This is a genomic window from Stenotrophomonas sp. YJH_SMC_105-26 (genome assembly GCF_059368915.1).
Genome location: NZ_JCAFSD010000004.1, coordinates 226047 through 313995, shown reverse-complemented (window position 1 = coordinate 313995; position 87949 = coordinate 226047). Strand labels below are relative to the sequence as shown.

The following is an 87949-nucleotide window of genomic DNA, read 5'->3' as shown; positions in this document are numbered from 1 at the left end:
GGGATGGGGTCGGGTATGGGGTCGGGGATGGGGTCGGGGATGGGGTCGGGGATGGGGTCGGGGATGGGGTCGGGGATGGGGTCGGGGATGGGGTCAGATCCCTTTTGCGCCGCAAAAGGGATCTGACCCCAGCAGCAGAAGCCGGCCAGCGGCCGGCGCTACCGGATTACCGGGGCACCGATCGCGCGCAGGCAGAAGCTGCAGATCGCATCCACCAGCGCGTCTTCGTCGCGGTGCGCTTCGCGGCTGGGCGCGGTCGGACCGACCATCGCTTCGGTGAAGGCGCCAACCAGGCACGCGGCGGCCACATGCGCGTCCTGCGCCGGCAGCTCACCGGCGGCCACGCCTTCCTCCACCAGCCGCAGGAACACGTCGCCGAACGCGCGACGTCCGCGCATGCGCTCGGCCTCCACGTCCGGATCGACCGGTTCGACGATGAAGGCGTGCGCCAGCCCCGGCCCGGCCAGGGCGCGGCGGACGAAGGCGGTGATTGCCAGCCGCAGGCGCTCGCTGGCCACCTCCGGACCGCTGGCGATGCGCTCCATGATCGCGACCTCGTGGGCCACCGCGGCGTTGAGCACCTCCACGAACAGCTCGGCCTTGGACGGGAAGTGGCGATAGATCAGGCCGGTGGACACCCCCGCCTGGGTCGCCACGGCGGTCACCGGGGCGTTGCGCCAGCCGCCGGTGGCGACCAGCTCGCGGGTGGCCAGCAGGATCCGTTCACGGGCGCCCGCCAGGCGTTCTTCCATCAATGCAGAGCGTTTATAGGCCATGTTCTGATTCTAGTTTCAATTTTTGAATTCGTATTCACTTCTTATCCGAACCCCGCTACGCTGGGGCCATCGCCCGTGCGGGTGGCGGTCCTGCCGACCGCCGCCCGCTCCCCCGCCGGGTGCGTCCATTCCCTGCCATCCCGCCGTGGAGCCACCACAATGCACGTGCCATCCCTGAACTTCGATCTTGGCGAAGACATCGACCTGCTGCGCCAGAGCGTGGCCCATTTTGCCGCCGCCGAGGTCGCACCGCTGGCCGCCGAGGCTGATGCCAGCAACCAGTTCCCGCTGGCCCTGTGGCCGAAGCTGGGCGAACAGGGCCTGCTCGGCCTCACCGTGGAAGAAGAATACGGTGGTACCGGCATGGGCTACCTGGCCCACGTGGTGGCGATGGAAGAAATCTCGCGCGCCTCCGGCGGCATCGGCCTGTCCTATGGCGCGCACTCCAACCTGTGCGTGAACCAGCTGCGCAAGAACGGCAACGAAGAACAGAAGCAGCGCTTCCTGCCCGGCCTGTGCAACGGCAGCCTGGTCGGCGCGCTGGCGATGAGCGAACCGGGTGCCGGTTCGGATGTGGTGTCGATGAAGCTGCGCGCCGACAAGCGCGGCGACCGCTACGTGCTCAACGGCAACAAGATGTGGATCACCAACGGCCCGGATGCCGACGTGCTGGTGGTCTACGCCAAGACCGACATGGAGGCCGGTGCCAAGGGCATCACCGCGTTCCTGGTCGAGAAGGGCATGAAGGGCTTCTCCACCGCGCAGAAGCTGGACAAGCTCGGCATGCGCTCCTCGCCCACCTGCGAGCTGGTGTTCCAGGACTGCGAGATTCCCGAAGAGAACGTGCTGGGCCAGGTCGGCGGTGGCGTGCGCGTACTGATGTCCGGCCTGGACTACGAGCGCGTGGTGCTGTCCGGTGGCCCGCTGGGCCTGATGGCCGCGGCCATGGACGTGGTCATGCCCTATGTGCACGAGCGCCACCAGTTCGGCGAACCGATCGGCAGCTTCCAGCTGATCCAGGCCAAGATCGCCGACATGTACGTGGGCCTGGGTGCCTGCCGCGCGTATGTCTATGCCGTGGCGCGCGCCTGCGACCAGGGCCGCACCACCCGCCAGGACGCCGCCGGTGCGATCCTGTACGCCGCCGAGAAGGCCACCTGGCTGACCGGCCAGGCGATCCAGATCCTCGGCGGCAACGGCTACATCAACGAATACCCGACCGGCCGCTTGTGGCGCGACGCCAAGCTGTATGAAATCGGCGCCGGCACCTCGGAGATCCGCCGCATGCTGATCGGCCGCGAACTGTTCCAGCGCACCCTGTAAGGCCACCGCGATGACCGTCCTGAACAGCCAGCTGCAACCGGGCAGCGAAACGTTTGAAAGCAACCGCGCGGCCATGCAGGCCGTAGTCGACGACCTGCACGCCACCCTCGCGCGCACCGCGCTGGGTGGCAACGAGGCGGCACGCTCCAAGCACACCGCGCGCGGCAAGCTGCTGGTGCGCGACCGCATCGACGCCCTGCTCGACCCCGGCAGCGCCTTCCTGGAAATCGCGCCGTTGGCCGCGCACGGCATGTATGAAGACGCCGTGCCCGCCGCGGGCGTGGTGGCCGGCATCGGCCGGGTGAGCGGCGTGGAATGCGTGATCGTGGCCAACGACGCCACGGTCAAGGGCGGCACCTATTACCCGATGACGGTGAAGAAGCACCTGCGCGCGCAGGAGATCGCCGAGCAGAACCACCTGCCGTGCATCTACCTGGTCGATTCCGGTGGCGCGTTCCTGCCGCTGCAGGACGAAGTCTTCCCCGACCGCGACCATTTCGGCCGCATCTTCTACAACCAGGCCAACCTGTCGGCGCAGGGCATTCCGCAGATCGCCTGCGTGATGGGCAGCTGCACCGCCGGTGGCGCCTATGTGCCGGCGATGAGCGACGAGACCGTGATCGTGCGCGAGCAGGGCACGATCTTCCTCGGCGGCCCGCCGCTGGTGAAGGCGGCCACCGGTGAAGTGGTCACGGCCGAGGAACTGGGTGGCGCCGACGTGCACACCCGCATCTCCGGCGTGGCCGACCACATGGCCGACAACGATCTGCAGGCACTGGCACGGGTGCGCGCGATCATCGCCCAGCTCAACTGGCGCAAGCCGGAACCGGCGATGGCGGTGCGGGCCCCTGAAGCGCCATTGCTGCCGGCCCATGAGCTGTATGGCGTGATCCCGGCCGATACGCGCAAGCCCTACGACGTTCGCGAAGTGATCGCGCGGCTGGTGGATGGCTCGCGCTTCGACGAGTTCAAGCCGCGCTACGGCGCAACGCTGGTGACCGGTTTCGCCCATCTGAACGGCTACCCGATCGGCATCATCGCCAACAACGGGATCCTGTTCTCCGAGTCGGCCCTGAAGGGCGCGCACTTCATCGAGCTGTGCACCCAGCGCAACATCCCGCTGGTGTTCCTGCAGAACATCACCGGCTTCATGGTCGGCCGCAAGTACGAACAGGGCGGCATCGCCAAGGACGGCGCCAAGCTGGTGATGGCGGTGGCCTGTGCCAGGGTGCCCAAGTTCACCGTGGTGATCGGCGGCTCGTTCGGTGCCGGCAACTACGGCATGTGCGGCCGTGCGTACTCGCCGAACTTCCTGTGGATGTGGCCGAACGCGCGCATCGGCGTGATGGGCGGCGAGCAGGCCGCCAGTGTGCTGGCCACGGTCAAGCGCGATGGCATTGAAGCCAAGGGCGGCCAGTGGCCGGCGGCGGAAGAGGATGCCTTCAAGGCACCGATCCGCGACCAGTTCGAACAGCAGGGCCACCCGTACTACGCCAGCGCGCGCCTGTGGGACGACGGCGTGATCGATCCGGCCGACACCCGCCAGGTGCTGGCGCTGGCGCTGTCGGCCAGCCTCAACGCCGCCCCGCAGCAGACGCGCTTCGGCGTGTTCCGCATGTGACCCGTGCCATGACCGAGCACGCTCCTATGAAGCACGTTGCCATGTTCAGCAAAGTCCTGATCGCCAACCGCGGCGAAATCGCCTGCCGCGTCATCGCCACCTGCCGCCGCCTCGGCATCGCCACCGTGGCGGTGTATTCCGATGCCGACCGCAACGCACGCCACGTGCGCCTGGCCGATGAAGCCGTCCACATCGGCCCGGCCGCCGCACGCGAGAGCTACCTGCGCAGCGATGCCCTGCTTGATGCCGCGCGCGCTACCGGTGCACAGGCCATCCACCCCGGTTACGGCTTCCTGTCCGAGAATGCCGACTTCGCCGATGCCTGCGCCGCCGCCGGCATCACCTTCATCGGGCCACCGCCCAGCGCGATCCGAGCGATGGGTGACAAGAGCGCGGCCAAGGCGCTGATGGCCAAGGCCGGTGTGCCGCTGACGCCGGGTTACCACGGTGACCAGCAGGCGCCGGACTTCCTGCGCGCGCAGGCCGATGGCATCGGCTACCCGGTGCTGATCAAGGCCAGCGCCGGTGGCGGTGGCAAGGGCATGCGCAAGGTCGAACGCAGCGAGGACTTCGTCGATGCGCTGGCCAGCTGCCAGCGCGAGGCGGCCTCGGCGTTCGGCAACGACCACGTGCTGGTCGAGAAGTACGTCGAGCGCCCGCGCCATATCGAGATCCAGGTGTTCGGCGACAGCCACGGTGAGGCGGTCTACCTGTTCGAGCGCGACTGCTCGGTGCAGCGCCGCCACCAGAAGGTGCTGGAAGAAGCACCCGCGCCGGGCATGAGCCCCGAACGTCGTGCTGCAATGGGCAAGGCCGCGGTCGATGCCGCACGCGCAGTGGGCTATGAGGGTGCGGGCACGGTGGAATTCATCGCCGGCCCGGACGGCGATTTCTACTTCATGGAAATGAACACCCGCCTGCAGGTCGAGCACCCGGTCACCGAATACATCACCGGCACCGACCTGGTGGAGTGGCAGCTGCGCGTGGCTTCGGGCCAACCGCTGCCGCTGCGCCAGGACCAGCTGGCCATCCATGGCCACGCGATCGAAGCGCGGCTGTACGCCGAGGATGCCGACCGTGGCTTCCTGCCCTCCACCGGCACCCTGCGCCGCCTGCGCCTGCCGGCAGCGTCGGCCAACGTGCGCGTCGATACCGGCGTGGAGGAAGGCGACAGCATCACCCCGTACTACGATCCGATGATCGCCAAGCTGATCGTCTGGGACGTGGACCGCGACGCCGCGCTGCGCCGCATGAGCCAGGCCCTGGCCGACTGCCAGGTGGTGGGCGTGACCACCAACGCCGGCTTCCTGCGCCGCCTGGTGAATACCGATTCGTTCGCGCACGCCAGGCTGGATACGGCGCTGATCGAACGCGAACAGGCGGCATTGAGTGCCCTGGGCGACGCGGGTGCGGACCTGTGGCTGCTGGCCGCCGTGGCCGCGGTGGCAAGCACGGTGCCCGCCAGCACCGACGTGCGCGATCCGCATTCGCCGTGGCGGTCACAGGATGGCTGGCGCCTCGGCGCGTCCGCGCCGCGCGTAGTGCCGCTGCAGCAGGGCGAACGCAAGCACACGCTGAAGGTGTGGGCGCAGGCCGATGGCTGGCGCGTGCAGTGCGATGACGCTGCACCGGTGCGGATGATCGGCACGGCCGATGTGCACGGCCTGACGGTGCAGCTGGGCGAGCGCCGCGGGTCGCTGCAGCTGCTGCGCGACGGTAACCAGCTGTACCTGTTCGGCGCCGACGGCCAGCACCGCTTCACCCTGCATGATCCAGTGGGTGAATCGGACCACGCCGTGGCCGACGCCGGCAGCCTGCTGGCACCCATGCCGGGCAGGATCGTGGCCACGCTGGTCGCGGCCGGTACCGAGGTCAAGCGCGGCACGCCGCTGGTGGTGCTGGAAGCGATGAAGATGGAGCACACCCTGCAGGCACCGGCCGATGGCACGGTGAAGGGTTACCGTGCCAAGGCCGGCGACCAGGTCGGCGACGGCGCGGTGCTGGTGGACTTCGAGGCGACCTGATCGCCGGGGCGACGGCCGCTCAGCGGTCGTCGCCCGTCGCCACCCGCCCGGCCGGATCGAATTCGGCCGTGTCCAGCGTGGCACTGCGCCAGCCCAGGCCACAGATGGCCATCGCGCTCTGGCCGATGCCATCGAACCCAAAAGCACGATCGACATCGGCATCGTTGATCGCCGCTGTCACGAATGCTGCCAGCCCGCGCTCGGTGGCGCACAGGTACAGCAACTGCGAAATGTGGCCCACGTCCAGCGTCACCGCACGGTGCGCCTTGGCATGGTTGCGATACTTCCAGAAGCAGCGGTCATAACGCGGTGCCAGTACCAGCAGCGCTGGCGCATCGGCGAACCACGCCTGCCCGGACAGCATCCGCCGCGCCATCGCAGGCAACGCCTGCGGCGGTGGCGAGGGTAGCGGCAGCACGGCGTGCTGCACCGGATGATAGTGGTACAAGCCCGGTGCCAGTCCTTCCACGTTCTGCACCAGCAGGAAGCCCTCGGTGGGATGCAGGCCGCCACCGGAAGGCACGTTCTTCTTCAGGAACTCGGTATCGCGCTCGACCTTCTGCACCGCGTGCGCCATCAGCGTACGCTGCAGCACCTGGGCCAGCAGCGGCAGCGGCAACGCGCGCTGCGGGTCGAAATTGCGGCAGGTGGTGCGACGCGCCAGCAGTGCATCGAACGCGTCCTCTTCGCTGCGCGGCAGCGGCTGGTAGTCGCCCTGCATCGGCTGCACCACCGGCGGTGGCGGCCCCAGGCGCTGGCGCAGGCCGGCCGCGGTGTCCAACCCCTGCCGGCGCATGTCCTCCACGCTGTCCACGGCCTGCCAGCGCGCATGGCGATGGGCCAGCGCAGCCAATGGCCACCACTGGCTGCGCCGCAGCGCCTCGTCGCGCATCTGGTGCCCCACCTCGCTCGGTGGGTCGGTCAACAGCAGGCCCTGTTCGACCAGGCGGGCCAGCATGGCCGGGCAGGCATCGGCGGGCGGTTCGCTCCAGCGGTGCGCGCTGAGCCCGCCCAGCAGCTGGCGCTCCTCGGCGTCCACCGGCAGTGGCTGGTCCAGGTGGGCGGCCAGCGCCACCCAGCTGATCTGGCTGTCCATCTCGGCGTGGCCGGCCAGCATCGCGCGCAGGTCCAGGGTGACCGCCTCGCGAGGCTCGAACATCAGGCTGGCGCAGCGGCGCAGGCGCATCGGTTTCCTTCCTTGTGCCGCACAGCCGGCATAGCAGCAACGACCGCAGCGCGGCCAACTTTAGCGACGTGCACAGCGCGGCCCTCAATGGCAGGCTGTCGCGGCCGATACGAGTAGCTCCACCTACGGACAATCCCCATGAGCCATCCCCGTCTTTCCGCCGCCGACGCCAGCACCCTGCTGGACCACCTGATCGGCAGCGAAGCGTTCCGCAGCCACTTCACCGCTTCGCCGGCCAAGGCCCTGGCCTCGATCGGGCTGGACGGTGCCGTTGGCGAAAACGACTGCATGAAGATCGGCACCCTGGCCTCGGTCGAGGAGCTGAGCCGCACCCGTGATTCGCTGCATGCGTACCTGAGTACCTCGACCGCCTCGATGACCGTGGTGTTCTGCTTCGAAGCCGACCGCATCGACGAGCGCGTCAACGCCTGAGTCCGCATCAGCGCGACACTCGCACCGACGTCGCCTCGGTGGCGATGTCGTGCACATTCAGGGGTTGCCAGACCTGCATGGACGCCACCTCGGCAATGGCCTGGCCGTGGTGCCGGGCCAGCCAGGCCTGCTCGCGACGCACGCCGGCAGTGTCCTGCTCGGCACGCAGTGCCTGCAGCAGCACAACGTGGGCCTGCACAGGTTCGCTGCCATCAAAGGTGGGCTCGAGCAGATGGCGTGCCGCCCGCGGACGCTGTTGCGCCAGTTCGGCCATCGCCAACACAACCCGACGCCACTTGCCCACCACAGGGCTGCGCTGCCGCTCCAGCAGTTCGCCATGGTCGCGCAGCCACTCTGCGGCCAGCGCATGCTGGCCCTGGCGCTGGGCCAGATAAGTCAGGGCCAGCAGCTGCAGGCTGCGGCTGCCCACGGCGGAGTCGTCGTTGTTCCGCAGCAGCGGCCGCAGCACGGCGGCAATGGATTCAAGCTCCTTCGCATCGCCGGCCGTGCACAGCGTGGTCACGGTGGCGTGCTGCAGGCGTTGATGGATCTGGTAGTCGATCAGATCCGGTGCTGGACCGTCCGCAGCAATCGCGGCATGCAAACTGCTGCAATCACGCTGCTCCGCAGCCACCAGCAGGTGGGCCCGCAGGCGCATGCGCTGTTGCAGGTCGTCTCCCCGCGGCAACCGCATCAACAGCTGCTGCGCCTGTGCATCCAGGCCCTGCGCAACCAGCACGTCCACATCCAGGTCGTCGGCCTCGTCATTGCCGCGCAGCATCCGTGCCTGGCGCAAGGTGCGCATTGCCTGCTGCGGCTGGCCGAGGCCCAGCTGTGCCCGCGCCAGATGGATGGTCGGATACAGCCGCAACGGGTCCTGAGGCACCGTCGCGGCGCGCGCATAGGGCTCGGCCTCGGTGAAGCGATTGTCCTGCAGCAACCCCCAGGAGGTATTGGACAGCCCAGCAAACGAATCCGGATAGATCTTGGCCAGTGCACGCCACTGTTCCAGCGGCCAGCCACCGGGTTCCAGTTCGGCCTGCCAGCCCTTCAGGTACAGGCGCTCACGCGCGGGCAGGCGCTGCTGCTGGGCCAGCGCGTGCTCCAGCGCGTCACGCGCGTCCGCGACCTGCGCGGTGCGCGCATGCAGCTTGGCCACGCCCATGTAGGCCAAGGCAAAACCGGGATCGATGTCGATCGCGGCCTGGTAGAGGTTGCGTGCTTCTTCGAAGCGACGCTGACCCAGTGCGCTCTCGGCCAGCGCGAACGCACGCAGTGCGCGCAGGTCCTGGGTCGAGGCGCGCGGCAGCGGCAGGGATTGCTCCAGGCTGGCCACCGACTCGCCCAGTCCGCGACGCAGGCGACCGACCACGTCGTCCACGGCGAACACCATCTGGTCGGATCGATCGGCGGTGGCGGTGAAGGTCTGGATCACCTGGCCACTGCCCGGTGCGGCAACATCGATGGCCAGCTCGTAGCCACCGATCTTCTGCCGCACGGTCGGCAGCAGCACCGCGCGCGCGCCCTCCCGCACCGCCACATCGACCGCGGTATCGCGGTTGAGCCGGGTATCGCCCGAGAGCCGCGCCATTTCCAGGCTTTCGCGGATCTTGCCTTCCGACAGCACGTTCACGTAGCGCGACTGTTCCAGCGCGATCCGGATCGCGTGCCGCATCGAGTCATCGAAGATCGGATCGCCGGTGAGGTTGTCGACATCGCCAAGCACCACCCAGTCACGTTCGGCGAAGGCAATGGCCGGCTCCGACCGCAGCAGCAGCCAGCCGCCCAGCACGGCCGCGGCAAGGATCAGGCCTTCGGCGGCCAGCACCAGCGGTTGCCGCCACAGCGGCAGGTCGCGGCGCGCCTTGGCGTTGGCGCGCGGCATGCGCAGCGGCGCCGAACCGATCTCGCCCACTTCGATCACTTCCTGCACCACCGGCACGCCCTTGAAGCGCCAGCGCCCGTGCGATTTCCACAGCAGGCGCGTGCCACGCTCGCCCAGTGCATCGGTGGCACGGCGGGTCAGCGATTCGGCCACCGCCGACAGCAGGATCTGGCCGGGGCGGGCCAGCATCATCAGGCGCGCCGCCATCGGCTTGGCCAGGCCTTCCACCTCCATCGACTTGGCACCGGCACGGACCGCCTCGGCACTGTTCTCCCAGGTCAGCACGTCGCCCACGTGCAGGCCGGCGCGCGCGCGCAGTTCAATCGCGCGCTGCTGGCCCAGCGCGTGCAGTTCGCGCTGGTAGTCCAGGGCGAAGCCCAGTGCGTCGACGGCGCGCTCGAACAGCATGAACAAGCCATCGGAGCGATCGATCAGCTGGCCGTTCCAGCGCTGCTGCAGCACCAGTACCAGGCGATCGTGTTCCTGGAACAGGCTTGCCGCCGCCACATCGCCGATCCGCTCGACCAGCTGCAGCGAATCACACAGATCGGTGAACAGCAGGGCGCGCAGCTGTGGGCTATGCGGGGCTGACGTTCCGTTGTCGCCATTCATCGCCTGCCTCTCCCTATTGGCCGTCCGGATCATCCGCCCAGCGCAGGCAGTTGCCGCCATCGCGCTTGGCCTGGTACAGCGCACGATCCGCGCAGGCATACCACTCGCTCCAGCCTGCCTCCGGCGCCAGCAGGCAGGCGCCGATGCTGACCAGGCTCACATGCGGCGTGCCATGGCTGCGCTCGAGCAGGCCATGCACCGCACTGATGATGAACTCGGCCGCGTGCTGCGCGATCTCGCGGTTGCCACGGCGCAGGATCAGGCAGAACTCATCGCCACCAAGCCGGCAGGCCAGGTCCTGCTCGCCGGCCATCGAGCGCAGGATGTTGCCCATGCTCTGCAGCACGCGGTCGCCGGCCTGGTGGCCGTGGCGGTCGTTGATCTGCTTGAAGCGGTCGCAATCGATCAGCAGCAGCGCCTGCGGCGGCCCCTCGGCCCGCTCGCGGCACTCCTGCAGGTACAGGGTGAGGCCTCGCCGGTTGTGCAGCCCGGTCAGTTCATCGGTACGCACCAGCTCACGGGTGTGGGTCAACTGATGGGTAGTGATGTACAGATTGTCCAGCGCGGTTTCCAGATCGTGGTTGCGCCGGCGCAGCTGTGCGATCAGTGCCTGTTCGTTGGCCAGCACGCGCATGATCGTGCGGCGCAGGAAATAGGCCACCAGGCCGGGATCGGATTCGACCAGCCGATGGAAATCGGCCGGGCCCAGCTCCAGCACATCGCAGTCGACCAGCGCGCGCGCACTGGCGCTGCGCAGGTGGTCGCCGACCAGCAGGCCCAGTTCTCCGAAGAACTCGTGCTGCCCGAGCGTCTTGATCACCAGGTCCTCGCCGAAGTCCAGTTCGATCTGGCCTTCGAGGATCACATACATGCGCTCGCCGCGGTGGCCACGCTGGAACAGCCACTGTCCGGCACGGAGCTTGCATGCGCGGGCGAATCTGGCGAACAATGCCACCTCGGCATCGGACAACAGAGCGTGCACGATCTCGGCCATCGCCACCCGGGCGATACCTGTCGTCACATCACTGTTCTCGGCCGCACCCCTGCCGGTCATTCCCTGCACCCGCCGCCAGCGTCCCCTGGTGAGCCGCGGAGCATAGCACCGCTTTAAAGTGTGCGCCCTATCTCATTTTGACCCTTCTGCCGATCTTGATTGATGTGAAGATCGGTGATGGCCCGTTCTGGTCACGGGTGTCCGGGCAAAACTCCTGCTGGATCAATCCGATGCCGGGTTTCACAGGGTTTCGGCCAAGTTGCCGGCACCGGGGTGCGCCTGATTGACGCTCCGCGCGTGCTGCGCCCTTGCATCGATACAACAACGCCGGCAGGTCCCCCGACCGGCCGGCGTTGTCTGGCCCTTCCCTGGCCACCCTGATCACCCGGAGCCCGGTAGTGCCGGCCGCTGGCCGGCAACTGCATGGGCTTCGGAAACATCGATGGGTTGCCGGCCAGCGGCCGGCACCACCGGATCACGCGGCGCGCCGCATCACGCCGCGCGTTCGCTGCGCCCGCCATGGAACTGTTCTTCCTCGGTCGAGCCGGTCAGCGCGGTGGTCGACGACTGGCCCTGCTGGATCGCCTGGGTCACCGCATCGAAGTAGCCGGTACCGACCTCGCGCTGGTGCTTGACCGCAGTGAAGCCGCGCTCGGCCGCTTCGAACTCGGCTTCCTGCAACTCGACGAACGCGCTCATCTGGCGGCGTGCGTAGCCGTGGGCCAGATTGAACATGCCGTAGTTCAACGCATGGAACCCGGCCAGGGTGATGAACTGGAACTTGTAGCCGTAGCTGCCCAGTTCGCGCTGGAACTTCGCAATGGTGGCGTCGTCCAGGTTCTTCTTCCAGTTGAAGCTGGGCGAGCAGTTGTAGGCCAGCAGCTTGCCCGGGAACTTCGCATGGATCGCCTCGGCGAACTTGCGTGCGAATTCCAGGTCCGGCTTGCCGGTCTCGCACCACACCAGGTCGGCGTAGGGCGCGTAGGCCAGGCCACGGCTGATCGCCTGGTCCAGGCCGTTGCGGGTCTTGTAGAAGCCTTCGACGGTGCGCTCGCCGGTGGTGAACGGCTTGTCGTTGCCGTCGATGTCGCTGGTCAGCAGATCAGCCGCTTCGGCATCGGTGCGCGCCACCAGCAGGGTCGGCACACCCAGCACATCGGCGGCCAGGCGCGCGGCATTGAGCTTCTCGATCGCCTCGCGGGTCGGCACCAGCACCTTGCCGCCCATGTGCCCGCACTTCTTCACCGACGCCAACTGGTCTTCGAAATGCACGCCGGCGGCACCGGCCTCGATCATCGCCTTCATCAGCTCGAACGCATTGAGCACGCCGCCGAAACCGGCCTCCGCATCGGCGACGATCGGCTGCAGGAAGTCGATGTCGTCCTTGCCTTCGGCGTGGTGCAGCTGGTCGGCGCGCAGCAGCGTGTTGTTGATGCGCTTGACCACTGCCGGCACCGAATCGGCCGGGTACAGCGACTGGTCCGGATACATCTGCCCGGCCAGGTTGGCGTCGGCCGCCACCTGCCAACCGGACAGGTAGATCGCCTTCAGGCCCGCCTTGACCTGCTGCATGGCCTGGTTGCCGGTCAATGCACCCAGCGCGTTGACGAACTCGCGCTCATGCAGCGATGCCCACAGCTTCTCCGCACCCAGGCGGGCCAGCGAATGCTCGATGTGGACGGTGCCGCGCAGGCGCACCACGTCGGCGGCACTGTAGTTGCGCTGGATGCCTTCCCAGCGCGGGTTGGTATCCCAGTCGTGCTGGATCTGTTCGGCAGTGGGCAGCTTGCTCATGTCTTTCTCCAGTTCGGTTCGTGCGTGCAGCGGGGAGGGAAACGGCGGGAAACGCGGGCGGCGATCAGTCGATGCGCGCGTAGGCCGGCAGGGTCAGGAAATCGGTCAGTTCGTCGCTGCGGCTCAGTTCGCCGAGCAGGGCGATGGCCTCGCCGATGCGTGCGCCACCGGGCAGCGTGGCGGTGTCACCCAGCCGTGCCGGCAGCTGTGCCAGCGTGGCATCCAGCAGTGCCAGGTCGATGGCGGTGCCATCGTCCAGCTGCTGGCCCGGCGTATGCAGCCACTGCCACAACTGGCTGCGGCTGATCTCGGCGGTGGCCGCGTCCTCCATCAGGTGGTGGATCGGCACGCAGCCGTTGCCATCCAGCCATGCCGCCAGGTAGCGCACGCAGACTTCCACGTTGCCTTCGAAGCCGGCGCGGGTGATGGTGCCGGGCGGCCGTGCGATCAGTTCGTCGCGGCCGACGCACACATCCTGGCGCAGCACGCTGTGCTGGTTCGCACCGGGCATGTGTTCGTCGAAGATCGCCATCGCCACCGGAATCAGCGCCGGATGCGCGACCCAGGTGCCGTCGTGGCCGGCGGTCACTTCGCGCAGCTTGTCAGCGCGCACGCGGGCCATCGCCTGTTCGTTGGCGGCGGCATCGTTGTTGATCGGAATCTGCGCGGCCATGCCACCCATCGCATGTGCACCACGGCGATGGCAGGTCTGGATCAGCAGTTCCGAATAGGCCTTCAGGAACGGCTGGGTCATGGTCACCTGGCCGCGCTCGGGCAGCACGCGGTCGGCGTGGCGCCGGAAGGTCTTCAGGTACGAGAAGATGTAGTCCCAGCGCCCACAGTTCAGGCCGACGATGCGGTCACGCAGCGCGTGCAGGATCTCATCCATCTCGAACACCGCCGGCAGCGTTTCGATCAGCACGGTCACCTTGATCTGGCCGTGCGGCAGGCCGAGCATGCCTTCGATGTGCGACAGCGCGGTTTCCCACAGCGCCGCCTCTTCCATGCTCTGCAGCTTGGGCAGGTAGAAGTACGGGCCGCGGTCCTTCGCCTGCAGGGTGCGGGCGTTGTGGAAGGCGAACACCGCCGCGTCGAACAGGCCGCCGGCGATGAACTGGCCATCGATGCGCACGTGCTTTTCGTCCAGGTGCCAGCCACGTGGCCGCACGATCAGCACCGCCTGCTCGTCATGCGGGCGCAGCGTGTAGTGCTTGCCATTGGGGGCGGTGTAGTCGAGATCGCCACGCACCGCGGCGGCCAGCGACTGCTGCCCGGCCAGCAGGTTGCGCCAGGTCGGCGAGGTCGAATCCTCGAAGTCGGCCATGAACACCTTGGCGCCGGAGTTCAGCGCGTTGATGACCATCTTCGGATCGGTCGGGCCGGTGATCTCGACGCGGCGGTCCTGCAGCGCGGCCGGCAGCGGCGCAACGCGCCAGTCGCCGCTACGGATCGCAGCGGTGTCCTCGCGGAAGTCCGGCAGGCCGCCCTGGTCGAAGAACGCCTGGCGCTCGCGGCGCGCCTGCAGCCGTGCCTGCCGGCCCGGTTCCACCGCACGGTGCAGCGACACCAGCAGGGCCAGCAGCGGCGCCGGCAGCACGGTGTCCTGGCCGGCCACGCGGGTCGCCAGGGCGATGCCGGGGGTAGCCTTGCTGGCAGGGGTGGGAACAGCGGAAGCGACGGCGGACATGGGGCGACTCCAGCGGTGGGGGAACGTCTCCACGGTGCCGCTGGGCCGGAGTATTTGGCAAAACAGTTTTTGCAATGTTCTACATAAGTTGTGCTAATACTCTTGACACGATGAGCACACGCACCCCGCCAAGTCCGCGTTTTTCCTACAAATCCGACCGGCTGAAGCCATTGCGTGCGTTCTGCCAGACGGTGCGCCTGGCCTCGGTCTCACGGGCGGCTGAGGCCCTTTTCGTCAGCCAGCCGGCCATCAGCCTGCAGTTGCAGGCCCTGGAACGGGAACTGGGGGTGCCGTTGTTCGAGCGCAGTGGGCGCCGCCTGGTACCCAGCCGCGAGGGCCAGCTGCTGTACGAGATGGCGCAGCCGCTGGTGGAGAACCTGGACGGGCTGGAGGCGCGCTTCCGCGACAAGGTGCGCGGCCTGGATGCGGGCGAGCTGAACATCGCCGCCAACAGCTCGACGATCCTGTACCTGCTGCCGAAGATCGTCGAGCGCTTCCGCCTGCACCACCCGGACGTGCGCCTGACCCTGCACAACGCGATCAGCGCCGATGGCAACGACCTGCTGCGCGAGGACGCCGCCGACCTGGCGATCGGTTCGATGACCGATGTACCGGCCGACCTGACCTACGCCCCGGCCTACCGCTTCGAGCAGGTACTGATCGCGCCGCACGACCATCCGCTGGCCAGTGGCGGCCAGCTGGAGCTGGCCGACATCGCGCGCTATCCGCTGGTGCTGCCGCCGAAGCGGCAGATCACCTACCGGCTGGTTGACCAGGTATTCCAGCGCCACCGCATCGCCTACACCGTGGCACTGGAAGTGGGCGGCTGGGAGGTGATCAAGCAGTACGTGGCGATGGGCATGGGCATTTCCATCGTGCCGGCGCTGTGCCTGAACGAGGCCGACCGCGAGCGGTTGGCGGCGCGGTCGATGAAGCGCTGGTTCCCCGAGCGCAGTTACGGGGTGATCGTGCGCCGGGGCAAGGCGCTGTCGGCGCAGGCGCGCGCGTTCATCGAGCTGATCCAGCCGGAGTTGTTCAGTCCGCGCGATTACGACCAGAGCGGGCATTCGGAGCGGTGAGGGTGTTCGGCAGGGCTGCGCCCTGCACCTGCTGAAGCCAAAGCAACAGCAAAAGCCTGCTATCCGTAGATGGCGGGGCGGTGTGGGTGGGCAGGACACGCCGTAAACCCCTCCTTGGGGGCTCGATGGCGCCATCCATGGCGCCAACGGTCCTGCCCACCCACACCGCCCCGCCTCTGACAGTTGGTCGCTGCTGTTGGTGGGTGTCGACCTTGGTCGACACGGTAGATCCACGCCATGCGTGGATGACGGGTGACCGGGGTCAGATCCGTTTTCCGCAGGAAAACGGATCTGACCCCATTTCCGGCTGGCGATGAATAGACTGCACCCATGTCCATCGAACTCCGCCACCTGCGTTACTTCCTCGCCGTTGCCGATACGCTGCACTTCGGCCAGGCGGCGGAGCGGCTGGGCATGTCGCAACCGCCGCTCAGCCAGCAGATCCGCCAGCTGGAAGACCTGATCGGGGCGCGCCTGTTCGTGCGCAGCCATCGTCGTGTGCAGCTGACGCCTGCGGGTGAGCTGCTGCAGGAGCGCGCGCGCGCCATCGTGCAGCAGGTGGAAACCGCGGTGGACGAGGTACAGCGCGCGCAGCGCGGCGAGCAGGGCGAACTGCGTATCGGCCTGACCCGGGCCACGCCGCTGTCGCCGCAGATTCCGCGTTCGATCCTGCGCTACCGCCAGCAGTACCCACAGGTGCGGCTGCAGCTGAGCGAGATGAACACGCTGCAGCAGATCGATGCGCTGCTCGACGGTTCACTGGACGTGGGCATCATCCGCAAGCGCGCATTGCCGCCGGAGCTGGTGGCGCACAGCCTGTTCGTCGATCCACTGGCGTTGATCGTGCATGCCGACCACCCTGCCCTGCGCAGGCTGTCGAAGCAGGGCACGTTGTCGCTACGCGACTTCGCGCAGGAGCCGTTCGTGGCATTTCGCCGCAGCGCGGGCGCGGGCATCCATGACCACATGATCGCGCTGTGCGCGGCCGCCGGGTTCACGCCGCGCATCGTGCAGGAAGCCGGTGAGGCATCGACATTGATCAGTCTTGCGGCTGCAGGCCTGGGTGCGGCGGTCCTGCCCTCGTCCTGCGATCACATCCGCGTGGAAGGCGCGCGCTTCGTGGCGCTGGCCGATGCCGGTGCGCATTCGGAGGTGCAGCTGGCATGGCACCGCGAGGGGGTGACGCCGCTGATCCGCAACTTCGCCGGGCTGTTGCGCGGGGCGTTCGCCGAAGGGTGAAGTGCCACCCACTTAGGTTTGGTAGACGCCAACCTTGGTTGGCTGCCGTGCCAGAGCGCCGACCAAGGTCGGCATCTACCAGAGCAACGCCGCGCCCGTGCGGAACGCGCGGCTGGCGTCAGGCCGTGACCGGCTGCAGCGCGCGCTGCTGCAGCGCCCAGACGATGCCGCCCCCGATCAGGGTCAGCACGGCAGCGAACGCGCACACGCCCAGCCAGTCCCAGGCCGCGTAGGCCAGGCCACCCACCCCGCCCAGCACGCTGGAGCCCAGGTAGTAGGCGAACAGGTACAGCGCCGATGCTTCCGCGCGCATCGTACCGGCACGGCTGCCGACCCAGCTGCTGGCCACCGAGTGGCCACCGAAGAAGCCGAAGGTCACCAGCGCGATGCCCAGGGCCATCGTGCTCAGCCACGGCATCGCCAGCAGCGCGATGCCGGCGCCGATCAGCGCGAACGAGATCGACAGGATGCGGCCGCGCCCGTACCGCGTAGCCTGCTGGCCCATCCACGCCGAACTGAAGGTGCCCACAAGGTACACGCTGAAGATCAGCCCGACCACGGTCTGGCTGAGGTGGTACGGCGGCGCCAGCAAGTGATAGCCCAGGTAGTTGTAGAGGGTGACGAACACGCCCATCAGCACGAACGAGGTGGCGAACAGCCACGGCAGGCCCCGGTCGGCGAACAGCGTGCGCCAGCGCGACGGCAACTCGCGCAGGCCATCGCGTCGCGCGCTGAAATGGCGCGACGGCGGCAGCTGCAGCCACAGCAGCACGGTGCTGGCCACGGCGATGATCGAGACCACGCCGATGCCCCAGCGCCAGCCCCAGTGATCGGCGATGATGCCGGCCAGCAGGCGCCCGCTCATGCCACCGATGGCGTTGCCGCCGATGTACAGGCCCATCGCCAGGCCCAGCGCGCGGCTGTCCATCTCCTCGACCAGGTAGGTCATCGCCACTGCCGGCACGCCGCTCAGCGCCAGGCCAAGCAGGGTGCGCAGCACCAGCAGCGTGGTCCAGTCGTCCACCAGCGCCGTGCTCAGCGACAGCATGGCCGAGGCCAGCAGCGCGGCAATCATCAACGGGCGGCGGCCGACCGCATCGGACAGCAGGCCGGCCAACAGCATCGCCACCGCCAGCGTGCCGGTGGTCAGCGACAACGACATCGCGCTGCCTGCGGCGGACACGCCGAAGTGGCGGCTGAACTCGGGCAGCAGCGGCTGCACGGTGTACAGCAGGCCGAAGGTGGAGAAGCCGGCCAGGAACAGTGCCAGCGCGGTGCGGCGGAAGGCCGGCGTGCCCTGCTGGATGCGGGTCTCGGCGATGGGATCGACAGTGGGGGGGCGGCGCTCGACGGCCGCCGCGGTTTCGCCAGTCATGGGATCGAAGGGCCGGTGGGGCGGCCGGGCATGGGAGGGAACGGGCCTCAGACTAGGCCTGTCGATCCAGTCGATCCATAACCTGATAAGTCAGGATTGATACTCAAGAAGTATCAATTCAGCTTACAGGCGCTGCCACTCGAAACCGTCGCCGCGGCGGTAGTACACCGCCACCGCACGGCCGTAGACCTTGTCGGCGTCGACGAAGCCGAAGAAGCGGCCGTCGAAGCTGTTGCCGCGGTGGTCACCCAGCACCAGCACCTTGCCGGCCGGCACCACCAGATCGGCGATGTCCGGACCGCCGCCCATGTCCAGGTCGAGGCGGGCACGGCGCTCGCCGAAGGCTTCCACGTCCTGCAGATCGGCGATCTGCAGCGGCTGGCCGTTGATGCTCAGATGGCCCTCGCGCATCTGCACGTGGTCACCGGCCACCGCCGCCACGCGCTTGATCAGGCGGGTGCCGTCGGCCGGTGAATCGAACACCGCCACTTCACCGCGCTGCGGGACGCCGGTGGCCATCAGTTCCTTGCCGGTGAACGGCAGGCGCAGGCCGTAGGCGCGCATGTCCACCACCACCCGGTCGCCCGGCTGCAGGGTCGGCTGCATCGAGCCACTCGGCACCACGTAGTGGTTGGCGAGGGTATCGCGGGCGGCGGCGAGCAGGCCGAGCATCACCAGCAGCGGCAATGCTTCCTTCTTCAGCCAGACCAGCGCGCGTTCGGACAAGGGAGGACGGGCAGCAGCATCCATGACAGGCTCCGGGTAGGTGGTAGCTGCATCAGACCACATCCAGGCGGGAGAGGTTCCCGCGACGCGATCCGGTAGAGCCGAGCCCACGCTCGGCTTGTTCCTTGCAGCGTCGAGGTTGCCCGACTGGGGCGCAGAGCGGCCGAGCGCAGGCTCGGCTCTACAGGAAGGGTTACGCAGGTTTTACGCGCGGGACCGGCCGGGGGCATCGCACCTTTACGGGCGGCACGCGCATCGTGTGCCCACCGCGCCGCAGGGCGCATTCCGCAAGGTGTTGTATGACCCTCCTGGTGATCCGCCACGCCTCTTCGTCGGCACCGCGTCCCCAACTGCCGACGCAGCTGGCCGGCCATCGCGTGCTGTGCAGCGACTGCGCCAGCCTGTCCGAGGTACGCCAGTGCCTGTGCCAGCCGCAGGCGCGCTCGGCCGACTGGGTACTGCTGGATGTCGGTACCGCTGACGAGGCGCAATGGCAGGCCGAAGGTGGCGCGCTGCAGGCGGCGCTGGAACGGCTGCCGGCGCAGTACATCGAACTGCAGGCCCCCAGCGAACCCGGTCTGGAGGCACGCCTGCGCCTGCAGCACGGTCCCGCCGCCGTGGTGGTCGACCAGCGCAGCCAGCAGGCCGGCTACCCGTTGTCGCTGGCCATTGTCGGCCGCCGCCTGGCACAGGAGGGCTGAGCCATGTCGATCTTCATCATCCGTGGCCCGGAAGCGGCCGGCGCCCTGATCCGCACCGCGATGCCGCTGCCGGCACCGGTCCTGAAGTCACTGGTGCATCGTGCGATCGACGCCGGCACCAGCGTGGCGATCCGTGCCTGTGGTTCGGAACAGGAACTGCTGGACGCCCTGCGCGTGGCCGACCACAGCCGCGGCGAGGTGACCCTGCTCGACCCGGGCGCGTGTGCCAACAGCCTGCGCCTGCAGCGCCTGCTGCCGTACCTGCACAACGCCTATGTGGAAGTGCATGACGACGGCGCGGTAGCCGAGCCGTGCCTGCCGGCTGGTGTCGGCCAGCGCCTGGGCATCGCCGCCGGCTACGGCGCGCAGAGTTACGTGCTGGCGCTGGATATCGCGCTGGATCACCTGGGCCTGGCCGAGCAGGCCAACCGGGTGCACGTGGGAACGTAACGCTGTTTGTAGAGCCGAGCCCATGCTCGGCTGCCTTTCCAGGAACCATCAGCCGAGCGTGGACTCGGCTCTACAGAAGAACGTCGAGCATGGCTCGACGCTACAGAAAGAAAAACGGCGGGGTTGCCCCCGCCGTTTTCGCTTTCTTACTTCAACCCGCGGAACTTCAGCAGCGGTTCCACCGACGGGTCCTTGCCACGGAAATCGCGGTACAGGGTCGACAGTTCCACGCTGTTGCCGCGCGAGAGGATCTTGTCGCGGAACTCCTGGCCATTGGCCGCGGTCAGGCCACCGTGCTCGGTGAACCACTGGTAGGCGTCATGGTCGAGCACTTCGGCCCAGAAGTAGGCGTAGTAGCCGGCCGAGTAACCGCCACCCCAGATATGGTCGAAGTAGGTGGTGCGGTAGCGCGGCGGCACCTGCGGCAGGTCGACCTTGAACTTCTTCAGCGCGCTGGCTTCAAAGGCGCCGACATCCTGCAGCGGCGCGTCGGCCTTCTGCGTGTGCCAGGCCAGGTCCAGCAGCGCGGCCGACAGGTACTCGGTCGTCGCGTAGCCCTGGTTGAAGCTGCGTGCCTTGAGGATCTTGTCGACCAGCTCCTGCGGCATCGCCTCGCCGGTCTTGTAGTGCTTGGCGTAGTTGGCGAACACCTTCGGGTCCAGCGCCCAGTGCTCGTTGAACTGCGACGGGAACTCGACGAAGTCGCGCGAGGTCGCGGTGCCGGCGATCGACGGGTACTTCACGTTCGAGAACATGCCGTGCAGCGCATGGCCGAACTCATGGAACATGGTGGTGACGTCGTCGAAGCTGATCAGCGCAGGCTGGCCGGCGGCCGGCTTGGTGAAGTTGCAGACGTTGTAGACCACCGGCTTGGCACCGGTCAGGCCGTCCTGTTCGACGAACACGTCCATCCAGGCGCCACCGGACTTGCTGTCACGCTTGAAGTAGTCGGTGTAGAACAGCGCCAGCGAGGTGCCGTCCTTGTCGAACACTTCGTACACCTTCATGTCCGGGTTGTAGGTCGGAATGTCGGTGCGCGGCTTGAAGGTGATGCCGTACAGCTGGGTGGCGGCGTAGAAGACGCCGTTCTGCAGCACGTTGTCCAGTTCGAAGTACGGCTTGATCTGCGACTCGTCCAGATCGTACTTGGCCTTGCGCACCTGCTCGGCGTAGAAGTCCCAGTCCGAAGCGGCCACCTGGAATCCGCCCTTCTGCGCGTCGATGACCTTCTGGATCTCGCCGGCTTCGGCACGCGCCTTGGCAGTGGCGGCCGGCACGGTATCGGTCAGCAGCTTGAGCGCGGCGGCCGGGGTCTTGGCCATCTGGTCGCCCAGCTGGTAGTCGGCGAAGGTGTCAAAGCCGAGCAGCTTGGCCTTCTGCGCACGCAGCTGGGCCAGGCGCTGCACGGTCTGCCGGGTGTCGTTGGCATCGCCGCGCTCGGCGCGGGTTTCCGAGGCCTTCAGCACGGCGGCGCGCTGGTCGCGGTCGCTCAGCGAGCCGAGCACCGGCTGCTGGGTGGTGTTCTGCAGCGGCAGCAGGAACTTGCCATCCAGCTTGCGGTCCTTGGCGGCGGCGGCAGCGTTGTTGATAGCGCCCTCGTCCAGGCCGGCCAGCTTGGCCTTGTCGTCAACGACAACGGCCGCAGCAGCGGTGGCGGCCACCAGGCGGGTGTGGAACTGGGTGGAGAGCGTGGTCTCTTCCACGTTGAGCTTGCGCAGGCTCGCCTTGTCGGCGTCGGACAGCTGCGCACCGGCGCGCACCAGGCCATCGTAGTAGTGCTCGACCAGGCGCTTCTGCACCGGGTCCAGCTCCAGCGTGTCACGCTGGTCGTACAGCGACTTCACGCGCGCGAACAGCTTCGGATCGAGGTTGATCTCGTCCTGGTGCGCGGCCAGCTTCGGCGCCACTTCTTCCTGGATCTTCTGGCGTGCGTCGTTGGTATCGGCCTGGACCAGGCCGAAGAAGATGCGCGACACGCGGGTCAGGGTCTCGCCGCTGCGCTCCATCGCCACGATGGTGTTGTCGAAGGTGGCCGGCTCGCTGCTGTCGGCGATCCTGCGCACGTCGGCCAGGTGCTGGCGCATGCCTTCTTCGAACGCCGGCAGGTAGTCGCTGTCCTTGATCTTATCGAACGGCGGTGCCTGGAACGGCAGCGTGCTCGCGCTCAGCAGCGGATTGGTGGAGGCTTCGGCCGGCTGCTGGGCCGGGGTCTTCTGGGCATCGGACACGGGGGTGGACTCCTTGCCGGAACAGGCCGCCAGCGCCAGGCTGATGGCGGCGGCCAGGACTACGGTACGCGACATGTAAAACGCTCCTTGGGCAGACGGTATGGATACCAGCCCTCCACCCTACTCCTGTCGCGCTCGCCCGGCATGTGCCGGACGTGGCGTCTATGCGGCGGCCTGCAACCGGCTCAGACCGTGCCGCGGGTCTTGCCGATCCAGGGCCGGTAGAACTCGCGGATGGCAGCCATGTCGGCCACATCGTCGCCGCTCGGGGTGAACAGCGGACCGATGCCGATGGTCTTTTCCGGATAGTGGAAATACGCGGTCAGGATCGGTACGTCAGCCATCCGGGCAATCTTCAGGAAGCCGGCCTTCCAGTCCTTCACGGCCTTGCGGGTGCCCTCGGGCGTGATGGCGAACCACATCTTCTCGTTGTTGCGCAGCAGGTCCACGGCCTGGCCGACGGTGCCCTGCGGCGAGCTGCGATCGAGCGGGATCACGCCCAGCTTGTGCAGCAGCGGGCCCAGCGGCCACCAGAACAGCGAGGCCTTGCCCAGCACCTTCACCTTCATGCCCAGCGCGATCTTGGCCGCCATGCCCCACAGCCCGTCCCAGTTGGACGAATGCGGGGCGATGATGAAGACCAGCCTGGGGATGTCCGGCAGGGTGCCGGTCACCTTCCAGCCGCCCATGCGCAGGGTGCAGCGCGCCAGCCAGCGCAGGAAGGCGTTGGGTTTGACCTGTGGCATCTGCGGCGGCACGGCCGGCAGCAACGAAGTCGGGTTGTTCAAGCAATCACTCCCAGTCACGTGATGAGCGCCCGCGCTTGATCTGCGCGCGCCCGCGTTTGGCGTCCAGACGACGCAGTTTCGACCCGAGGGTCGGCTTGGTGGCCTTGCGCGGTTTGGGCACGCTCAGCCCGGCCTGGATGAAGGCCGCCAGCCGCTCGCGCGCATCCTCGCGATTGCGATCCTGGGTGCGGAATCGTTGCGCGTCGATGACCAGCACGCCTTCGCCGGTCATGCGCCGGTCACGCCGCGCCAGCAGGCGCGCGCGCAACGGTTCGGGCAACGAGGGCGAGTTGGCCACGTCGAAACGCAGTTCCACCGCGGTGGACACCTTGTTGACGTTCTGGCCGCCGGCGCCACTGGCGCGCACGAACCGCTCGACGATCTCGCCGTCGGGGATTTCAAGCTGCGCGCTGATGGTGACCGGTCCACTGCCCATCCGCGCATTGTAGCGGCAGGCACGTGGTGAAGTACGCCATCGCGCCCCGTATGCCGCCGATCAGGCACCGAACACGCCGCCTTCGCCTGGGCTGCGGGTATGCTGGCGGTCCCATGTACCGCAGGAAGCCCCGCATGACCCGCTCCACACCCGCCCTGCCGTCCCTGCTGCGCCGCGCCGCCCTGCTGCTGGCGCTGGCCGTGGCCAGCGTTCCGGCCCTGGCCGCCCCGCCGACCGACGGCGACATCAACCGCCTGCTGTCGGCCTCGCGCGCGCAGAGCATGATCGACACCATGGTGCCGCAGATCGAAGCCATGCAGCAGCAGCAGTTCCAGCAGGTGGCCGCGCAGCGCCAGCTCACCGCCCAGCAGCAGGAACAGCTGAAGCGGATCCAGGCCCGGACCAGCCAGACCCTGCGCCAGGCGATGTCGTGGCAACAGCTGCGGCCCATGTACGTGGACCTGTACAAGAAGACCTTCAGCAAGGAAGACGTGCTGGCAATGGCCGAGTTCTACGAGAGCGCGGCCGGCCAGAGCCTGCTGGACAAGACCCCGGCGCTGATGCAGAACGTGATGGTGGCGATCCAGGCGCGCATGCAGCCGCTGTTCGCGGATCTGCAGAAGGACCTGGAAGCGATCGTCAACGAGCCGGAAAAGAAATAACGGGGTGCGCCGGGCCACGCCCGGCCGCTGGCTGTAGAGCCGAGCCCACGCTCGGCTTACCGCAGCAGCATCAGGCGTCGTCCACCTGCCAGCCGAACAGGTCCAGCGCCTTCTGGAACTCGCGATCCAGCGGCGCACTGACATCCACGCTGCCACCGTCCGGGTGCGGGAAGCGCAGGCGCTCGGCGTGCAGCAGCATGCGGTGCACGCCCTGCATGCGGAAGATGCGGTTGTGGCGGCCATCGCCGTGGCTGGTGTCGCCGATCATGTGGTGCGACAGGTGCTTGAGGTGCCGGCGGATCTGCCGGAAGCGCCCGGTCTGCGGCTGGCAGCGCAGCAGCGCGTAGCGCGAACTGCTGAACTCACCCACCGGCACCGACAGCTCGCCGGTGGCCAGGCGCTGGAAGTCGGTGACCGCCGGCTTCTTCACCGGCTTGCCCGGGCCGCCATCCAGGTCATGGTCCACCCGCCAGGACAGCTCGGCCGGCCAGCCCCGGCAGACCGTCAGGTAGTCCTTGGCCACTTCACCCCCCATCAACGCCTTGCCCAGCGCACTGGCGGTCTCGCGGTCGAAGGCCAGCAACAGGCAGCCGCTGGTGGCCCGGTCCAGGCGGTGCACGAGGAAGATCGGGCGGCCCAGCTGCTCGCGCAGGCGGTCGGCCAGGAAATCATCTTCGCCACGGGCCAGCTTGCTGTCGTGGACCATCAGCCCGGCGGGCTTGTTGACCACGGCCAGGCGCTCGTCCAGGTGCAGCAGCTGCAGGGGCGCGGTTTCGGTCTCGACCGCGGCGAGGGTGTCAGGTTCGGTGCTCACCGCAGGATTATACGGGCGCCCTGATCGGGGTCAGATCCCTTTTCCTGCGGAAAGGGATCTGACCCCGGGTTGGTGGCGCGGCGGTCAAGCGTTGCGCACGGCCAGAAGCTCGCCGTTGCCCACCGGCACCAGGCTGGTGCCGAAGTCCGGATCGGCATCCAGCAACGCGCGCAACGGTTCCATCTGCGCGGCGTGCGAGGTGGCGTTGTCCACCACCAGCAGGCCCCCCCGCCGCAGCACACGGCGCAGCTGCGGCCACCAGCCGGCGTACTGTTCGCGGTCCGAATCGAGGAACAGCAGGTCAATGCTGGCATCGGCGGCCTGTGCCAGCCACTGCCCGGCATCGCCGTGGACCAGCGTGATGCGATCGGCAAGGCCACTGCGCGCGAAGGTGTCACGCGCCATCGCCACCTTGTCTCCGGCGTATTCCAGCGTCGTCACGTGGCCGTCGATGGCGGCTGCGGCTTCGGCAATCCACAGCGTGGAGTAACCGTTGGAGGTGCCGATCTCCAGCACCCGGCGCGCATTGCCGAAACGCACCAGCACCGACAGGAATTCACCGGTGTCCGGCGTGATGTTGAGCATGCGCCGAGCGCGCTCGGTTTCATGCGCGTCGTTTTCAGCACCGAAGCGTGCCAGTTCGTTCTTCAATTCCGAAAGCTGCATCGTCATTGCTTCTTTCATTTGCCACAGCAAGGGTGAGCATTGTGGCCTGTCCGGCCACATTTCGTACTTCTCTTAAGCCTGTACTCCGATGAGGTTGCGATAGTTCCCGCCTTCTTCACGCGGGATGGTCCACCGGCCCGCGGCCCTCATTGGTTTCCGCAAGGACACGGCCATGGTTCTCGACATTCTGGCAATCGGCGCCCACCCCGACGACATCGAACTCGGTTGCGGCGGCAGCCTGGCCAAGCTGGCCCGCGACGGTGCACGCATCCATGCGCTGGTGCTCAGCCGTGGTGGCCGTGGCTGCCATGCCGGCATCGACCGCAGCGACGAATCCCACCGCGCGTTGCGCCGCCTGGGTGTGACCGAGGTGATCCAGCAGGATTTCCCGGATACGCGCTTTCCTGCCTGCCGCAACGACATCGTCGCGGTGATCGAGCAGGCCTGCGCGCAGATCGCACCGCATCGCGTCTACACGATGTGCGGCGAAGACCACCACCAGGACCATCGCACCGTCCATGAAGCGTCAATCATCGCCTGCCGCAGCATCCCGCAGATCCTCTGCTACGAGAGCCCCAGCACCCTGCCGCAGTTCGCACCGCAGGTGTTCGAGGACATCAGCGCACAACTGGACCTGAAGATCCACGCATTGCGCGAGCATGCCAGCCAGGGCGATCGCCACTACATGCAGGAGGACCACCTGCGCTGCCACGCGCAGTTCCGCGGCCAGCAGATCGGCATCGGCCCCAGTGAGGGCTTCGTGCCCTACCGGCTGGTGCTGTGATGAAAACGCTGCTGTTCCTGGCCATGTGTGCCTTCATCCTGGTGCGTGTGTGCGTGCAGGCCTCGCGTCGCCCCAGCACGCGCCTGTACAGCATCGATGCGATCGTGCCGGCCTACAACGAAGCGCCGTGCCTGGAGCGCTCGTTGACCGGCCTGCTGCAGAACCCCTACGTGGCACGGGTGATCTGCGTGAATGACGGTTCCACCGACAACACCGCCCAGGTACTCGATGCGCTGCAGGCGCGCTGGCCCGGGCGCCTCGTGGCCGTGCACCAGGCCAACACCGGCAAGGGCGGCGCGCTGATGCATGGCCTGCGGCACGCCACCGCCGAGCAGGTGTTCCTGACCGACGCCGACACCCACATCGATCCGCGCGGCCATGGCCTGGGCCACCTGCTGGACGAGATCGAGCGCGGTGCCGATGCGGTCGGTGGCGTACCCTCGTCCAGCCTGCAGGGTGCCGGCTTCCTGCCGCATGTGCGCGCCAGCCTGAAGCTGCCGATGATCGTCATCAAGCGCAGCTTCCAGCAGTGGCTGGGCGGCGCACCGTTCATCGTCTCCGGCTCGTGTGGCCTGTTCCGCACCTCGGTGCTGCGCAAGGTCGGTTTCTCCGACCGCACCCGCGTCGAAGACCTGGATATGTCCTGGTCGCTGGTCGCGCAGGGCTACCGTGTCCGCCAGAGCGTGCGCTGCGTGGTCTACCCGCAGGAATGCAACACGCTGGTGGAGGAATGGCGGCGCTGGCGACGCTGGATCGTCGGCTATGCGGTATGCATGCGCCTGCATCGCGGCCTGCTGCTGACCCGCTTCGGCGTGTTCAGCATCCTGCCGATGATGCTGCTTGCCCTTGCCGGCATCGTGCTGACGCTGCAGGTCTGGTTCGGTGCGGCCCAGCTGCATGGGCCGGGTGGCCTCGCCCTGTCGGTGATGCCGTTGTTCTGGATCGGCATCGTCATGTTGCTGGCGGTGATCAGTGCGATCCACCACCGCCGCGCGTCGCTGGTCCCTGCCGCCGCGTTCTCGATGCTGTACGTGCTGCTCGCCTATGCGATCTGGCTGATGCATGGCGTGGCCGGGCTGTTTACCGGCCGCGAGCCGGCACGCGACAAGCCGACCAGGTATCCGCATGTGGTGGAATGACCTCGCCGCCATGGCCGACGCGCTATCGACGCTGCCACCCCACGTCGATTCCAGCGCCCAGGTTTCGCCGCGTGCGATCGTGCGGGGCGAGGTACGGATCGGCGCTGGCAGCCGCATCTGCGACGGCGCCCAGCTGCACGGGCCGGTATCGATCGGCCGCGACTGCCTGATCGGCAACAACGCACTGCTGCGCGGTCCGCTGCACATCGGTGACGGTGTGCGCATCGGCTTTGCCAGTGAACTGAAGAACGCACTGATCGGCGACGGCGCCTGCATCGGCCCGCAGTGCTTCATCGCCGACAGCCGCGTCGACGCCCGTGCCTACCTGGGCGCGCTGGTGCGTACCAGCAACCATCGCCTGGATGGCGCAACGGTCACCGTCCACATCGGCGACACCGTCATCGACAGCCAGCGCGACAAGCTCGGCGCCTGGATCGGCGAAGGTGCCGCGCTGGGCGTCGGCGTGATCATTCTGCCCGGTCGCATCGTCGCCCCGGGCAGCCAGTTCGGCCCGCGCATCACCGTGGAACGAAACCTGCCGCCCGGTCGCTACCGGCTGCTGCAGTCGCTGCATTCCCAACCCCTGGAGTAACCCCATGCGATTGATCATCCGTGGCGCACTGCCGTGCGCCCTGCTGCTGGCTGTGTCCAGCGCCCATGCCGGCATCGACCGGGTGTCGGTGCAGCTGGATCATGCCGACTACACCGATGGCTTCGGCAAGCGCGACGTACAGACCGTGGATGTGGCCGGTCGCAGCGGTGACAGCCGCTGGCATCTGGGCCTGGCCCATGGTGAACGCGACTACGGCAGCAAACGCTTCAGCGGCAATCGGGTGCAGGGCTCCCTGCACCAGCGCTGGAGTCAACGCTTTTCGACCCGCACCGCCTTCACCGCCTCCAACGATGACCCGGTATTCGTCAACCGCCAGCTCAACCAGGACTTCCAGTGGAAGGTGGCACCGCAGACCGTGCTGAGCGTGGGCGGCAAGTACGCCCAGTACCATGCCGGCGCATACGTGAGTGGCTGGTCGGTAGGTGCCTCGCACTACTTCCCGCGCGTGACCACCTCACTGCGCCACGAGCGGCATCGCCAGTCCAATGGGCCCGACGGCCATGGCACCACGCTGTCACTGCGCCTGAAGGATGCGCAGGGCGGTGGTTCGACCCAGCTGTGGCTGGGCAGCGGTACGTCCGGCTACACCGCCGATTCCGATCCGCTGCTGCTGCGCGAACACGATGCACGTCGTGCCTTCCTGCGCCGCAGCCAGCCGCTGGGGGAGCATCTGGTGCTGGACATGGGCATTGGCAAGACCTGGCACAGGACGCGCCTGGACCGCTTCCAGAGCGTGCAGTCGCACCTGGGCCTGGGCTACCACTGGTAGAGCCGTGGCGGGTCGGCGGCGCGTGATGCCGCCGACCCTCGATCAACAGGCTTCAGCGCCACCACGCGCGCGCCAGCGCCAGCGCGCCGACGGCACCGGACACCCAGCTCCACATCGGCAGGTCGCCCCAGTACCAGCCTGGCGGCTGCAGCACGTACACCAGTGCGGCGATGGCCAGCAGGCCGACGCCGGTGATCGCACCGACCGCGCGTTTCTGCAGGCGCTGCACGCTGGCATCGAGCGCGACCAGATCGCGCGAGCGCATCGCCAGCTCATGGCGGCCCTCCACCTGCTGGGTCAGCCAGGCGTGCACCAGGCGCGGCATGTCCGGCGCGTGGGTCATGATTTCCGGCAAGCGCTTGCCGATCTCGCGCACGACCCGACGCGGGCTGTAGCGCTCGCGCAGGATCTTCGCCAGCACCGGCTTGGCCACCGCCCAGATGTCGATCTGCGGATCCAGCTGGCGCCCGACACCTTCGATGTTCAGCAGGGTCTTCTGCAGCAGGATCAGCTGCGGCTGCAGGGTCAGCTGGTAGCGCTGCGCCACGCGGAACAGCTTCATCAGCACTTCGGCCAGCGAGATCTGCGACAGCGGGCGGGTGAAGTACGGCTCGCACACCGAACGCACGGCCGCTTCCAGATCATCGATGCGCACGTTGTCCGGCATCCAGCGCGCCTGCACGTGCAGTTCGGCGATGCGGCGATAATCGCGGTTGAAGATGGCCATGAAGTTCTCGGCCAGGTAGTACTGATCTTCCTGCGACAGCTGGCCCATGATGCCGAAGTCCAGCGCGATGAAGCGCGGGTTGGCGCGACGCGACGGATCGGTATCGACCCAGATGTTGCCGGCGTGCGCATCGGCATGGAAGAAGTTGTCGCGGAACACCTGGGTGTAGAACACCCGCACGCCCTTGGCGGCCAGCGCCTTGCGGTCGATGCCGGCCTTGTCCAGTGCAGCGATGTCATCGGACGGAATGCCCCACACGCGCTCCAGGGTCAGCGCGCGCTCGGCGGTGTGGCTCCAGATCACTTCCGGCACGTACAGGTCGTCGCTGTTTTCCCAGAAGCGGCGCAGCACGCTGGCATTGGCGCCTTCGCGCTGCAGGTCCAGCTCAGCGGCCAGGGTGTTCTCGACTTCGGCCACCACTTCGCGCGGACGGATCTTGTCGGCACGCGGATGGGTACGCTCGACCAGGGCGGCCAGCGAGTTGAGCAGGGCGATGTCGGCGTCGATCTGCTTCTCGATGCCCGGGCGCAGCACCTTGACCACCACCTGGCGGCCATCGGCCAGCGTGGCCGCATGCACCTGTGCGATCGAGGCCGAGGCCAGCGGTTCGGTATCGAAGCTGGCGAATGCCTCGCTGACCGGCAGGCCGAGTGCTTCCTCGACGATGCGGCGCGCGGTATCGCCGTCGAACGGCTTGACCCGGTCCTGCAGCAGGGTCAGTTCGTTGGCCACGTCCGGCGGCACCAGGTCGCGGCGGGTGGACAGGATCTGGCCGAACTTGACGAAGATCGGACCGAGATCCTGCAGCGCCAGGCGCAGGCGCGCACCGCGCGACTGTACAGCGATGTCGGCCGAAGCACGCGGCACGAACGGTTTGGCCAGGCGCAGCCAGCGCTCAGCCGGCGTGCCGTGCAGCAGGTCGTCCAGGCGGTAGCGCAGGATCACCCGGCCGATGCGGCTTGCCCGCAGCACGGCCTTCATGCGGCACCCCGCAGGCGCTGGACGCGCGCGCCAAGGCGCTCGACGTCATCACGCAGTACGTCCACATCATCGTGGAAGGCATCCAGTTCGGCGCGCGGTACCACGTCGCGCGATTCCTCGGTGATGAACTCGGCAGCGCTGTGGGCCAGATCGATCGCACCCTGGCGCGCGTGCTGCAGGGCGCTGCGCAGGGTGTTGGCCACCTGCACGCCCAGTACCTCGCCGAACACGCTGACGAACGGCTGCTGCCAGTCCGGATCGAAACCCTTGGCCAGCTGCTGCAGGCGTCGCGCCAGTTCGGCGTCACCGGCCACGCGTACACGGCCCTTGTTGTTGGACTCGCCGCGCCGTGCGTTGGCCAGCAGCGGCAGCTGCGCCAGCACGCCGGCCAGGCTGCTGCGCACGGCCAGGTCGGCTTCCTGCGCATCCACCGGGCCGACCCGCAGCTGGTCGCCGTCGACGCTGATGCGCATCGCCAGCGACGGCGCTTCCAGGGTCAGGTCGATGTGCCGGCCATCGAGGCTGGCCAGTGCATGGCGGGTATCCGGATCCAGCGCCAGCGCGCGGTTCAGGGCGATCTGCAGGGCGCGGCCAGCGACCGGCTTGAGGGACTTGAGCAGGGAAAGAGCCATGTGCGCATTCTACCTGCGTGGGTGGGGGGCTTGCGCCGGGCTGCCGCCCGGCACCCGCGGTAGTGCCGGCCGCTGGCCGGCAAGATCAACATCAAAAGCTGGCGATCCGTGGGATGGCGGGGTGGGTCCCGTTGCTGCGCAACGGGCTCTGACCCCAATGCTGATGGGATCTGGCGTTGGTAGATGCCGACCTTGGTCGGCGCTGGATGTCAGGGGGCCAACCATGGTTGGCCGCTACCCGAGCCGGCAGCCCGGTGATTCATCTGTGCCTCACCTGGGTGGCTATGGAAGGTTCATGCTGTACGGCCACGCAACGCACAGGACATCGCATTCCCATGGCACGGACCCGGGTCGGCATCATCTTCGGGGGCAAATCCTCCGAGCACGAGGTTTCACTGCAGTCGGCGAAGAACATCCTCGATGCGCTTGATCGCGAGCGCTTCGAGCCGGTGCTGGTCGGCATCGACAAGCAGGGCCAGTGGCATCTGAGCCAGCCGGACACCTTCCTGATCAACGCCGATGATCCGTCGCGCATCGCGCTGCATCGCTCGGGCCAGTCGCTGGCGGTGCGCCCGGGTGCGGAACAGGCACAGCTGCAGCCGTCCGATCCGGCCAGCGCGCTGGGCCAGATCGATGTGGTGCTGCCGATCGTGCATGGGCCGCTGGGCGAAGACGGTGCGCTGCAGGGCCTGCTGCGCATGGCCAACCTGCCCTTCGTCGGCTCGCCGGTACTGGGTTCGGCAGTGGCGATGGACAAGGACGTGACCAAGCGCCTGCTGCGCGACGCTGGCCTGCAGGTGGCACCGTGGTTGTGCATCCGTCGCCACCAGGCGGCAACGGTCGATGTCGATGCGGTGATCGCGCAGCTCGGCCTGCCGCTGTTCGTGAAGCCGGCCAACCAGGGTTCGTCGGTGGGCGTGAGCAAGGTCAAGGACGCAGCGGGCTTCGCCGAGGCACTGGCATTGGCGCTGCGCTACGACCACAAGGTGCTGGTGGAATCGGCGGTGGTCGGCCGCGAGATCGAGTGCGCGGTACTGGGCAACGCGCATCCGCAGGCCAGCCTGTGCGGCGAGGTGGTGGTGCACGACGAGTTCTACGCCTACGACACCAAGTACATCAACGAAACTGGCGCCGAGGTGGTGGTGCCTGCGGATATCGATGCCGCAACCCAGGCGCGCATCCAGCAGATCGCACTGCAGGCCTACCAGGCGCTGGAGTGTGCCGGCATGGCGCGCGTGGACGTATTCCTTACTGCGGGCGGCGGGATCGTCATCAACGAGGTCAACACGCTGCCGGGCTTCACCCGCATCAGCATGTACCCGAAATTGTGGGGTGCCAGCGGTGTCGATTACACGACGTTGATTACGCGCCTGATCGAACTGGCACAGGAGCGTCACGAAGCCGATCGCGGATTGCACAGCGCCGTGTAGCGTTGTGATCGCCCGCAGAGCCGAGCATGGCTCGACTCTGCGGAAAGCGATGCCGGCCAGCGGCCGGCACTACCGGCTAGCCGCGCTTGCGGAACATCGAGATCACCGCAAGGATCAGGAACACCACGAACAGGATCCAGGCGATGTTCGTTGCGGCGCCGGCAATACCGGAAAAGCCCAGAACGGCGGCGATGATGGCGATGACAAAGAAAATGATGGCGTAATGCAGCATGGCGCTCCTCGCGGGTGGTCGAGCCTTGGATGGCGTGGGTCCATCCTCCCGATCCTGCGGTGTGCAACCAGTGACGGCGATCTATGCAGCAGATGAAGCCTTCAGCCTGCGCAGCCCTTCTTCGATGCTGACCTGCGGCACATAGCCGAAATCGCGGCGGGCCGGCTCCATGCTGTACCAGTGCGGCGTGCACAGCTGCTCGGCCAGGAAGCGGGTGAGCGGCGGCTCGCCACGCAGGCGCAGCAGCGGCCACAGCCGTTCGCAGACCGCGCCGATGCGATAGGCGGTCTTGAAACTGATCGCCTTGTCCACCGTCGGCGCGCCAACAGCGGCCAGCAGCCGGTTGACCAGTTCGCGCATGGGCAGCGGTTCGCCGTTGGAAATGAAGTAGGCCTTGCCCGCACACGCGGCACCCGGCGCCAATGCCTCGAAAGCGAGGAAATGCGCGAGCGCGGCGTTGTCGATGTAGGTGGTATCGACCTTGTTGTTGCCGTCGCCGACCAAGCGCAGGCGGCCCTGACGTGCACGCTCGGCCAGGCGTGGCACCAGCTGCTGGTCACCCGGGCCCCAGATCAGGCGCGGGCGCAGTGCCACCGTCGCCAGCGATACATCGTTGGCGGCCAGCACGCGCTGTTCGGCGATCGCCTTGGTCGCCGCATACGGTGCCTGGAAGTCCTCGCCGTACGGCACCTCGTCAGCCCCCAGGCCTTCCACCGGATGCGTGGCGCGGTGGGTCACGCTGGGCGTTGAGGTGTAGACCAGCCGGTTGATGCCGTGCGCGCGGCATGCCGCAATGACATTGTCGGTGCCGACCACGTTGGCCTGGTGGTAGCTGTCATAGCTGCCCCAGGCGCCGGCCTTGGCGCCGTTGTGGAACACCGCATCGACGCCGGCCACCGCGTGCAGCACTGCCTGCGCATCGGCCAGATCGCCGCGGATCTGGCCCACGCCCATGGCCTGCAGTTCCGGGTAGTGGCTGCGGTTGAACGCCAGCACCTGGTGGCCACGTTCGACCAGCCCGCGGCACAGCGCCTGGCCAAGGAAACCACCACCACCGGTGACCAGGATCTTCATGCGCGCTTCTCCAGTTCGGCGCTGGCCCAGACGGCGAGCTTCTCGCGGCCGATCTTGGCGTTGTGACGGATATCGACGGGGAACGCGGGATGCACCAGGAAGTGCTGCACGCCGGCCTCAGGCGTGCGCGCTGCGGCATGCGCACGCAGCGCTTCCTGCAGCGCCGGGCTGTCGCTCTGGCCACGCTGCAGTTCCACGCACAGCACCGGTACCTGCGCACCCGCCGGGCCAACGCCGACCAGTGCCGTGCGTGCCACGCCGGGCACGGTATTGAACACCGGCTCGACCTGTTCGGTGTACAGCGGCCCTTGTGCGGTTTCCACGCGATGGGTCTTGCGCCCGCAGAACCACAGCCGGCCCTGCGCATCGAAGTAGCCCACGTCACCCATGCGATGGACGATGCGGGTGCTGCCATCGGCCAGCGTCTCGCGGATCTTCGCGGCGGCCGTGGCCTGCGGGCGGTTGAAGTAGCTGTCGGTGGCGGTCGGGCCAGCCACCGTGATTTCTCCCACTTCGCCAACCGCCAGCACGCGCGCCTGCGACCAGTCGGCCAGCGGGGCGTCGTCGATGGCGATGATGCGCACCTCGTTGGGGGCCACCACGCTGCCCACGCAGGTGCCGGCGCCGGCCTCGGTGGCCGCGCGGGTACGCTCCAGCTCACGCCCCTCGACCACCGCCACCGGCAGGCACTCGGTGGCGCCGTACGGGGTCCAGAACTGCGCATCGGCGGGCAGCAGGCTGCGGATGGTGGCGACCACGTCCGGCGGCACCGGCGCACCGGCCGAGGTCACCCGGGTCACCGTCGGCAACGGCCGGCCATGCCGGGCCAGCACCCGCATCAATGCCGGCGAGCCGAACAGCTGGGTCACGCCGAAGCGCTGGATGGCATCGTGCAGGCGTGCCGGATCGGCCTGCGCCGGCCGGGTCGGGTCCATGTCCGGGATCACCGAGGTCAGGCCCAGCGCCGGGTCGAACAAGGCAAAGGGCGGGAAGGTCGGCAGGTCCACGCCGCCCGCTTCCATGCCGAACGCGCTGCCCAGCAGCTGGATCTGGCCCACGAAGTGGCGGTGGCGGTAGACCACGCCCTTGGGCACACCGGTGGAGCCGCTGGTGAACAGGATCGCCGCCATGTCCTCGCCATCGGTGTCGGCCAGCATCGCCCCGCCCTTGGCGCCGGCGCGCTCCAGCGCAGCCAGGCTGGTACCGCCCCAGCCGAGGCGGCGGCCAACGGTGACCAGGCGGGTCGCCGACGGCGCCCAGCGCAGCGCCAGCCGCGCCACGTGCGCCAACGGAATGCCGATGAAGGCCTGCGGCTGCGCCTCGTCCAGGCACTGTTTCAGCGCGCGCTTGTCGATGCCCGGATCGACCAGCACCGGCACCGCGCCCAGCTTGAACAACGCGAACATCAGCAGGAAGAACTCCGGCGACGGCCGCACCATTACCACCGTGCGCACTCCACGGCCGATCCCATAGCCGGCCAGGCCGGCGGCCATGGCATCACTGCGGGCGTCCAACTGGCGGTAATCCAGGGTGACATCGTAGGCGGCCATGCCGTTGCCGGCGCCCCGGCGGCCCGGGCAGCGGATGGCGATCTGGTCAGGGCGTTCACGCGCCAGTTCAGGCAGGCGCGCGGCAATGTTGCAGGGTCGGTTCATCCGTTCATTGTCGCCGCTTACGGAATTTCTTGCGCGGCGGCCCACTTCGTGGAAAATCCGCACCCTCGTTCCTGATTCCGACTGCCGCCCGAGGCGGCTTGCCCATGCAACATCCCTGCATGACCTGCGGCGCCTGCTGCACCCAATACCGCGTGGCCTTCCACTGGATGGAATCGGACGAGGTCACCCCCGGCGGCGTGCCGCACCAGCTGACCGAGGTGCTGGACCCGCACCGCCTGTGCATGCGCGGCACCCACTCCAAGCCGGTGCGCTGCGTGGCGCTGGACGCGCAGATCGGCGTGTACTCACGCTGCACCATCCACCCCAACCGGCCCAGCGTGTGCCGTGAGGTGGATGCATCGTGGGAGTACGGCAAGGCCAGCCCGCAGTGCGACAAGGCACGCATCGCCTATGGCCTGGACCCGCTGACGCTGGCCGACTGGCGCTGGCGCGATGATGCCGATAATGACGACGATCACCCGGACGACAACGGCAACAGCCCGTCCTCACCGCCGCAGGCACCGGTCGCGGCGTAGTAGTGCCGGCCGCTGGCCGGCAACCTCATGAACCCTTCGGGTGTGCCGACCGTTGGTCGGCACACCGATCAGATCGGGTTCTTGTCCAGAAAAGCGCGGATCTCCGGCACCAGCACTTCGTGCTTGTCTTCCAGCACGTAGTGCCCGGCGTCCTCGAAGGCATGCACCTGGGCCTGCGGCAACGCGGCCTGGAAGCCCTTCAGGAAGTGGTGGTCGAACACGAAGTCGCGCAGGCCCCAGCCGAGGAAGGCCGGTCGGTCGGCGAACGACGGCAGCGCCTTGCCGGCCCGCTCCAGCAGCGACCAGGCCTTGTCGGCCGGCGACAGCGGGATGTCCTGCATGAAACGGATGGTGCTGATGCGGTTGGCCCAGCTGTTGTACGGCGACACGTAGGCGCGGCGCACGTCGGCCGGCATCTTCCGCTCCACGCCCAGCCACGAGGCACCGGACGAGAACGCGTTGAAGCTGCGGATGATCCACTCGCCGATCTTCCAGTGGCGGCCCAGCGCGATCTGCCACGGCATCTTCTTCGCCGCCGGCATCGGGAACGCAGCGGTGTTGAGCACCACCAGGCGCTTGACCTGGTCGTGGTGCGACAGCGCCCAGCCGAAACCGATCATGCCGCCCCAGTCGTGCACCGCCAGGGTCACCGGGCCGGTGATGCCCAAATGCTTGAGCAGCGCATCGAGGTCATCAACGCGCGACTGCAGCGTGTACTCGTAGCGGCTGTCATCGGGCTTGTCCGACAGGCCCATGCCGATGTGGTCCGGCACGATGCAGCGGTATGTGTCCGACAGGCCGGCCACCAGCGTGCGCCAGTAGTAGCTCCACGACGGGTTGCCATGCACCATCACCACCACTTCGCCATCGCGCGGGCCTTCGTCGAGATAGTTCATCGACAGGCCGGGGCGAACCTCGAAGCGCTGCGGGTGGGCGGAGTAACCGGGAAGATCGCGCATGCGGAGCACCTAGGGAGAGTCGCGGCGCAATGTGGAGCCGAGCCGATGCTCGGCTGCTCTCCGGTCCGCTGCGGAAGAGCCGCGCTGCGCGCGTGAGCCGAGCATGGCTCGGCTCTACAGGAGGTCGGGCAGCGGGCTGCTTACCAGACCACTTCGGCCATCGAGCAGTTCAGGCCCGAGCCGATGCCCAGAAGCGCGATGCGATCGCCCTTCTTCAGCTTGCCCAGCTGCTTGAGCTTGCTCAGCACGATCGGCACCGAGGCCGGGCCGATGTTGCCGTGCTCGCCGAAGATGGTCATGACCTTCTTCGGGTCGATGCCGAAGTTCTTGATGAACGCAGCGGTGTGCGGCTGGCTGACCTGGTGGATCACGAACTGGTCCAGCTCTTCCACGGCCCAGCCCAAGGCGATCTTCGCGGCGGTGAAGGTCTTCTGGGCCAGCTTGATGCCTTCGATCAGCAGCAGGCGGGTATCGGTGACCATGCGGTCCAGATTGCCCAGGCACAGCTGGTTCCACTCGGTGGCCGAACGGGTCACGCCACCCTTGTAGCGGGGTGCATCCGGCACCAGTTCCGAGCGCGCCATCACCATCGCGGCGGCGCCCGAACCGGTGGTCAGGGCGGCCAGCTCGTTGCGGAAGTCGTCGGCGGTGACGTCCGGGGCGGTCATGCGCTCCAGGGTCTTCTCGTACACAAGGTTGGCGGTCTCGCCATCCACCACCAGCGCGTAGTCGATGTCGCCACGCTCGATCATGCGCGCCGCGATATCCATGCCGTTGATGAAGGCCAGGCAGGCATTGGCGACGTCGAAGGTCATGCACTCGTCGCTGACGCCGAGGTTGCCCGACACGATCGAGGCGGTGGACGGCTCCAGGTAGTCGCGGCTGACCGAGGTGTTGACCAGCAGGCCGACCTGCGTCGCATCGATGCCTGCGTCTTCCAGCGCCTTGCGGCCGGCCATGGTGGCGGCATCGGACGCCAGCACGCCGTTGTCCCACAGGCGGCGGGCATGGATCCCGGCGATATCGCCGAGCACGTCGGTGCGGATACCGAGGCGATCCAACGTCGGCTGCAGCCGCTCGTTGATTTCCTTGGTCGTCAGCGTATGCGGCGCATCAACGTGTGCCAGGCCGGCGATCGAGACATTCTTGAAGAGCATCGAGGTTAGCGCCAAGGCTCAGGCAAAAGGGGGCGCTATTCTATAACCCCCGGGGCCTTCACCGCATCTTTACGAATTCAGGCTTGGCCGTATGGTGAAGCGTTCAGCGCGGCGGGCACTGGAACGCGGCGAACCGCTGGCTGCCATCGGCGGGCGCGGCGGCGGCCTGTACGGCGTTGGCGCCAGCACTCGGGGCCTCGTTGCGGGCCAGGGTTTCCAGCTCTTCCTGCACGCGCAGCGGGTTGCGGTTGTAGAAGCCGACCTTGCTCTTCACGGTGACCACCACCTCGCCCTTGGCGATGCAGCCGGCCGGAACCGGACCTGCCGGCAACACGCGGGTCGCCTTGCCGGCCGGTTCGATCGGCACCCAGGTACAGGCAGTGACGGTGAGCAGCAGAGAGGAAAGCAGCAGAACGCGCATGGGCAGATCCTGGAAGGGTATGGGGCGATTCTGCCTGAACAGCCTGAATCGGGGGTAGCCGGGGCCGGGGTCAGAGCCCCCTTAAGGGTTTGCCGGCCAGCGGCCGGCACTACCGGGGGAGCCGGCCCGCCACAGGCGGGCCGGGTCGTGCCTTATTTCTTGACCGGGTTGCCCTCGGCGTCGATCACCGTCACCTCGCCCAGGTTCAGCGCGCGCGCGGCCGCTTCGGTCTGCTTGAGATCGCCCACCACCACCCAGGTCAGGGCCTGCGGCTTGATCTCGGCAGCGGCCTGCTGCACCTGCGCCGGGGTCATCGCTTCGATCTCGGCCTTGCGACGCAGCACATAGTCGTCCGGGCGCTTGAACTGCACGATCGAACCGATGGTCGCGGCCACGGCACTGGCGGTCTCGTAGGCACCGGGCAGGCTGAGGGTCTGGATGTTGCGGATGCGGTTGACTTCGGCAGCGGTGGCCGGCTTGCTGCCGTCGGCGAATGCGGCGATCTCCTTGCGCATTTCCGCCAGTGCCGGGCCGGTCTTGTCGATCTGCACCGGCGCACTGGCCATCCACGGGCGCTGGCCCACCGAACTGGTCGCGCTGCTGCGCGCGCCGTACGACCAGTGCTTGTCCTCGCGCAGGTTCATGTTCAGGCGCGAGGTGAAGTCGCCGCCGATCACGCCGTTGGCAATGTCGAAGCGGGTCGAACTGGCGGCGCTGGACGGCGCCACCACCTGGCCGGCGAACAGGTTGGCCTGCACCGCACCCGGCTGGTCGATCAGGAACACGCGCGGGCCCTTCGGCAGCGCGACATCGGTGGCCGCCTTCACCTGCGGCGCCTCGCCGGTCGCCTTCCAGTCACCCAGCTGCTTGTCCAGCAGCGGCACGATCTCGGTCAGGGTGGTGTCACCGACCACGATCAGGGTGCCATTCTGCGGGCGCAGCCAGTCGTGGTGGAAATCAACCAGATCTTCGCGGGTGAGGCCGTTGATCGCCGCCTCGTCGCCGCTGCCGGTGAACGGGATGGCGTACGGGTGGCCCTTGCCGTACAGCAGCGGCGGCAGCACGCGCATGGCCACCGCACCCGGGTTCACCTTCTCCTGCTGGATGCCGGCGATCCAGGTCGCCTTGACCCGGTCGATCTCGCCCTGCTCGAAACGCGGTTCGCGCAGCAGGTCGCGGTACAGCGCCAGCGACGGTGCCAGGTTTTCCTTCAGCGCCGACAGGTCCACGCTCATCGAGTCCAGGCCGGCCGAGGCATCCAGGCTGGCGCCCAGTGCGTCGGCGGCGTCGGCGAAGGCCAGCGAACCGAGCTTGCCGGCGCCTTCGGTCATCAGGCTCATGGTGAAGTTGGCGGTGCCGGGCTTGCGGCCCTGGTCGGCGCTGAAGCCGCCCGGGAACTGGTAGCTGAACTGCACCACCGGAATCTCGTGGCGTTCGGCCAGGATCACCTGGGTGCCGTTCTTCAGCGTGGCGCGCTGCAGTGCCGGGAACTTCAGCTGCGGGAACTCGCGGGTCTGCGGCACGCCGGCCTTGCGGTCCACCTGTTCCGGCAGGGTGCTGTACTTCGGGTCCACCGCCGGCACGGTGAACGGCTTCGGCATCTGGCTCGGTTCTTCCTTCAGCGCCACGCGCTCACCCGGTGCGATCACCAGGGTGTGGCTGCCCTTGTCCAGCCACTGTGCGCCCAGGCGGCTCAGATCGGCGGCACTGGCCTTCTCGATGTTGGCCAGCGAGGTGCGGAAGCAACCCGGGTCGCCGGTGAACACCGCGCACTCGGCCAGCGCATCGGCCTTGCCGCCGAAGCCACCGATGCGCTCGATGCCACGGATGAAGCCGGCACGGGCGCCGGTCTTGGCGCGCTCCAGCTCGGCCGCGGTCGGGCCCTGCTTGATCAGGCGGTCCAGTTCCTCGTCGATGATCTTCTCGACCTTGGCCGGGTCCTGGCCCTGCTTGACGGTCGCCACGATCACGAAGTTGGAGCCCAGCTGCGACGTCGACAGGCCCGAGCCGATGCTGTCCACCAGCTTGTCCTGGTGCTGCAGGCGCTGGCTCAGGCGTGAGGACTTGGCGCCGCCCAGCACTTCGGAGAACAGCTGCAACTGGTCGATGTCGGCGGTGCCGACCTGCGGCACGTTCCAGGCGCGGTAGATGCGCGCCTGCGGCACCTTGTCGGTCATCGTCTCGCGGGTATCGGCACTGCGCTTGGCCACGTTCACCGCCGGCTGCGCCATGGTCGGGCCAGCGGGGATGCTGCCGAAGTACCTGGCGACCTTCTCCTTGGCGGTGGCCAGATCGATGTCGCCGGCCAGCACCAGCACCGCGTTGTTGGGGCCATACCAGGTACGGAACCAGGTCTTCACGTCATCCAGCGAGGCCGCGTTGAGATCGTTCATCGAGCCGATCACGCCGTGGTGGTACGGGTGGCCAACCGGATACAGCGCCTTGTTGATCTGGTCCCAGGCCTGGCCGTAGGGCTGGTTCTCGCCCTGGCGCTTCTCGTTCTGCACCACGCCGCGCTGCTCGTCCAGCGCAGCCTGGTCGATCGCACCGACCAGATGGCCCATGCGGTCCGACTCCATCCACAGCGCCATGTCCAGCGCGGTGGTCGGCACGTTCTCGAAGTAGTTGGTGCGGTCGGTGTTGGTGGTGCCGTTCTGGCCGGTGGCACCGACCTGCTTGAACGGTTCGAAGAATTCGCCGTCGTGGTTCTCGCTGCCCTGGAACATCAGGTGCTCGAACAGGTGCGCGAAGCCGGTGCGGCCGGCCGGTTCATCCTTGCTGCCCACGTGGTACCAGACGTTGACCGCGACGATCGGCGCCTTGCGATCGGTATGCACGATCACGCGCAGGCCGTTGGGCAGGGTGAACTGATCGTACGGGATATCGACCTTGGCCGGTGCCGCCGGCTTGGCGGCAAGCGCGGAGGTGGGCGCAAGCGTGCCCAGGGCGGTGCTGAGGGCGACGGCCAGCAATGCGGCGCGCGGGCGAAGGGCGAGAGACATATCCGGATCCTTGGTCACATAGGTGAACCCCGATCCTAGCCTGCGCAGGCAACGGCAGGAATCGGTCGCCAGTCACTGGGGGTGTTTGCCCTGAAGGCCATCCGGCCCGGCCCCAGCCGGGGGGCGTGAACCGTCACATGTGCCGGCTGAAGGCGTCCGGACAGTGTCCGCGGCACATCGAATGGACAGGTGTCCGCCCACCGGACACTTTTCGATTGATAAAAAACCCTTGTAAATCAATGAATAAAAGTTGGCACGGGGATTGCTTGGCACTTCCTGCGCCAGGAAGGGCTTCAGACGCAAGCTGACTGAAGACTGAACAAATGCAGGAAATCGAAAATTCTTCTTGCATCCCCAGAATTGGTGTACTACCTTACTACCACACCACTGATCACCAACACTAAATAGGCCCCGTCATGAACGCCAAGACCATTGCCATCGCCATCGCCCTGATCGCCGGCACCGCGGTTGTTTCGTCGGTGCAGGCCTCCGAATCCATCAAGACCCTGGCCACCGTGGAAGTGCGCCCGAGCGCCGACCAGCTGGCCCAGCAGGCCTGGGAACAGGCCAGCGGCATCCCGACCCTGGCCACCGTGGAAGTGCGCCCGAGCGCCGACCAGCTGGCCGAGCGCAACGGCTACGTCGCCGCCCCGGTCGCCGCCGCGATGCCGATCACCACCCTGGCCTCGGTGGAAGTGCGCCCGAGCCTGGAACAGCGCGTCGCCCTGGCCGCCGAACTGGAAGCCCAGCGCTACGCCGCCACCCTGGCTGCCGCTGCCACCAGCGTCGCCAACCAGGTGATCGTCAACCTGCCGGCCCTGCAGGTGCGTCCGAGCGCTGCAGACCTGCAGGCCCTGGCCACCGAAACCGCCCAGGTCCTGCTGCGCCCGTAAGCGGTGCCGCCCTGCCCAGCGCAGGGCGTGCGCCGTAGAGGCGGCCGCCGTCGCAGGTACACTGCGCCGATGAATGCCGCGCCCCCGTTCCACGTAATCCTGTTCCAACCGGAAATCCCGCCCAACACGGGCAATGTGATCCGGCTCTGCGCCAACACCGGCGCGCAGCTGCACCTGGTCGAGCCGCTCGGCTTCGCACTGGAAGACAAGCAGCTCAAGCGCGCCGGCCTGGACTACCACGAGTACTCGCGCCTGCAGGTGCACCCCGACCTGGACACCGCGCTGGCGCGGATCGCACCGAAGCGGTTGTTCGCCCTCAGTACGCGTGCCAGCGTCCGCTATGACAGCGTGGCGTTCGAAGATGGCGATGCCTTCCTGTTCGGCCCGGAAAGCCGCGGCCTGCCGCAGGACGTGCTCGATGCATTGCCGGATGGACGCCGCCTGCGCCTGCCGATGCGGCCGGGCAACCGCAGCCTCAATCTTTCCAACACCGTTGCCGTGGTGATGTACGAGGCGTGGCGGCAGCACGGGTTTGCCGGCGGCGCGTAAACCGCTCCGGGGTGGCTGTGGATCGCTGCTGGTGGGTGTGACCTGCTTCTGGTGGGTGCGGACCTTGGTCCGCACTGTTCCCCGGTCGCGTGCCGAAGGAGTGTGCCAACCAAGGTTGGCACCTACCAAAGACAGGTCAAGGCGGCTGCAGAAACTTCTGGAAAGATGTGCCAACCAAGGTTGGCACCCACCGGAACCAGGTTTCAGAACGCGTTGATGCCGGTCAGTTCGCGGCCGATCACCAGCTGGTGCACGGTCTCGGTGCCTTCATAGGTGATCACCGATTCCAGGTTCAGTGCATGCCGGATCGCCACGTGTTCGGTGGTGATGCCGGCCCCACCCAGCAGATCGCGACATTCGCGGGCGATGTCGATGGCCATGCGGCAGTTGTTCCACTTGGCCAGGCTGACCTGCTGCGGCTGCAGCTCCCCGGCTTCCTTCAGGCGGCCCAGCTGCAGCGCCAGCAGCTGCGCGGTGGTGATGCGGCGGGCCATTTCGGCCAGCTTGATCTGCGCGCTCTGGGTGGCCGCCAGCGGGCGGCCGAACAGCACGCGCTCCTTGGCATAGCCCAGCGCTTCATCCAGGCAGGCGATGGCGGCACCGATCGGGCCCCAGCTGATGCCGTAACGGGCCTGGGTCAGGCAGCCCAGCGGCCCCTTCAGGCCCTTCACGTTCGGCAGGCGATGGCTGTCGGGCACGCGCACGTCATCGAAGAACAGCGCACCGGTCAGCGATGCCCGCAGGCTCATCTTGTGCTTGATCTCCTGCGTGGTGAAGCCGGCCATGCCCTTCTCCAGCACGAAGCCCTGGATGCCGTCCTCGGTCTGCGCCCAGACGATGGCCAGGTCGGCCACCGGGCCGCTGGTGATCCACATCTTGCTGCCGCTGATGCGCCAGTCGCTGCCGTCGCGCACCGCGCGGGTCTTCATGCTGGCCGGGTCGGAACCGCCGTGCGCCTCGGTCAGGCCGAAACAGCCGATCAGTTCGCCGCGTGCCATCGCCGGCAGCCACTGTTGGCGCTGTTCTTCGCTGCCGTAAGCGTAGATCGGGTACATGCACAGCGAGCTCTGCACCGAGACGAAGCTGCGCAGGCCCGAATCGCCGCGCTCCAGCTCCTGGCAGATCAAGCCATAGCTGACCGCACCCAGATCACCGCCGCCGTATTCGGCCGGCAGGGTGGCGCCCAGCAGGCCCAGCGAGGCGATCTCCGGCACCAGTTCAGAGGGGAAACGGGCCTGGTCGAAGGCATCACCGATGATCGGCAGCACGCGCTCGTTGGTGAAGCGGGCGACGCTCTCCTGCACCGCGCGCTCTTCCTCATTGAGCAGGGAACGGACATCGAACAGATCGTACGGATGCAAAGCCATGGCACTCACGCGCAGTCAGGACCCGGCCATTGTCGGTCATCCGGGCAGAGCGTGCCGACCAGGGTCGGCACCCACCCGGGCCGCAGCCTTACGCTGCACCGCAGCAATCGTGACGTGAACATCGGCGATCTAGCTCGATCACGCGCGGCCCGGTACCCTGACACATTCAAACAACCGTTTCGCTCGTGGCTGCACGCGCGATTCCCAGGCACCGCCGGTGGCCCCGATGCCGGCCCTACCCACGAGTCATGCAATCGATGAGCGCTGAAGCCAACGCCCTGCCCCCGCGTGAAGTAATGGAATTCGACGTGGTGATCGTCGGCGCCGGCCCTGCCGGCCTGGCCACCGCGATCCGCCTGCGCCAGCGCGCGATCGAAGCCGGCCGCGAGTTGTCGGTGTGCGTGCTGGAGAAGGGGTCCGAACCAGGCGCGCACGTTCTGTCTGGTGCGGTGATGGATCCGCGCGCGCTGACCGAGCTGTTCCCGGACTGGGCCGAGCGCGGCGCACCGCTGAAGCAGAAGGTCACCCGTGACGAATTCCTGTTCCTCCGCGAAACCGGCGCGCGCAGCACGCCCAACGCGCTGCTGCCGGAGTGCTTCCACAACGAAGGCAACTACATCATCAGCCTGGGCGAAGTGACCCGCTGGCTGGCGCAGCAGGCCGAGGCGCTGGAAGTGGCGATCTTCCCCGGCTTCGCCGCAGCCGAGGTGCTGTACGGCGACAACGGTGAAGTGATCGGCGTGGCCACCGGCGACATGGGTATCGAGAAGGATGGCAGCATCGGCCCGGCGTTCGAGCGCGGCATGGCGCTGCAGGCGAAATACACGATCTTCGCCGAAGGCGCGCGCGGCCATCTCGGCCGCCAGTTGATCGCGCGTTACACGCTGGACGAAGGCAAGGACCCGCAGGCCTACGGCATCGGCATCAAGGAGCTGTGGCAGATCGACCCGTCCCGGCATGAGCCGGGTCTGGTGGTTCACGCCGCCGGCTGGCCGCTGGACAGCGACACCTACGGCGGCGCGTTCTTGTACCACGCCGACGGCGGCAAGGTCGCCATCGGCTACGTGGTAGGCCTGGACTACAGGAACCCGTGGCTGAGCCCATTCGAAGAGTTCCAGCGCTTCAAGACCCATCCGTCCATCCGCAAGCATCTGGAAGGCGGTACCCGCATCGGTTACGGCGCGCGTGCGATCACCGCCGGTGGCCTGCTGTCGCTGCCGAAGACGGTGTTCCCGGGCGGTGCACTGGTCGGCTGCGAGGCCGGCTACCTCAACGCCAGCCGCATCAAGGGCAGCCATGCCGCGATCAAGACCGGCATGCTGTGCGCCGACGCCGCGTTCGACGCGCTGGCCGCCGACCGCCAGCACGATGAACTGAGCGCCTACCCGAAGGCGTTCGAAGCCAGCTGGCTGTTCACCGAACTGCAGCAGGCCAAGAACTTCAAGCAGTGGTTCAAGAAGGGCCAGACCGTGGCCACGCTGATGACCGGCGTCGAGCAGTGGCTGCTGCCGAAGCTGGGCGTGCGCAACCCGCCGTGGACCCTGCACCGCACGCAGCCGGATCATGCCTGCCTGGAACCGGCCGCCAAGCACACCCGCATCGCCTACCCGAAGCCGGATGGGGTGCTGACCTTCGACCGCCTCAGCTCGGTGTTCCTGAGCAGCACCAACCACGACGAGAACCAGCCCAGCCACCTGACGCTGAAGGACCCCAGCATTCCGGTGAAGGTGAACCTGGCCGAGTACGCAGGCCCGGAAGCCCGCTATTGCCCGGCCGGTGTGTACGAGTTCGTTGGCGAAGCCGACAACGCGCGCCTGCAGATCAACGCGCAGAACTGCGTGCACTGCAAGACCTGCGACATCAAGGATCCGACCCAGAACATCGTCTGGGTGACCCCGCAGGGCGGCGGCGGCCCGAACTACTCGGGCATGTGATCGCCCCGGGCTGCGACCGTGTGTCGCAGCCCGACCGCTCCACCGCACCGCTATCCTGCCCACCCATGCGTGCCTGCCGCCTGCTCACCGCCGTTGCCGTGGCCCTGCTTGCCACGGCCTGCCAGCGCCCGCCCGCGGTGCCGGCCACGCCCGAACAGGCCCGGCAGCAGGCCATGCAGCGCGCGTTCGAACTGTGTGCCGGCTGCCACACCGTGCAGCCCGGTGGCATCCACCGCTTCGGACCCAACCTGCACGGCGTGATCGGCCGCCGCGCCGGCAGCCTGCCCGACTATGGGTATTCCGACGGCATGCGCCGCGCCGACATCACCTGGACCGCACAGACGCTGGATACCTTCCTGCAGTCACCCACGCACCTGGTGCCGGGCACCCGCATGTACAACGCCTTCCCCAGCGCAGAACGCCGCGCCCTGGTGATCGCCTACCTGCAGCAGCAGTCGGCTCAGTGAGCCAGGCGCTGCAGCTGTTGCTGCAGCCGCGCCACGAACGTCGTTACGGTGGCGAACAACGGCGCCGTATCGGCCTCTGCCGCATCCTGCAGGCGCTCGACCAGGGCATTGGCCTGCTGGGCCAGTGCCGTGGCCCCGATCGCCCCGAGCCCGCCGGCCTGGCGATGCAGGTGCAGCGCCGCAGCCTGGCGGTCGCCAGCCTGCACGGCGCGCTGCACGGCGGCCAGGTCACCCTCGCTGGCCTGCAACAGGCTGTCGCGCAGCTGCTCGGCCACCACGCGCGAGCCGAAGCGCTGCTGCAGGGTGGCCAGATCAGGCAATGCTTCACCGTCGTCGGCGGCAACCTCCGGCACCGGCACCTCGAACGACTGGCCCTGGGCCTGCGGCAGCCAGCGCAGCAGCGCCGCACGCAGCGTGGCCAGCGACAGCGGCTTGGCCAGTACCTCGTCCATGCCGGCCTCGCGGCAGCGGCGCGCATCGTCGTCCAGCACGCTGGCGGTCAGCGCCAGCACCGTCAGCCGCGGCTGGCCGGTACGGCCCTCGCGTTCGCGCAGCAGGCGGGTGAAGCCAAATCCATCGAGCACCGGCATGCGGCAGTCGGTGATCACCAGGTCGAAGCTCTCCGACGACAGGCGATCCAGCGCCTGCTGGCCATCGCCCAGCAGCACATGGGGCACGCCCAGCTGCTGCAGCCGCCACGCCATCATCGCCTGGTTGGTCGGGTGGTCCTCGATCACCAGCACCCGTGCCTGACGCAGCGCGGCGGGCAGCAGCGCGGTCTGGTCCTGCTCGGCCAGCAGTGCCGCCGCGTCCTCGCTGCCGGCCTCCACCAGCGATACCCGCACTTCGGCGCGGGTTCCTTCGCCCAGCGTGCTGTGCAGGGTCAATTCGCCCTGCATCATCTGCACCAGTCGCTGGCAGATGCTCAAGCCCAGGCCAGTGCCGCCGTGGTCACGCTGGATGTAGGCACCGGCCTGCGTAAAGGGCGCGAACAGGTGCTGCAGTTGTTCCGGTGCGATGCCGATGCCGGTGTCGGTGACGCTCAGGCACAGCGGTTGCACGCCGTCTTCGCTGGTCGGCCCCAGCACCTCCAGCTGCAGGCGCACCTCGCCCTGTGCGGTGAACTTGATGGCATTGCTGAGCAGGTTGAACACGATCTGGCGCAGCCGCACGCCGTCCACTTCGTGGGCCGGCGCCAGCTCGGGATCGATCTGCACGTGCAGCGCTAGGCCACGTGCGCTGGCCTGGGCCGACAGCAGGCGGCACACGCTCTCCAGCAGGGGCCGCAGCGGTTGCGGCACCGGCTCCAGGCGCAACGCCCCTGCTTCCAGCCGCGAGTAATCGAGGATGTCATCGAGGATCTGCCGCAGCATCTGGGCCGAATCCTCGATAACGCCGAGGATGCGCTGCTGTTCGCTGTCCAGCGGTGAGTGCGCCAGCACCTCCAGCATCCCCAGCACGCCACTCATCGGCGTGCGGATCTCATGGCTCATCGTGGCCAGGAAGCGCGATTTGGCCTCGGCGGCCTGCTCGGCGTCCGCCTTCGCCGCCGCCAGGGCATCGGCCTGCATCCGCGCTTCGCTCACGTCCACCCAGTAACCGCTCCAGATCACCGCGCCCTCTTCGGCGGCATAGGGGTGGGCCTGGCTGCGCACCCAGCGCACGCCCTCCCCATCGCTGCGCAGGCGGAACTCCAGGATCAATGGGGCGAACTGGCGCGCGGCCTGCTCGATGGAGTGCAGGATGTGCGCGCGGTCCTCTTCCTCGATGCGTTCCAGCAACACCCTCGCATCCTGTTCGGCCTGCTGCCGTGTAATGCCGAACAACGCAGGCAGGTCACCGGCGATGAACGGGAAGCTGAGCGCGCCATCGGCGTCGCGACGCGCCTGATAGACCACTGCAGGCAGGTTGTCGGTCACCTCGGCCAGACGCTGCTCCAGCTGGCGACGTCCTGCCACCTCGCGGCGCAGCCGCCAATGGCCGACGCCATGCACCAGCAGCGCGGTCAGCAGCACCAGCAGCACCGGCACGCCCCACCGCAGCACCTTGTTCCAGTCGACACCGTTGCGGTACTCCACCCCCAGCCAGGCATTGCGCAGGGCCTCGCGCTTGCGTGGGGTCATCTGCAGCAGCAGGCGATCGAAGGTGGTAGCCAGTGCCGCGTGGCGGCGGTCCACAGCCAGCACCAGCTGGTCGTTGAAGCCGGCCGGTGCCGCCACCTGCAGCCGCCCCGGGAAACGGCTGCGCAGCAGGTGATCGACCACGGCAAGGTTGCCGATGTACGCATCGGCGTCGCCAGCGAGCAGGCGCTGCAGCGACTGTTCGGCGCTGCGTGCAGCGATGATCCGCGCCTGCGGTGCCTGCTGCAGCACGTAGCCGCGCACACGCTCCGGGTCGGACAGCAGCACGCGCTTGCCCTGCAGGTCTGCCAGGCCCAGCAGCGACTCGCCATCGCTCCTGACCACAATCACGTTCGGCACGCTGATGAAGGGCTGGCTGAACACCCAGTCCGGGCCCAGGTACCGTGAATCGACAGGAATGCCCATCACCGCCTGCAGCTCACCGCGGCGGGCCTTCTCGCGCACCTCGTACCAGTCGTGGCTGTCCTCGACCTGCAGGTTGGCACCGGCCTGCATCAGGCGCTGCAGGTATTCGCTGGCCAGCCCGCTGGGCCGGCCATCCTCGCCGGTGAACGACAGTGGCGCGGCATTCGGGGCGAAACCGATCTTCAACGGCTGCTCCAGCACGCGCTTCTCGGCCTGGCTCAGCGCCAGCTGCGCCGATGCCGACCAGTGCGGCGGTGGCAGCCATCGTTGTGCGAGGGCATCACGCTGGGCCTGGCTGGTGGCCGCCAGCGCCAGGTCCAGGGCTTCAGCCAGGGGTTGCTTGCTGTTGGGAATGCCGAAGTGCAGCCGTTCAGGGGGCAGGTCGCTGGGCCGCAACAGCGCCACGCCCTGCAGGCGCCGGCTGGCAATCAGCTCGGTGGCGACAAAGGCATTGCCGATGTAGACGTCGGCCTTGTCGTCTCTGACCATCTGCAATGCGCTCAACGTGTCGTTTACGACAAGCTGGCGGGCACGCGGGAATCGGGCGCGCACCTGCGGACCGGTCAGGAAATCCTGCTCGATCACCACCCGCAGACCCTCCAGGTCGGGCATGTCGGAGGCACGCAGGTCGTCCGGCCGACCCACCAGGGCCAGCGGCGCTTCGCTGTAGGCCGCGGTATAGACCATGCAGCGGGTGCGGTCGGCACTGAGGCCGACATTCATCACCACGTCGATCTCGCCACGACATGCCGCATCCAGCACGGATGTCCAGTCCGGATAGCGGCGCGCCTCGACCTTCATGCCGAGCTGGCGTGCAAGATGCGACAGGTAGTCCGGTCCCAGACCGACCTGCTGGCCGTCACGGAGGGACTCGAAGGGCGGCCAACCGCTGTCATACTGCCCGACAACGATGGTCGGATGCGCCACCAGGTATTCGCGCTGCAACGGGCTGAGCGGCAGCAGCCCAGGGGCCGGCTGTGCCTGGGCCACGGGCAGGGCCAGCACCGCCAGCAGCAGGAGCAGCCCGCGAACAGCCCACCTACGCATCTGCGTCGATCTCCTAGAATCCTGCCAGGGACCGCGATGGTCGCGGCCCGGCGTGCCCGATGGCCATACTAGAGCATGAGCTTGCGCATCATCATCGCAGACGATCACCCGGTGGTCCGCATCGGTACCCGCGCCGTCATCGAGTCGAGCGGCGTGGGCCGCGTGGTCGGCGAGGCCGACAGCGCGCAGGCGCTGATGACCCTGCTCGCCAACCAGCCCTGTGACCTGCTGGTCACCGACTACTCCATGCCGGGCAGCCCGCAGGCCGATGGCTTCGCCATGATCGGCATGATCCGCCGCCGGCATCCGGACCTGCCGGTGCTGATGCTCAGCGTCTCCAGCAACCTGGCGATCCTGCGCATGGTGCTCGACAGTGGCGTGCTCGGTCTGGTCGACAAGAGTTCGTCAATGGACGAGCTGCCGCAGGCCATCCAGTCGGTGTACCGCGGCCAGCCCTACATCAGCCGCAGCCTGCGCGAGCGGGTGGACGCGGCCGGCAGCTGGCGCATGCGCGAGGGCGACGGCAAGCCGTTGTCACCACGCGAAGTGGAGGTGCTGCGACTGCTCGGCACCGGCATGACGGTGAAGGAGATTTCGCTGCAGCTGCACAAGAGCGTCAGCACCATCAGCCGGCAGAAGGGCGACGCCATGCTCAAGCTGGGGTTGAAGGGCGACGCCGAATTGTTCGACTACCTGCGTGACGGCAAGATCTGAGACGCACTTCACATCACAGACCCGGCTGCCGCACCCCCTCTTTGACGGTCTGCGGATCTGTGCCAAGATGGACGGGCATGAGTTCTCAATGCGAGGTCGAAGGAATCGACCGGCTCATGTCCTCGCTCCCGTCCGTGGTGGATGGGATGCGGCTTCCTGCCGGCCGTCTGGCCCGGCAACGCTGACCATGGAGAGGCGCATGCAGTCCCCCCCCGAGCTACGTTGGACCCTGCCGTTGCGGCCCCTGCGCGCATTCGCGGCATGCCTGCTCGTCTCTCTTTCCGCTGCCGCCTGCAGCGCCGCCGATCCGGCCCCCTCGTCCTCCCAGCCTGCGCCTGCGCAGGCTGCCAAAGCGCCCCGACAGGATGTTGCCCCGATGCAGAACCCCTCTCCCGATGCCGCCGTCACCCCGCCCGACGCGCCGACCGTGATGTATTTCATCTACCAGGTGGATGGCGACGGTGCGACGTCCTATGAGGTCCAGAACGGCAGCGTGGCGACCTTCTGGTTCGGCCACCGCTTCACCTTGGACGGCACCACCTACTACACCGGCTTTTCCTGGGATACCCGCGAGCATTACGGCAAGCCGGGCGAACAGCAGCCGGCCGGCCCCGACGACCGCGCCAATCTGGCCGAGGCCACCTTCGTGCTGGCCGGCGGCGACGCGAAGAAGCCGTGGAAGTTCCGCGGCCAGGAATGGACCATCGGTGCGCTCGGCGCCTACGACAAGGCCGACGACGTCGATACCCGGCGCAAGCCGATCGAACACCGCACCGCCGACGGCCGCCTGCTGCTGGCGGTGCCGACCAGCAGCTTCGACCGCGGCATCAGCAGCAGCGGCTACGCCCTGCTGCTGTTCAACCCCAAGCGCAGCGAGGACGACCTGGACAGCAAGGTCTGGCGCTACGTCGGCTCGGTGCGCACCGGCGAAGACAACAGCGCGGCCTGCGACGACGGCAACGTGATGCCGTGCACCGACAGCGATGGCGAACTGGCCTTCGTGGCCGATGGCAACGGCCTGCCGCAGCTGACCGTGACCTTCAAGGGCACCACCATCGAAGCCCCGGGCAAGACCCGCGCGCTGGGTGCCGGCGACACCGTGCACTACCGCTTCGACAGCAAGGCCCAGCAGTACATCGCGCCCTGATTTCCATCCGCCGCAGGCGGGTTACCTGTTGACCGACATGTTCTTGACTCACGGATGAGTCCGGTTGGCGATTCGCGGCATCGGCCGCTCCATCAACCCCGAGGAAAACGTCATGGCACAGCATGACTACAGCAAAAAGGAAGTCCTGGACATCGTCGAGCAGGTCGCCCGGCAGAAGGGCATTCCGGTCGATGACTTCATGCGCTTCGCGCACATCGAGACCGGCGGCACGTTCAACGAACGCGCCCACAACACGTCGACCGGGGCCAAGGGCCTGTTCCAGTTCGTGCCCGGTTCGGCGCGCCAGTACCACCTGACCGGCCACGAGTTCGATCCGACCCGCAACACCGAGGCCGCCGCGCAGATGTACCAGGACAACCTGGGCTCGATGGCGCGCCGCAATGAGCGCACCGGCCACCCGTACCTGTCCGGCGGCGACACGCCGACCGGCCTGGACCTGTACCTGGCCCACCAGCAGGGCAGCGCCGGCTATGGCTCGGTGCAGACCGCGATCGCCACCGGCACCTTCGGCGTGGTCCGCAACGGCCATGGCGAAGAGATCAACATGCGCCGCAACGTGCTCAACCAGATCGGGTCCGATGCCAAGGCGCTGACCGGCCACACCCTGGCCGAAATGCGTGGCATGAACGACGGCGACCTGGCGCGGACCTTCTCCAGCTACTACATCCACAAGTACGCAGCGATCAGCATCCCGGAAAAGCACATCACGCCGCAGACCGTGGCACCGGGCCAGGCCCAGGCTCCAGGCACACCTGCGCAGACCGCCGCAGTGGGCGCCGTTGCGGCCACGCTGGCGGCGACCGCAACGGCTCCTGCTGCGCCGAAGCCGGGCATCGAACTGCACGCCGCGTACGACGCTGGCGTGAAGTACGACGATGTGAAGTACGCCATCAACATCCCGGGCCATGCGCTGTACGTGCCGGGCAAGACCGGCAAGAACGTGGACCAGGGCTACATCGATTGCTCCGGCTGGGTCGGCACCCTGCAGAACCGGACCATGGACGAGATCAACCAGAAGGCCGGGCACGCTGTCTTCAGCAAGGCCGACCGCATCGACCTGGGCAACCTCGGTTCCGGCGGCATCGTGCACAAGGCCGTCGAACAGTCCGGCGTGCTGCTCGAGCGCGACGCCATCCTCAAGCCCGGTGCGCTGAAGGAAGGCATGGTCATCGGCCTGGATACGGCCAGGACCCGCCACGAGCACTGGAATGGCATCGACCACATCGTGATGGTGGTGCGCGACCCGAATACCGACAAGCTGCTGATCAGCCAGTCCACCGGCAGCAAGGGCGTGCACACCATGCCGGTGGAGGATTACCTCAAGCAGGTGAAGGACCACCCGCACTGGAAGCTGTTCGCGTCGGACCCGTTGTCCAAGGCGCGCGACCTGCTGGAAAGCCGCACCCAATCGCATGAGCAGACCCAGGGCAAGCCTGCGGCCGAACACAAGGCCGCTGCCGCCCCGCACGCCGAGCTGTACAAGCCGGGCGCGCACAGCGAGGGCGTGCGCAAGGTGCAGGAGCAGCTGGGCCACCTCGGCTATGCCGGGGCCGACGGCAAGCCGCTGGCCGAGGACGGCCGCTTCGGGCGCAATACCGAAGCGGCGGTACGCCAGCTGCAGAAGGACAACGGGCTGGTTGCCGACGGCATCGTCGGTGCAAAGACGCTGGATGCGATCAAGGAGGCCCGCGAGCGCCCGCTGCTGAACGACGAGCGGCACCCGCGCAATCCGATGTACCTGCAGGCCACCGAAGGCCTGGAGCGGATGCCGGCGGGCACCTTCAAGGACCGCCACGCGCTGGAAAGCGCCGCAGCGGCCCTGACCAGGGAGGCGCATGCCGCCGGCCTGCAGCGCATCGACGCGGTGGTGCCCAGCCCGAACGGTGAGCGCCTGTTCGCCGTGCAGGGCACGGTCGGTGACCCGGCGGCCAGCCGCGTTGCGGTGGAAACCCGCACCGCCAGCGAGCAGAGCATGGCGCTCAGCAGCGGCGCGGTGCAGGGCGCGCCGAACGTGCTGCACCAGCAGCAGGACGCGCAGCAGGAACAGACCCGCCAGGCGCAGAAGGCCATGGGCGTCTGAGCCCGCAGCGCCTTGCAGACCGGGAGGGGCCGCGCCATGCGCGGCCCTTTCCCTTTCTGCCAGCTGAGCGGTAAAAGCCACTTTCAGCCTTGCTTCATGCCGCCTGCCGCTAGATGAATGCGCAAGCCGCCCGGTAGGCCAGGCAATGTTCCGGCAATGTCGGAACGCCAGCGTGGTCTCCACGGCAGCCGGGGCGCCCCGCGCCCTCCCTGCCCAGCGTGGCATGCACCTCACAGGAGAACCGAACATGCTCAGTACTTCCACACTCAGCTTCCGTGGCCTGGCGATGGCCCTGGCACTGGTTGCCGGTGTCGCCGTGGTCAGCGATGCCAGCGCGATGTCGAGGAAGGACAAGCGCACCCTGGTCGGCGCCGTGGTCGGTGGCGTGGCCGGCAACCTGCTGTCCAACGGCGACCCTGCGGCCACCGTCGGCGGTGCCGTGGCCGGCGGCGCGATCGGCAACCTGACCACCTCCGACCGCCGCGACCGCCGTTACTACGACAATCGCCGTTACGACGACCGCTACGATCGCCGTTACGACCGTGGCTACTACCGCAGTGGCTACTACGACCGTGGCGATGACCGCCGCTGGCAGCGTGAGCGCTACTACGACAACCGCTACTACCACGACCGCGGCCGCCATCGCGGCTGGTAAGCAGCGCCGACATACCGATGACGCGGAGACGGGCGGGTCGATGACCCGCCCGTTTGCGTTGGCCACGCGTATGGCGTTGAATGCGCAGCCTTGGATGTGACTTTCCCGATCGGACTGTGGCATGACGTCTTCCTCCCACCGCGTGCAGGGCCTCAACAACGACGAGGTCGCTGCCGACTGGCCACCGATCAGCGCGGCGGACATCGCGTGGCTGAGTACGCGTTACCCGCAGCTGGGCGGGCACAGCCAACCGCGCTGGCACAGCCCGCGGCCGCTGTCTGCCGCCGCCATCGTCGACGGCACGCGCGGCGCGGTGTTCATCAAGCGCCACCACCACAGCGTGCGCAGCGCGGCCTGTCTGGAAGAAGAACACCACTTCATCGCCCATCTCGCCGCCGCCGGCGTGCCAGTGGTGCAGGTGCTGCCGGCCACCGATGGCCACACTGCGGTCGAACACGGCGAATGGACGTTTGAACTGCACGATGTCGGCGTGGGCGACGACCTGTATCGCGACGCGGTGTCGTGGTCGCTGTTGACCGATGTCGCGCAGGCCCGCGAAGCAGGGCGCACGCTCGCACAGCTGCACCGTGCCGCCGCCAGCTACCACGCGCCCCAGCGCAGCACCCATCTGCTGGTGGCGCGCGACGACCTGATCCGTGCCGACGATCCGATCGCCGCCATCAAGGCAGGACTGGATGAACGTCCCGGGCTGGCACGCTATCTCGCGCGCATTCCATGGGAAGCACAGCTGCAGCGCGACGTGCTGCCGTGGCACGCCGGCCTGGCCGAGCGCCTGCGCGCCGAGCCCCGGCTGTGGGCGCACAACGACTGGCATGTCTCCAACCTGCTGTGGCGCAACGGCGAGGTCAGCACCGTGCTGGATTTCGGCCTGGCGTCGCCCACCAGCGCGCTGTTCGACCTCGCCACCGCGATCGAGCGCAACGCAGTGGCGTGGCTGGAACTGGAGCGCGGCATGGAGGCAGTGCGCATCGATATCGCGCTGGCCCTGCTCGACGGCTACCGCGAGGTGCTGCCGTTGTCGGCGGCACGCGTGCACCTGCTGGCCGACCTGCTGCCAATGGTCCATTTCGACTTCGCACTGTCCGAAGTGGAGTACTTCGAAGGTGTCACCCGCTCAACCGCGAATGCCGACGTGGCCTGGCAGCCCTTCATGCTGGGCCATCCGGCGTGGTTCCACAGCGCGCCGGGGCGGGCACTGCTGCAGGCCCTGCACGCCGTCGCGTGATCCGGTTGACGCAGCGTTGCGGTCAGATCCCTTTCCGCAGGAAAGGGATCTGACCCCGGCTGGCGCTCGCAAATCCGTACCATTTGTAGTGAAATGGTCACCTGAAGCGGGGGTGCCTGGATCTGCCAGGCTGAGAGAGTCCCTTGGAACCTGATCCGGTTTGCACCGGCGTAGGGAGCTTTGAGCCGCAGCCACACCCCCATCATGGGCCGGTGCACCTGCGCGCCGTCGCTTCGTCTCCCTTGTTGTCCGAAGACGAACCGAATGAACCGCTGCCTGCGCCCCACCCTGCTCTCACTCGCCCTCTGCGCCGCGCTGCCGCTGCATGCCAGCGAGGCCGAGGCCACCACCGATGCGGCTGCCACTGGTGCCGAACGCTCGCCGACCGAACTGGCGGCGGTGCGCGTGGAGGCCGGCAAGCCGAAGGCCGATACCTCGCGCGTGAATGCCTTCGGCGGCGGTTCGTGGAAGGACACGCCGGCTTCGGTGAACGTGCTCGAGCGCGACTATCTCGAACGTCGCCAGGTACGTTCGCTGTCCGAGCTGGCCAGCAACGATGCCTCGCTGGGTGATGCGTATGCACCTGTGGGCTACTACCAGAACATCGCCATCCGCGGCTTCGCGCTGGACGCCGCCACCGGCTACCGCTTCAACGGGCTGTCCATCGCCGGCGAGCAACGCTTGGCGCTGGAGAACGTGCAGTCGGTCGAGATCCTCAAGGGTGAAGCCGGCCTGGCGGCAGGGGTGATGGCGCCGGGCGGGATCATCAACTACATCGGCAAGCGCCCGGCTGAAGTACGCACCGCCACGCTCGGCACCGATTCGGAAGGCTCACGCTACGTCGCCGTCGATGTCGGCCACTGGATCACCCCGCGTTTCGGCCTGCGCCTGAATGCCGCATGGGACTCCAGCAATTCCTACGTCGCGCACGCCGATGGCCGCCGCAACTTCTACTCGCTGGCCGCCGACTGGCTGATCGGCGAGCGCGGCAAGCTGGAAGTGGATGCCAACTACCAGACCAGCTCGCAGCGCTCGGTGTCCGGCTACCAGCTGCTGGGCGCGCGTGACCTGCCGCGCGGTGTCGACCGCGAGCACCTGCTCGGCTACCAGCCGTGGCAGCGCCCGGTGGATATCGCCAGCACCAACATCACCGCGCTGCATACCTACGACTTCAACGATGCCTGGCAGTCGCGCGTCTCGGTCGGCCACAGCCGCTCGGTGATCGATGACAACGTCGCCTTCGCCTACGGCTGCTACTACGCCGTGCAGTGCGCCGATGGCAGCGTGCCAGGCAACTACTTCGCGCCCAACGGCGACTACGATGTCTACGACTACCGCAGCCCGGACGACACCCGCCGCAACCAGCAGGCCCGTGCCGAGCTGCGTGGCCGCTTCGAGACCGGCAGCGTCGGCCATCAGCTGACCCTCGGTGCCGACTACTTCCGCCGCACCGTGGACAAGCGCCCGAGCGTCAACGAGTACGTCGGCACCAGCAACATCCACGACCCGCAGGTGCCCGTGTTCGAGCCGTCGCCGAAGATGCCCGGCCCCTCCGCACGACGCCTGGACAGCCGCCAGACCGCGTTCTTCGCGCTGGACCGGATGAGCTTTGGCGATGACTGGCAGTGGTTGGCCGGTGGCCGCTTCGTGCGCCTGGACGAGCGTGCCTACGACAAGCGTGGCGTTCCGCAGCGGCACAGCCGCCTGTCGCGCTTCCTGCCGCAGACCGCCGTGGTGTGGAAGGCCACCGACCAGCTCAACGCCTATGCCAGCTATGTGCGCGGCACTTCGCTGGGCCAGGAAGCGCCGTTCTGGACCAGCAATGCCGACACTTTCCTGCCGTCGGTGCAGTCGCGCCAGCTGGAAGTAGGCGTGAAGTACGTGCCGGTCGAGGCGCTGACCCTGGGCGCAGCCGTGTTCCGCATCTCGCAGCCGTACCAGTACGCCAGGCCCGACAGCAGCGACGTCGGCTACACCTTCGTCGAGGAAGGCACGCAGACCCACACCGGCCTGGAGCTGACCGCCAACGGCCAGCTGACCGACGCACTGCAGATCGTGGCCAGCGCCAGCATGCTGCAGGCCCGGGCGCGCGACACCGGCACGCCGGCCTATGAGGGCCATCAGCTGGTGAACGTGCCGAAGGTGCGCGCCAGCGTGCACGTGGCCTACGCGTTGCCGTTCGTGCAGGGCCTGGATGTGACCGGCGGCTGGCGCTATGCCGGTGCCAACGTGGCCCGCGCCGACGGCGGCGTACGCGCACCGGACTACTCGGTGTTCGATGCCGGCCTGCGCTTCCAGCATCGCCTGCACGAACGCGCGGTGACCTGGAACCTGTCGGTGGACAACGTATTCAACCGCTTCTACTGGCGCGATACCGGCAGCAGCGGCGGTGACTACTACCTGTTCCCCGGTGCACCGCGACAGGCCCGCCTGTCGGTGACGTTCGCGCTGTGAGCGGCGTGATGCTCGAGTGGACCGCCGCGCTGTGCAGCATCCTCGGCGTCTGGCTGATGGCCCGGCGCCGGCTGGCAGCGTGGCCGGTGGGCCTGCTGTCGGTGGCGCTGTATGGGCTGGTGTTCGCCGAGGCCAAGCTGTACTCGGACACCCTGCTGCAGGTCGCCTTCGGTGGCTTCCTGGTCTACGGCTGGCTCAACTGGCGGCAGCACGCCGCCGATGAGGGCAGCATCCGCATCGTGCCACTGGCACGCGGCACGCTGCTGCGCGACCTGGCCTTCGGCCTGTGCGGTGGCGTGGCGCTGGGTGCGGCCATGCACACCTTCACCGATGCCGCGCTGCCCTGGCTGGACGCGATGCTGACCGCGCTGAGCCTGGTCGGCCAGTGGTGGCAGGCACGCCGCCACGTGGCCTGCTGGTGGGTGTGGATCGCGGTGGACGTGGTCTATGTGGGTGCGTACCTGTTCAAGTCGCTGCACGTGACCGCGGCACTGTACGTGTTCTTCCTCGGCCTGGCCGTGTTCGGCCTGCGCGCATGGAGCGCCGCCGCGCGCGAGCCACAGGTGGCAACGCAATAGAGCCACGCCATGCGTGGCGGGCTACCGGTAGTCGCCAACCTGGGTTGCCGCGCGCCTGCCGACCAAGGTCGGCATCTACCCACCACATCCACGCATGGCGTGGATCTACTTCGGCTCCAGCAGCAGGCCCAGGCGCAGCGGCTGGCGCATGTCGGCCGGCGGTGCCGCCTGCAACGGCGCGGCCTGCAGCGTCGCGCGCAGGTCGGCGTCGACCTGGGCATCGCCCAGGCTGTCGAATTCCAGTTTCGAAATACGGCCATCCGCCGCGATCCACACGCTCACCGGTAGCGGCGTCGGCGTGTCAGCGTGTGCCTGCAGCCATTCCAGCACGCGCTGTGCCTGCGGATCGTGCTCCTGCTGCAGGCGCTGCTGCAGCTGGCCTCCCACGGAGGCGGCGTAGGCCATCCAGTGCGCAGGGGCTTCCTGTGCGGACACTGCGGCACTCCCCAGTGCCAACGCGCCGAATACTGCAGCCAGAGGCCGCCACCAGCGGCGCATGCCGGTCCTGTTCCCTGCCATGGCCATCACCTGCCTCCTGCGCTCCCATCCAGCGCGCCATGGTCGGCGCCCTAGATGACAGGCAGATGGCGGGCCATGATGGCGCCGCGCGTCGAGCTTGCCCGATTGCGAGGGATTGCCTTCGATCAGTCCAGGCAGGCCTTCAGATCATCACGTGTCCAGCCGGTGAGACCTGCACCCTTCCAGTAGCGTGCAGACGTACCAGCCGGGACAGAGGCAAGCTCGACAATGGCAATCACCCCATGGTTCACAGGGTTGTCGATGACAATGCGCTGCCCGGATTCAGTGGGCAGCACGCGCACGACCTTATTGCGTTGTGTCCACGTCTGGGACAGGCAGACGGTGACCTGCTGTACCGATTTCGAAGAAGCAAATGACTCGGGTGCTTGTTCAAGCAGACCAGGTGCTGTCGAGCAGCCGGCGATGCCCATGAACAATGCCGCCAGGAATGGGGCTCTCAAGACAGACATACGTCCTCCAGATGCATACGCGTGCGTTGATCACTCGCCCAGGTCGGCCAGCACCTTGCGCGAGGGCGCGAAGAAGGTCACGCCGGTGGTGGCGGTGGAGAAGTCGAGGATGCGGTCGTGCAGCGGTGCAGGATTACCGATGAACATGCGCTCGAGCATCTTCTCGATCACCCACAGGCGGCGCGTGTAGCCGATGAAGTAGGTGCCGTACTCGCCGCGGCCCGGGTTGGCGAACGGCATGTTGTCGCGCAGGATCTCGTGCTCGCCGTCGGCATCCTCGATGGTGCATAGCGTCTTGTGCGATTTCTGCGCATCGGCCGGCGCGTCGTCCAGCTCGATGTTGTCGTGCTTGGTGCGGCCGATGATCGCCTCCTGCGCCTCGGTCTTCTGCGCGCGCCACGCATCGAGGTTGTGCAGGTACTTCTGCACCACCACGTAACTGCCGCCGGCATGCTCCGGGTCCTCGTCACCCACGATCGTGGCTTCCGGCAACGACAGCCCTTCTGGATTGGCGGTGCCATCGACGAAGTCGAGCAGGTCGCGGCCATCGAAGTAGCGGAAACCGGCGACATCATCGACCGCTTCGACCGCATCGCCGAAGGCCATCAGCAGGTTGCGCTCGAAGGCCACGATCAGGTCCATGGTGCGTGCGCGGATGTGGTACAGCAGGTCACCGGGCGTGGACACGGCGGTGTGGGTCGCGCCCTTGATCTCGCGGAACGGCTTCAGCTCGCGGGGCGGCGTGGAGCCTACCAGCGGCTGCCACACGCGATGGCCGATGGCCACGTTGCAGGTGAAGGTGCGCTCGATCTCGCGGATGGCGGTGTTCTTGATCAGGTCATCGGTGCTGGCCAGCACCTCGCGCGCCTTGGCGATCGACGCCTCGTCATCCTTCACCTTCAGCACCAGGAACGCCGCCGAATGGGTGAGCGGCGCAGTGATCTGCTGCGGCTCGTTGTCGAGCGTGTGGTTGACGGCGGTGATCGGTGCGGGCTGGGAGTTCACGGCGGTTCCTGCTGGCTTGAGGCGGACGCATCGCGTGTGGCGATGTGCGGGCGATCATAGCGGAACCGCCTGACCGGGGACGGAGCGGTTCTCGTTCCGTCCACCGGCGAAGGTACGAAGACCTCAGTCCACATCACTCCAGACCGCCAGTTCGTAGCCATCCAGATCGCGGAAGTGGAAGCGGCGGCCCCCGGGGAAGGCGAGCACCGCCTGCACCACTTCGCCACCGGCGGCGACCACGCGCTGCTGTGCGTCGGCCAGGTCCGCGCAGTACAGGATCACCAGCGGTCCTCCGTGAGCACGCAACGGCGCGTCAGACACGAAGCCGCCCTTCAGCCGGCCATCGTCGAACTCGGTGTAGGACGGACCATAGTCGGTGAACTGCCAGCCGAACACCTCGCCGTAGAAGCGTTTGCTGCGGGCGATGTCGGCGACGTTGAATTCGATGTTGTCGATGCGGCGTTCGGCTTCGTGGGTAGCTTCGTGGCTCATGAGGTTGCTCCGTGATTGGAACCCCAGCTTCGGTCAGCGCGGCACGGCGGTCTTGAACAAAACGGCCATCATTGTCCCCACTCCAGGCGCAGCTCGCTGGCGGTCATGCCAGTCAGCTCGCGCGCCTCGCGGCTGAGATGGGCCTGGTCGGCATAGCCGGCATCAGCGGCCAGCATCGCCAACGAATGCTGTGGCAGCGCGCGACTCTGGCGCAGGAAACGTTGCAGCCGCAGGATCCGCTCCAGCGTCTTGGCGCCGTAGCCGAACTGCGACTGGCTGAAACGCCGCAGGCTGCGCGGGCTCAGGCCCAACTGCGCCGCCAGCGTATCCAGCGTGGCATTACCCGCGGCGAGCGCTTGGAACAGGACATGGGCGCGCTGCGCCGGCGTATCGAGCGCGGCCGCACCCATGTGCTGTTGCAGGCAGTGCGCCATTCGCTGCAGGCGCTGTGCAGGCGCGGTGTCGCCGATGGAGGCCGCCGCCTTGTTCGCCCACGCGCCCTTCAGATCAGCCAGTGGCACGGCCTGGCCGATGATCCCGGCCAAAGGCAGGCCCAGCGCGGCCAATGCCTGGCCGGGGCGGAAGCGTGCGCCCAGCACCTGCGCACCGGGTGCCAGCGCCGGGTGCGCGGCCACACGGTCCGGGCCGACGACGAACAGCGCACCGTCGCGCCAGAGGATATCCACGCAGCCATCGGGCAATACGGTGATGTGCCCATCGGCATCGGCAGGAAGCTGGCTCTGCCACAGCTGGCCAAAGTGGCCGCGCAGCGGCGCAGGCGTCAGATGTTCCTGGTAGGTCGTGCCGGTGCCTGCAAGAGAGGAAGGGTCGCCCATGCCGCATTGTGGCGCCACGGGGCCCATAAAAGTGAAGCCCGGCGCGAGGCCGGGCTTCGGTTGGCGTGTGGGAGAGAGAGAGAGTCACACGCCAGCACAACACGCACTAACGACAGGCGTTTGTTACCAGGTGAAGCGCGGGCCCACGAACCACTCGCGGTCGCCGGCCTTGGCCAGCTTCACTTCGCCGCTCAGGCCCCAGTTCTGGTTGAACTTGGCGGTGGCGCCGACGCGGCCGTAGAACTCGCCGTCCGGGTTGATGCCGTGCTTCTTGGTGTAGTCCTCGTAGCCGGCCATCACGTAGCCTTCCACGTACGGGTTGAACGCGGTGCGCACGCCGACTTCGGTCGAATAGCCGTTGAAGTCCAGGCCATGCTTCATGTCGAACTTCTGGTACGCAACGCGGGCCACCAGGTCGGTGTTCGGTGCGATGCCGTAGTTGTAGCCGGCACCGATGCGCCACTGGTCGACGTCATTCTTGAACTTGTCGGTCTCCTGCGCGCTGTAGTCGCCGAAGATGTGGAAGTTCGGGTGCACCGCCACGGAACCCTTCACCTTCCAGCCATCGGCGTCGCCGCCCTTGGCATCGGTGTTCACGTAGCCGCCTTCAACGTAGTTGTACGACAGGCCGTCGGTTGCCGATGCAGCGAACGGCAGGGCAGCCAGGAGACCCAGGGCGAGCAGCGAATTCTTGTTCATCGGGACACACCTTTAATTATTTTGGTTTCGTCGGCCGCCTCCCGGGAGGGGGGAGAGAGAGGAGGCGGTCGACAGGTGTGAATTATCCGTTAGGGGGTCTAATCGACCCTGAATATTGAACTGACTGGTGTATAAATAAGGCTGGCGTTCAGGGAACTCCACATGCCGCACGCGTAGACGGGCAACCATAGGTTTGCGTTTTTGCTGAACCTATGGTTGCGCAAGGGCTGAAAACCTATGGTTGCAGGAACCCAAGGGGTCTGGCGTCCACCGCTCATTGGGCCTCGACAATGGCCAGGCAGGAAGACGCCCAACAATTGGGGGAGACCCTCACGCGGCTTTTGGAGGGCCGGGGGCAGTGAAGGTCGGACTAAGCATTCGGTTCAGTGGTGCCGAATCCGGAGCAAGAGAGGCTGACGTCTCCATGGTAACGTCCGCTATGTATCGGACGCTGTCGCCCCACGCAAAATATCCCTCTTGCCGCTGATGGCTGCTTCCGGCCAGGAGCGAACGTTCGAAGCGCTGGAGTTGAGCGGCGGCGAAGCCGTCCGCCTCGAACGAGATGTTAGGCGGCGCCCCGAACTTACGCAAAAAAAAAGCGTCCCGAAGGACGCTTTAGTGTAGGTGGGGAGTTACGCCATTCACTGCCAAGCCTGCCATTACTGATGATGCAATTACTGTGGCTGACTGGGTTGTAGCAAAAAAGACTGCTTTAAAAGAAAGGATTGTTTCCATATTGATACCTCCTGCAAGGTTGATGATGGCATTGGTAATTGTCGATGGCGAACTTGCCATGACTCCTAGGACAACACTAGCAAACAACAAACAGGCAGACTTTCTCAGCAGCGACGGATTCGAACCGTCCTCACCTCCGAAGACTTCTCAGCCCCAATCATACTCCCGAATGGCTAAAGTGTAAATGTTTTGTTAAGCCCCAGGCCGGCGAAGCCGCCTAACGCCTGAATCAAGCGGCAACGTTTTTGGCCCCTTGTAGTCGCGAAGCACTGCATCAGATCCCCTAGCCACCCAATAGACGGACCTCGGGATCCGGTAATTCGTCATCTTCACAGCACACCGTATGGCGGACTATTCCGTTGATGCCGCTCAATCTTATGGCTGCCGGGTCCGGCTAGCACGCCGACGCATAGCCGGATCGAGCGATCAGGGACGGAACGCACCCAGAGTGGGGTTTCGAACGTCCGCAATGGGGCGGACGCTGCCATCGCGAGACGACTACCGCTACCGGCCAGAAGGGGGCATCCGTCCTATCCTCTATAGATCTTTGTAATCCCGTCCCTGCCTGATGTCTATTTCCGACAACGAGCAGACTTTAGAAATGCCCCAACTAGAACGCATGGCGCAGTCCATCCTTTATCGGCGAGGTACAGGCGGGCAAGCACTGGGTGGCTAGGACAGAGCGAACGGCTGTCGCTCGACTTGCAAGGTTTTCGCCACGTCAGGACCGCAAAGGGCTTCGCCAGTTAGTCCGGCCCATACCCCTACTCAGGTGGCCCGCCTAAGAGGTCAGACGCGGACATAGGTCCAAGACTTGAGGCCCAGGCGCTTAGCCCAAGTCTTGGCCGTCGCCTTGTCACCGGCGCCGAGTAGACGCGTTCGATCCAAATGATCGATGAGCTCCCACCTGCCCTCGCTGCCCTGTTCTGCCGGTTCATCGAAGCAATAGAACTGCATCACATCCTTAGTCGTGGCCAGGTAGTAATTAGCTGTAATTGCCTTTGGTCTCCCATCAACCCCGAGGCCAGTGTTGTACGAAATGGTTCGCTGACGCGACATAGCCCGTTCCTTGCGGATGTGACGTTGCTAACAACGATACCGGGAGCAGACACCCGCCACCACATGCAGGCCCTCGGCGCGGCGTTGCTCTGCCGGGTATGCAGTTGGGCCCAGCAGCAGATGCTGGGCAGAATTCGGTCAGGACAAGCGACACCCAGGGAGCGGCACCCTATCGACGCGGATGAGCGTTCTCGGGAGATTACCTCTCCCCTGCCGTTTGTCGGAAACCTAGGCTATGGCTCTTTTTACAGAAGTTGAACGGTGGTACGGTTTTCGTACATTCATGATGCGATCCTGGTGGATTATGAACGACAAAAAGCAGGAAATCGAAGCGTGTCTTGAGAAGTTCTGGGACGATATGGCGATTGATGTCGGTGAGGATCCTCAAGACACTGGCTCCCTGATCGGTGCGCCCTTGGATTCATTGACCGTGATGGAGGTGATGCTGGAAATCGACAAGTTGCTCAATCGAAAGATTCCAGCGGACATCGTGATCCGCAAAGGTGGATATGAATCGCGGGAGCAATTCGTCGAACAATTGACCGCGGAGGTTCTAAACTACGTGGCGGAGCATCCCGATGACTAGTCTCGAAAAGGATGCTCAGCGGGCAGGGATGGCGGAGCGGCTGCGGCAGTCTCGGGAGTATGTAGGTCTATCTCAGGAGGAAGTTGCCATCGCCCTTGGGATCTCGCGTCCAGCGGTAACTCATATCGAATCTGGCAGTCGAAAAGTGGAGGCGACTGAACTAAACATCATGGCGCGCTTGTACCGAAGGACGCTTGAATACTTGCTCACCGGGAGGGAGCCACCGCCGCAAGCACCGGAGCAGTTGGCTTTCCTGGCGCGGGCAATCAAGGGTCTCTCAGGCCGTGACCTCGATGAGGTGGCGCGTTTCGCCGAATTTTTGAAGCAATCAACCAAGGTCAGTCGAAAGGAGTAAGGAATGCTCCCTCACATCAAGAACGCCGCTAGGCGAGCCGCTGAGATCTATCAAGACTCCGGTGCCAAGGCCCGTGTGGAGCACGATGGCTATACGCGTGTCGATCCCTTTTTAATCGCAGGGAGGGAAGGCGTTCCTGTACTTCTGCGACCCATGGACAAGCTTCTCGGGGCGTTCATCCGAGACGAGGTGTCCGGCATCCTCGTCAATTCCGAGCGGTCGGCGGGACTGATCCACCTGACGTGTGCCCACGAGCTCGGACATTACTTCATGGGTCACGGCACTACAGCCGACGATTCGATGGAATTTGGGCCCAAAGTGGAACGTCAGGAACAGGAGGCGGATTGGTTCGCTTACCAACTGTTGACCTCTCGCAGTCTGCTCGCAAATATCATGCGCCGAAAGGGCTGGAGCATTCAGTCACTCAAGCACCCGGTTACACTTTACCAGCTGTCTCTGAGGCTCGGAATTAGCTATACGGCGACGGCTTGGTCTCTCGCGCGACAAAAACTCTTGCATACTGGTGAGGTCAAGGAACTCCTGAAGATCCAGCCGATCGACATCAAACAGGCGCTGCTCAAAGGACAAAATTTTGAATCTCGTAGGGAGGTATGGCTCCTCGACGAAAGTGATCGGGCGAGCGTGCTGGAGCCGCGCGCGGATGACCAGGTCTTGGTTCGTTTGAGAAGCAACGCCTCATCGGGCTACCTCTGGTCGTTGACTGAGCTAGCATCGGAAGGTTTCCAGATTCGCCCGATATCGTGTCGAACCGAAGAGGTGGTCGATCCGAGGCAGATCGTTTTCGGCGCAGCCACCGCGGAATTTCTACTGACCTACGACGACCCAGCAAGTCTTCCAGACGGCGAAACGCGTGCCTTTTCTATGCAAGAGCAGCGGCCTTGGTTGAAGGGGGGCGAAGCTATCGCGACGTTCGAAACGAGTGCTAAATTTGAGCAAATCGAGCCTGGTCTGACACGAGTCGCTAAGCGGAACTTGTTGAGCGAGGCGTCGATAGCTTGATCATCAAGGAAGAAATAGCCCTGCCGCAGGCAAACAATGCTGCACGCGACCAAGGGCAGCGCCCGATCTGTATTGCGTTCGCCCTATCGGAGCTAAATCTCCGATTCGCTCCGCAGGGTGAGGTGCTGAGTCCCGAGTATGTCTATCAAGGTGCCGCCACACTAACGTCCAATTGGGCCTCGGGTGATGGTGTCTCCTTAGGACTCGCGCTCCAAGTGGCATCGTTCGGGCAACCTACCGAGCAGGACTTCCCGTATCAGGCAACGGAGCCAGCACCGCCTGTTTCGTTGCCGCCAATTGGTTGGCGCCTCTATGGAAGAGCGCTGGATCTGCTTCCGCACGATCCTGATTCAATTGCCGACGCGATTCGAAGGAATCTTCCCGTGGGCATCGGCATGAGGTTGACCCAAAGCTTCTTCATTCCGGCGAGCGGAGTGGTCACGTTTGAGCAGTTGCCCCTGCCCAACGCACTACATGCAGTAGCAGTTGTTGGGCTTGGCAGGGCCGACGACGGCGCCCCCTATTTCCGAATTCGCAACAGCTGGGGCGACAAGTGGGGAGCACACGGGCAGGCATGGCTTCCCGAAATTTACATTCGCGAGCACGTTATCTGTGCGTTTGGAGGGTGAGAGTGGCTAAGGTATTTACGGGTGAAAGGCTAGTTCCTGTCTGGGTCTCCGCAGTGCGTAGCCTGAACGAAGCCCCTCAGAGGACGGATCGAAACTATGTCCTGGAGATTGCCTCCTCGACGATCCTCGGCGGCGGCGACTTGGACGTCATCAACGAAGTTGACGGTGCGCTTAGAGCCCGGGGCGATGGCGGTGGCGTTTTCACAGTTGCCGGGACCATCTTTCCGCAAGGACCATATCTGCGTTTTGGCCGTCCCGACTTCTACAAACGTTACCTTGAGCCCATGAAGTCAGGGAAGAAGCAGGGGACCTGGGGGACGTACGCGATGCGCATGATGGATCGCGCCCACCCCAAATCCGGAAAGACCAGTAATCCTCTGGAAACGATCGTTAGCAAGCTCCGGACAACCAAGGACGACCGCAAAATTCTGTCCGCCTACGAGCTCGGCGTTCACGATGTGAACGACCTACTTGACGGCGAAGTAGGTTGCGAGCTTCCCATCTACGAGCCGGCGATAGACGGAGGGCGCGCGACCAACATCCCCTGTCTCAGCCACTTGAGCTTTAAGCTCGCCCCTTCGAAGGGCGCGGTCGATCTGACCGCAGTCTATCGATCGCACCACTACGCGAAAAGAGCCCTTGGCAACTTGGTCGGACTGAGTCAGCTATTGCACTTTGTCAGCAAAGAGTCCGGCTACGACCCCGGGGTCTTGACCTGTGTGAGTACGCTGGCTCACTTGGATGTGAGCTCGTTCGGAGGTGCCGATGCTGCAGCCGCGCTGATAAAACGGTTGCCTTAGAGCCCTGGGGGTCAAAGCAGAGTCGCTTGACAGGCCCGGTCCAAGGCGTTGGCTGGCAGTCCATAGAAGCGACGCATGCCTTCTCGAAATTCCCGGACTCCTCCATAGCTAGGATGGCGTATGGTGATCACCTTGACGCCAAAACGCTGCGCATACGACGCAGCGTCCTGCCCGATCGCAACGATGTGCCGAATGTTCAACCAAGAGATCAGAACGCTATTCAACTCTTCAACTTGGGAGAGCTCGCGGGCTGTGAATCGACGGTTGGTGAAGGGGATGTCCGGCTCGTGTGGGTGAAGCGGGAATACGTTCCACAAGAGCGGGGGCGTTTCGATTGCTCTGATTGCGGACCAAATCTCTGCTGCTGTACGTTCTGCAAGGGCGGGGCCTTTCGTAGCCTGGTGCGAATGCGAGCCGGGATAGCGCCTGGCCAGCTCCGGAAGATGGAACTCATCGGTGAGGGCGAGGCCGGTTCGGCGACCGCCTCGATAACCCAAGTCCCTACCCATCCAGATCGTGTTCACGCCAATCTCTGACACCGCTGCTAGGTAGGTGCGTAGATTCCTTCTCCTGCACTCAGCCGCATCCATACGATCGTGCACAGGGCAAACGTCCGCATACGGATTGAAAACGTTGTCTAGGCTAAGGGCGGAGAGTGCTTTAACGAAGGCGTTTGGGGTCATTGCGTTGCTTGGGGATCAATAGGTCGAAACGAAAGTTCGTGGTTAGCCATGTCAACTTTGACCACTCCGCCACGGTGCATTGTGAGTAGGCGAAACACCTCAAATCCCTTCAGGATTGCTAGCTCCCACTGCCACAGCTTGCATCGGGCCACCTCGTAGCCATCGACCATGCTCTGGATCTGCTTCAGAAGCCCGTAATCGAGTTTGCCGACCTTCACGCCATTGTAGAGCTCAAACTGTTTGGCGTGATTGAAGATCCAGGTGGCAATGCCTTCCTCGATGATCATGGCGCGCGCGCCGTCTTCGTTCTCATCAATCTTCCTGTCCGACTTTCGCTTGCGCTTAAGCAGCCCCCTCACAACGGGCGACCATCCAAGATAGGCAATGTAGGCGAGATGAAAAACATCATGAAAGCGGTAATCGTCCGCCTCGTTGCTGTTATCGGTGAGGCGATCCCCGATAAATACGCCGTTGAGCATCTGGACCACATATCCATCACGTTCGACAAACTCGATCTCAAACACCCTGGGGAACTGCTCATGGGCACCGAACTTGGTGTCTGGGTCGAAGTAGGCTGGATAGATCCTCTCGTCACCCGGCCATCGGCTAGAAATCTTGGAGAGGTTGTCGCGCGCAACGCTCTCGACGCGCAGGTCGAAGCATCCACAGGTGAGGACCCATTCTGCAAACAGGGTGCCAAAGTGTTCCCGCTGGGCTGGGGGGCTCAGCGCTTGAAGTTGAGTCAACGACGTGTCGGCCAAGCTCCCGGCGCTACTAGCAAGTTTGCCGAGCTGCCTGACTCTGTCCAGATCCCATCCTTCTTTGTGGGTATCAAGAAGTCCGTCAATCTGCCTGAAGCTTACGGGTTCAGACACGGGGCGATCGTTGTCTCCGAACCGTTTGCGCAGTCGACGGATGCAGTGTTCGCCAAGCTCATTAGGCGAGATGCCAAGAAAGGCCGCCGTGCTGAACAGGTACCAGAGTGCGTCGCCAAGCTCTTCGGCGGCCAGCGCGCTCTCCGGATCTGTCAACTGATCGCGTACAGACTTCTTTACCGAGGCGAGCAGTCCTCCCGTCTCCCCAAAGTACCCGAACCGCAGGTTGTTGAACTCGTCGGGCGTGTTCTCGAAGCGATTAGTTCTTCGAGCCTTAAGAGCATACTCTGGCAACGAGAGTGGCGGAGGCTGGGGTAGCGCGCGTGTCATCTAGCAGTCCTTCGCTGAAAGGGTTCATCAGGATAGTAACGCTTGCGTTCTCCCCAGAAGTATATCGGCTCGCACGCGCCTACAGCAGGCGATAAGTGTGGCTCGGTCAGCATCAACCGCACCCATAAGCAAGGCGCGACTGCGGACCGTCATCGTCACATCGTAGTGGGGATAGCGCCCCTTATTCTGAAACCATCGGCGCTGTAGCCCGAGTCGTGCCGCAAAGTCGTGAAGTTCTTCGATGGAGTCGGCCACTAGGTGGCACCATTCCTTGCCCCGCCAGCGAATGCCCTCTGAATCTACGTAGACGGCCATATGGGCTCGCAAATGTGCAAATAATATGCAAAACTTTAGCACATATGGCCGAGCGATTCCATACACGAGAGGATGCCCTGCAGCTAGGGGGGCGCATGCGCGAAGCCCGGCATAGGGCTGGGATGACGCTTTTTTATGTGTCAGAGCAGACCGGCGTCGATCCTGGGCAGATCTCCAAAATGGAGCGCGGGAAAATGGTCACGCTATCCAAAAATGTTCAAAAAATTTGCATCTTTCTAAGATTGCCAGCTTTTCCGGGGCCGTCACCCAAGACTGAGCTTGGCGCGAGGGTTGATGCGTTGATAGCAGGAGTTCCGGGCAGCGAAGCCGGGGTTGCCAAACTGATCGGCGCAATCGAGGAGCTGGTCCGAAGCACGACCTAGCTCGGCACCTGCGCACCTTAGGCTGAGTGACGCGGTCTAGTCCTCAAGCTTCGTCGCACCAGTATGCTACCCATACGCATACGCGCCGCACGGCGACTCAGGGAGGGGAACATGGAAGGCGTTGAGAATCGCATCGAGGAACTGATCCGGCGAACAAGGATCACCACCAGGTCGAGGTATCGAGCAAGCGAACGACTTGAGCGACACCACAAGTTCTCGCAGTGGACCGTCTCGCTGATTTCTGCAGCGCTGGTATTTGTGCCCATGATGCAAGCATTTAATATCCAGCTTGGCGTAGATGCAATTTATCTTAATGCAACACAAGCCGTGCTTGCAGTACTCGTTCTGGTCTACTCCCTGCTTCTTGGTCAAGAAAACTTCATTTCGCGATCAGAGGCAATGCATAGAAATGGGGTAGAGCTAGGGCGGTTTGCTCGAAAGCTCGCGGGCATCAGCGGCTCTGTCAAGGATCAGTACTACATCGCACTTACCGAGGAGTACTACGATATCTTGGAGAAGTACGGAAACCACAAGCCCATTGACTACTTGCTCACGCAGCTGACGGAGAAGCCGAGCACCGGGTCTGAATGGCTAACCTATGTGGTGCGGTGGCTCAAGGCTCGGGTCGTCACCATGCTCATCTTCTCTCACTATTTCGTAGCGATGACCTTTGTTGGGTACGTTTTCTTTAAGCTCTTCCTAGCCATCAGAATGGTAGAATAGATAGGTAAATAAAGGCCTGAAATGCCGCCGAAGCCTATCACTGAGCTACAAGAGCGCGCATTCAAGACTGACACATTTGCTCTTCATAGCCTGAGTCTGCAAAGTTGCGAAGCGATGGTCCACAGGGTAGTTAGATTGGGTGCCATATGCCGCATGCCGCCCCAAAACCATTAAGCATATTGCAGTTCCAATTTTCTCCAAACTGACTCTTCCAAGGGACCTCAGCACAGCGCTTGCTGGCCAGACAAGCAACTTGCGATCGGCCACTTGATCCGCCCAGTGTTGCTGCGCTGTCCACGAATCTCCCCCAGCCCAGGCGACCGCATCGCAATGATTACCTTTGATCCCCCAGCGCTTGAAGCCAGTTTGCGTGACGCGATCACTCGATTAGGTAGCGCCTTCGGAATCGATTGGGAAGGAAGTGAACTGGATCCCAGTCTTGATCTGGATCTACGCGAGGACGCTGTTCTTTCTTTAGACACAATGGTCAGGCTGGATTTCCCCAGTTCAGAAGAGTCAGCTAACTTGCCGGTAGAAGAGTTGGTGGCCCTTGCGCTTGAGGTTACGGATCCGGCGACAACCTGCGACGGTCTCATCTATCACTCGAGTCTTCGAACAGTAGTCAGAGTGAAGTCACAGGACCTTCGATCTGAGGGATTCGTTGAAAAGATCAGCTCATTGGAATCCAGTGCCGGCAGGACCATCGCCGAGGTAGCCGGGCGTCCCGCATCAATTGCTCTGTTGTCGCTGTCGACACACTTCGGTGCAGCGGTTGTGGTAATGGATCACTACTACGACAAATACAATCCACCGCTGGGCTGGGATGAGGTTTTTGTCGAAGTACACCATCCGCAAGGGGCAACGAAAGAAGATGCCAATGCTCTAGTACAAGCCTATCTTTTTGAGCTGCACGTCACCCTAGGCTTGGAATTCTCGGAGGCTCCCCGCCCAGTCGATTTTGACATCGAGTACCCCGAAGACGAGGAGATCGGGGACTTGGTCCAAAGGGCAGCCAGCATGAGGCCACTACTTACCGGGCCAGGCCTCTTAGAAGTACTTTCAGAGTTCAATAGCGCAAACGGCCTGCATGTCGACGACGCCGCGCTACTCGTCTACGCAAAGTGCATTGAGTACGTGTCTGCCACGGTAGTCAGGGAGAAGCAGTACGAGGACCTTCGTAAGCGTCTATTGTCCAGAGATGCGCTCAGCCCCAATGCAGAGTTCATGGATGGGCTACTCGTTCTCTTCGAGGAGAATCGAATCTTCACCCGCGACGCAGAGGCGCTGCGTTTGTCGATTGAGCGCTGCTGTGATCCGCTTCCTATGAAGCCACATGCACCACGGATTCTTCGAAGCTTCTCCAAGATCGAACCAGGCAGTTCTGCGGAGCAGCGCAGACAGGCGCTCGTGGACCTGGCTGCTGTGCTCTCTGCGTCTAGGAATCAGCTCGCTCACGCCAAGGCCAACTATCGTACCACTGGGAAGGAGTGCCCACCTGAGCAGCTTTCGGGCTTGGTCTCATGCGCACGAATTGCTGCCGAGCAGTGCATCCGTTGGTACGCTTCACGCTCAGATGAGCTACGCCGAACCTGACAAGGCAGCGCTCAGTCTTTCCGCATGGAGATCGTCACCGATGATCCCAGGAGCGCCAGGAATCACCTCGATACGATTTGGACTTCAGCGCCTCCCGCGAAGCGAATAGGACGCCACCGCCGTAGCACCGCAGCCGTTACGTAGCTAGTCGACCAGGATTCGCTCGTTCAGCAGACTCTTGGTGACCGTCGCCAAGAAGCGCTGGAGTGCACGCCAGGAGCGTAGTTATCAAATAGAAGCGCCTCCCCGATGCTAAAATTTACAAATCAGGCGTCTTGGCTGATTCATGCCAAGAGAGGTAGGAAATCTACGCAAACCAGCGCTGCGTACGCAGGACGGAAACTCTTGTCACCGGGAAGTCGCAATGGTCGACGTGGTTCCCTACCGCCAACGACTGTAGGTTGCCGAGTAGCTATGCACTAAAGCCCAAAACCACTTCGCGAGAAGGTTGCGCCTCTGCCGGATTAGAAATCGGCAAGAGATGGCTACGGTTGCGTCGTGGGGGCTACTAGGCGCCTCTCCTGGCTCTAGGACGCTCGGCTGCGTAACCGTTTAGCCTTGAGCATGGCCATTGGGCTAACGGTCGGCACAGGGACGAGAAAAGTCAGCTGTTGCTCCAAGCCCAATGCTTTAAGGGTTGAGATCAGCGTGTGGACAGTTGATCCTTGCCCGCTCTCCAGTTGCACCAATGCCCTGCGAGAGATCCCTGCTTTGTCGGCCAACGCTGCTTGCGACACGTTGGCTAGGAGGCGGCGCGCCCTGATCCGCTTTCCTAGGGCCTCGGCAATTTCCTCAGGGGACTGGATTGGCATGTGACTCATTTGCGCGCAAATGTGCTCATTAGTGGTGTCTTCTCCCGTTGTGCGCGGAAAAGCGCGCAACTCTGGCACTTCCATAACTCATCGTAATGACGCGAAATCTCCCGCAGAATAGAAGCCTGGACAGACAGATCCTACATACCTGCAGGTGTCATGCGCACAACTGGCACCAGACTACGCTCAATTGCTGGTAAATATCATTGCCGCGGTCGGACCAACGAAGATGTTCGGCGTTGCCGTTCTGGAGCAACTGATCGTCGTCAGTCGGCTGCAGCTACGTTGCGCGAACCGCTCGGAACTGTGCCACGGTCGCGGGCGGAACTTAGCAATCTCGACGACTGGATGAGAATAACAACGATGCCCGCAAACTTGTGGCTCCTGCGGTACACCTGTTGGCTGTGCGCGCCACTCTCGCGCCGGGAGACGCACTCCCGTGCGTACCAGTAGGCTCACACGATAGACAGCGATGAGTCAGGAGAGCAAGGTTGGGCGCTCGCACCAACGATAGAGGCAGCATATGAAGCCGACGATCTTGGCACTTGACCTAGAGGGAACGCTCATCTCAAACGCAATCAGCCAGATTCCCAGGCCCGGACTCTACCGGTTCCTTGAAGAAATCCAGGCGCTGTTTGATCAGCTGACGATGTTTACAACAGTTCCCGAAGATCGCTTTCGCAGCATCGCCACGCTGTTGGCTCACGAAGGCAGTGCCCCGGCCTGGTTCGTGGAGCTGCCCTACATCAGTTGGTCGGGAAAGACGAAAGACCTACGTCTCGCCTCGCCAAATCTGGGCGAGGCACTACTACTCGATGATCACGGCCCCTATGTCCATCCCGGGCAGGAGCACCTTTGGGTCCAGGCCCCATTGTTCGGTTCTCCCTATTCATCAGACGATGATGGCCTCAACCTGGTACTCCACCGTTTACTTGATCGCACCCGTAATGCGGACGCTGACTTGCGCCCCCTAGCCCGGAGCGGAGACGCGTAGCCATGCGTGATCCATCTTTGGTTCAGCTCAAGCTCGCATGACTCGCTTCGCGCCTCCACGAGAAATCCTGGATGCCGCCGCAGCACGGCGCGAAGGTCTCGCCTCACAGTAGTTCAGTGCAGCACAGGTCAATGCCGGGCTGGACTTGAAGCTCGGCAGAGGCTGCCACAGTGCAAGCGAGTTGCGACGTCAGGGGAAGCTGCTGGGGGTGTATGTCACGCACCCCACCGGCAGCTACCGCTACCCGATCTGGCAGTTTCGCCCAGATGGCCAGCCCGTTGAGCGATTAGTCGAGATCCTAGCAGTGTTGCGGGACTTTGGTCCTTTCCAGCGTGAGCCGGATGGTCTGCGTCGCAGTACCGGCTGGGGCGAGGCCGAGTAGTTCTTGTCGCCGCACGCGTTGCTTTGGGGCGCGGCACCGGCCGCGATGCTGAGTGTAGACCCTGCCCGCGTGTTGCATGCAGTGCAGTGCGAGTTCGAAGAGCATGTCTGATAGGGGCCTTACCGAGATGACTCAACACTAGCGTCTACCCGACATCCATCAATTGAAATTGAGTCTGGCAGTCCGGAACCAATTGAGAGCGAATACCCGGAAGCCTACAGTCTGTCGGCTTGCAGGCCTCCAGCAATCTATGGCTATGCTCACCTGGTGACGATGCAGCAGTCGCCAACCGGCGAGACACAGGCTCAGCCAAGTTCCTGCAACGCGCACATCGAGGACAATCATAGGGCGAGTGTCGAAGTTACCCCTTAGTTGAATCCAGGTCCATTGCAAGAACAGCCGCTCTTATTCACCCCCGTGATCTCATACGACAGAGACTGATAGGTCCAGGTCTGCATCAACCCGGGCTACCTCATCGACTTGTTACGCGGTTCAAGGTGAATGGCCTCACCCGTCTAGGTGATGGCGTCCTGCCCGTCCAAGTAAGATCGCACCTCCCGAAGTTCGCTCAAGCCTCCGCGGCAAAGAAACTCCAGCACGGTGTTCCCAGCAAACATGGGCCCCATGTTTGGTCGCCTTATCCAGCCATCCGCCTGAACGGGGTCAGGCAGAAGGATATGAAGAGCTTTGTAGATGCCAAGGAGATAGCTAATCCGTATCAATACGTCGTCATCGATATGCTCGTGAGCCCCTCGCGCCCATGCCTCGTAAGAAGCATCAGGTGGACCTCCAAGCAGCGCTCTCTGCTGAAGTTCCGACAGTTCCCAGCTCGCAGCGAGGTTGAAGAAGGCTCTTAACGCAGCGCCTGAAAGCTCGTCGCGACTGAGCGGATCTTTAGGGATGCTCATCATGTGCTCATCTTCCAATCGACCTCCCTTAGGGGAACATCTTGGCATGCCACAACCCCACGCACACAGGTGCACCGTCATCTCTTTCAACAGCGGGCAGCATGCCGATCCTATCGCAATCCACGAACTGCATTTGGTGCTGAATCTTCTGACATGGTAACCGCTGTAGCGGCATGCATATCAGATTATCTGATACGTAATCAGACAATTTATGCGCCACAAATAAGAGAATGTTCTCTCTGTTTGCAATATGAAGGAGAGTGAGTGATGCTCGCCTACATGGTGCCCTTGTCGATGCAAACGCTCGCACTTCGCGCAACGAATCCTGACCAGCTCGCCGAGCAGGTGGCGGAGGAGTACGGGCTTTATGTCCGGCTCTCAGAAGTCTGGATGCTGCTTGGCTACAACAGCGTCAGCGCTGCCAGGCGCGCGGCATATGACAACCGACTGGGAATAGCAACCTCAACCATTCCCGGCAGGAAGGGGCGCATGATCCGATCCAGGGATCTCGCCCAATGGTTGTTCAATGCATCACGCGGCGCGGATCCCGTAACCAATCGGCAGGCCACTCAATGATCCCGATCTTCCACATGGAGGCCTCCAGATGAGCTAAGGCACCCTCTGGGGCAGAAAAGACAAACCCCGGCTGGCAGGCCGGGGTCTGTTTGAGGCGCAGCGATGAGTACCGCTATGCCGAATCTACCCCCTTACCCCGATAAGAATCAACCCCTAGGCATTCCGGGAGGGACGCGGCTGCCCGCTTCCCCGTAGATAGGCAGGGATCCATGAATCAAGAAGAACTGGCCCAGCGTCTGCGGGAGCAGGAGGGCCTAACTGTCGAACAGCGACAGCACATCCTTGAGATGGCTAGCTCGAGTCCAGCGCGGAAGCCAGGAAAGGGCGCGCTGAACAACGTTGTGACCCACTTCAATTCAGTGAAATGTGGCCAGCTGATCACGCTGGAGAGTCATACCGTTGAACATCTGTTCGCGCTGACTCTGGAGCTGGATCCGGATGTGCTTGGCTATTTCTCGCAGGTCGCCTGTAAGGGAGTGAGACTTGGCAATCATGTAAGGAGCGGCACCTTGGATTTTCTGGTCGTCCGCACCCGTCGCATTGAGCTGGTCGAATGCAAGGCCGGCTCCGCTCGTGACAGCTTGCTTACGGCAAAGTCCGGTGAATGGGTCGATGTCGATGGAAATCTTAAGAACCTTGCCTATGATCCTTGGGCAAGGCAGCGCGGCATGGAGCACGTCCTGTGGCTCAGTCCCTCCCGCGTCGACACGCCACTCCGGAACCTGCAGGTCATCTATAACGAGGTGCGCATGGTACCCGCCAACGAGGCTCAAGCCTTGGGCAGGCGCATCCATGCGCATCTCGCCGACGGCCCCAAGAGCCTCGATTGGATGATCGAGACTATCGAGGGATTCAACGTGAGCCAAGCGGCGCTTCTGCTTGGAACACGCTGGGCCTTCGGTCCAGTTGAGCATGTTCCGCTCACAGACACGAGCAACTTCTTTTTGACCTTGAGTCAGGCTCAGGCTATTGAGATTGGAGGCAACTTCTTTGAGGTTGCTAGGCAATCTCGCAATCAACTGAACTCGGCGTTCGCAACGGCGACGCTAGTCGACGCCACCAACGCCGAAAAGCGGCTCGCATTGATTCAATCCGCGCATGCGAAGGGTACAGCCGTCCCCAAACACCTGCGTGAGATAGCGCGGAAGGTGGCCGAGGCGCGAAGCAGAGGTGACAACGAACTCGAGCAGTGCCTCACCAGGTTTCATGCAAGCGGCAACCGAATGAGCCGGCTTACCCCCGTTCAGGAGAAGAGGACGGCTGAGACAATTCGCGCATACGCCGCAGGCAAGTATTCACAGAAGAAGGACGCGTACGCTGCGCTCAAGGAGGCCTGTGAATCTGACGGCGAGTCGCCACAGAGCCGCCAGGCCTTCGAACGCAAGCTCGCTGATCCGCGCCTGGAGCTGCGTAAGATCCTTGCAACGCAGGGAATGCGCGGCTACCAAAGGCAACGGACGCGCTCGGACGCGCGCGATCGGTCGGGTACAGCCTTAGCCAAACATGCAGTCCTTCACGTGGACAGTACCAAAGTTGACGTCAGGGTGGTGCGTGACGATGGAATGGGTGAAAGCGCAGAGTGCCCCCTGATTTATCTAGGAACAGATGAGGCGACTGATTTGCCGATGGCGCATTCAGTTGTCTTCGGGCCAGCGCGGCGCGATGGTTTGGCCATCCTGATACGGAACTACGTCCGCAGACATGGACGACTGTTCAACAGCATCTTTGTCGATCGCGGAACGGAGAATCAGTCACACTTCCTCAAAGCTCTGGCTTTGCGATATCAATTCTCAATCCATATCTGCCCAACAGCAGGTTCGAGGTTCAACTCGAACGTAGAACGATACTTTGCAAGGTTCAATTCCCAGGTCAGCCATGAGCTTGACGGTAGCACCGATCCCGACAAGGCGGGCCGGGGCGTGGATGGGAAGTTCAAGAGTTACAGCACTGCAAAGCACCGCTTTGAAACCGTTCATACGGTGGCCAAGGAAACGCTCTATGAGCACTTCCCAGCCGTTCCTGTACAAGGCTTCGCAAGTCCAGCGGAACGTGCAGCCCACGCAGATCTTCTCTTTCCTAGTGCCGGCCTGTACGCAGTGGTTGACGAAGAGTTCCTCTTCAGAACCGCGATCCCGCACAGCAACAACAAGTATGTACATGGACGGGGGTTTGAGGTGAATGGTCGGTACTTTCACTCCAACGAACTGAGGGAGCTCGACGCGTCATTCGATGTTGTCCAGCTACGAACTGACCCGGAAGACCCGAGCTTCATCTGGGTTAGAACTAATCGCGGACTATTCAAGGCGTTCTGCAACTTGATCGGTCCTCTAGCTAACACCCCCCTGATTGAGCGGTCGTTCAGGGGTATGTATGACCAGCTCTACGCGCCATCGCTCCGCGAAGCGAGGCAGATTGCGAGGCACGCTCAGGCCATTCGTACGGCGGCCGCAAATGCAAATCCCGTCACTACCGCTCTTCCCGTACTGACTGAGGCGGACTTCAGTAGCCTCCCTTCGCAATCAAATGACGCTCTTGACGAGATTGCTCTGCGCGAAATCAAGAAGCGAGCCATGGATGACTTTGACGACATTGAGTCGCCGTAACTTGTGCAATTGGGGGCAAGCCCGCGCCAGTCATTCAAATTCACAGGAACCGATAATGGACAGCAACTCTGGAATTCCTTTTGTGAATCATAGCCGCATGAGGACGGCCTACTCCGAGCTCTTGAACGCCATCCAAGGTGCGCGCCCAGGTACGTTCGTCTGGGCATTGGCTCCTTCTGGCTCGGGCAAGAGTGAGATCAGACAAGCTATTCTTCCCGCCCTTGCCGGGAAGCAGAGCCTCTGGCCAGCTGGCACGCTTCCTTTGATATCGGTGCGTGCAATGGCCAATGATCGGGGAAAGTTCAACTCCAAGGATCTCACGCTGCGCCTCCATCACGCCGTGGTGGAACCCGACTTCGGCTGGCTGGAGAACAAGGACCGATCGGTCAGTACTGATGCGCACCATGTCCAGGCGGAGGCAGAGGTAAACAATCAGCTGTGGAAGAGAGTGAGGGCAACGCAGTCGCAGCCTAGACTGCAGCACAGCTTCGAATCTGTGGCGAAGCAACGTCAACTTAAGTACATCTTCCTGGAAGAAGCGGCAACCTTGACGATGGTGCATCTTCATCAAACCAGCTATGGGTACATGTCGAACCTTGTGCGACTGATTGAAGAGATCGGCTGCGTAATAGTGATGCTGGCTACCCACACTGCGGAGAGTTTGTGGGCGGGACACCCCGACGTCTGGAATCGATCCCGCTTCGTCTACATCCGGCCGTATAACCTGAAGAATTCCCAAGACGAGCGGGATTTCGTTGCAGTGCTGAAAGGTATCGGGCAGAGCTTCAACCTGTCCGATCCCAAGCTCCTCGTTAAGAATACTGATTTGATGTACGCCAATGGTGCTGGCGTGTTCGGTCCCACTATCGACGTCGTCCATAGGGCTGAGCTCCGCCGAAGGAATGAGGGAGCGAACAGCATCACTGAAGCGCACTTGCACGCCAGCTCCTCAAGCGAGAAGGAGCTTGGAACCGTGTGGAGCAGCGTGCTGGCCTTCAACAAGCTTGCGGATCAGAGGCCCTTGAATGGTGAGAAGAGAATTGCTGACTTCCTGAAGCGCATGGGTACGGGGGAGTAGAGCGAAAATGACTACGGCACACATGCGGTATCGGTGGACAGCACTGCCGCCAATTGCACCGATCGATGGAGGCACCGCCCAGACTGAGTCACTTGGAGGGTACTTCCAGAGGATGTGCGAAACGACCGGGTTTACAAAGACACACCTCGCAGGAGTGCTTGACAAAGTTGCGGGTCAGCCAAGAAATGGACTGAGTGAGCGAAATAGCTTCGTTGGACCAGGGCAGGTGAGCCTTAACCGCGCGCGCGCGCTAGAGCAGCTGACTAACCAACGGCTGGTCGGCTGCACGCTCTCGCCTTTCATTAATGTCCTGCAGATGCGGGATGGCGGCCTTGCTGGCATCAATCGCCGCTGGTGTCCAGAGTGCCTGCTGGAGGCTGGCGAGAGTGACGGTCTAAGTGAGAGGCTCATCTGGAACTTCCTTCACTACTCGCATTGCTCCTTGCACTCAGTCAGAATCATTGATCGCTGCCAAGAATGCGGCAACAGTCAGCAGTTGCGAAGGGGCAACGCGGCAACGTGCGCCTATTGCGGTTGCAGCCTAGCGCGCGCAGCCACGCACGAGAGGCCGAGCGCACTTCAGTCCTGGGCCAACGCCTCGATCGAGGACGTCGTACGCTGGACCGCAACCAACCCTGATGTGGTTATTCCTGCGGAGAACTATCAACGTTTCTTTGATGGGCTCCTTCAAGATGGGACATTGGATAGGCTGAAGATCGTTCATAACAGGTTCTGGAGGGATGCAATTCGCTTCAGACGAACTACCACCACTTTCAGAACGCTACTCAACCTATCCGCCATCAAATCTATTGACATCATCGGAATTTTGACCGAACCAGTTCCGGCCTCGTCGACTTCATTGTTTCCAGGCCATGAGGTGGACGGTGAGATCGCTTTTGATCTAGAGGACTGGGGGGCTCAGGCGAGGAAATTCGAAGTCGTGCTCCACGCGCTCTGCAAGGCCAATACGCGTGTGTTCCCTAGCCAGCAGTTCCTTAGCTTATTGTTGGTTTCTAAACGAAAAAGTTCTATCCACCGTGCGCCATCATTCAGCGTCTACCTAGATCTTCAGAGGCAGCCTGGCCAGGACCTTCTTGCGGGTCGGAACATGGCGAGCAGAATTATGGCCCTGTCCATGACGCTGCTTAAGAGCGGCATGCGCGAGCGGGGCGTGGCAAGTGAAGTTCTGAAGAGATTCGCCATTTCGGCAGAGATCGCTAGTGAGTGCGCCCGGACCGCAGTTCTTATTACCAAGGCCATGCGCTCTCCGGCCTTCCGAGCTTCCGGCGATCCCGTCCCGTGCCGCTGAAGAAGGCGAGAAGAAGACATCACTTCCCTGCGCAGCCGAGCGGGTTGTTCAACTGCGCGGGGTTCTACCCCGGTATCACGGACGGTTCTAAAAGAGCTGCAACCTTCTGGTCCTGCCTGGCGACCCTTCGCCGCATCCTTGGGTTATGGCGTCGCTCTATGTAGTCAAACACATCCGCTCGTGCTGCATCCAGTGTGGCGCAGTTCGTTCGATGGATCCGATCACGCTTGAGTAGCCCAAAGAGGCCTTCGCAGGCCGCGTTGTCGCCGCAATGACCCACAGCGCTCATCGAGCAGATAAGCCCGTTAGCCGCCAGATGCCCTTGGTAGTCGCGGCTGCGGAACTGGCTGCCACGATCCGAATGCAGGATTACCTCAACGCATTGGGACGATGTCGGACCATCGCTATCCGAAAGCCGAAACTAGACGCGCATTGACATCCGTAGGCCCGTCGCTTTGCCTGGCAATGCCTGCTTAAGGTTGCATCTAGAGTGAGCCAGAATCTCCCCAGAATCCGCTGGCGAGGCCGACGGGACGCCGGCTCGAATATTCATTAAGCGAATGCAACCTTCCGACCAACTCCCTCGCGAGCGCGTTAAAGCGCGCGATCTGCTGTTCAACTCGCTGATCATATCCTGGGCTACCCTTCTCGCCCGGTCTGTAGCTAAGGGTGTATCCGACTCGCACATAGTCATAGCCAGATACTTCGTTGAGCATCACTTCTAGGGCTCGCATGATGGCGTCTTGATGCGCCATCGCTTCGGGATCGAACGACCTCATATCAACTTCGTAGGACCGCCGGTCCTCAAGCAGTGCGCGAAGCTTTTTGTAAACCTGGACAGGAAACCAGTAGCCGAACTGATCGTCAATGAACTGGATGGACTCCCCGTCATGCCAAGAGAGAGTCTCGCTTATCGTTGAGACGAACGCCGCAACTCGGCGTGCCTCTTCAGCCGGGAGGAACGCTTGCGTTGGGAATTGGCTCGGGGCAGCGACTAGACGCTTCTTGTAATGCCTGAGGTCTTCCGGGCTGATTCTCGTTTGGCCGCTCGTTTGATGGGCTCGTGCATGATGGGTCCCACACAGCGGAATTAGATTGGCAGGGTCGTTGTTTTCACGATTGCCATCAATGTGATGTAGTTCAATAAAGGGGTCCTGACAGTGGGTTACCCCACAACGGTGCCCTGCCTCTACCTTTACCTGTCGCTCTACATCGGCGGGAACGTGGGGCCGTGGCCGTCCGTAGGGTTGATTCAAGACCATGCAAGCCGTTGAGTGATCTTCGCGTGGATTCTACTCGACGTAGTACAGACCTGCGCACACTCTAGATATCCAGTCCTTACCCCATCCCCCAATCATGTCCGCTGCCGGCCATAAGCAGACATCCACCCCATCCCTGATAAACATCCCTAGGCCGCAGCAGACCTCGAGCCTGCTGCGGTCAATTGGTTTTGGGGCAGACTACGCCGATGGCCTAAATTCCCCTAGGTCAGTGAGTCTAGCCCGTCCCTTCTAGACGCCTTAGGCCACTTCAAGTTGATGTATCGTCCGCACAGAAGATCCCATGCATCGCGCCCAGCAGTGCTGCAACGCGCGGGTCTGCCATGCGGTAGACGATCGACCGCGATTCCCGTCGGGTCGCTACAAGCTTTCGTTGGCGGAGTTCGGCCAGTTGCTGGGAGAGCGCCGGCTGTCGGATGCCGGTGGCGTCCTCCAGTCCGCTCACCGTCATTTCACCTTGCGCGAGCTGGCACAGCAGCAACAGGCGGGAGGGAGTGGCCATGAAGCGCAGCAGCTCGGCCACTTCGGGCACGCGCTCCTTCATCGTGGCTAGGTCAGACGGGCTGAATGGGGGGCTGGTCACAGGCAATGGCAACTTGGGCGGCTGAGGTGATGCAAACACCATGGGGAAGGCCCCAGTCTAGCATGCTTCTATAGTTGCACACCTTATGTAACTATGTAAGAATTAAGCAACCAATCCCCCCGGAGCCAGTCGTGAACCAATCCGTAGCGGTAGACGCCCCCTTGGAGCAGGCTGTCCGCGTCGTCAACGATGCCCGTGCCGGCCTGCTCCCCTCGCCTCATGTAAAGACCTTCTTCGATCCTGCCACTTTCACTGCCAGTCACGTCGTACGCGATCCATCTTCTTCAGCGTGCGCCATCATCGACAGCGTCCTTGACTTCGACATGGCCGCAGCCCGCACCTCCACTGCCTCCGCATCGGCGTTGGTGGACTACGTGCGGGCCGAGCGCCTACAGGTGCAATGGTTGCTGGAAACCCACGCGCACGCGGACCACCTCTCAGCAGCACCATGGCTGCAGGGCCAGGTGGGAGGTACGCTGGCCATCGGCGAGCGCATCACCACTGTCCAGGAAACCTTCGGCAAAGTCTTCAATGCCGGCACTGCATTTAAGCGGGATGGCAGCCAGTTTGATCGGCTGTTCGCCGATGGTGCCTCCTTCCGCATCGGTAATCTCCAGGCGATGTCGCTGCACGTGCCGGGCCACACCCCCGCTTGTATGGCGTACGTGATCGGCGACGCCGTATTTCCTGGAGACACGCTGTTCATGCCGGACTACGGCACCGCCCGCTGCGATTTTCCAGGTGGTTCCGCCCGCCAGTTGTATCGCTCGATCCAGCGCCTTCTGTCCCTGCCCGACGCCACCCGCGTCTTCTTGTGCCATGACTACAAGGCCACCGGTCGAAACCATTTCGTATGGGAAACAACCATCCGTGCCGAAAGGACAACCAACCTGCATGTGCACGAGGGCGTGACCGAAGCCATGTTCGTGGAAATGCGGGAAGCCCGTGACGCGACGCTCCCGATGCCGCGACTGATCCTGCCTTCAGTGCAGGTCAACATGTGCGCCGGCCATCTGCCGGAACCCGAGGACAACGGCGTGCGCTACCTCAAGCTGCCGGTGGACCTGCTATGACGCTCTCTCATTTGGCTTGGTACTGGCCACTCGCTGGCGGTGCCATGATTGGAACAGCGGCCGGTGCCTATCTGGTCCTTCTCGGCCGCGTTGCCGGCATCTCGGGTCTACTTGCCAAGACACTGGGCATGCCGGGTGACGGCGGACGCGGAAGTGCAGCCCTATTCCTGGCGGGACTTGCCCTGGCGTCAGGCTTGGCATTGGCGGCCAGGCCCATACTATTGCCGGCGCTCTCCGCAAACGGAGCAGTGGTATTGGTGATTGCCGGACTGCTGGTGGGTTACGGAACTCGCCTTGGCGCTGGCTGTACCAGTGGGCACGGTGTCTGCGGCCTGGGCAGGGGATCGTCGCGGTCGGTGGTGGCTACCTGCGTGTTCATGCTCATGGGCATGGCCACGGCGACCCTGGTACGGATTGTGGCGGGGGGCACGGCATGATCCGTCTCGCCGCGTTCCTGTGCGGCGCACTCTTCGGACTGGGACTGGTCGTATCCGGTATGGCCAACCCAGCCCGCGTGCTTGCTTTCCTTGATGTGAGCGACGCCTGGGACCCCTCCCTGGCGCTGGTCATGCTGGGCGCACTGATCCCTTCCGGCGCAGCCTACCTGTGGATACGCGCCCGCAGAACGCCGCTGCTTGCCGTATCGCTGCACATTCCCACCCATCGCATCATCGATCGGCGCCTGGTGATCGGTGCGGCGATATTCGGCCTGGGTTGGGGTCTGGCCGGACTATGTCCCGGCCCAGCCATCGCGTTGCTGGGAACCGGCCAGCCCTTCGCGATCATCTTCGCCACGGCAATGATCGCTGGCGTGCTCCTGCATGGCCTCATTCACCGCCCCACTGCAACTACGGGAAAACCATGAACCTCAAGCCACTCTCCGCTAGCCTCAAGGTGTCCGGCCAGCTCCTGCCAAAGGACATTGAAGCCCTGAAGGAGCAGGGCTTTGCGAGCGTGATCTGCAACCGCCCCGACGATGAACAGCCGGAGCAGCCCAGTCACCATGCGCTGCAGGCCGCCTGCCACCAGGCGGGCATGCAGTTTGCCTATCTTCCTGCGCTGCCTGGCGTCATTACCGATGATCAGGTGCATACCTTTGCCAAGTTGATCGAAGCGCTGCCAAGCCCTGTTGCCGCGTACTGCAGAACCGGCACCCGTGCTGCGATGCTTTGGGCGCTGTCGGAAGTCGTTCACAATGGAGCGGCGTTTGACCACGTCCTGTCTGTTGCTTCGGATGCAGGCTATGACCTTTCTTCCATCGCAACACGGCTGCAGCAAGGCCCGGCGTCCGGCGACTGACATATGGAAGCGCTATCTCTGCTGCAGTTGGTTCTGGGCGGCCTGTCTGGCGTCCTGGTCGGTTTCGTCCTGGGCGTGGTCGGTGGGGGCGGATCCATCCTGGCGGTACCACTGATGCTCTACGTGGTCGGAGTGGGAGATCCGCATGTGGCTATCGGCACCAGCGCCCTGGCAGTAGCGGTCAATGCGGTGTCGAATCTGGTGATACATGCCCGTAGAGGGAACGTTCGCTGGCCTTGTGCCTCGGTCTTCGCTCTGGCGGGGATCGCGGGCGCATACCTGGGTTCCAGCTTGGGCAAGGCTTTCGACGGCAGGAGCCTGTTGGCGCTGTTTGCTGTGGCTATGATCGTTGTCGGCATCGCCATGCTTCGCAGGCGCAACACGCCTGGACTCACGGACGCTCGGCTCGGCAGAGGCAACGCGCCCGCGCTGATTGGGCTGGGCGCCACCGCCGGCGGGCTTTCTGGCTTCTTTGGCATTGGCGGAGGCTTTCTCATCGTGCCCGCACTGGTGGCCGCGACGGGCATGCCGATGATCGCCGCAGTCGGAAGCTCGCTCGTCGCCGTCGCCGCATTTGGCATGACCACCGCACTGAACTACGCGCGTACAGGTCTGGTCAACTGGAAGCTCGCGGCAGTTTTCGTCGTTGCCGGCGTGGCTGGCGGTATTGCAGGTGCAGCAACTTCGACGAAGCTGGCCAACTATCGTGGAGCTCTGAACACGGTATTTGCAGTACTGATCTTCATTACTGCCGCATACGTGCTGTGGAAGGTGAGCTGACCGGATGTGCTCCAGACCACAGCCGAGCACTGATAGCCAGCGCAGCGCTTCAAAGGCTTTGATAGGAAGATACTACGAACGGTGGTCCACATCTTCCAGAGTCAAATAAGATGCGACGGCTCGAAGCGCCTCGCGATCAGCTTCGAAATCCATGGCCAATAGGCCGCGCTCCAACGCGATGCGGGCATGCGCCTGTGATGCGACTCTTGTCGCTTCATTCGAGGACCCTGCCAACGCTGCGAAGGCCTTCTGCAGCCGGATACTGACCTCCAGGGACGCGGCGGCATCCCTGGCAATCGGAGTGAACGCGTCCTCAAACATGTCGCGTACGTCGAGACACTGCACGTGCACGCGCGGATACAGCACCTCGCCTGTCGCAGCGTCCCCTGCGTGGCTGGACCATGCACAGAGCAGCCTGACACATGTCCCGATGACGTCGATGCAGGTCCCAGGGTCGTTCACCGCAGGTGACATGGCTCGCTGCGCAATTTCCGCAAGCACGACCAGCCCGAACCGTGGGTCATTTTCGATGGAGCGCGCGTCGCTAAAGGAAATGGCTGAGATCACTTCACTCTGTACTTCAGGAAGTAGATTTCCCTCGATGGCTATCAACGGACGGGTTGGGGTTGCGAACGTACCCGGCTGGCAGAGCAGATGAACGCGTAGATCATGTTCCTGCGCAATGGCGTTGATCCGCCCGACATCCACGTGTTCAACGTAGGCCACCTGATCGCCGACCAGCTGCACCGCCCCCTCTCCTACCCGAACCGCACTGGCTCCGCCGAGCGAAGGCTCCTCGGCGCGGCGCTTCATTGCCACTTGGGTCGCCCGCTCCACCAGATCGATGGTTTCGCCGAC

At 64.8% G+C, this 87949-nt stretch carries 82 protein-coding genes, 1 pseudogene and 1 riboswitch (1 of these 84 running past the window's edge); of the genes and pseudogenes, 44 read left to right on the top strand and 39 right to left on the bottom strand.

Annotated features, from left to right (window positions below; translation table 11 throughout):
- Positions 1-158: 158 nt before the first annotated feature.
- On the bottom strand, positions 159-776 hold the full coding sequence (locus AC5P7F_RS12995) for a TetR/AcrR family transcriptional regulator (RefSeq protein WP_014645572.1): 618 nt from the start codon (positions 774-776) through the stop codon (positions 159-161).
- Between the two features lie 159 nt (positions 777-935).
- Here AC5P7F_RS12995 and AC5P7F_RS12990 point away from each other — a divergent pair, with 159 nt between their 5' ends.
- From AC5P7F_RS12990 to AC5P7F_RS12980, 3 genes are read left to right on the top strand one after another with little or no spacing between them, the layout of a single operon-like run.
- Positions 936-2099, top strand: a complete 1164-nt coding sequence (locus tag AC5P7F_RS12990; protein ID WP_014645571.1) for an isovaleryl-CoA dehydrogenase — start codon at positions 936-938, stop codon at positions 2097-2099.
- A 10-nt stretch (positions 2100-2109) separates the two neighbouring features.
- On the top strand, positions 2110-3720 hold the full coding sequence (locus AC5P7F_RS12985; protein ID WP_495205417.1) for a carboxyl transferase domain-containing protein: 1611 nt from the start codon (positions 2110-2112) through the stop codon (positions 3718-3720).
- A gap of 8 nt (positions 3721-3728) precedes the next feature.
- Entirely contained in the window at positions 3729-5744 is a 2016-nt protein-coding gene (locus AC5P7F_RS12980; protein WP_414615743.1) for an acetyl-CoA carboxylase biotin carboxylase subunit, read from the top strand.
- 19 nt (positions 5745-5763) lie between these two features.
- Here AC5P7F_RS12980 and AC5P7F_RS12975 read toward each other — a convergent pair whose 3' ends face one another.
- Positions 5764-6930 (bottom strand): putative peptide maturation dehydrogenase, encoded by a 1167-nt coding sequence (locus tag AC5P7F_RS12975; protein WP_164077232.1) that lies wholly within the window; start codon positions 6928-6930, stop codon positions 5764-5766.
- A gap of 138 nt (positions 6931-7068) precedes the next feature.
- On the opposite strand from AC5P7F_RS12975, the gene AC5P7F_RS12970 reads away from it, so the two are divergent.
- Positions 7069-7362, top strand: coding sequence for an NHLP-related RiPP peptide (locus tag AC5P7F_RS12970; RefSeq protein ID WP_014645567.1), 294 nt, complete (start codon positions 7069-7071; stop codon positions 7360-7362).
- A gap of 7 nt (positions 7363-7369) precedes the next feature.
- On the opposite strand, the gene AC5P7F_RS12965 is transcribed toward AC5P7F_RS12970, so the two are convergent.
- The 4 genes from AC5P7F_RS12965 to aceB all read right to left on the bottom strand — a co-directional run bounded on the left by AC5P7F_RS12965 (position 7370) and on the right by aceB (position 14334).
- Positions 7370-9859 (bottom strand): putative peptide modification system cyclase, encoded by a 2490-nt coding sequence (locus AC5P7F_RS12965; RefSeq protein ID WP_014645566.1) that lies wholly within the window; start codon positions 9857-9859, stop codon positions 7370-7372.
- Positions 9860-9872: 13 nt separating this feature from the next.
- Positions 9873-10913 (bottom strand): GGDEF domain-containing protein, encoded by a 1041-nt coding sequence (locus tag AC5P7F_RS12960; RefSeq protein WP_041862962.1) that lies wholly within the window; start codon positions 10911-10913, stop codon positions 9873-9875.
- 432 nt (positions 10914-11345) lie between these two features.
- Complete coding sequence (aceA, locus tag AC5P7F_RS12955; RefSeq protein ID WP_019661879.1) at positions 11346-12647, bottom strand: isocitrate lyase; 1302 nt, start codon at positions 12645-12647, stop codon at positions 11346-11348.
- Between the two features lie 64 nt (positions 12648-12711).
- The gene (gene aceB, locus AC5P7F_RS12950) at positions 12712-14334 is read right to left on the bottom strand and encodes a malate synthase A (RefSeq protein WP_197621860.1); all 1623 of its coding nucleotides are present in this window, start codon (positions 14332-14334) and stop codon (positions 12712-12714) included.
- Positions 14335-14444: 110 nt separating this feature from the next.
- Here aceB and AC5P7F_RS12945 point away from each other — a divergent pair, with 110 nt between their 5' ends.
- A complete protein-coding gene (locus AC5P7F_RS12945) occupies positions 14445-15413 on the top strand; it encodes a LysR substrate-binding domain-containing protein (protein WP_164077230.1) in 969 nt (322 codons plus the stop codon).
- A 330-nt stretch (positions 15414-15743) separates the two neighbouring features.
- Positions 15744-16652, top strand: coding sequence for a LysR substrate-binding domain-containing protein (locus tag AC5P7F_RS12940; RefSeq protein WP_164077229.1), 909 nt, complete (start codon positions 15744-15746; stop codon positions 16650-16652).
- A 118-nt stretch (positions 16653-16770) separates the two neighbouring features.
- Here AC5P7F_RS12940 and AC5P7F_RS12935 read toward each other — a convergent pair whose 3' ends face one another.
- Together AC5P7F_RS12935 and lepB are read right to left on the bottom strand one after the other, a co-directional pair.
- Positions 16771-18027: an MFS transporter gene (locus AC5P7F_RS12935; protein ID WP_164077228.1), complete on the bottom strand. Its 1257-nt coding sequence runs from the start codon at positions 18025-18027 to the stop codon at positions 16771-16773.
- 123 nt (positions 18028-18150) lie between these two features.
- Entirely contained in the window at positions 18151-18777 is a 627-nt protein-coding gene (gene lepB / locus AC5P7F_RS12930; RefSeq protein WP_014645559.1) for a signal peptidase I, read from the bottom strand.
- 275 nt (positions 18778-19052) lie between these two features.
- Here lepB and AC5P7F_RS12925 point away from each other — a divergent pair, with 275 nt between their 5' ends.
- Positions 19053-19454: a hypothetical protein gene (locus AC5P7F_RS12925; RefSeq protein ID WP_014645558.1), complete on the top strand. Its 402-nt coding sequence runs from the start codon at positions 19053-19055 to the stop codon at positions 19452-19454.
- A 3-nt stretch (positions 19455-19457) separates the two neighbouring features.
- A complete protein-coding gene (locus AC5P7F_RS12920) occupies positions 19458-19904 on the top strand; it encodes a 3-dehydroquinate dehydratase (RefSeq protein ID WP_004153636.1) in 447 nt (148 codons plus the stop codon).
- Between the two features lie 146 nt (positions 19905-20050).
- On the opposite strand, the gene dcp is transcribed toward AC5P7F_RS12920, so the two are convergent.
- From dcp to arfB, 3 genes are all read right to left on the bottom strand, one after another.
- Positions 20051-22207, bottom strand: coding sequence for a peptidyl-dipeptidase Dcp (dcp, locus tag AC5P7F_RS12915; protein WP_049405170.1), 2157 nt, complete (start codon positions 22205-22207; stop codon positions 20051-20053).
- A gap of 110 nt (positions 22208-22317) precedes the next feature.
- Positions 22318-22920, bottom strand: coding sequence for a lysophospholipid acyltransferase family protein (locus AC5P7F_RS12910; protein WP_014645556.1), 603 nt, complete (start codon positions 22918-22920; stop codon positions 22318-22320).
- A 4-nt stretch (positions 22921-22924) separates the two neighbouring features.
- Positions 22925-23356, bottom strand: coding sequence for an alternative ribosome rescue aminoacyl-tRNA hydrolase ArfB (gene arfB / locus AC5P7F_RS12905; protein WP_005420755.1), 432 nt, complete (start codon positions 23354-23356; stop codon positions 22925-22927).
- 113 nt (positions 23357-23469) lie between these two features.
- On the opposite strand from arfB, the gene AC5P7F_RS12900 reads away from it, so the two are divergent.
- On the top strand, positions 23470-24018 hold the full coding sequence (locus tag AC5P7F_RS12900) for a DUF2059 domain-containing protein (RefSeq protein WP_401730180.1): 549 nt from the start codon (positions 23470-23472) through the stop codon (positions 24016-24018).
- Between the two features lie 70 nt (positions 24019-24088).
- Here AC5P7F_RS12900 and AC5P7F_RS12895 read toward each other — a convergent pair whose 3' ends face one another.
- Both AC5P7F_RS12895 and AC5P7F_RS12890 read right to left on the bottom strand, forming a co-directional pair.
- Positions 24089-24832 carry a pseudouridine synthase gene (locus AC5P7F_RS12895; RefSeq protein ID WP_014645554.1) on the bottom strand — a complete coding sequence of 248 codons (744 nt, stop codon included), beginning with the start codon at positions 24830-24832 and terminating at the stop codon, positions 24089-24091.
- Positions 24833-24916: 84 nt separating this feature from the next.
- On the bottom strand, positions 24917-25504 hold the full coding sequence (locus tag AC5P7F_RS12890; RefSeq protein ID WP_049441784.1) for a class I SAM-dependent methyltransferase: 588 nt from the start codon (positions 25502-25504) through the stop codon (positions 24917-24919).
- A 166-nt stretch (positions 25505-25670) separates the two neighbouring features.
- On the opposite strand from AC5P7F_RS12890, the gene AC5P7F_RS12885 reads away from it, so the two are divergent.
- The 4 genes from AC5P7F_RS12885 to AC5P7F_RS12870 are packed head-to-tail and all read left to right on the top strand — an operon-like array spanning position 25671 to position 28803.
- Positions 25671-26282: a PIG-L deacetylase family protein gene (locus tag AC5P7F_RS12885; RefSeq protein WP_014645552.1), complete on the top strand. Its 612-nt coding sequence runs from the start codon at positions 25671-25673 to the stop codon at positions 26280-26282.
- Positions 26282-27421 carry a glycosyltransferase family 2 protein gene (locus AC5P7F_RS12880; RefSeq protein WP_014645551.1) on the top strand — a complete coding sequence of 380 codons (1140 nt, stop codon included), beginning with the start codon at positions 26282-26284 and terminating at the stop codon, positions 27419-27421. Before AC5P7F_RS12885 ends, AC5P7F_RS12880 begins: the two co-directional genes overlap by 1 nt.
- The gene (locus AC5P7F_RS12875; protein ID WP_032962223.1) at positions 27408-28013 is read left to right on the top strand and encodes an LbetaH domain-containing protein; all 606 of its coding nucleotides are present in this window, start codon (positions 27408-27410) and stop codon (positions 28011-28013) included. Before AC5P7F_RS12880 ends, AC5P7F_RS12875 begins: the two co-directional genes overlap by 14 nt.
- A 4-nt stretch (positions 28014-28017) precedes the next feature.
- Positions 28018-28803 (top strand): YaiO family outer membrane beta-barrel protein, encoded by a 786-nt coding sequence (locus tag AC5P7F_RS12870; protein WP_032962225.1) that lies wholly within the window; start codon positions 28018-28020, stop codon positions 28801-28803.
- A 52-nt stretch (positions 28804-28855) separates the two neighbouring features.
- Here AC5P7F_RS12870 and ubiB read toward each other — a convergent pair whose 3' ends face one another.
- Positions 28856-30511 carry a ubiquinone biosynthesis regulatory protein kinase UbiB gene (gene ubiB, locus AC5P7F_RS12865; protein ID WP_014645548.1) on the bottom strand — a complete coding sequence of 552 codons (1656 nt, stop codon included), beginning with the start codon at positions 30509-30511 and terminating at the stop codon, positions 28856-28858.
- The gene (locus AC5P7F_RS12860; protein ID WP_005420772.1) at positions 30508-31143 is read right to left on the bottom strand and encodes a ubiquinone biosynthesis accessory factor UbiJ; all 636 of its coding nucleotides are present in this window, start codon (positions 31141-31143) and stop codon (positions 30508-30510) included. The genes ubiB and AC5P7F_RS12860 overlap by 4 nt, the downstream gene beginning before the upstream one ends.
- A 335-nt stretch (positions 31144-31478) precedes the next feature.
- Here AC5P7F_RS12860 and ddlA point away from each other — a divergent pair, with 335 nt between their 5' ends.
- Positions 31479-32573 carry a D-alanine--D-alanine ligase gene (gene ddlA, locus AC5P7F_RS12855; RefSeq protein ID WP_164077227.1) on the top strand — a complete coding sequence of 365 codons (1095 nt, stop codon included), beginning with the start codon at positions 31479-31481 and terminating at the stop codon, positions 32571-32573.
- Between the two features lie 76 nt (positions 32574-32649).
- Here the strand turns inward: ddlA and AC5P7F_RS12850 are convergent, their stop codons facing one another.
- The 3 genes from AC5P7F_RS12850 to oleC form a co-directional block, all read right to left on the bottom strand.
- Positions 32650-32805, bottom strand: coding sequence for a DUF1328 domain-containing protein (locus AC5P7F_RS12850; protein ID WP_005407633.1), 156 nt, complete (start codon positions 32803-32805; stop codon positions 32650-32652).
- Between the two features lie 81 nt (positions 32806-32886).
- Positions 32887-33879, bottom strand: a complete 993-nt coding sequence (gene oleD, locus AC5P7F_RS12845; protein ID WP_014645546.1) for a 2-alkyl-3-oxoalkanoate reductase — start codon at positions 33877-33879, stop codon at positions 32887-32889.
- A complete protein-coding gene (oleC, locus tag AC5P7F_RS12840; protein WP_164077226.1) occupies positions 33876-35534 on the bottom strand; it encodes an olefin beta-lactone synthetase in 1659 nt (552 codons plus the stop codon). Before oleC ends, oleD begins: the two co-directional genes overlap by 4 nt.
- A gap of 104 nt (positions 35535-35638) precedes the next feature.
- Here oleC and AC5P7F_RS12835 point away from each other — a divergent pair, with 104 nt between their 5' ends.
- Positions 35639-36070 carry a YkgJ family cysteine cluster protein gene (locus AC5P7F_RS12835; RefSeq protein ID WP_029380125.1) on the top strand — a complete coding sequence of 144 codons (432 nt, stop codon included), beginning with the start codon at positions 35639-35641 and terminating at the stop codon, positions 36068-36070.
- Positions 36071-36138: 68 nt separating this feature from the next.
- On the opposite strand, the gene AC5P7F_RS12830 is transcribed toward AC5P7F_RS12835, so the two are convergent.
- The 4 genes from AC5P7F_RS12830 to AC5P7F_RS12815 form a co-directional block, all read right to left on the bottom strand.
- A complete protein-coding gene (locus AC5P7F_RS12830) occupies positions 36139-37029 on the bottom strand; it encodes an alpha/beta fold hydrolase (protein ID WP_164077225.1) in 891 nt (296 codons plus the stop codon).
- Positions 37030-37169: 140 nt separating this feature from the next.
- Complete coding sequence (locus AC5P7F_RS12825; RefSeq protein WP_014035559.1) at positions 37170-38186, bottom strand: 3-oxoacyl-ACP synthase III; 1017 nt, start codon at positions 38184-38186, stop codon at positions 37170-37172.
- A gap of 103 nt (positions 38187-38289) precedes the next feature.
- A complete protein-coding gene (locus tag AC5P7F_RS12820; RefSeq protein WP_005407628.1) occupies positions 38290-38607 on the bottom strand; it encodes a DUF4156 domain-containing protein in 318 nt (105 codons plus the stop codon).
- Positions 38608-38759: 152 nt separating this feature from the next.
- Positions 38760-41609 carry a M16 family metallopeptidase gene (locus AC5P7F_RS12815; protein ID WP_495205416.1) on the bottom strand — a complete coding sequence of 950 codons (2850 nt, stop codon included), beginning with the start codon at positions 41607-41609 and terminating at the stop codon, positions 38760-38762.
- A gap of 416 nt (positions 41610-42025) precedes the next feature.
- Here AC5P7F_RS12815 and AC5P7F_RS12810 point away from each other — a divergent pair, with 416 nt between their 5' ends.
- Entirely contained in the window at positions 42026-42502 is a 477-nt protein-coding gene (locus AC5P7F_RS12810) for an XAC0231 family protein (protein WP_197602812.1), read from the top strand.
- Between the two features lie 69 nt (positions 42503-42571).
- Positions 42572-43051 (top strand): tRNA (cytidine(34)-2'-O)-methyltransferase, encoded by a 480-nt coding sequence (locus AC5P7F_RS12805; RefSeq protein ID WP_049441773.1) that lies wholly within the window; start codon positions 42572-42574, stop codon positions 43049-43051.
- A gap of 203 nt (positions 43052-43254) precedes the next feature.
- On the opposite strand, the gene AC5P7F_RS12800 is transcribed toward AC5P7F_RS12805, so the two are convergent.
- The gene (locus AC5P7F_RS12800) at positions 43255-44418 is read right to left on the bottom strand and encodes an acyl-CoA dehydrogenase family protein (RefSeq protein WP_164077223.1); all 1164 of its coding nucleotides are present in this window, start codon (positions 44416-44418) and stop codon (positions 43255-43257) included.
- 257 nt (positions 44419-44675) lie between these two features.
- On the opposite strand from AC5P7F_RS12800, the gene AC5P7F_RS12795 reads away from it, so the two are divergent.
- Both AC5P7F_RS12795 and AC5P7F_RS12790 read left to right on the top strand, forming a co-directional pair.
- Complete coding sequence (locus tag AC5P7F_RS12795) at positions 44676-46352, top strand: 4Fe-4S dicluster domain-containing protein (protein WP_164077222.1); 1677 nt, start codon at positions 44676-44678, stop codon at positions 46350-46352.
- Between the two features lie 65 nt (positions 46353-46417).
- A complete protein-coding gene (locus tag AC5P7F_RS12790; RefSeq protein WP_014645538.1) occupies positions 46418-46819 on the top strand; it encodes a c-type cytochrome in 402 nt (133 codons plus the stop codon).
- Here the strand turns inward: AC5P7F_RS12790 and AC5P7F_RS12785 are convergent.
- Positions 46813-50412 carry an ATP-binding protein gene (locus AC5P7F_RS12785; RefSeq protein WP_099475995.1) on the bottom strand — a complete coding sequence of 1200 codons (3600 nt, stop codon included), beginning with the start codon at positions 50410-50412 and terminating at the stop codon, positions 46813-46815. The two genes, AC5P7F_RS12790 and AC5P7F_RS12785, sit on opposite strands and share 7 nt — an antisense overlap.
- A 75-nt stretch (positions 50413-50487) precedes the next feature.
- On the opposite strand from AC5P7F_RS12785, the gene AC5P7F_RS12780 reads away from it, so the two are divergent.
- From AC5P7F_RS12780 to pnuC, 7 genes are all read left to right on the top strand, one after another.
- Positions 50488-51126 carry a response regulator gene (locus AC5P7F_RS12780; protein ID WP_014035550.1) on the top strand — a complete coding sequence of 213 codons (639 nt, stop codon included), beginning with the start codon at positions 50488-50490 and terminating at the stop codon, positions 51124-51126.
- Between the two features lie 376 nt (positions 51127-51502).
- A complete protein-coding gene (locus tag AC5P7F_RS12775; protein WP_014645535.1) occupies positions 51503-52273 on the top strand; it encodes a hypothetical protein in 771 nt (256 codons plus the stop codon).
- A gap of 112 nt (positions 52274-52385) precedes the next feature.
- Positions 52386-54374, top strand: coding sequence for an XVIPCD domain-containing protein (locus tag AC5P7F_RS12770; RefSeq protein ID WP_164077221.1), 1989 nt, complete (start codon positions 52386-52388; stop codon positions 54372-54374).
- Positions 54375-54621: 247 nt separating this feature from the next.
- Positions 54622-55029 (top strand): glycine zipper 2TM domain-containing protein, encoded by a 408-nt coding sequence (locus AC5P7F_RS12765; protein WP_014645533.1) that lies wholly within the window; start codon positions 54622-54624, stop codon positions 55027-55029.
- A 121-nt stretch (positions 55030-55150) separates the two neighbouring features.
- Positions 55151-56275 carry a phosphotransferase enzyme family protein gene (locus AC5P7F_RS12760; RefSeq protein ID WP_053494681.1) on the top strand — a complete coding sequence of 375 codons (1125 nt, stop codon included), beginning with the start codon at positions 55151-55153 and terminating at the stop codon, positions 56273-56275.
- Between the two features lie 98 nt (positions 56276-56373).
- A riboswitch (TPP riboswitch) is annotated at positions 56374-56469 on the top strand.
- A gap of 70 nt (positions 56470-56539) precedes the next feature.
- Entirely contained in the window at positions 56540-58729 is a 2190-nt protein-coding gene (locus tag AC5P7F_RS12755; protein ID WP_164077219.1) for a TonB-dependent siderophore receptor, read from the top strand.
- A gap of 8 nt (positions 58730-58737) precedes the next feature.
- Positions 58738-59307, top strand: a complete 570-nt coding sequence (gene pnuC, locus AC5P7F_RS12750; protein WP_049441875.1) for a nicotinamide riboside transporter PnuC — start codon at positions 58738-58740, stop codon at positions 59305-59307.
- 105 nt (positions 59308-59412) lie between these two features.
- Here pnuC and AC5P7F_RS12745 read toward each other — a convergent pair whose 3' ends face one another.
- The 7 genes from AC5P7F_RS12745 to AC5P7F_RS12715 form a co-directional block, all read right to left on the bottom strand.
- Positions 59413-59832, bottom strand: a complete 420-nt coding sequence (locus AC5P7F_RS12745; RefSeq protein WP_046427870.1) for a hypothetical protein — start codon at positions 59830-59832, stop codon at positions 59413-59415.
- A 119-nt stretch (positions 59833-59951) separates the two neighbouring features.
- Positions 59952-60296, bottom strand: a complete 345-nt coding sequence (locus AC5P7F_RS12740) for a hypothetical protein (protein ID WP_164077218.1) — start codon at positions 60294-60296, stop codon at positions 59952-59954.
- 30 nt (positions 60297-60326) lie between these two features.
- On the bottom strand, positions 60327-61301 hold the full coding sequence (locus AC5P7F_RS12735; RefSeq protein ID WP_049405218.1) for a Dyp-type peroxidase: 975 nt from the start codon (positions 61299-61301) through the stop codon (positions 60327-60329).
- Between the two features lie 123 nt (positions 61302-61424).
- Positions 61425-61793, bottom strand: a complete 369-nt coding sequence (locus tag AC5P7F_RS12730) for a VOC family protein (RefSeq protein ID WP_164077217.1) — start codon at positions 61791-61793, stop codon at positions 61425-61427.
- 68 nt (positions 61794-61861) lie between these two features.
- Positions 61862-62629: a helix-turn-helix transcriptional regulator gene (locus AC5P7F_RS12725; protein WP_046427864.1), complete on the bottom strand. Its 768-nt coding sequence runs from the start codon at positions 62627-62629 to the stop codon at positions 61862-61864.
- A 123-nt stretch (positions 62630-62752) separates the two neighbouring features.
- Positions 62753-63328, bottom strand: coding sequence for an OmpO family porin (locus AC5P7F_RS12720; protein WP_005411880.1), 576 nt, complete (start codon positions 63326-63328; stop codon positions 62753-62755).
- A gap of 1524 nt (positions 63329-64852) precedes the next feature.
- Complete coding sequence (locus AC5P7F_RS12715; RefSeq protein WP_228355007.1) at positions 64853-65122, bottom strand: hypothetical protein; 270 nt, start codon at positions 65120-65122, stop codon at positions 64853-64855.
- 304 nt (positions 65123-65426) lie between these two features.
- Between AC5P7F_RS12715 and AC5P7F_RS12710 the strand changes: the two genes are divergently transcribed.
- The 5 genes from AC5P7F_RS12710 to AC5P7F_RS12690 are packed head-to-tail and all read left to right on the top strand — an operon-like array spanning position 65427 to position 68512.
- Positions 65427-65708 carry a hypothetical protein gene (locus AC5P7F_RS12710; RefSeq protein WP_228355006.1) on the top strand — a complete coding sequence of 94 codons (282 nt, stop codon included), beginning with the start codon at positions 65427-65429 and terminating at the stop codon, positions 65706-65708.
- Positions 65701-66063 (top strand): helix-turn-helix domain-containing protein, encoded by a 363-nt coding sequence (locus AC5P7F_RS12705; RefSeq protein ID WP_171956720.1) that lies wholly within the window; start codon positions 65701-65703, stop codon positions 66061-66063. Before AC5P7F_RS12710 ends, AC5P7F_RS12705 begins: the two co-directional genes overlap by 8 nt.
- 3 nt (positions 66064-66066) lie before the next feature.
- On the top strand, positions 66067-67083 hold the full coding sequence (locus tag AC5P7F_RS12700) for an ImmA/IrrE family metallo-endopeptidase (RefSeq protein WP_481462447.1): 1017 nt from the start codon (positions 66067-66069) through the stop codon (positions 67081-67083).
- Entirely contained in the window at positions 67080-67712 is a 633-nt protein-coding gene (locus AC5P7F_RS12695) for a C1 family peptidase (protein ID WP_481462446.1), read from the top strand. Before AC5P7F_RS12700 ends, AC5P7F_RS12695 begins: the two co-directional genes overlap by 4 nt.
- Before the next feature lie 53 nt (positions 67713-67765).
- On the top strand, positions 67766-68512 hold the full coding sequence (locus tag AC5P7F_RS12690; protein WP_228355004.1) for a thymidylate synthase family protein: 747 nt from the start codon (positions 67766-67768) through the stop codon (positions 68510-68512).
- An 11-nt stretch (positions 68513-68523) separates the two neighbouring features.
- Here the strand turns inward: AC5P7F_RS12690 and AC5P7F_RS12685 are convergent, their stop codons facing one another.
- The 3 genes from AC5P7F_RS12685 to AC5P7F_RS12675 form a co-directional block, all read right to left on the bottom strand.
- A complete protein-coding gene (locus AC5P7F_RS12685; protein ID WP_216655222.1) occupies positions 68524-69036 on the bottom strand; it encodes a uracil-DNA glycosylase in 513 nt (170 codons plus the stop codon).
- A gap of 155 nt (positions 69037-69191) precedes the next feature.
- Positions 69192-70400, bottom strand: coding sequence for a nucleoside triphosphate pyrophosphohydrolase family protein (locus tag AC5P7F_RS12680; RefSeq protein ID WP_228355003.1), 1209 nt, complete (start codon positions 70398-70400; stop codon positions 69192-69194).
- Between the two features lie 27 nt (positions 70401-70427).
- Positions 70428-70715, bottom strand: coding sequence for a DUF4031 domain-containing protein (locus AC5P7F_RS12675; protein ID WP_228355002.1), 288 nt, complete (start codon positions 70713-70715; stop codon positions 70428-70430).
- A gap of 44 nt (positions 70716-70759) precedes the next feature.
- Here AC5P7F_RS12675 and AC5P7F_RS12670 point away from each other — a divergent pair, with 44 nt between their 5' ends.
- From AC5P7F_RS12670 to AC5P7F_RS12660, 3 genes are all read left to right on the top strand, one after another.
- The gene (locus AC5P7F_RS12670) at positions 70760-71098 is read left to right on the top strand and encodes a helix-turn-helix domain-containing protein (RefSeq protein WP_478456246.1); all 339 of its coding nucleotides are present in this window, start codon (positions 70760-70762) and stop codon (positions 71096-71098) included.
- Positions 71099-71209: 111 nt separating this feature from the next.
- Positions 71210-71821 (top strand): SLATT domain-containing protein, encoded by a 612-nt coding sequence (locus tag AC5P7F_RS12665; RefSeq protein ID WP_228355000.1) that lies wholly within the window; start codon positions 71210-71212, stop codon positions 71819-71821.
- A 330-nt stretch (positions 71822-72151) separates the two neighbouring features.
- Positions 72152-73414: a hypothetical protein gene (locus AC5P7F_RS12660; protein ID WP_228354999.1), complete on the top strand. Its 1263-nt coding sequence runs from the start codon at positions 72152-72154 to the stop codon at positions 73412-73414.
- A gap of 527 nt (positions 73415-73941) precedes the next feature.
- Here the strand turns inward: AC5P7F_RS12660 and AC5P7F_RS12655 are convergent.
- The gene (locus AC5P7F_RS12655) at positions 73942-74226 is read right to left on the bottom strand and encodes a helix-turn-helix domain-containing protein (protein WP_171956730.1); all 285 of its coding nucleotides are present in this window, start codon (positions 74224-74226) and stop codon (positions 73942-73944) included.
- A 523-nt stretch (positions 74227-74749) separates the two neighbouring features.
- On the opposite strand from AC5P7F_RS12655, the gene AC5P7F_RS12650 reads away from it, so the two are divergent.
- Entirely contained in the window at positions 74750-75220 is a 471-nt protein-coding gene (locus tag AC5P7F_RS12650) for an NIF family HAD-type phosphatase (RefSeq protein ID WP_171956731.1), read from the top strand.
- Between the two features lie 897 nt (positions 75221-76117).
- Here the strand turns inward: AC5P7F_RS12650 and AC5P7F_RS12645 are convergent.
- The gene (locus tag AC5P7F_RS12645) at positions 76118-76513 is read right to left on the bottom strand and encodes an antitoxin Xre-like helix-turn-helix domain-containing protein (RefSeq protein ID WP_481462445.1); all 396 of its coding nucleotides are present in this window, start codon (positions 76511-76513) and stop codon (positions 76118-76120) included.
- A gap of 264 nt (positions 76514-76777) precedes the next feature.
- Here AC5P7F_RS12645 and AC5P7F_RS12640 point away from each other — a divergent pair, with 264 nt between their 5' ends.
- The 4 genes from AC5P7F_RS12640 to AC5P7F_RS12625 all read left to right on the top strand — a co-directional run bounded on the left by AC5P7F_RS12640 (position 76778) and on the right by AC5P7F_RS12625 (position 82076).
- Entirely contained in the window at positions 76778-77086 is a 309-nt protein-coding gene (locus AC5P7F_RS12640; protein ID WP_171956733.1) for a hypothetical protein, read from the top strand.
- Positions 77087-77295: 209 nt separating this feature from the next.
- Positions 77296-79689, top strand: a complete 2394-nt coding sequence (locus AC5P7F_RS12635) for a TnsB C-terminal domain-containing protein (RefSeq protein WP_481462444.1) — start codon at positions 77296-77298, stop codon at positions 79687-79689.
- Between the two features lie 55 nt (positions 79690-79744).
- Positions 79745-80767 (top strand): P-loop NTPase family protein, encoded by a 1023-nt coding sequence (locus AC5P7F_RS12630; protein ID WP_228354996.1) that lies wholly within the window; start codon positions 79745-79747, stop codon positions 80765-80767.
- Positions 80768-80774: 7 nt separating this feature from the next.
- Positions 80775-82076, top strand: coding sequence for a TniQ family protein (locus AC5P7F_RS12625; RefSeq protein WP_478414420.1), 1302 nt, complete (start codon positions 80775-80777; stop codon positions 82074-82076).
- 64 nt (positions 82077-82140) lie between these two features.
- Here the strand turns inward: AC5P7F_RS12625 and AC5P7F_RS12620 are convergent.
- Together AC5P7F_RS12620 and AC5P7F_RS12615 are read right to left on the bottom strand one after the other, a co-directional pair.
- A pseudogene (locus AC5P7F_RS12620) lies at positions 82141-82452 on the bottom strand (IS3 family transposase); the annotation flags it as partial.
- Between the two features lie 1154 nt (positions 82453-83606).
- Complete coding sequence (locus AC5P7F_RS12615) at positions 83607-83900, bottom strand: ArsR/SmtB family transcription factor (protein ID WP_021202108.1); 294 nt, start codon at positions 83898-83900, stop codon at positions 83607-83609.
- A gap of 242 nt (positions 83901-84142) precedes the next feature.
- On the opposite strand from AC5P7F_RS12615, the gene AC5P7F_RS12610 reads away from it, so the two are divergent.
- The 5 genes from AC5P7F_RS12610 to AC5P7F_RS12590 are packed head-to-tail and all read left to right on the top strand — an operon-like array spanning position 84143 to position 87091.
- On the top strand, positions 84143-85012 hold the full coding sequence (locus AC5P7F_RS12610; protein ID WP_228355387.1) for an MBL fold metallo-hydrolase: 870 nt from the start codon (positions 84143-84145) through the stop codon (positions 85010-85012).
- Complete coding sequence (locus AC5P7F_RS12605; RefSeq protein WP_100441042.1) at positions 85009-85449, top strand: YeeE/YedE family protein; 441 nt, start codon at positions 85009-85011, stop codon at positions 85447-85449. Before AC5P7F_RS12610 ends, AC5P7F_RS12605 begins: the two co-directional genes overlap by 4 nt.
- Positions 85446-85877 (top strand): DUF6691 family protein, encoded by a 432-nt coding sequence (locus AC5P7F_RS12600; protein WP_228354995.1) that lies wholly within the window; start codon positions 85446-85448, stop codon positions 85875-85877. The genes AC5P7F_RS12605 and AC5P7F_RS12600 overlap by 4 nt, the downstream gene beginning before the upstream one ends.
- Complete coding sequence (locus AC5P7F_RS12595) at positions 85874-86311, top strand: protein tyrosine phosphatase family protein (RefSeq protein WP_065178729.1); 438 nt, start codon at positions 85874-85876, stop codon at positions 86309-86311. The genes AC5P7F_RS12600 and AC5P7F_RS12595 overlap by 4 nt, the downstream gene beginning before the upstream one ends.
- An 18-nt stretch (positions 86312-86329) precedes the next feature.
- Positions 86330-87091, top strand: a complete 762-nt coding sequence (locus AC5P7F_RS12590; RefSeq protein WP_081280900.1) for a sulfite exporter TauE/SafE family protein — start codon at positions 86330-86332, stop codon at positions 87089-87091.
- Between the two features lie 72 nt (positions 87092-87163).
- On the opposite strand, the gene AC5P7F_RS12585 is transcribed toward AC5P7F_RS12590, so the two are convergent.
- A protein-coding gene (locus AC5P7F_RS12585; protein WP_005420848.1) for a DUF2254 domain-containing protein crosses the window boundary here: on the bottom strand, positions 87164-87949 show its 3' portion. The gene runs 486 nt beyond the window's last position; only the last 786 of its 1272 coding nucleotides appear in the window; its start codon lies beyond the right edge, outside the window; it ends in the stop codon at positions 87164-87166.

Excerpts from the sequence above, each read along its gene's own strand:
- AC5P7F_RS12920 (WP_004153636.1), top strand. The coding sequence starts at position 19,458 with ATGTCGATCTTCATCATCCGTGGCCCGGAAGCGGCCGGCGCCCTGATC.
- AC5P7F_RS12615 (WP_021202108.1), bottom strand. The coding sequence starts at position 83,900 with ATGAAGGAGCGCGTGCCCGAAGTGGCCGAGCTGCTGCGCTTCATGGCC.
- AC5P7F_RS12805 (WP_049441773.1), top strand. The coding sequence starts at position 42,572 with ATGAATGCCGCGCCCCCGTTCCACGTAATCCTGTTCCAACCGGAAATC.
- AC5P7F_RS12820 (WP_005407628.1), bottom strand. The coding sequence starts at position 38,607 with ATGCGCGTTCTGCTGCTTTCCTCTCTGCTGCTCACCGTCACTGCCTGT.
- AC5P7F_RS12825 (WP_014035559.1), bottom strand. The coding sequence starts at position 38,186 with ATGCTCTTCAAGAATGTCTCGATCGCCGGCCTGGCACACGTTGATGCG.
- oleC (WP_164077226.1), bottom strand. The coding sequence starts at position 35,534 with ATGAACCGACCCTGCAACATTGCCGCGCGCCTGCCTGAACTGGCGCGT.
- AC5P7F_RS12720 (WP_005411880.1), bottom strand. The coding sequence starts at position 63,328 with ATGAACAAGAATTCGCTGCTCGCCCTGGGTCTCCTGGCTGCCCTGCCG.
- AC5P7F_RS12980 (WP_414615743.1), top strand. The coding sequence starts at position 3,729 with ATGACCGAGCACGCTCCTATGAAGCACGTTGCCATGTTCAGCAAAGTC.
- AC5P7F_RS12785 (WP_099475995.1), bottom strand. The coding sequence starts at position 50,412 with ATGCGTAGGTGGGCTGTTCGCGGGCTGCTCCTGCTGCTGGCGGTGCTG.
- dcp (WP_049405170.1), bottom strand. The coding sequence starts at position 22,207 with ATGTCGCGTACCGTAGTCCTGGCCGCCGCCATCAGCCTGGCGCTGGCG.
- AC5P7F_RS12790 (WP_014645538.1), top strand. The coding sequence starts at position 46,418 with ATGCGTGCCTGCCGCCTGCTCACCGCCGTTGCCGTGGCCCTGCTTGCC.
- AC5P7F_RS12745 (WP_046427870.1), bottom strand. The coding sequence starts at position 59,832 with ATGGCCATGGCAGGGAACAGGACCGGCATGCGCCGCTGGTGGCGGCCT.
- AC5P7F_RS12640 (WP_171956733.1), top strand. The coding sequence starts at position 76,778 with ATGCTCGCCTACATGGTGCCCTTGTCGATGCAAACGCTCGCACTTCGC.
- oleD (WP_014645546.1), bottom strand. The coding sequence starts at position 33,879 with ATGAAGATCCTGGTCACCGGTGGTGGTGGTTTCCTTGGCCAGGCGCTG.
- AC5P7F_RS12740 (WP_164077218.1), bottom strand. The coding sequence starts at position 60,296 with ATGTCTGTCTTGAGAGCCCCATTCCTGGCGGCATTGTTCATGGGCATC.
- AC5P7F_RS12985 (WP_495205417.1), top strand. The coding sequence starts at position 2,110 with ATGACCGTCCTGAACAGCCAGCTGCAACCGGGCAGCGAAACGTTTGAA.
- AC5P7F_RS12995 (WP_014645572.1), bottom strand. The coding sequence starts at position 776 with ATGGCCTATAAACGCTCTGCATTGATGGAAGAACGCCTGGCGGGCGCC.
- AC5P7F_RS12645 (WP_481462445.1), bottom strand. The coding sequence starts at position 76,513 with ATGATGAGCATCCCTAAAGATCCGCTCAGTCGCGACGAGCTTTCAGGC.
- AC5P7F_RS12655 (WP_171956730.1), bottom strand. The coding sequence starts at position 74,226 with ATGCCAATCCAGTCCCCTGAGGAAATTGCCGAGGCCCTAGGAAAGCGG.
- AC5P7F_RS12650 (WP_171956731.1), top strand. The coding sequence starts at position 74,750 with ATGAAGCCGACGATCTTGGCACTTGACCTAGAGGGAACGCTCATCTCA.
- AC5P7F_RS12730 (WP_164077217.1), bottom strand. The coding sequence starts at position 61,793 with ATGAGCCACGAAGCTACCCACGAAGCCGAACGCCGCATCGACAACATC.
- AC5P7F_RS12675 (WP_228355002.1), bottom strand. The coding sequence starts at position 70,715 with ATGGCCGTCTACGTAGATTCAGAGGGCATTCGCTGGCGGGGCAAGGAA.
- AC5P7F_RS12710 (WP_228355006.1), top strand. The coding sequence starts at position 65,427 with ATGAACGACAAAAAGCAGGAAATCGAAGCGTGTCTTGAGAAGTTCTGG.
- AC5P7F_RS12925 (WP_014645558.1), top strand. The coding sequence starts at position 19,053 with ATGACCCTCCTGGTGATCCGCCACGCCTCTTCGTCGGCACCGCGTCCC.
- aceA (WP_019661879.1), bottom strand. The coding sequence starts at position 12,647 with ATGAGCAAGCTGCCCACTGCCGAACAGATCCAGCACGACTGGGATACC.
- AC5P7F_RS12625 (WP_478414420.1), top strand. The coding sequence starts at position 80,775 with ATGACTACGGCACACATGCGGTATCGGTGGACAGCACTGCCGCCAATT.
- pnuC (WP_049441875.1), top strand. The coding sequence starts at position 58,738 with ATGCTCGAGTGGACCGCCGCGCTGTGCAGCATCCTCGGCGTCTGGCTG.
- AC5P7F_RS12815 (WP_495205416.1), bottom strand. The coding sequence starts at position 41,609 with ATGTCTCTCGCCCTTCGCCCGCGCGCCGCATTGCTGGCCGTCGCCCTC.
- AC5P7F_RS12870 (WP_032962225.1), top strand. The coding sequence starts at position 28,018 with ATGCGATTGATCATCCGTGGCGCACTGCCGTGCGCCCTGCTGCTGGCT.
- AC5P7F_RS12765 (WP_014645533.1), top strand. The coding sequence starts at position 54,622 with ATGCTCAGTACTTCCACACTCAGCTTCCGTGGCCTGGCGATGGCCCTG.
- AC5P7F_RS12595 (WP_065178729.1), top strand. The coding sequence starts at position 85,874 with ATGAACCTCAAGCCACTCTCCGCTAGCCTCAAGGTGTCCGGCCAGCTC.
- AC5P7F_RS12760 (WP_053494681.1), top strand. The coding sequence starts at position 55,151 with ATGACGTCTTCCTCCCACCGCGTGCAGGGCCTCAACAACGACGAGGTC.
- AC5P7F_RS12830 (WP_164077225.1), bottom strand. The coding sequence starts at position 37,029 with ATGCGCGATCTTCCCGGTTACTCCGCCCACCCGCAGCGCTTCGAGGTT.
- AC5P7F_RS12600 (WP_228354995.1), top strand. The coding sequence starts at position 85,446 with ATGATCCGTCTCGCCGCGTTCCTGTGCGGCGCACTCTTCGGACTGGGA.
- AC5P7F_RS12635 (WP_481462444.1), top strand. The coding sequence starts at position 77,296 with ATGAATCAAGAAGAACTGGCCCAGCGTCTGCGGGAGCAGGAGGGCCTA.
- aceB (WP_197621860.1), bottom strand. The coding sequence starts at position 14,334 with ATGTCCGCCGTCGCTTCCGCTGTTCCCACCCCTGCCAGCAAGGCTACC.
- AC5P7F_RS12850 (WP_005407633.1), bottom strand. The coding sequence starts at position 32,805 with ATGCTGCATTACGCCATCATTTTCTTTGTCATCGCCATCATCGCCGCC.
- AC5P7F_RS12775 (WP_014645535.1), top strand. The coding sequence starts at position 51,503 with ATGCAGAACCCCTCTCCCGATGCCGCCGTCACCCCGCCCGACGCGCCG.
- AC5P7F_RS12900 (WP_401730180.1), top strand. The coding sequence starts at position 23,470 with ATGTACCGCAGGAAGCCCCGCATGACCCGCTCCACACCCGCCCTGCCG.
- ddlA (WP_164077227.1), top strand. The coding sequence starts at position 31,479 with ATGGCACGGACCCGGGTCGGCATCATCTTCGGGGGCAAATCCTCCGAG.
- AC5P7F_RS12810 (WP_197602812.1), top strand. The coding sequence starts at position 42,026 with ATGAACGCCAAGACCATTGCCATCGCCATCGCCCTGATCGCCGGCACC.
- AC5P7F_RS12630 (WP_228354996.1), top strand. The coding sequence starts at position 79,745 with ATGGACAGCAACTCTGGAATTCCTTTTGTGAATCATAGCCGCATGAGG.
- AC5P7F_RS12945 (WP_164077230.1), top strand. The coding sequence starts at position 14,445 with ATGAGCACACGCACCCCGCCAAGTCCGCGTTTTTCCTACAAATCCGAC.
- AC5P7F_RS12755 (WP_164077219.1), top strand. The coding sequence starts at position 56,540 with ATGAACCGCTGCCTGCGCCCCACCCTGCTCTCACTCGCCCTCTGCGCC.
- AC5P7F_RS12960 (WP_041862962.1), bottom strand. The coding sequence starts at position 10,913 with ATGACCGGCAGGGGTGCGGCCGAGAACAGTGATGTGACGACAGGTATC.
- AC5P7F_RS12975 (WP_164077232.1), bottom strand. The coding sequence starts at position 6,930 with ATGCGCCTGCGCCGCTGCGCCAGCCTGATGTTCGAGCCTCGCGAGGCG.
- AC5P7F_RS12860 (WP_005420772.1), bottom strand. The coding sequence starts at position 31,143 with ATGGCTCTTTCCCTGCTCAAGTCCCTCAAGCCGGTCGCTGGCCGCGCC.
- arfB (WP_005420755.1), bottom strand. The coding sequence starts at position 23,356 with ATGGGCAGTGGACCGGTCACCATCAGCGCGCAGCTTGAAATCCCCGAC.
- AC5P7F_RS12665 (WP_228355000.1), top strand. The coding sequence starts at position 71,210 with ATGGAAGGCGTTGAGAATCGCATCGAGGAACTGATCCGGCGAACAAGG.
- AC5P7F_RS12890 (WP_049441784.1), bottom strand. The coding sequence starts at position 25,504 with ATGACGATGCAGCTTTCGGAATTGAAGAACGAACTGGCACGCTTCGGT.
- AC5P7F_RS12940 (WP_164077229.1), top strand. The coding sequence starts at position 15,744 with ATGTCCATCGAACTCCGCCACCTGCGTTACTTCCTCGCCGTTGCCGAT.
- AC5P7F_RS12780 (WP_014035550.1), top strand. The coding sequence starts at position 50,488 with ATGAGCTTGCGCATCATCATCGCAGACGATCACCCGGTGGTCCGCATC.
- AC5P7F_RS12970 (WP_014645567.1), top strand. The coding sequence starts at position 7,069 with ATGAGCCATCCCCGTCTTTCCGCCGCCGACGCCAGCACCCTGCTGGAC.
- AC5P7F_RS12795 (WP_164077222.1), top strand. The coding sequence starts at position 44,676 with ATGAGCGCTGAAGCCAACGCCCTGCCCCCGCGTGAAGTAATGGAATTC.
- lepB (WP_014645559.1), bottom strand. The coding sequence starts at position 18,777 with ATGGATGCTGCTGCCCGTCCTCCCTTGTCCGAACGCGCGCTGGTCTGG.
- AC5P7F_RS12935 (WP_164077228.1), bottom strand. The coding sequence starts at position 18,027 with ATGACTGGCGAAACCGCGGCGGCCGTCGAGCGCCGCCCCCCCACTGTC.
- AC5P7F_RS12660 (WP_228354999.1), top strand. The coding sequence starts at position 72,152 with ATGATTACCTTTGATCCCCCAGCGCTTGAAGCCAGTTTGCGTGACGCG.
- ubiB (WP_014645548.1), bottom strand. The coding sequence starts at position 30,511 with ATGAAGGCCGTGCTGCGGGCAAGCCGCATCGGCCGGGTGATCCTGCGC.
- AC5P7F_RS12770 (WP_164077221.1), top strand. The coding sequence starts at position 52,386 with ATGGCACAGCATGACTACAGCAAAAAGGAAGTCCTGGACATCGTCGAG.
- AC5P7F_RS12800 (WP_164077223.1), bottom strand. The coding sequence starts at position 44,418 with ATGGCTTTGCATCCGTACGATCTGTTCGATGTCCGTTCCCTGCTCAAT.
- AC5P7F_RS12990 (WP_014645571.1), top strand. The coding sequence starts at position 936 with ATGCACGTGCCATCCCTGAACTTCGATCTTGGCGAAGACATCGACCTG.
- AC5P7F_RS12700 (WP_481462447.1), top strand. The coding sequence starts at position 66,067 with ATGCTCCCTCACATCAAGAACGCCGCTAGGCGAGCCGCTGAGATCTAT.
- AC5P7F_RS12715 (WP_228355007.1), bottom strand. The coding sequence starts at position 65,122 with ATGTCGCGTCAGCGAACCATTTCGTACAACACTGGCCTCGGGGTTGAT.
- AC5P7F_RS12725 (WP_046427864.1), bottom strand. The coding sequence starts at position 62,629 with ATGGGCGACCCTTCCTCTCTTGCAGGCACCGGCACGACCTACCAGGAA.
- AC5P7F_RS12875 (WP_032962223.1), top strand. The coding sequence starts at position 27,408 with ATGTGGTGGAATGACCTCGCCGCCATGGCCGACGCGCTATCGACGCTG.
- AC5P7F_RS12885 (WP_014645552.1), top strand. The coding sequence starts at position 25,671 with ATGGTTCTCGACATTCTGGCAATCGGCGCCCACCCCGACGACATCGAA.
- AC5P7F_RS12670 (WP_478456246.1), top strand. The coding sequence starts at position 70,760 with ATGGCCGAGCGATTCCATACACGAGAGGATGCCCTGCAGCTAGGGGGG.
- AC5P7F_RS12605 (WP_100441042.1), top strand. The coding sequence starts at position 85,009 with ATGACGCTCTCTCATTTGGCTTGGTACTGGCCACTCGCTGGCGGTGCC.
- AC5P7F_RS12965 (WP_014645566.1), bottom strand. The coding sequence starts at position 9,859 with ATGAATGGCGACAACGGAACGTCAGCCCCGCATAGCCCACAGCTGCGC.
- AC5P7F_RS12680 (WP_228355003.1), bottom strand. The coding sequence starts at position 70,400 with ATGACACGCGCGCTACCCCAGCCTCCGCCACTCTCGTTGCCAGAGTAT.
- AC5P7F_RS12880 (WP_014645551.1), top strand. The coding sequence starts at position 26,282 with ATGAAAACGCTGCTGTTCCTGGCCATGTGTGCCTTCATCCTGGTGCGT.
- AC5P7F_RS12705 (WP_171956720.1), top strand. The coding sequence starts at position 65,701 with ATGACTAGTCTCGAAAAGGATGCTCAGCGGGCAGGGATGGCGGAGCGG.
- AC5P7F_RS12835 (WP_029380125.1), top strand. The coding sequence starts at position 35,639 with ATGCAACATCCCTGCATGACCTGCGGCGCCTGCTGCACCCAATACCGC.